The organism is Rufibacter sp. JT3400010 (assembly GCF_054956755.1).
The window spans coordinates 1-115,343 of sequence record NZ_JBUDXA010000016.1; the positions used below are offsets into that span (position 1 = coordinate 1).

At 48.8% G+C, this 115,343-nt stretch carries 82 protein-coding genes (1 of these 82 running past the window's edge); 55 read left to right on the forward strand and 27 right to left on the reverse strand.

What is annotated here, in order from left to right:
• Nucleotides 1-114 precede the first annotated feature (114 nt).
• Nucleotides 115-1,467: an adenylosuccinate lyase gene (purB, locus tag ACY0JR_RS14385; protein ID WP_462634802.1), complete on the reverse strand. Its 1,353-nt coding sequence runs from the start codon at nt 1,465-1,467 to the stop codon at nt 115-117.
• A 224-nt stretch (nt 1,468-1,691) separates the two neighbouring features.
• On the opposite strand from purB, the gene ACY0JR_RS14390 reads away from it, so the two are divergent.
• Entirely contained in the window at nt 1,692-3,698 is a 2,007-nt protein-coding gene (locus ACY0JR_RS14390; RefSeq protein ID WP_462634803.1) for a transglycosylase domain-containing protein, read from the forward strand.
• A gap of 263 nt (nt 3,699-3,961) precedes the next feature.
• Here the strand turns inward: ACY0JR_RS14390 and ACY0JR_RS14395 are convergent, their stop codons facing one another.
• The 3 genes from ACY0JR_RS14395 to hemG all read right to left on the reverse strand — a co-directional run bounded on the left by ACY0JR_RS14395 (nt 3,962) and on the right by hemG (nt 7,211).
• Nucleotides 3,962-4,924, reverse strand: coding sequence for a TerC family protein (locus ACY0JR_RS14395; protein ID WP_462634804.1), 963 nt, complete (start codon nt 4,922-4,924; stop codon nt 3,962-3,964).
• A 190-nt stretch (nt 4,925-5,114) separates the two neighbouring features.
• The gene (locus ACY0JR_RS14400) at nt 5,115-5,846 is read right to left on the reverse strand and encodes a polyprenol monophosphomannose synthase (RefSeq protein ID WP_462634805.1); all 732 of its coding nucleotides are present in this window, start codon (nt 5,844-5,846) and stop codon (nt 5,115-5,117) included.
• Between the two features lie 24 nt (nt 5,847-5,870).
• Nucleotides 5,871-7,211, reverse strand: coding sequence for a protoporphyrinogen oxidase (gene hemG, locus ACY0JR_RS14405; protein WP_462634806.1), 1,341 nt, complete (start codon nt 7,209-7,211; stop codon nt 5,871-5,873).
• A gap of 128 nt (nt 7,212-7,339) precedes the next feature.
• Here hemG and ACY0JR_RS14410 point away from each other — a divergent pair, with 128 nt between their 5' ends.
• Entirely contained in the window at nt 7,340-7,882 is a 543-nt protein-coding gene (locus ACY0JR_RS14410; RefSeq protein ID WP_462634807.1) for a D-glycero-alpha-D-manno-heptose-1,7-bisphosphate 7-phosphatase, read from the forward strand.
• Between the two features lie 552 nt (nt 7,883-8,434).
• Here ACY0JR_RS14410 and ACY0JR_RS14415 read toward each other — a convergent pair.
• Complete coding sequence (locus ACY0JR_RS14415; RefSeq protein ID WP_462634808.1) at nt 8,435-9,835, reverse strand: type III PLP-dependent enzyme domain-containing protein; 1,401 nt, start codon at nt 9,833-9,835, stop codon at nt 8,435-8,437.
• 85 nt (nt 9,836-9,920) lie between these two features.
• Here ACY0JR_RS14415 and ACY0JR_RS14420 point away from each other — a divergent pair, with 85 nt between their 5' ends.
• The 4 genes from ACY0JR_RS14420 (at nt 9,921) to ACY0JR_RS14435 (ending at nt 14,606) form a co-directional block, all read left to right on the forward strand.
• Nucleotides 9,921-10,901, forward strand: a complete 981-nt coding sequence (locus tag ACY0JR_RS14420; protein ID WP_462634809.1) for an arginase — start codon at nt 9,921-9,923, stop codon at nt 10,899-10,901.
• A 7-nt stretch (nt 10,902-10,908) separates the two neighbouring features.
• Nucleotides 10,909-12,699: an arginine--tRNA ligase gene (gene argS / locus ACY0JR_RS14425; protein WP_462634810.1), complete on the forward strand. Its 1,791-nt coding sequence runs from the start codon at nt 10,909-10,911 to the stop codon at nt 12,697-12,699.
• 370 nt (nt 12,700-13,069) lie between these two features.
• Nucleotides 13,070-13,657: a glutathione peroxidase gene (locus ACY0JR_RS14430; protein WP_462634811.1), complete on the forward strand. Its 588-nt coding sequence runs from the start codon at nt 13,070-13,072 to the stop codon at nt 13,655-13,657.
• A 10-nt stretch (nt 13,658-13,667) separates the two neighbouring features.
• Nucleotides 13,668-14,606: a 1,4-dihydroxy-2-naphthoate polyprenyltransferase gene (locus tag ACY0JR_RS14435; protein WP_462634812.1), complete on the forward strand. Its 939-nt coding sequence runs from the start codon at nt 13,668-13,670 to the stop codon at nt 14,604-14,606.
• Nucleotides 14,607-14,901: 295 nt separating this feature from the next.
• On the opposite strand, the gene ACY0JR_RS14440 is transcribed toward ACY0JR_RS14435, so the two are convergent.
• The gene (locus ACY0JR_RS14440) at nt 14,902-16,404 is read right to left on the reverse strand and encodes a DEAD/DEAH box helicase (protein WP_462634813.1); all 1,503 of its coding nucleotides are present in this window, start codon (nt 16,402-16,404) and stop codon (nt 14,902-14,904) included.
• 864 nt (nt 16,405-17,268) lie between these two features.
• Here ACY0JR_RS14440 and ACY0JR_RS14445 point away from each other — a divergent pair.
• From ACY0JR_RS14445 to ACY0JR_RS14455, 3 genes are all read left to right on the forward strand, one after another.
• The gene (locus ACY0JR_RS14445; RefSeq protein ID WP_462634814.1) at nt 17,269-19,686 is read left to right on the forward strand and encodes a T9SS type A sorting domain-containing protein; all 2,418 of its coding nucleotides are present in this window, start codon (nt 17,269-17,271) and stop codon (nt 19,684-19,686) included.
• Nucleotides 19,687-19,825: 139 nt separating this feature from the next.
• Nucleotides 19,826-21,046 (forward strand): CaiB/BaiF CoA transferase family protein, encoded by a 1,221-nt coding sequence (locus ACY0JR_RS14450; RefSeq protein WP_462634815.1) that lies wholly within the window; start codon nt 19,826-19,828, stop codon nt 21,044-21,046.
• A gap of 80 nt (nt 21,047-21,126) precedes the next feature.
• The gene (locus tag ACY0JR_RS14455; protein WP_462634816.1) at nt 21,127-21,807 is read left to right on the forward strand and encodes a hypothetical protein; all 681 of its coding nucleotides are present in this window, start codon (nt 21,127-21,129) and stop codon (nt 21,805-21,807) included.
• A 652-nt stretch (nt 21,808-22,459) separates the two neighbouring features.
• On the opposite strand, the gene ACY0JR_RS14460 is transcribed toward ACY0JR_RS14455, so the two are convergent.
• Entirely contained in the window at nt 22,460-24,352 is a 1,893-nt protein-coding gene (locus ACY0JR_RS14460) for an ATP-binding cassette domain-containing protein (RefSeq protein WP_462634817.1), read from the reverse strand.
• 126 nt (nt 24,353-24,478) lie between these two features.
• Nucleotides 24,479-24,871, reverse strand: coding sequence for an SPW repeat domain-containing protein (locus ACY0JR_RS14465; protein ID WP_462634818.1), 393 nt, complete (start codon nt 24,869-24,871; stop codon nt 24,479-24,481).
• A gap of 155 nt (nt 24,872-25,026) precedes the next feature.
• Between ACY0JR_RS14465 and murI the strand changes: the two genes are divergently transcribed.
• The 3 genes from murI to ACY0JR_RS14480 all read left to right on the forward strand — a co-directional run bounded on the left by murI (nt 25,027) and on the right by ACY0JR_RS14480 (nt 27,878).
• Nucleotides 25,027-25,845 (forward strand): glutamate racemase, encoded by an 819-nt coding sequence (gene murI / locus ACY0JR_RS14470; RefSeq protein WP_462634819.1) that lies wholly within the window; start codon nt 25,027-25,029, stop codon nt 25,843-25,845.
• Nucleotides 25,846-25,937: 92 nt separating this feature from the next.
• Nucleotides 25,938-26,570 (forward strand): hypothetical protein, encoded by a 633-nt coding sequence (locus ACY0JR_RS14475; RefSeq protein ID WP_462634820.1) that lies wholly within the window; start codon nt 25,938-25,940, stop codon nt 26,568-26,570.
• A 126-nt stretch (nt 26,571-26,696) separates the two neighbouring features.
• Nucleotides 26,697-27,878, forward strand: coding sequence for a glutathionylspermidine synthase family protein (locus tag ACY0JR_RS14480; protein WP_462634821.1), 1,182 nt, complete (start codon nt 26,697-26,699; stop codon nt 27,876-27,878).
• 320 nt (nt 27,879-28,198) lie between these two features.
• Here the strand turns inward: ACY0JR_RS14480 and ACY0JR_RS14485 are convergent, their stop codons facing one another.
• Together ACY0JR_RS14485 and ACY0JR_RS14490 are read right to left on the reverse strand one after the other, a co-directional pair.
• On the reverse strand, nt 28,199-28,801 hold the full coding sequence (locus ACY0JR_RS14485; RefSeq protein WP_462634822.1) for a DUF1801 domain-containing protein: 603 nt from the start codon (nt 28,799-28,801) through the stop codon (nt 28,199-28,201).
• A 70-nt stretch (nt 28,802-28,871) separates the two neighbouring features.
• The gene (locus ACY0JR_RS14490; RefSeq protein ID WP_462634823.1) at nt 28,872-29,609 is read right to left on the reverse strand and encodes a LolA-like protein; all 738 of its coding nucleotides are present in this window, start codon (nt 29,607-29,609) and stop codon (nt 28,872-28,874) included.
• Nucleotides 29,610-29,942: 333 nt separating this feature from the next.
• On the opposite strand from ACY0JR_RS14490, the gene ACY0JR_RS14495 reads away from it, so the two are divergent.
• On the forward strand, nt 29,943-31,355 hold the full coding sequence (locus tag ACY0JR_RS14495) for an MBL fold metallo-hydrolase (RefSeq protein WP_462634824.1): 1,413 nt from the start codon (nt 29,943-29,945) through the stop codon (nt 31,353-31,355).
• Between the two features lie 443 nt (nt 31,356-31,798).
• On the opposite strand, the gene ACY0JR_RS14500 is transcribed toward ACY0JR_RS14495, so the two are convergent.
• Complete coding sequence (locus ACY0JR_RS14500; RefSeq protein WP_462634825.1) at nt 31,799-32,224, reverse strand: DUF6640 family protein; 426 nt, start codon at nt 32,222-32,224, stop codon at nt 31,799-31,801.
• 262 nt (nt 32,225-32,486) lie between these two features.
• On the opposite strand from ACY0JR_RS14500, the gene ACY0JR_RS14505 reads away from it, so the two are divergent.
• Nucleotides 32,487-33,761, forward strand: a complete 1,275-nt coding sequence (locus ACY0JR_RS14505; protein ID WP_462634826.1) for a replication-associated recombination protein A — start codon at nt 32,487-32,489, stop codon at nt 33,759-33,761.
• Between the two features lie 180 nt (nt 33,762-33,941).
• Here ACY0JR_RS14505 and ACY0JR_RS14510 read toward each other — a convergent pair whose 3' ends face one another.
• On the reverse strand, nt 33,942-34,334 hold the full coding sequence (locus ACY0JR_RS14510; RefSeq protein WP_462634828.1) for a response regulator: 393 nt from the start codon (nt 34,332-34,334) through the stop codon (nt 33,942-33,944).
• 95 nt (nt 34,335-34,429) lie between these two features.
• The gene (locus ACY0JR_RS14515; RefSeq protein ID WP_462634829.1) at nt 34,430-35,569 is read right to left on the reverse strand and encodes a sensor histidine kinase; all 1,140 of its coding nucleotides are present in this window, start codon (nt 35,567-35,569) and stop codon (nt 34,430-34,432) included.
• Nucleotides 35,570-35,776: 207 nt separating this feature from the next.
• Between ACY0JR_RS14515 and ACY0JR_RS14520 the strand changes: the two genes are divergently transcribed.
• Nucleotides 35,777-36,853, forward strand: a complete 1,077-nt coding sequence (locus ACY0JR_RS14520; protein ID WP_462634830.1) for a sensor histidine kinase — start codon at nt 35,777-35,779, stop codon at nt 36,851-36,853.
• A 666-nt stretch (nt 36,854-37,519) separates the two neighbouring features.
• Nucleotides 37,520-39,874 carry a family 1 glycosylhydrolase gene (locus ACY0JR_RS14525; RefSeq protein WP_462634831.1) on the forward strand — a complete coding sequence of 785 codons (2,355 nt, stop codon included), beginning with the start codon at nt 37,520-37,522 and terminating at the stop codon, nt 39,872-39,874.
• A gap of 683 nt (nt 39,875-40,557) precedes the next feature.
• Here the strand turns inward: ACY0JR_RS14525 and ACY0JR_RS14530 are convergent.
• Nucleotides 40,558-41,142, reverse strand: a complete 585-nt coding sequence (locus ACY0JR_RS14530) for a hypothetical protein (protein ID WP_462634832.1) — start codon at nt 41,140-41,142, stop codon at nt 40,558-40,560.
• A gap of 488 nt (nt 41,143-41,630) precedes the next feature.
• Between ACY0JR_RS14530 and sppA the strand changes: the two genes are divergently transcribed.
• A complete protein-coding gene (gene sppA / locus ACY0JR_RS14535) occupies nt 41,631-43,400 on the forward strand; it encodes a signal peptide peptidase SppA (RefSeq protein ID WP_462634834.1) in 1,770 nt (589 codons plus the stop codon).
• A 332-nt stretch (nt 43,401-43,732) separates the two neighbouring features.
• Complete coding sequence (locus ACY0JR_RS14540) at nt 43,733-44,548, forward strand: purine-nucleoside phosphorylase (RefSeq protein ID WP_462634893.1); 816 nt, start codon at nt 43,733-43,735, stop codon at nt 44,546-44,548.
• Nucleotides 44,549-44,860: 312 nt separating this feature from the next.
• Here ACY0JR_RS14540 and ACY0JR_RS14545 read toward each other — a convergent pair whose 3' ends face one another.
• The 4 genes from ACY0JR_RS14545 to trxA all read right to left on the reverse strand — a co-directional run bounded on the left by ACY0JR_RS14545 (nt 44,861) and on the right by trxA (nt 51,330).
• On the reverse strand, nt 44,861-45,697 hold the full coding sequence (locus ACY0JR_RS14545) for a DUF4249 domain-containing protein (protein WP_462634836.1): 837 nt from the start codon (nt 45,695-45,697) through the stop codon (nt 44,861-44,863).
• Complete coding sequence (locus ACY0JR_RS14550) at nt 45,697-47,934, reverse strand: TonB-dependent receptor (protein WP_462634894.1); 2,238 nt, start codon at nt 47,932-47,934, stop codon at nt 45,697-45,699. The genes ACY0JR_RS14545 and ACY0JR_RS14550 overlap by 1 nt, the downstream gene beginning before the upstream one ends.
• An 849-nt stretch (nt 47,935-48,783) precedes the next feature.
• Nucleotides 48,784-50,649, reverse strand: coding sequence for a M61 family metallopeptidase (locus tag ACY0JR_RS14555; protein WP_462634837.1), 1,866 nt, complete (start codon nt 50,647-50,649; stop codon nt 48,784-48,786).
• Nucleotides 50,650-51,021: 372 nt separating this feature from the next.
• Entirely contained in the window at nt 51,022-51,330 is a 309-nt protein-coding gene (trxA, locus tag ACY0JR_RS14560; RefSeq protein WP_462634838.1) for a thioredoxin, read from the reverse strand.
• 220 nt (nt 51,331-51,550) lie between these two features.
• On the opposite strand from trxA, the gene ACY0JR_RS14565 reads away from it, so the two are divergent.
• From ACY0JR_RS14565 to ACY0JR_RS14610, 10 genes are all read left to right on the forward strand, one after another.
• Nucleotides 51,551-52,726: an alpha/beta fold hydrolase gene (locus ACY0JR_RS14565; RefSeq protein WP_462634839.1), complete on the forward strand. Its 1,176-nt coding sequence runs from the start codon at nt 51,551-51,553 to the stop codon at nt 52,724-52,726.
• A gap of 270 nt (nt 52,727-52,996) precedes the next feature.
• Nucleotides 52,997-53,446: a sterol desaturase family protein gene (locus tag ACY0JR_RS14570; protein WP_462634840.1), complete on the forward strand. Its 450-nt coding sequence runs from the start codon at nt 52,997-52,999 to the stop codon at nt 53,444-53,446.
• 29 nt (nt 53,447-53,475) lie between these two features.
• Nucleotides 53,476-54,372 (forward strand): MerR family transcriptional regulator, encoded by an 897-nt coding sequence (locus tag ACY0JR_RS14575; RefSeq protein WP_462634841.1) that lies wholly within the window; start codon nt 53,476-53,478, stop codon nt 54,370-54,372.
• Nucleotides 54,373-54,825: 453 nt separating this feature from the next.
• A complete protein-coding gene (locus tag ACY0JR_RS14580; protein WP_462634842.1) occupies nt 54,826-55,191 on the forward strand; it encodes a hypothetical protein in 366 nt (121 codons plus the stop codon).
• Between the two features lie 80 nt (nt 55,192-55,271).
• Complete coding sequence (locus tag ACY0JR_RS14585) at nt 55,272-55,787, forward strand: RNA polymerase sigma factor (RefSeq protein WP_462634843.1); 516 nt, start codon at nt 55,272-55,274, stop codon at nt 55,785-55,787.
• 126 nt (nt 55,788-55,913) lie between these two features.
• Complete coding sequence (locus ACY0JR_RS14590) at nt 55,914-57,452, forward strand: phytoene desaturase family protein (RefSeq protein ID WP_462634844.1); 1,539 nt, start codon at nt 55,914-55,916, stop codon at nt 57,450-57,452.
• A complete protein-coding gene (locus ACY0JR_RS14595) occupies nt 57,449-58,303 on the forward strand; it encodes a phytoene/squalene synthase family protein (protein ID WP_462634845.1) in 855 nt (284 codons plus the stop codon). The genes ACY0JR_RS14590 and ACY0JR_RS14595 overlap by 4 nt, the downstream gene beginning before the upstream one ends.
• A complete protein-coding gene (locus ACY0JR_RS14600; RefSeq protein ID WP_462634846.1) occupies nt 58,303-58,833 on the forward strand; it encodes a hypothetical protein in 531 nt (176 codons plus the stop codon). The genes ACY0JR_RS14595 and ACY0JR_RS14600 overlap by 1 nt, the downstream gene beginning before the upstream one ends.
• A 97-nt stretch (nt 58,834-58,930) precedes the next feature.
• On the forward strand, nt 58,931-59,776 hold the full coding sequence (locus ACY0JR_RS14605) for a 4-hydroxy-3-methylbut-2-enyl diphosphate reductase (RefSeq protein WP_462634847.1): 846 nt from the start codon (nt 58,931-58,933) through the stop codon (nt 59,774-59,776).
• A gap of 309 nt (nt 59,777-60,085) precedes the next feature.
• Nucleotides 60,086-60,790: a fatty acid desaturase gene (locus tag ACY0JR_RS14610; RefSeq protein WP_462634848.1), complete on the forward strand. Its 705-nt coding sequence runs from the start codon at nt 60,086-60,088 to the stop codon at nt 60,788-60,790.
• 539 nt (nt 60,791-61,329) lie between these two features.
• Here ACY0JR_RS14610 and ACY0JR_RS14615 read toward each other — a convergent pair.
• The 5 genes from ACY0JR_RS14615 to ACY0JR_RS14635 form a co-directional block, all read right to left on the reverse strand.
• On the reverse strand, nt 61,330-63,171 hold the full coding sequence (locus ACY0JR_RS14615) for a M1 family metallopeptidase (protein ID WP_462634849.1): 1,842 nt from the start codon (nt 63,169-63,171) through the stop codon (nt 61,330-61,332).
• Between the two features lie 203 nt (nt 63,172-63,374).
• Nucleotides 63,375-64,142, reverse strand: coding sequence for an alpha/beta hydrolase (locus ACY0JR_RS14620; protein WP_462634850.1), 768 nt, complete (start codon nt 64,140-64,142; stop codon nt 63,375-63,377).
• A gap of 193 nt (nt 64,143-64,335) precedes the next feature.
• Complete coding sequence (locus ACY0JR_RS14625; protein ID WP_462634851.1) at nt 64,336-64,686, reverse strand: heavy-metal-associated domain-containing protein; 351 nt, start codon at nt 64,684-64,686, stop codon at nt 64,336-64,338.
• A 127-nt stretch (nt 64,687-64,813) separates the two neighbouring features.
• Nucleotides 64,814-67,036, reverse strand: a complete 2,223-nt coding sequence (locus ACY0JR_RS14630) for a TonB-dependent receptor (protein WP_462634852.1) — start codon at nt 67,034-67,036, stop codon at nt 64,814-64,816.
• An 83-nt stretch (nt 67,037-67,119) separates the two neighbouring features.
• Entirely contained in the window at nt 67,120-67,554 is a 435-nt protein-coding gene (locus ACY0JR_RS14635) for a hypothetical protein (RefSeq protein ID WP_462634853.1), read from the reverse strand.
• A gap of 329 nt (nt 67,555-67,883) precedes the next feature.
• Here ACY0JR_RS14635 and mraZ point away from each other — a divergent pair, with 329 nt between their 5' ends.
• The 13 genes from mraZ to ftsZ all read left to right on the forward strand — a co-directional run bounded on the left by mraZ (nt 67,884) and on the right by ftsZ (nt 83,304).
• Entirely contained in the window at nt 67,884-68,351 is a 468-nt protein-coding gene (gene mraZ / locus ACY0JR_RS14640; protein ID WP_462634854.1) for a division/cell wall cluster transcriptional repressor MraZ, read from the forward strand.
• A 5-nt stretch (nt 68,352-68,356) separates the two neighbouring features.
• The gene (rsmH, locus tag ACY0JR_RS14645; protein ID WP_462634855.1) at nt 68,357-69,283 is read left to right on the forward strand and encodes a 16S rRNA (cytosine(1402)-N(4))-methyltransferase RsmH; all 927 of its coding nucleotides are present in this window, start codon (nt 68,357-68,359) and stop codon (nt 69,281-69,283) included.
• Nucleotides 69,284-69,321: 38 nt separating this feature from the next.
• The gene (locus tag ACY0JR_RS14650; protein WP_462634856.1) at nt 69,322-69,762 is read left to right on the forward strand and encodes an FtsL-like putative cell division protein; all 441 of its coding nucleotides are present in this window, start codon (nt 69,322-69,324) and stop codon (nt 69,760-69,762) included.
• The gene (locus ACY0JR_RS14655) at nt 69,752-71,905 is read left to right on the forward strand and encodes a penicillin-binding protein (protein ID WP_462634857.1); all 2,154 of its coding nucleotides are present in this window, start codon (nt 69,752-69,754) and stop codon (nt 71,903-71,905) included. Before ACY0JR_RS14650 ends, ACY0JR_RS14655 begins: the two co-directional genes overlap by 11 nt.
• Nucleotides 71,844-73,307 carry a UDP-N-acetylmuramoyl-L-alanyl-D-glutamate--2,6-diaminopimelate ligase gene (locus tag ACY0JR_RS14660; protein ID WP_462634858.1) on the forward strand — a complete coding sequence of 488 codons (1,464 nt, stop codon included), beginning with the start codon at nt 71,844-71,846 and terminating at the stop codon, nt 73,305-73,307. The genes ACY0JR_RS14655 and ACY0JR_RS14660 overlap by 62 nt, the downstream gene beginning before the upstream one ends.
• 74 nt (nt 73,308-73,381) lie before the next feature.
• Nucleotides 73,382-74,599, forward strand: coding sequence for a phospho-N-acetylmuramoyl-pentapeptide-transferase (mraY, locus tag ACY0JR_RS14665; RefSeq protein ID WP_462634859.1), 1,218 nt, complete (start codon nt 73,382-73,384; stop codon nt 74,597-74,599).
• A gap of 61 nt (nt 74,600-74,660) precedes the next feature.
• Complete coding sequence (gene murD, locus ACY0JR_RS14670) at nt 74,661-76,010, forward strand: UDP-N-acetylmuramoyl-L-alanine--D-glutamate ligase (protein ID WP_462634860.1); 1,350 nt, start codon at nt 74,661-74,663, stop codon at nt 76,008-76,010.
• Nucleotides 76,007-77,173: an FtsW/RodA/SpoVE family cell cycle protein gene (locus ACY0JR_RS14675; protein ID WP_462634861.1), complete on the forward strand. Its 1,167-nt coding sequence runs from the start codon at nt 76,007-76,009 to the stop codon at nt 77,171-77,173. Before murD ends, ACY0JR_RS14675 begins: the two co-directional genes overlap by 4 nt.
• Nucleotides 77,166-78,272 (forward strand): undecaprenyldiphospho-muramoylpentapeptide beta-N-acetylglucosaminyltransferase, encoded by a 1,107-nt coding sequence (gene murG, locus ACY0JR_RS14680; protein WP_462634862.1) that lies wholly within the window; start codon nt 77,166-77,168, stop codon nt 78,270-78,272. The genes ACY0JR_RS14675 and murG overlap by 8 nt, the downstream gene beginning before the upstream one ends.
• On the forward strand, nt 78,269-79,675 hold the full coding sequence (gene murC / locus ACY0JR_RS14685) for a UDP-N-acetylmuramate--L-alanine ligase (protein WP_462634863.1): 1,407 nt from the start codon (nt 78,269-78,271) through the stop codon (nt 79,673-79,675). The genes murG and murC overlap by 4 nt, the downstream gene beginning before the upstream one ends.
• Nucleotides 79,662-80,423 carry a cell division protein FtsQ/DivIB gene (locus ACY0JR_RS14690; protein ID WP_462634864.1) on the forward strand — a complete coding sequence of 254 codons (762 nt, stop codon included), beginning with the start codon at nt 79,662-79,664 and terminating at the stop codon, nt 80,421-80,423. The genes murC and ACY0JR_RS14690 overlap by 14 nt, the downstream gene beginning before the upstream one ends.
• An 8-nt stretch (nt 80,424-80,431) precedes the next feature.
• The gene (gene ftsA / locus ACY0JR_RS14695) at nt 80,432-81,769 is read left to right on the forward strand and encodes a cell division protein FtsA (RefSeq protein ID WP_462634865.1); all 1,338 of its coding nucleotides are present in this window, start codon (nt 80,432-80,434) and stop codon (nt 81,767-81,769) included.
• 23 nt (nt 81,770-81,792) lie between these two features.
• Entirely contained in the window at nt 81,793-83,304 is a 1,512-nt protein-coding gene (gene ftsZ, locus ACY0JR_RS14700; protein WP_462634866.1) for a cell division protein FtsZ, read from the forward strand.
• Nucleotides 83,305-83,590: 286 nt separating this feature from the next.
• Here ftsZ and ACY0JR_RS14705 read toward each other — a convergent pair whose 3' ends face one another.
• From ACY0JR_RS14705 to ACY0JR_RS14720, 4 genes are all read right to left on the reverse strand, one after another.
• On the reverse strand, nt 83,591-84,115 hold the full coding sequence (locus ACY0JR_RS14705; protein WP_462634868.1) for an NADPH-dependent FMN reductase: 525 nt from the start codon (nt 84,113-84,115) through the stop codon (nt 83,591-83,593).
• Between the two features lie 186 nt (nt 84,116-84,301).
• Nucleotides 84,302-85,054 (reverse strand): succinate dehydrogenase/fumarate reductase iron-sulfur subunit, encoded by a 753-nt coding sequence (locus ACY0JR_RS14710; protein WP_462634895.1) that lies wholly within the window; start codon nt 85,052-85,054, stop codon nt 84,302-84,304.
• Nucleotides 85,055-85,192: 138 nt separating this feature from the next.
• The gene (locus ACY0JR_RS14715) at nt 85,193-87,106 is read right to left on the reverse strand and encodes a fumarate reductase/succinate dehydrogenase flavoprotein subunit (protein WP_462634869.1); all 1,914 of its coding nucleotides are present in this window, start codon (nt 87,104-87,106) and stop codon (nt 85,193-85,195) included.
• A gap of 12 nt (nt 87,107-87,118) precedes the next feature.
• Entirely contained in the window at nt 87,119-87,808 is a 690-nt protein-coding gene (locus ACY0JR_RS14720; RefSeq protein WP_462634870.1) for a succinate dehydrogenase cytochrome b subunit, read from the reverse strand.
• 343 nt (nt 87,809-88,151) lie between these two features.
• On the opposite strand from ACY0JR_RS14720, the gene ACY0JR_RS14725 reads away from it, so the two are divergent.
• The 14 genes from ACY0JR_RS14725 to ACY0JR_RS14790 all read left to right on the forward strand — a co-directional run.
• Nucleotides 88,152-90,923 (forward strand): T9SS type B sorting domain-containing protein, encoded by a 2,772-nt coding sequence (locus tag ACY0JR_RS14725; RefSeq protein WP_462634871.1) that lies wholly within the window; start codon nt 88,152-88,154, stop codon nt 90,921-90,923.
• Between the two features lie 601 nt (nt 90,924-91,524).
• Nucleotides 91,525-93,540, forward strand: a complete 2,016-nt coding sequence (locus tag ACY0JR_RS14730; RefSeq protein ID WP_462634872.1) for a glycoside hydrolase family 97 protein — start codon at nt 91,525-91,527, stop codon at nt 93,538-93,540.
• A gap of 1,041 nt (nt 93,541-94,581) precedes the next feature.
• Entirely contained in the window at nt 94,582-97,746 is a 3,165-nt protein-coding gene (locus ACY0JR_RS14735) for a SusC/RagA family TonB-linked outer membrane protein (protein WP_462634873.1), read from the forward strand.
• 8 nt (nt 97,747-97,754) lie between these two features.
• Complete coding sequence (locus tag ACY0JR_RS14740) at nt 97,755-99,422, forward strand: RagB/SusD family nutrient uptake outer membrane protein (RefSeq protein ID WP_462634874.1); 1,668 nt, start codon at nt 97,755-97,757, stop codon at nt 99,420-99,422.
• A 140-nt stretch (nt 99,423-99,562) separates the two neighbouring features.
• The gene (locus ACY0JR_RS14745; protein WP_462634876.1) at nt 99,563-101,059 is read left to right on the forward strand and encodes an outer membrane protein assembly factor BamB family protein; all 1,497 of its coding nucleotides are present in this window, start codon (nt 99,563-99,565) and stop codon (nt 101,057-101,059) included.
• 55 nt (nt 101,060-101,114) lie between these two features.
• Nucleotides 101,115-101,972 (forward strand): endonuclease/exonuclease/phosphatase family protein, encoded by an 858-nt coding sequence (locus tag ACY0JR_RS14750; RefSeq protein ID WP_462634877.1) that lies wholly within the window; start codon nt 101,115-101,117, stop codon nt 101,970-101,972.
• Between the two features lie 419 nt (nt 101,973-102,391).
• Complete coding sequence (locus ACY0JR_RS14755; RefSeq protein WP_462634878.1) at nt 102,392-103,231, forward strand: endonuclease/exonuclease/phosphatase family protein; 840 nt, start codon at nt 102,392-102,394, stop codon at nt 103,229-103,231.
• 4 nt (nt 103,232-103,235) lie between these two features.
• Complete coding sequence (locus ACY0JR_RS14760) at nt 103,236-105,095, forward strand: outer membrane protein assembly factor BamB family protein (protein ID WP_462634879.1); 1,860 nt, start codon at nt 103,236-103,238, stop codon at nt 105,093-105,095.
• Between the two features lie 304 nt (nt 105,096-105,399).
• The gene (locus tag ACY0JR_RS14765) at nt 105,400-106,530 is read left to right on the forward strand and encodes a glycerate kinase (RefSeq protein WP_462634880.1); all 1,131 of its coding nucleotides are present in this window, start codon (nt 105,400-105,402) and stop codon (nt 106,528-106,530) included.
• A 9-nt stretch (nt 106,531-106,539) separates the two neighbouring features.
• On the forward strand, nt 106,540-107,898 hold the full coding sequence (locus ACY0JR_RS14770; protein ID WP_462634881.1) for a GntP family permease: 1,359 nt from the start codon (nt 106,540-106,542) through the stop codon (nt 107,896-107,898).
• Between the two features lie 297 nt (nt 107,899-108,195).
• Nucleotides 108,196-109,452 carry an ROK family protein gene (locus ACY0JR_RS14775; RefSeq protein WP_462634882.1) on the forward strand — a complete coding sequence of 419 codons (1,257 nt, stop codon included), beginning with the start codon at nt 108,196-108,198 and terminating at the stop codon, nt 109,450-109,452.
• 249 nt (nt 109,453-109,701) lie between these two features.
• Entirely contained in the window at nt 109,702-110,991 is a 1,290-nt protein-coding gene (locus ACY0JR_RS14780; protein ID WP_462634883.1) for a sugar MFS transporter, read from the forward strand.
• 123 nt (nt 110,992-111,114) lie between these two features.
• The gene (locus tag ACY0JR_RS14785; RefSeq protein WP_462634884.1) at nt 111,115-113,310 is read left to right on the forward strand and encodes an alpha-N-acetylglucosaminidase; all 2,196 of its coding nucleotides are present in this window, start codon (nt 111,115-111,117) and stop codon (nt 113,308-113,310) included.
• A 90-nt stretch (nt 113,311-113,400) separates the two neighbouring features.
• On the forward strand, nt 113,401-115,343 hold the 5' portion of the coding sequence (locus tag ACY0JR_RS14790) for an alpha-N-acetylglucosaminidase (RefSeq protein ID WP_462634885.1). Its footprint extends 304 nt past the window's final position; only the first 1,943 of its 2,247 coding nucleotides appear in the window; the start codon lies at nt 113,401-113,403; its stop codon lies beyond the right edge, outside the window.

Here is a 115,343-nt window from a genome sequence, read left to right on the forward strand (position 1 = left end):
ATTATTAGTAATAAGTATGTTAGAGAGATTAGTCTATAAACACAGAAGCGGGTAACTCTGAGAAAGAGTACCCGCTTCTGTGTTTAGGGGATTAAGAGTTGCTTGAAAACTGAATTAGAACAGCTGAATACCAGTAAAATTGAAAGGGGATATTCCTTTTAACTCTGTTTTCAGTTCCTCTTTTATGTTAAGAGTGTCAATGAAGTTCTTAATAGAGGCTTCCGTTATTTTCTCGTTGGTTCTTGTTAAGCCTTTCAGGGCCTCATAAGGAGCTGGGTAGCCTTCTCTTCTTAGTACCGTTTGGATGGCTTCGGCTACCACTGCCCAATTGTCTTCTAAATCTTTGGTTAATGCTTCCTGGTTCAACTGGAGTTTACCAGTTCCTTTTTGCAGAGACTTTAGAGCGAGCAAGGAATGTGATAGAGGAACTCCTATATTCCTTAATACAGTAGAGTCGGTTAAGTCTCTTTGGAGTCTGGAAACTGGTAATTTTTCGGACAGATACGCTAAGATTGCGTTTGCCATTCCTAGATTTCCCTCTGCGTTTTCAAAGTCAATAGGGTTAACCTTATGGGGCATGGCAGAAGATCCAATCTCTCCTTCCTTAATCTTCTGCTTGAAATATCCCATAGAGATGTATTGCCATAGATCACGGGCAAAGTCAATCAAGATGGTGTTAATCCTTTTGATATTATCAAAGAGAGCAGCCATGTGATCATAATGCTCGATTTGAGTTGTTATCTGACTTCTTTGCAGTAGAAGCTTTTCTTTGAGGAAGGTATTTCCGAAACTAACCCAATCAATTTCTGGATAAGCAACATAATGAGCATTGAAGTTTCCTGTGGCACCACCAAATTTCCCTGCGAAGGGAATTTGATTTAATAAAAGAAGTTGCTGTTCTAAGCGTTCCACAAAGACCTGTATCTCTTTGCCTAATCTGGTTGGGGAGGCAGGCTGTCCATGGGTATGGGCTAGCATAGGAACTTCTTTCCATTCTACTGCTAGTGCGGCTAACGTGTCTCTTAATTGAAAGAGATATGGTAAATACTCCATCTGAATGGCTCTTTGCAGAGACATGGGAATAGCTGTGTTGTTTATATCTTGGGAGGTGAGGCCAAAGTGTACAAATTCTTTTTGCTCACCAATTCCTAGTTTCTCCAGTTTATCCTTCAGGAAATACTCTACCGCTTTTACATCATGGTTCGTGATCTTCTCTGTTTCTTTAATGACTTGGGCATCTTCTATGGAAAAGTCTTCATAAATGCTTCGCATGGAAGCAAAAAGATTGGTGTCTATGCCTTTTAGATGAGGAAGGGGAAGTTCACAGAGAGAAATAAAGTATTCTACTTCTACCAGTACCCGATATCTAATGAGTGCGAACTCAGAAAAATACTCAGCAAGTGGTGCTACCTGCCCGCGGTACCTACCGTCAATGGGAGAAATAGCAGTAAGGGCATTTAAATTCATAGGGAAATATTTTACTCAAAGATATAAAGGAAGATCAGAACGTCTAACTGCCAGAACTTATACAGTGAGTTTTCGTGTTTCTTTTACTAAACCTTGACCAGATGTCCGCGTATTTATCGTCTTGCATCATATTGCATTTTACAGTGTCATAGAATGCATTACTTTTGCAAGTTGGAGTAAAGTTTGCATGATACTCCATCGTATAACTAACCAAAGAAAGCACCTTGTCTAAGTTCACAGATTTTTTTGTCAGGAATAGGAAGAAGTTCCTGATTGGATTAGGGGTGTTCGCCTCATTACTCATTATTAGCTTTGTCGCTTTCCTGATAAACCGGGAAAGAATACTTAAGTATGCAGTTGCAAAAGTTATTCAGAAGGTAGAGAACAAGTACCCGGCTAAACTTCAGATTGGCAAAGCAAGCTTTTTAGACCTGAATACAGTTTTAGTAACAGATATTGCTTTGCTGCCCGAGGGCCAGCCCAGGTTGCTGCAGATTGACACAGTGGAAGCTACGGTCAGCTTTAGGTCGCTCTTTCTGGGGAGAATGGTTTTCAAACAGTTTGATGTTGCCAATGGAGATATAACTGCCTACAAGCAAGATAGTACAGATAATTTCTCTTTTCTCTATAAAAAGCAAGATACCGGCAAAGCCGCAGATCCAACAGGCAAAAATTCGAACTACGGTACTTTGCTGAACAGATTGATTGAGACCGCTTTTGAAAACGTACCAGATGGCGTAAACTTCAGAAACTTGGGTGTATTGTTTACCAATGATGGCCGAACCATCAGCATGAAATTACCGACGCTCTTAATTGAAGATGGAGAGATTGATGCCCGTATGACCATCACTGCCGAGGCTGTGACAAATACCATGTTTGTAAAGGGGGTTATAGATCCTGCCAAATACCTGCTTGCTGCTAAGTTCTACGGCGATAACCAGTCTGGAAGTATTGAGGTGCCTTATATAAAGCAGAAGTTTGGTGCCACCATGCGGTTTGACACCCTTAGTTTAAGCATTACAGACAAAGTATTTAAGGGTAATCAGCTAACTATAAGGGGAGAGTCCAGTGCTTACGGGCTAGTGCTAAACCACCCGAAGATAGCCGATGAGAATGTAACGGTACAGAATGGAGCCATGAAGTATGTGCTAACTTTAGGTGAGCACTATTATGCGTTGGAGCCTGAATCTGAAGTACGCATTAACAAAGCCGTTTTCTACCCGCAGATAACTTATGAGACGGTTCCTAAGCGTAAGATTGGAATCAAAGTAGATTCACCAGAGATTCCAGCCAATGATTTGTTCGGATCATTGCCTCCCGGATTATTTGACACGTTCAAGGGCCTGAAGGCTACCGGCACATTCAAGTATAAGCTGAACTTCTACGTAGACATGGCTAGAATAGATAGCCTGAAGTTTGATTCTGATTTGGATGCACAAAACTTTCAGATTACGGATTTCGGGGAGAATGACCTGCGTAAACTGAATCAGGAATTCACGCATACGGTGTATGAGAAGGACAAAGTAGTAAGAACGTTCAAGGTGGGACCATCCAATCCTAACTTCACGCCTTATAACCAAATTCCAGACTACCTCAAGTATGCTATCTTAACTGCCGAAGATCCTCGCTTCTTAACGCACAAAGGCTTTCATGAAGGGGCTTTCCGTCATTCCCTCATCACCAACATCAAAGAAAATTCGTTTGTGCGGGGCGGAAGTACGATTTCTATGCAATTGGTGAAAAACGCCTTCCTAACCAGAAAGAAAACCATCACCAGGAAAGTAGAGGAAGCGCTTATTGTCTGGATAATTGAAAACCTTCGGCTTACCTCAAAGGAACGCATGTTTGAGGTGTACCTGAACATCATAGAATGGGGCCCTAATGTATATGGGGTGAGAGAAGCGTCACGTTTTTACTTCTCTAAAGAGCCCAGCCAGTTAACCTTGGAGGAAAGCCTGTTTCTGGCCAGTATAGTCCCTAAACCAAAGCAATACAGAACCTATTTTGATGTCTACGGCGGCTTGCGGGCATACCCACGCTACTTCTTCAAGCTGATTAGCGGCATCATGCTGAAAAGGGGCTTGATCTCACCCTCAGAACATGCGGGTGTCTCTTCGTATGTGAATTTAAACGGAAGAGCGGGTAGCTTTATCATTCCTAAACCAGATACCACACAAATACAGATGATGGATACCTTGCAACTGGCACCCATAGATCTGCTAGATTTCTAAGATAGAGTAAAGGTCATAAAAAAGGCAGTGTTTCTGAGAGACACTGCCTTTTTTATGACCTGAAAATTGAAGCTGTTATTTAATTGATTGTCTTAGAGTGTTTGGGGGATGTTTTAACGAAATCAGCCTTAAAACGCTTTATCTAAGACAGTTTATAGAGTACTCAGTCTATAAACTTGTCTTGGTGAGTCTGTTTTAAAGCTGTTTTTCCCAAAGCAGCTTCAAAACAGAACCAAAGCCGTCAACATCACCTAGCAAGCAACTTAAGAAAGAGAGCCTTCTTCCGGGTCTTGAAGGGGAACTACCGGGGCATCCTTCTTCGGGAAGAGCAAGGAAAGGATAACCGAAGTAGCAAGTATGAAGGCCACTACACCAAGGGCGATTCGCATATCTAAATGGAATACATCTGAGAGCACCAGTTTGGCTCCAATGAACACCAGAATAAGGGACAAACCATAGTGCAGGTAATGGAACAACTGCATAATACCCGCTAGAGCAAAGTATAGTGCCCGTAAACCCAACAAGGCAAATACATTAGAAGTGTACACAATGAATGGGTCTTTGGAGATAGCCAGAATAGCTGGGATAGAATCTGCCGCAAACACAATATCTGTGGTTTCAACCATAATCAGCACCAGAAACAGCGGGGTGGCAAACCGGGTTTTATCAATCTTCACAAAGAATTTGTCGCCGTGATGCTTGCTGGTCACTGGTACGTACCGACTCACAAATTTTACCACTGGGTTAGCTTCAGGGTCTATCTCTTCATCACTTTTGGAGAAAGCCATTTTAAGGCCCGTAAAGATGAGGAAGCCACCCAGAATGTAAATGATGAAGTGGAACTTGGCAATAAGCGTCACGCCCACCAGGATAAAGATGGCTCTAAAGAACAGGGCCCCTAAGACACCCCAAAAAAGTATCTTGTGCTGCACTGCTGCAGGAACATGAAAGAAATTGAAAATCAGGATGAAGACAAACAGGTTGTCTACACTCAGAGATTTTTCAATGAGGTAGGCCGTTAAGAACTCCAAGGCCGGGCCGCTGCCTCGCCAGAAATAAATCAGCACGTTAAAGCCCAGCGAGAGAATGATCCAGAAGGCGCTCCACAGCAGCGCCTCTTTAATCTTTACTACGTGTGTTTTACGGTGGAACACGAACAAGTCTAACGCAAGCAGAAGCAAAACAAAAGCGTTAAACCCAACCCAAAATAAGATATCTGTCTTCACGGTTTTTAAGATAGGTTATAGGGCAGAAGGTATACGTTGAGATGTAGTCAATTACCACAAATGGAGTACACTATCCCAAGATTGAAAATGAAAGATACGCCGAAACAACCGCAAAACCATGAGAACACGGTAAGGATGCTTCCGTTTTGATGCTGTTTACCAGAAAAGGCCTCTGAAACAGGAACGAAGTTTAGCGGGCAAATCGTCTGAAATAACTGCTCACTTTCATTTGAATCACGCCCAAAAAAGCTTCTCTGATAATGCCTTTGCTCATTTTAGATTGACCTTTAGTGCGGTCTGTGAAGATGATGGGCACCTCTTTTATCTTGAACCCAAATTTGTAGGTGAGAAATTTCATCTCAATCTGAAAGGCATAACCTATAAACCGGATCTTGTCCAAGTTGATGGTCTCCAGTACCTGGCGGTGGTAGCACTTGAAACCAGCAGTAGCGTCATGAATAGGCATACCCGTGATAAGGCGCACGTACCGGCTCGCAAAATAGGAGAGAAGCACCCGGCTCATAGGCCAATTGACTACGTTCACTCCACTGCTGTACCGGCTACCAATGGATAAGTCATAGCCTTCCACCGCACAGGCATTGTAGAGGTGCATCAAATCATTGGGGTTATGGGAGAAATCGGCGTCCATCTCAAAAATGAAGGTATAACCCTTCTGAAGCGCGTATCTGAACCCGTGGATGTACGCGGTACCCAGTCCTAGTTTGCCTTTACGCTGTTCCAGATGAAGCCGATCTGGGAACTCCTTCTGGAGAGTTATGACCGCTTCGGCGGTGCCGTCTGGGGAATTATCGTCTACAATAAGAAGATCAAAAGGGTGGGGAAGTGAAAGAACCTTGCGGATAATGGCTTCTATGTTTTCTATTTCATTGTAGGTCGGGATGACCACCACGGACTCTTTCATCCCTCAAATATAATCTATAAGGTTTTACAGGAGGGAAGGGCGTTGGGAAAATATTTTTTGCGCTAACTGTTTCGCATAAGAGATACAATCTGGGACTGACGGCCCCGTCACCCAGTTGGAACAGGCATACAAATGATCTTCTTCCAGTAAGTTCAGGAGCTGATGCACATCTGTGATGAACATGTCTGCCTGCGGAAGCGCACTGGGCCATTGGTAACAATGCTGGAAGGCGGGTAGTTTAGCTGCGATAGCATAGTTGTGGGTGAGTTCTTCGTGTACCCGTAACAGGATCTCAGCCTCGGGCAGATGGGCGTACTCGGCCGCTTGGCTCCCGCCCACAAAAGAAGTAAACAAGACTTCATCATCTGGGCAGACGCGGGGAAAGAGCGAACTGCTCCAAACCGTTCCTGAACTGAACGGCTGCTCGCGCTGTGGATGCAAAGCGCCAATGCCATTTAAGGGGAAACCCACCGCATGTTTTCTATACGCGGTATGTACCACGGTAAGCGGAACATAAGAAACATTGTGCAGCGCGGCGGCCAGGCCAGGAGTGGTGTAGTCCAGCAACTCAGCGGCCGCGTGGGCCGGTAAAGCAATCACCACCGCGTCAAACTCCTCATCGGCTAGACCTTCCATGTCATGCTGAATGCTGAGCATGTACTTTCCCTTCACCTTATGGATCATCTCCACTTTATGATCTACGTGCAAAGACACCAGCTTGGAGGCAATGGCTTCGGGGAGCGCCTGTAACCCGTTGAGCAGCGACACAGTTTGCTTTCTGGGCAAATCCAGCTGCAAGTCCAAGCCCTTTAAGACGGAACCATGCGTGGTTTCCATTTCCTTCAAAACCGGAAAGGTTTTCTCCAGCAGAAGTTTGTCGGGGTCGCCGCCGTAAATGCCCGCTACCACGGGTTTTACCAAATAATCTACCACTTCCTGCCCAAACCTGCGGTGGAAAAACTGGCTGATGGTTTCTTCCGGTACTTCCTGCGGCGGCAAGGTCGCTTCCTGCGTGATTTTGAGTTTGGTGCGCCAATGGAAGAAGGAATTTAACAGCAAGCGGCGCGGAGAAGACGGAATGCAGTAATACTCGCCGTCTTTCCTGATGTAGTAATCTTGGTTTTTGGTGGCCGGGCGTATCACTTCTTCTTCCAGCTTCAGTTCTTGCAGCAGTTCCTGTAGTTCCTCGTTCAGTTGCAGAGAGTGCGGACCAAGTTCCAGATGGTAGGCACCTTGCTTGACACTTTTGATAACGCCGCCCACCTGAGGTTCGCTTTCAAAAAGGTCATAGCGTACCCCTAGCTTCTGAAGATAGTAAGCCAATGCCAGTCCTGAAATTCCTGCTCCTATGATGGCTACGCGCATGTGGGGGACAAAATGAGTTGTCCTAACGTACGCAAGAGCGGCCAATACGTTTTCTATCCAGTTTAAGGAAAGTAAGGCAAAAGCGGTTTTCTACCCGGAGCCAGTCAGGTTTCCTTATTTTTGACCCCATGGAAGAGCAGAAACAAAACCAGAAAAGAAAAGCGGTTTTCCTGGACCGGGACGGCGTCCTGAACGTGGAAAGGGGAGACTATACCTGGCGAACAGAAGATTTTGAGGTATGTGCGGGCGTACCCCAGGCCTTGCGGCTACTCAAAGAAAAGGGTTACTTCTTGATTGTGGTCACTAACCAGGCGGGTATCACCAAAGGATTGTACACGAAACAAGAGGTGCTGGCCTGCCATGATAAACTGCAAGCCGCCTGCGGTAATGTGCTAGATGCCTTGTATATGGCGCCGGGGCACCCTTCGGTTTCTGAGTCGCTTTCCAGAAAACCAGATAGTTTGATGCTGGAACGGGCCATGGCCAAATTCAACGTAGAACCATCGGAATGCTGGTTGGTAGGAGACCAGCCCCGCGATGTGCAGGCTGCCACTAAATGCGGGATAGCAGCAGTATTGGTAGGGCCGCACACACCCGGTACCCACGTAAACCAAAAAGTAGATTTACTGGAAGCCGCCCAGTGGATAGTAGCTCAAACAGTGAAAGTTTAACGGATAAGCCTATTTTGAATTGGACAATTCGTAAACCTTCTATTCCCTGGCAAGAAAGGGAAAGCGACCTGATCCATTTTTCTGCTGTCTTTAGACGGGAGCCTAACTTGATATGCTTATAAATGCGTTGAAAGGGTTGAAACTTGTTTTAAAGCTTCTTTCCCAGAAAGAGGCATTAAACAGACAGTCAATTTACGTGGGTGAAAAGATGGAAGGACGTCAACCCAGCATCTACTGAAAAAGGAAAGCCCCGGAAGATAACTTCCGGGGCTTCAATACGATCATATAGTGTCAGAAGAACGTTATCTACTCGTTCTGTTAGTTGTAGGAGCTTTTGCCATAGCCTTCGCCATCGCTTTTGACTCTACCGAGCGGTCAGATTTTTGAGAATAGGCCGGGCAAGTAGCCGATTTGCAAGAGGCAAAGCCCAACACACAGATAGTAGTTAGTAGAAAAATGTTCTTCATATAATTATTAATACAACATATAAGATATCTTACTTCAAATCTACGGCTTTTGTTTAGGATTATTATTCTTTTGGTGAAATATTTCTTAATCCTTATATCCTAAAATCTGAAGCATAGAATCTACGTTTTGCTCTGGGGCAAAAACCCATGACTTGAGGGTGCCATCTGCTTCGCGGTCAATGATCACGTGCTGCGGCGACGGAATGAGACAGTGCTTCACACCACCATACCCGCTGAGGCTTTCCTGGTATGCGCCCGTGTGGAAGAAACCAATGTACTGCGGTTCTGGCTGATCTTTCTTTACTTTAGGTAAGAATACCTGGAAGGAGTGCATCTCAGAGTTATAATAATCCTGGCTGTCACAAGTGAGACCGCCAATGTTGAGGCGCTGGTAGTCTTTGTCCCAGTTGTTAAGGGCCATGAGAATATAGCGTTGGTTCAGGGCCCAGGTGTCGGGTAGATTGGTGATGAATGAGCCGTCAATCATGTACCACAACTCTTTGTCATTCTGCAACTTGGTGTCCAGAATAGAGTAAATGTGTGCACCACTTTCGCCCACGGTATAAATCCCGAACTCAGTGAAAATATTAGGCTCTGGTACGCCTTCCTCACGGCAGATGCGTTGGATGGTACGCAGAATCTCCTCAATCATGTACCGGTAATTGTAGTCGAACTGAATAGAGGTTTTGATGGGGAAGCCGCCGCCAATGTCAATGGTGTCCAGGTCGGGGCACAGTTTCTTCATCTCGCAGTATTTGTGCACAAAACGGCTCAACTCTGACCAGTAGTAAGACGTGTCTTTGATGCCCGTATTGATGAAGTAATGGAGCATTTTGAGCTTGAACTTAGGGTTGTCCTTGATCTTGCTTTCGTAAAGTCCCACCACGTCATTGTAGTTGATACCCAGACGTGAGGTGTAGAACTGGAACTTCGGCTCCTCATCAGAGGCCAACCGTATGCCTATCTGGCAGGTGTCTTCAATATAGCCCTGGTAGTAATCAATCTCGTGCAGATCATCCAGCACGGGCGTAATGTTCTTGAACCCGTCATTGATCATGCTGGTGATGTGGTTGCGGTAGAGCTCGCGTTTGAAGCCGTTGCACACCACAAAAATATTCTTGTCTACTTTGCCTTTCTCATACAAGGCCTTAATAATAGGCATGTCAAAGGAAGAGGACGTCTCAATGTGGATGTCGTTCTTCAGGGCCTCCTCTAAAACAAAAGAGAAGTGGCTGGACTTCGTACAGTAACAATACGTGTAGGTTCCCTGGTAATTCAGCTTCTGCATAGACTCCTTGAACAGGATCTTGGCCTTCTGAATCTGGGAAGATATCTTAGGGAGGTAGGTGAGGCGCAGCGGCGTACCGTATTGCTTCACCAGGTCCATCATGGGAATACCGTTGAAATAGAGTTCGTTATTATGAACTGTGAATTCCTCCGTAGGGAAATCAAAAGTTTGGTGAATGAGATCGGTGTATTTATCCATTAGATTGTTAACGCTTCAGAGAAGCACATGACGTGCGAAATTGTTAGTTATTTACCATCTTTGCAAAAACTAGGTTCTCTTTCAAATGAAAAAAATCAGACTAATTGAAGTGAAATCTGAGCTGGGTGCGGGCAAGAGAGGTGCTAGTCTGGGGGTAGATGCCCTCAAAATCGCTTGCCTGAACAAAGGATCAGATTATTTCAAGCGATTTACCTCCGTTGAGGTGCCCAACTTCAATGATGTCATGTTTGAGAAAAACCTTTTTCCACATGCCAAATACATAGACAGCATTCTGCAGACCTATAAACGCATAAGCTCTACCGTGGAGCATACGTTGGAACTGGGAATGTTTCCGTTGGTACTGGCCGGTGATCATTCTAACGCAGGCGGCACCATTGCTGGTATAAAAGCGCATTACCCAGACAAAACATTGGGCGTGATCTGGGTAGACGCCCACGCCGATATCCATTCGCCCTACACCACGCCATCCGGGAACATGCACGGCATGCCGTTGGCGGTTTCTCTGGCCGAAGACAACAAAGACTGCCAGGTGAATGAACCAGACCCCGAAACCGTTTTCTTCTGGGAGTCACTGAAAAGAGTAGGCACCGAAGACCCTAAAATCAAGCATGAGCACATTGTCTATATAGTGACCCGCAGCTACGAGAAGCCCGAGGTCTATCTGTTTGACAAGCACAACATCAAAAACTTCACGTACCCAGAGGTCATCGCCAAGGGCGTACCACAGGTAGCCGAAGAAGCGTTGCACCGCCTCAAAGACTGCGATATCATCTACGTGTCGTTTGACGTGGACAGCCTGGATTCCAAATTTTCCATGGGAACGGGCACGCCAGTAGAGGTGGGGCTCAACGTGGAGCAGGCCAAAGAGCTGTGCCAGCATCTGGTCAGTCACCCCAAAGTAGTTTGCTTTGAGATGGTGGAGATCAACCCCACCCTGGACGCCGAAAACACCATGGCGCAAAACGCCTTTGAAATACTAGAGAATACAACGCAGACCATTGTAACGCGGCTGAACCAGGAAGCCCGTTCAGAGGCTACCGCATAACTTATCTATGAAACAATTAGAAGCTCAGATAGCCCAAGCCATCAGCGAGGCGCTGCTACATACTTTTCAACATACGCTCGCTGCCGCACAAATCAACCTGCAACCCACCCGCAAGGAGTTTGCCGGTACCTTCACGTTTGTCACCTTTCCCTTGACCAAGGCGCTGGGAAAAGGCCCGGAGCAAATTGGCCAAGCCTTAGGCGAGGCGTTGACGCAGCACGCGGCAGAAGTAGCCGGTTACAACGTGGTCAAAGGTTTCCTGAACATTGAAATCAAAGACAGCGTTTGGCTTCAGCAATTTGCAGAGCAGGTTTCTGGGGTTGTTTCGGCAAAAACAGCGCAAAAGCAGAAAGTGGTGGTGGAGTATTCCTCGCCTAACACCAACAAACCGCTGCACTTGGGTCACTTACGGAATAATTTCCTGGGCTACTCGGTGGCCGAGATTCTGAAAGCGGCCGGTCATGACGTGGTAAAAGCCAATCTGGTGAACGACCGCGGCATCCATATCTGCAAGTCCATGATCGCTTATGAGAAATTTGGGCAGGGCGAAACGCCGCAGAGCGCCAACATCAAAGGCGACCACCTGGTGGGTAAGTACTACGTGGAGTTCGACAAAGCCTACAAGCAGGAAATTGACCAACTGGTAGCCCAGGGCATGGACAAAGAGCAAGCGAAAAAGCAGGCTCCTTTGATGCTGGAAACCCAGGAAATGCTCCAGAAATGGGAACAGCATGACCCTGCCACCATTGCCCTTTGGGAGAAGATGAACGGCTGGGTGTACGAAGGCTTCCATGAAACCTACAAAAACATTGGCGTTGATTTCGATAAGTTCTACTACGAGTCCGGTACGTATCTGCTGGGCAAAGACCGCGTAGAAGAAGGCCTGGAAAAAGGCGTGTTCTTCAAAAAAGCCGACGGATCTGTCTGGATTGACCTCACGGAAGAAGGCCTGGACGAAAAACTGGTGCTTCGCGCCGATGGCACTTCGGTGTACATCACACAGGACCTCGGCACCGCCGAACTCAAATACCAGGATTTCCACTATGACCAGAGCGTGTACGTGGTGGCCGATGAGCAGAATTACCATTTCCAGGTACTCAAAGCCATTCTGAAGAAGTTGGGCAAACCCTACGCCGACGGCATTTACCACCTTTCTTACGGCATGGTGGACCTGCCCAGCGGCAAGATGAAGTCCCGCGAGGGAACCGTGGTAGACGCCGACGAACTGGTGCAGGAAATGATTGATACCGCCCGCCAAAAAACCGATGAACTGGGCAAGATTGACGGTTTTACGGCAGAGGAAGCGCAGCAACTCTACCACACGCTGGCTATGGGCGCGCTCAAGTACTTCCTGCTCAAAGTAGATCCCAAGAAACGGATGCTCTTCAACCCCGAGGAATCCATTGATTTCAAAGGTAACACCGGGCCGTTCATCCAGTACACCCATGCCCGTATCGCCGCCATTCAGCGCAAAGCCAAAGAGTTGGGCATCACGTCTGGCGCGGAAGCGTTTGCTGACGTAGAAGCCCTACACGAAACCGAGCGCGAAGTGCTGGTACTCCTGAACTACGCAGATTCTATCATTGACGAGGCCGCCCGTAACTACGCGCCGTCCATCATTGCGCAATACGCGTTTGACGTAGCCAAAGCCTACAACCGTTTCTATACCGAAGTTCCTATTTTCCAGGAAGCCAATGCCCAGGTGCTGAGCTTCAGAATTGCGCTGTCGGGGCAAGTTGCCAAGACCATCAAGCACAGCATGAGTTTGCTAGGCATTGCCGTGCCAGACAGGATGTAACTTGCCTGGTACGCGATTATAGCTTACTTTCAGTAAACCGAGCCTAGAACAGGAATTGATGCCTCCAAAGGCTAGGGTAAGGATTTCACTCGCTCGCCTCTGGCGAGTGTGAGCTACCTACAGCCTCTGGCTGTTTCTCTGCTTGTTTTGAATAAATGTACCCAAAGCGGCGGGACGCCGCAGGTAGCTCACACTCGCCAGAGGCGAGCGAGAAGTATGTTTAACATGAAAGAAAGGACAGGAAAAGGAAGGTGTTTCTGGGCCTCTTTGAGGAAAGAAGCCTAGAAACAAACAAATTCGTACATAACACACGCTCCATTCTGAACATAATTCAGGCAGGGCGGTTTAGGAACTATTAACCAACGCTACTATGCTACAAGTTTTAACTCTATTCACACTGTCTCTCCTAACGTCCTGCGCCACGCCCGCAGCCACGTCGCAAGAGAGCCCAACTTCTACCGCCATGAACACCGCAACTACCGCTCCTTCGCTCTATGACATTCCGTTGAAGACCATTGACGGGAAAGATGCCAGCCTGAAACAATTCAAAGGCAAGAAACTGCTGATTGTGAACGTAGCCTCTGAGTGCGGCTTTACCCCGCAGTACGCCGACCTGGAGAAACTCCACAAACTGCACGGCGACAAAGTAGTGGTGCTGGGCTTTCCGGCCAATGACTTTGGCGGCCAGGAAAAGGGCAGCAACGAAGAGATTGCCCAGTTCTGCCAGAAGAACTTCGGGGTAACGTTCCCGCTTTTCCAGAAAGCCTCTGTAATTGGGGCCGAGCAGCAACCTTTGTACAAGTGGTTGACCAGCAAAGAAGCCAACGGAAGCAACACCAGCGCGCCATCCTGGAATTTCTGCAAGTACCTCATCAGCGAAGATGGCAAAATCCTTAAATTCTACCCCTCCAAAGTATCTCCTCTAAGCGAGGAGTTGCTGCGTGACATCAACAGCTAAGCATTTTTAAGTGGATTCAGTAAATACGGCAATAAACCGACCGACGGCGGGCACCTGGGTGTCCGCTTTCCGGTTGAGGACCTTGCCGCTCTCCTTGTCTTGTATTGGCATGGGCGGTTTTCTGGCTGCCGCCGACCATCTTTCCCGGTGGCCGGTGTTGCTGTTGTGCGTCCTGACCACCCTGTTCCTCCAGATTCTCTCCAACCTGGCCAACGACTACGGCGACACCAAACACGGTGCCGACAGTCAATACCGCGAAGGTCCCAAACGGGCCGTGCAGGCCGGGCAGATTTCTCCCGGCCAGATGCGGACGGCTATCATTGTGTTCAGTCTGCTTTCTTTGGTTTCTGGCATAGGGTTGCTGTGGGTGGCGCTAGGCACGTCGGGATTGTACCTGTTCCTGTTTTTCCTGCTTTTGGGAGTAGGGGCCATTTGGGCGGCCATCAGCTATACCAACGGCGGAAAACCGTACGGCTACGCCGGATTAGGAGACATCTCGGTGTTCTTTTTCTTCGGATGGGTAGGGGTGATGGGCACGTATTTTCTGCAAACCGAACGGATCTTCTCTGAACTATTACTGCCTGCCTCCAGCCTCGGCTTTTTTTCGGCGGCGGTCCTGAACGTAAACAACATCCGAGATGTCAAGTCAGATGAACTGGCGGGCAAACGGTCGGTGCCGGTGCGGTTGGGCGCGTTACGGGCGCGGCGGTACCATTGGGTGCTGTTACTGGCGGGCATCATCTGTGCGGCCCTTTTTGTGGTAGTGCGCGAGAATGCCACGCTCTGGCCCTGGCTTTTCCTGGGAGCCTTGCCCATGCTGCTCTACAACGGCCGCGAAGTGAAACGCAGGCAAACGCCCACTGAGTTAGACCCTCTGTTAAAGCAAATGGCGCTCTCTACGCTGTGTTTTGTGCTCTTGCTGGGCATTGGCTTGCTGCTGGATAGATAAGGTATTACATGAAAAGAGGCTGTTTTGTAGAAAACAGCCTCTTTTCATTTTATGGATAGTCCAGGAGTGGTAATAATAAACTAGAACAGAACACTCGCTCGCGTCCCGCGCGTGTGAGCTACTATCGGCCTCTGGCCGAGTTGGGCTTTTTAAATAAAAGCGATCAATACATTCTTTAGCGGCGGGACGCCGCAAGTAACTCACACGCGCGGGACGCGTGCGAGATACAAAAACGAAAATGGGCTGCTTTCCAGAAAGCAGCCCATTTTCAGTATAAAGGAAGTGTACCAATAATCTACTCAGCCGAAGAAGTTGGCGTGGAAGATGCTGTTTGTCCGCCTTCTGCTGCTTTGGGGGTGGTTGGCTTCTTTCTGCGCTTCTTCTTGCGTTTTACGGCTTCGCCTTCAACTCTGGGAGTTTGTGGTTGTCCTTCTACTCTGGGCGGACGGGGAGCAGTTCCTTCGGCTGGAGCCGCAGAACTGGCCGGACGCTCGGTGCGGGGTTTGCCGTCTCTTCTGCGGTTATTGTCTCTGGAGCCGCTGCCTTCGCGGCGAGGACCTCCGGAGCGGTTACCGTCAGGTCTTCCGCCTCTGCCGGCGGGAGCACCCGGCCTTCCGCCACGGCTGTTTCTTTTGCTGTTGCCTACCGGGTCAAAAGCGGGACCTTCGCCTACGCCTTCGGGCAGGGGTAATTTGGGAAGTTCGCGTTCAATCAGTTTCTCTATCTTCACTAAACGTTCCTGGTCCTGCTCGCTTACAAAGGTAATGGCCATGCCTTTGGTGCCAGCGCGAGCCGTGCGGCCAATGCGGTGTACATAGTCCTCGGCGTCTTGGGGCACATCAAAGTTCACCACGTGGCTGATGTTGTCCACGTCAATGCCGCGCGACATCACATCTGTGGCTACCAACACCTGTAATTGCTTATTCCGGAAACGCTGCAGGGTAGCTTCACGCTCATCCTGGGTGCGGTCAGAACTGATGCCCTCGGCTTCAAAGCCCATTTTCTGCAAAGAGCGCACAATGTCATTCACGGCGTTTTTACGGGACGTGAACAGGATCATGGTCTGCACCTCGGTATCTTTAAGAATGTGCTGCAATACCCGCAGTTTCTGGTTGTCATACACCAGGTAAATGCGCTGGTCTATGTTGGCGGCCGGTTTAGAGATGGAAAGGCTTATTTCTTCAGGCGTCTGTAGAATCTGCTTCGCGAAAGTTCTGATTTTGGGCGGCATGGTGGCCGAGAACATGAGGGTCTGGCGTTCTTTGGGCAACTGGGAGATAATCTTCATCAGATCATCCATGAAACCCATGTCCAGCATTTTGTCGGCTTCGTCCAGAATCAGGTACTTGAGTTGTTCCAGCTTCACGTAGCCCATCTGCATATGCGCAATTAAGCGGCCAGGCGTAGCCACAATGATATCGGCGCCGCTGGTGAGGGCTTTCTTCTGCTGGTCCCAGTTCTGGGCGTTGTTGCCGCCGTAAATGGCAATGGAAGTAGCACCGGTAAAGTAACTGAGCCCTTCCACTTGGTCGTCTATCTGTTTGGCCAGTTCACGGGTAGGTACCAGTATAAGGGTGCTGGTGAAATCAAATTTAGCCTCGGTGATCTTGCTTAATATGGGCACCAGAAATGCCGCCGTTTTGCCGGTACCTGTCTGGGCGCAGGCAATTAAATCTTTAGCTTCTAATATGTGCGGAATAGCCTGCGCCTGAATAGGGGTGGCTTGTTTATAACCCATAGACCGAATCCCGTCTAGTAGGTCGGGCTGTAGGTTGAAATCATCAAATGTAACACTCATTGTTCTGTATCTTCTTGTAAGCCGATGTTATTAGTAGCTGGCTTTTTGTATAAGGTTTGTAAAGATAACCTTTTCTGCTTATTGGTCTCTGCTTGTTTGCAAACTAAGGGAGCCGAAGGCTGAAGTTGACCAGTGGTTAGGTGTGCGCCTCAAGTTCTCTGGGCCAGGGAACAACGCCTTACAGCTTTTACCATGGGGTAAAGTCATGTGACTTTTAATGGTATGTTCCACCGCTTCTAGGCCTAAAAAAGGCTACTTATAAGGGGAATAGTACGTATATGTTCATCTTTTTGCTGTTTCTATGATCTACTATGCGAAAATATAGTGCTGTTTCTTGGAATATATTCATATAAAATTGTTTAGTAAGTGATTGGTACTGTGTTGGTTGATTAGAAGCGGGGTTTGTATAGTTTAAATGGTATATAAGGGTTGCATTTTATACGGATTATTTTTGTGAAACTTCCTTGGCTACATTAGAAATATAATATATTTATAATTTTATATTAAGCTGAAAGCGTCTAAAACGGGGTTTGTATATTTATTTTCCAGTTTTTATTAGAATTTATAAAAGAAAATCCCGTACCTTAGAATTGAAAATACAATTTCAGTGTAACCGAAAATCTTTCCTCTCGTTAAGCAGTATACGAATAGCTAATAGAAGATATTCAAGAGTGTGAATCTTTAACGGAAATAATACATATGATAATAGCTATACTTACCCCGCATTAATCCTTTTAAGAAGCAAACCATTATAGATTAGTTTATAATGTTGCTCTCTTTTTTACCCTCTCCCACTCCCTGCGTACCAGGGTGATTGAATTACTACGTCCCTTTTACAATCCAATCCAGAATTATTTATTTATCATGAAAAGAACTGTACTTTCATGGGTTAGTACCCTTATGCTTGTCCTTTTGGGCTTTACGCAAGTCGCCCAAGCGCAGGGCAATAGTCAAAATCAAACTGCTAATAACCAAATTAATGTCCGGTTTTTGCCGCCCTTGAAAGCTTCAGGCTTTGGAGCCAAGAAAAATGATGCTTTAGTTAGGCTGAAGTTTGTTATTACTTCAAGTTCAGATGATAATATAGAAGATATTTACATCCAATTACCAGATAGTGGTAGTATAATTGCTCCAATTGGTACATATACTTCACAAAAAGGAGAGAAAGGTAAAGACAACAAAGATACAAAAGGTGGGAAAAAATATAGGATAAGTACCACTAAAAAGATCCCATCAAACACTTTTGGTGCTTATGCAAAACATGCTGTGAGATTTCAAGCAGTAGGCGGCGCAGTGCCTAATAGTAAAAAGAAGAATTATTCAGAGACAATAGAGCTGATACTCAGTAGAGATGAGGCTGCAACTATGAGCAGGATACATGTTGCGGTTAATTCGACTAAAGGTGGCTTGGGATTTGTAGGTTTCAACGTAGATCAAGCTGCTATTTCTGCTCTTTCAGGTGAAGCCACAACAGAAAGCAAAACTATCTCAGCGGTAAGCAAAACTATTACGCCATTAGCTTGTGCTATTTCTCTACCAAATATTGTGGGACCTACGGATCCTTGTCCTGGAGAAATAATTAAATACGTTCTTCCAAATAAATTTGGCGTTACATATACTTCTATCACGTGGACAATACCGACAACTGGATCTGATGGCTTAGGTTCTAACTGGGAAAATGTTTCAACATCAGATACTCCAATAAATGAAGTATGGGTAAAAGTGGGAGATGTATCTGGAACAATCACTGCCACGGTAGAAGCTAAAACCAACGACAATACTTGTCAAAAGACCGTTGTAAAAAGTAAAGCTACTTACTTAGGTGATGAAATAACGGTAAATATTACTGCACAAAATGTTTCAGAAGGGAAAACAAAATATAATGTTGGTGATGTAGTAATATTTACTGCGACTACGAGTCAAAACCGAGATCAAAAAGAGTATGCGTATGATTGGTATGCTCCGGGTTGGAAAGTAGTTGATGGATATGGAACGAATCGTTTGATAGCAAAAGCCGGTGCGGATGCAGAAGTGGTAGAGCTAAGTGTAAGTACAATATCTGATAGGGATCCAAGAATTTGTGGGAGTAATACTGGTCAGATAGAAATAGTCTTGGAAGGGGGGGCAGCTTGCCCTGAACCAGCACTGACAGTAGATGTACCAGAGAATATATGTGAAGGTGGTGTTTACAAGTTATCAATTGTAAATCCAGACACAAATCCCGATCCTAAGAAAAGAATTAGATATGAGTTCATTCTTCCCTACGGAGTTGAGGTTGTTACGCAAGGGTATGGTTACGTATATGTAAGAGTTGTAGATATTGATGAGGATATAACACAACTTCCTTTCACAATAGTAGCTACAAATGCTAGTACTTGTGGTGTTGAGGCCATATGTAAGATAATACCTGTGGGCACTTGTCCTCCGGTTGTCTGCACAATTCCAGAAGTGAGTTTGGAAGGGCCAACTGAATTTGTTAACATACAAGAAGAAGTCACTTTTAGAGTAACTAATCCCAAGGATGGGGTGCAATATGACTTTGGCTTTACTCTTCCCGAAAATAATTACATAGTATTAGATCAGGGTTTAGATTTTATAACCATTTCGACTGTATTAGAAGAATACCAATTAGGAAGTTATACCGTGACTGTACTAGCTATTGATGGGGAGTGTGTAGGAAGTAAGACGTTATCATTCAAGGTAAACGATGCCCCCGGCGGGCCACTGCCAGTAACCTTGACCAGATTTGATGGTGCGTCACGCAATGGTTCTGTAGAACTGGCCTGGAGCACTGCTTCTGAAATCAACAACGACCGCTTTGAGATTGAGCGCAGCGCCAACGGCAAAGAGTTCAAGAAAGTGGGCGAAGTAAAAGGTAACGGTAACTCTACTGCTTTGATTGACTACGCTTACACAGACCGCAGCGCCGCCTCCGGAACCGTGTACTACCGCCTGAAACAAGTAGACTTTGATGGCAAGTCTGAGTACTCCAAAGTAATTGCCGTAAGCCACACTGGTTCAGCTAGCAGCACCGCCATGAGCGTGTACCCTAACCCGGTAACAGATGGTAAAGTGAGCCTCCGCTTCCAGCAGCAAGTAGACGGAAACGCCACTATTCGCCTGACAGACATGAGCGGAAGAGTACTTTACTCACAAGAAGCAGCAAACGTTAGTGCAGAGCACGACTTGAACCTGACTGGATTAAATTTGAAAGCCGGCATCTACATGATCTCTGTAACGGCCAACGGCCAGAGCAGCACACAACGGATCATGGTTCGGTAAGAAGAACTGGATTGATAGGATGCTAAGCAGGCAGCGATCTTTGGTCGCTGCCTGCTTCTTTTTTGCCCTATTCGCAAAGGGTTATAAATTTTTGGTTCGCTCTTTTTTGCCCATTTTTGGGAAAACAGTCGCCAAACAGATGCAAGCAGGTAAAGGTCTTTTTCATGATTTGCTGGTAGTGGAGTTCGCCAGTGTCTTGGCCGGGCCCAGCGTAGGGCAGTTCTTCGCAGAACTGGGAGCCGAAGTGCTGAAAATTGAAAGCCCCAAAAGCTGGGGAGACGTAACCCGTCGGTGGAAACTGCCTTCAGAAAACCCGGAAGAAACCGTATCGGCCTACTTTGCAGCGGCGAACTGGGGGAAGAAGTCCGTTTGCCTGGATCTGGCTGCCCAAGAGGGGCAAGAATTGATTTACAAGATCATCCGCAAAACTGACATTGTCCTGGCCAGTTTCAAGCCCGGCGATGCCGAAAAGCTGAAGATGGATTATGCCTCCTTTTCCAAAATCAACCCGAAAATACTGTACGGCCATATTACCGGTTACGGGAGTGAGGTGCCAGGAGCGGGGTATGATGCGGTGTTACAAGCCGAAGCGGGTTTCATGTACCTGAACGGTGAGAAAGGCGGTCCGCCCGTTAAAATGCCGGTCGCGCTCATAGACTTGATGGCAGCGCACCAATTAAAGGAGGGGCTGTTGGCGGGGCTTTACCGAAGAGAGAAGACAGGGCAGGGGCAGTACCTGGAGGTATCACTGTTGAAATCTGCGGTGGCTTCCCTCGCAAATCAGGCTACTAATTACCTGGTGGCAGGGGTGGCGCCGCAAAGGATGGGGTCTGAACATCCTAACATTGTCCCGTACGGCACCATCTTCCGGACATCTGATGACAAAGAGATTGTACTGGCTATAGGCGATGACCGGCAGTTCCAAGCGCTTTGCCAGATTTTGGAAGCACCTGACCTAGCCGAAGAAGCTAAGTACAGCACCAACCGCCAGCGGGTTCTTCACCGGGAATCTTTGCTTGAAGAGCTACAGGTCTTAATAGCTGGTTTTCCGCAGCAAGCGTTACTGCAGGAATTTACCAAACGCCATGTTCCTGCCGGGGCAGTACACAACGTGCCAGAGGCATTGGCACAGCCTTTGGTGCAGTCCCAGTTGTTGAGAAACGAAGAAGAGCAACCTGGTGGCGTGCGGCAAATCGCGTTTTCGGGTCCTTTTTCAGAAAGCTTGCCCATTTCTTCGCCACCAACTTTAGGGCAACATACCTGGCAGGTTTTGCAGGAAAGAGCTGGCCTCACGGCCGTGGCGTTGCAGGAACTTGCTCAAAAAGGACTTATCTTCCCGGCCAACTTAGAAAATAAATAACTAAAACGCGTTGCGGAAAGTACTAGTAAAGATACTTTGTCTGCATTGGCGCAGGAATATGTCTTACGAAACGGTACACCATGGAAGATAGAATTGAGACCATTTTTGAAGGTTTACGGCAGAAGTCAACCACCAAACAGACAATTTTCAGAAATACCCGTGAAGTCTTCGAGAAACTCAGAAGCTGCTCCATTGAGCTGGTAGAGAATCTAAGAAAGCGCATCAATGAGGTAGACGCCAGCGTTTTGATTGAATACCGGAGCATCAATGATTTTGAGTTCCATATCAAATTCTCTGGCGATTTGCTCATGTTTATCATGCACTCCAACGTAATCACGCTGCCAGAAGATCATGAATTGATGAAAAGCCGCTACGTGGAAGAAGATTTCCGGCGTAGGTTCTTCGGGCACATCATGGCCTATAACTTCATGGCCGATTCCATCAAGTATAACCGCTTAAACGACCCGGGCTACCTGCTGGGCCGGGTACTCATTAACATTGAAAACCACTTCTACCTGGAGGGAGTGAAGCAGTTGGACCTTACCTATAACGACATGGCCAAAAATGTCATCAATGAAGATACCCTGAAGGTATTCATAGAAAGCGCCATGGTTGCCTCGGTGAACAATGACCTGATCGCCCCAGACGTGGAGGAAATCAGGAAGATCACCGTGAAGCAGAAGCTGGAGGAACAGCAGGTGAGCACCCCGCAGAAAGTAGGTTTCTCCTTCAGCTACCAGCGCAAACCCAACGTGTATTGAGTAGCAAGTAACGCATATCACGTAGCACGATAAAAGCAGAGCGGCCTGGAAGAGTTTTCTTCCAGGCCGCTCTGCTTTTCTACTTTTCACTGGCACGAGTCTCCAGATTCGTGTCTACAGGTAATGGGTAGTCTCATACTACCCTCGTTTCGCAGAAACGAAACCACGTATTTAGGTAAACACGCTTCTGTAAACAAATTCTCCCCTTGAGGATTGCCCAAACGTGAGTTTGAGGCAGCGAGCGCAGCTACGAAGAGGGGTGTTTACAAAGGAGAGCACGCATTGCTGATTGTCCCCCTTTGAAGGGAGGTGGGGGATGATAAGGCAAGTTGAAGACCCAAAATAAGCAGCTATGAAAAATCTTCTATGGCGCGGAAGTTACTTCCGTGACTTTTGGAAACTAAGTAAGTCACGGAAGTAACTTCCGCGCCATAAATATCTCTGGAACGCCAGATCAGCACAAGTAATCATCTCCCTACCCCCTTCAAAGGGGGACGAAACGCGTGGAAAAACAAGTACAGTATAACTCAAAAGTACTGGTAGAAAAGGCCCTTCCAATTCTTGAGTTTCCCTCCTTTTAAGCTTGATTCAGTGAAAACAGGCTTAAAACCAAGTCTTCAGTCGTGATACGCACTACTTGATACTGAAAAACCTAGACAAACTCAGCCAATTCTAGCCACCGTTCGGTTTTGGTTTCTACTGCCGAGTTGATGTCTTTGATGCGTTGAGCCAATTCTGCTAGGCGTTTATGATCAGTAATGCCGGAATTCATTTCTTCCGTTAGCGTGTCTTTTTCGGCTTCCAATTGCTCTATTTCCTTCTCCAAGCGCTCGTACTCCTGCTTTTCTTTGAAAGAGGCTTTTCTTTTGGGAGTAGCTTCTGCTACCGGGGCAGCAGGAGTGGGAGTAGCCGCAGAAACAGGTTTGGCAATGGGTTTTACCTCATCTAGCTTTATATTCTCGCGTTCTTTGGCCCACTCACGGTAGTCTGTGTAGTTACCCGGGAAATCCCGTAGGTGGCCGTTTTCTTCAAACACGAATAAGTGTTCAACCAATCGGTCCATGAAGTAACGGTCGTGGGATACGATCAGCAGGGAGCCGCCGAAGTTCAAAAGGAAATCCTCCAGAATGTTCAGGGTTTGGATATCCAGGTCATTGGTGGGCTCATCCAGGATGAGGAAGTTGGGATTCTTGATCAGGACACGCAATAACTGTAGCCTCCGTTTCTCGCCACCGCTAAGCTTGCTTACAAACGTGTATTGCTGGGCTGGCGGGAACTGGAAGTGCTGCAGGAACTGGCTGGCCGTGATCACCTCGCCGTTGCCGGTTTCCACCACTTCGGCCACTTCTTTGACTACGTCAATGACCCGCTGGTTTTCATTGAAGGTAAGCTCTGATTGGGTATAGTAACCGAACACGGTGGTTTGGCCCGCAATAATTTCGCCGCTGTCAGGCGCTAAACGGCCGGTGAGCATGTTCAGGAAGGTAGTTTTGCCTGCGCCGTTGGGGCCTACAATGCCCACGCGGTCTTTCTTCCGGAAAATGTAGCTGAAATCATCCAGCACCACCTTCTCCCCGAAGCGTTTGCTCAGGTGGTCAATCTCCAAAATCTGGTTTCCCTGCCGCGTGCTCTTCACCGACAGTTCCAGGGAAGTGCGGGTGTCTTTCTGCGAGGTCTTGTCTTTGAGGTCGTAAAAAGCATCAACTCGTGACTTAGACTTGGTGCCTCGGGCGCGGGGCTGCTTGCGCATCCACTCCAGTTCTTTCTTCAACAGTTGCTTGGCCTTGCCCATTTCGGCGGCGTTGGCTTCTTCCTGCTCGGCCTTTTTCTCTACGTAATAGCTGTAGTTGCCTTTGTAGGTATAGACTTGGCCTCTATCTAATTCAGCAATTTCATTGGCTACCTGGTCCAGGAAATAACGGTCGTGGGTGACCATCAGGAGCGTGGTCTGCTCGGTGGTGAGCAGGTTTTCAAACCACTCAATGGTTTCCAGGTCCAAATGGTTAGTAGGCTCATCCAGAATCAATAGATCTGGTTCTTCAATGAGCACGCGGGCCATGGCTACGCGTTTCTTCTGTCCGCCGGAAAGGTGTTCTACCTGTACCTCCAGGTTCTGGATGCCCAGTTTGCCTAAGATCTGTTTGGTACGAACTTCATATTCCCAGGCGTGTAGGGTTTCCATGCGCTCCATCACCTGTTGCATACGTTTGTCTGACGTGTTAGGGTCTTCCAGGCAAGCTTCGTAATCTCTGATGGCATCCAGGACTTCGGTCTGGCCCGAGAAAATGGCTTCCTGTACCGATGCTCCCGCCGGAAACTCGGGCTGCTGCCACAGATAACCCACGCGTATGCCTTTGCGCACGCTTACGGTACCATTGTCTGGCGGAACGGTGCCCGCTAATATCTGAAGAAGCGTAGTTTTGCCGGCGCCGTTGGCACCAATGAGCGCAATGCGTTGGCCGCGGTTAATGCCGAATATAAGGTTCTGAAAAAGCCAGCGGTCGCCGTAACTTTTAGAGATAGAGTCTGCTGAAAGGTAATTCATGGGGCAAAGGTACGCAAACAGAAAAGCGTATACCAGAGCCCGTTCTGGTAAAAATGATAGAACACAAAAAAGGCCGGGGACAACCCGGCCTTTTTCATTGGCATGCTAGCTTATTAAGGCATTCCCTTAGTGGGAGTGGCCGTGGTGCATGCTACGGTTTGTAACCGCTCCATGATCAGGAACAACCCTGGTCATCATGGCTTGCAACAAAATAACAATACCTACAATTAAATGTGGCAGGTACACATATTCATCAAAATTGAAGATCCAAGGGGAAGCGGCTAAGAAAATACCAATCAGGTAATCCATGTTCAAGTGCATGTTCGCAGACATAGCTCTGAAAACGCCTACTTCCCAGTTAGTCATCAGGTTTTGTAAGATAATAACGGCACCAACAATTACAGGTACCCAAGTTTCGGCTCCTCCTCTGTCAAAGTCAAGGATAAACGGAGCAGCGATTAATACTAAACCCACCAGGTAATCCATGATCCCGTGGGCACGGGTTGATAATACTTTCATTTTTATTCCTCCTTTTTTAGTTTCAACTTGTATGGTCTTTTACGCCACCATATTTTAGATGGTTGCAATAAAGTCCATTTTAATTTTGTATTATAATAATATAGGTGTTTTTACGGATGGTCTGTTTTTGTATCATCTGGCCTTAGTGTATAGTGATGATAAAAGCAGAAAACAAGGAGCGGCCCATTGGCGTGTTTGATAGCGGAATAGGCGGTTTAACGGTTGCTAAGGCTATTAAAGCACATTTGCCCCAGGAGCAATTGGTGTATTTTGGTGACACTGCCCACCTGCCTTACGGCGATAAATCAACCGCCGCTATACAGGCTTATTCCGTAAAAATATGCGATTTGCTGATAAAGCAGAATTGTAAAATAATTCTGATCGCGTGCAATTCTGCTTCGGCGGCAGCCTATGAGTTAGTACGGGAGTATGTGGGCAGTAAAGCGCATGTCCTGAACGTAATAGACCCCGTGGTGCAGTTTGTGGGCGAAAGATTTTCACAGAGAACCGTGGGCCTGATTGGGACCAAGCAAACCGTAAACTCCAATGTCTATAAAAAGAAGATAGATGACCTGAACGCCAGCATCCGGCTGAAGTCTTTGGCCACGCCTTTGCTGGCTCCTATGATTGAGGAGGGCTTCTTTAACAACACCATTTCAGAGAGTGTCATCCAAACGTACCTCTCTGACCCAACGCTGGACGGAATAGAGGCCTTGATTCTGGGCTGCACCCATTACCCCTTAATCAAAGAACAGATAACTGCGTATTACAAGGGAAAAGTAGAAGTGCTTGATGCCTCAGAACTGGTGGCGCGGCACGTGGGAACCGTCTTGACGCAATTGGGAATAGCCTCTACCCGTTTACAGGGAGAGTCCCACTTCTACGTTTCTGACTATACTGCCTCGTTTGAAGCTTCCACCCAGCTTTTCTTTCAGAAGAAGGTAAATCTGGAGCATTATCCGCTTTGGGAGTAATAAAACCGCGTAATAGGCGACTAATCCTGTAGTTGCGTTTCAGGCTTACTTTACTAAAAACACGCCAGAATTGGCATCGTATTCAATTTATTATGAAAAAGCGTTACTTCCTCATTGGTGATTTCTCGCGCAACGTGCTGTTGGTGAGCGCCGCTGCGTGCCTTGGGTTGGCTTCCTGTTCAGACAACCGCTCTTCACAAGACCAAACCTCCACCGAGTGGAACGCCGGGGAAAATGCCCCGCAATACAGCCAGGGCGTGATCACTGAAATGACCGAGGTGAGCCCAGATAACTGGAAAATCACAGATGAGCGCCCAGCCGAAGCAGGTCAGGTGATGGCCATACTAAAGCACAATGACGGAAAAGTAGATACGCTGCAAGGCCTGGAATTGGAGCGCCGTATGCAGCAATACTCTCAGGCAAATCCGCATAACGGAACTGGCTTTAGCATGATGAACGTGCTGATGTGGAGCAGCATTGGGTATATGGCCGGTCGCATGATGAATCCTAACCCGGCGTATTACTCCAATCCTTCTACCATGCGTCGTACCGATGCCTGGCGCCGGCAAACCTACGCCGAACGTTCCAGAGGCGCCTCGGCGTTCAGAGGAACTACCGGTCAATACAGCCGTCCGGCCACTTCCACCGGAAATATCCGCTCCAGCAGACCTAGTAGCAGCCGTTCCGGTACATTTGGCGGAAGATCCAGCGGATTTGGGTCTTAAGCAGATTCCGGCCAGGGCATTCTATTTCTTTAACCTTCCTGTAGTAGGGCTGTTTTCTGGAAAGCAGCTTCAAAACACGTTGTTTCAACTAATCTTTCTACCCTTTAATTCAAGACGTTCACTTCTATGTCAGCCAGCTCACTTCCGGTTAAATTAATGCCGCACCACGGCGATGTCACTAAAATGGTACACCAAATGGGGTGGGAGTGGGTAGTTGAAGAAGAGTGCCAGACGTACCTTTCCGGCGAAGCGGTGGTACTCAACCAGAAAGACGCCGATGAACTGCTGGAAGCCGCGGCTACGCTCTATGAAATGATGGTAGAAGCTGTGCCCGATGAGTTGCCCGATGATTTCCTCCGCAAAATGGGAATCCCGGAACGGGTTTGGAAAGCCGTGCGGCACTCCTGGAACGATGAACGCCATTGGCACCTGTACGGCCGCTTTGATTTTGCGCAAACGCCTGAAGGGATAAAACTGCTGGAATTCAACGCCGATACCGCTACCTCTATCCCCGAGACGGCGGTGGTGCAGTGGGCCAGCCTGGCCGCTGCCGGTAAAAACGAAAGCCAGCAAGCTAACGGATTGTATGAAGCGCTGGTGGAACAGTTCCGTACCTGGCAAGGCCTCAACCCCGAACTGGAACCCGCGCTGTTACTGGTGTACCTGGGCGAAAGCAAAGAAGACTACACCAACTGCGAAGTATTGGCCCAAGCCGCCCGCGAAGCCGGGTTTGATACCCACATCTGCCCGGTAGAAGAAATGGAAGTCTCTACGTTGGGTGCTGAGCGGGGCATCTGGGCGCAGATTGGGGCCGAGCAGTGGCGCCGTTTCCCGTTCCTGTTTAAACTGGTGCCGTGGGAACTGTTCGCGCAACTGGAGCCCGAACTTTGCACCGATGTCATAGAACTCCAGTATTCGCGGAGCGTTATTATCGCTAATCCGGCGTATTCGCTTATTTTCCAGAGCAAGGGCATGTTGGCCTGGTTGTGGCAGCAGTTTCCGTACCATCCGTTGCTGCTGCGCACCGAGTTTACTTCTTTCTCGGGGAAAGCCGTGGAGAAACCTTTCTTCGGCCGCGAAGGCCAGAATATTCAGGTGCGCGAAAATACAGATGTTTCTTCTACCTCCGGCGAGTACAGCAACCAGCCCCACATTTACCAGGCCTGGGCCGAGTTACCGCAGGATGAACAGGGCTACCGCTATCAGGCCGGGGTTTTCTGGGCCGGTGAAGGCAGCGCCATCGGGTTCCGGCGGGAACGCGGCATCATCACCAACTTGTCGCAGTTTGTGGCGCACGTGGTGGAGTAGAGGTTGTATAACACTTTTTACCGCCCTTCCCTTCGGGCACCCCATCTAAAATAGGAGTGGTGTTTTAGTTTGCCGCCGCTATGGCACCGCTTTAAATACCTCGTAGTGTCTGGAGGTCCTGCGAGCGTCTGCGCCAATAGCTTTTTCCTTCACGCCAATCTGGAGATTGGCTGTTCGTTAGTGCGTAGAGCGCTGGAGCTAACTCTACGCACAGCAATGAATTAGCGTCAGCGGCTATACCAGAGAGGTAGAAACGGATATATACCACCAAGGTGATCACCGCTACTTCCTGTGTGACATAGAAGAAACGCTACGGGAAATTAGCTGAACTTCTTTCCTTCAGTAATACGCTCTACGGTTTTTAAGATACGGGTGTCTCTGGTTTCAGTGCGTTTTGCTTCGGTGACCCAGCGTACGTATTCTTTGCGGTGTGTGTAGGCCATCTGCTCAAACTTTTCTAGTTGCTGCGCCTCGGCTAAAGCTTGTTTCAAGTCTTCCGGAATTTCAATGACACTGCGTTCTGTTGATTTGGCTGCTGCGCCAGCCTTCAGTTGCGTGGCTGCCCGCAGGTATTCCACTAGCAGGTCTTCGTTTACCTCAGAGGCGTTGGTGAATTTGATGCTGCGCATGCCTTTGGCATCTGTGCTGCTGGTGAAGACGCCGTGTGGGTCTGCCAACAACGCGCCCTGAAAGAAAGACAAACTCACCTGCTGCTTGAATATTCCAAGGCCACACACCATACCCGGACCGGCTTTCTCGTACACGGGCACGCTCCATTTCCAGGTGGCTTTCAATTCTGGGTCGGCGGTGGCTATGGCACTTCTTATTTTCTCACAGATGGCTTTCGCATACTCTGGGGCACTGGCGAAGTAACTCTCAATCTTCTGCTCGTTTTGTTCTGGGGTCAATTTTGAAGTAGCCATACGGTAAGTTCGGGGTTAATGGAAGAAAGAGTTTTGGGCTTGTTTTTAGGAAAATGCACATGAAATGAACTTACCACCGAGCAGCTTTGAAACCAGCCACGGTGAAAAGTTCAGTAGGTAATGATGCCGGGAAACGCATGTTGTAGTACACTTCATGCAAGGTCTTGTTGCCGTTCAGGTAGAAGGTGAGGTCTGTGGCAATCCAGTTTTCTTTTACTTTTTTGTAGCCTTTTAAGTCTACTGCGTTCTGGCGTCCGGCGGTTTGTCTTACCGTTTTCAGGACCCAAAGCTTTTCCTGGTCAATGATGAAATGGCTTGATTTCTCTGCCAAAGAAGTAGCGCCTACTACATAAACTTTTCGGCCCTGCCAGGTAGTAGTGAATACTTTGGAAAGGTCGAAACCTGCTTCCTGCATCTGGGCTATGGTGCGGGCTACAGGCTGGTGGTACACATCAAACCCTAGCACCAATACTTCATGCACCCGGCGGCTACGGTGCTGCAAGGCATTAGCTTTGAACACATATTGGCTGTCTTGCGCGTAAAGTGCCCCGTTCCCCTGCTCAAACTCCCCAAACTTAATGACCAGTTTACCCGGAAATGCGATCGCCTCATGCCACACTTCAGATGAGGAGTCGGTAGGGCTTTTGTAACTTACTGCCGTCTGGTCAAAAGTGAAGTACGGGTTAAACTTGCCTTGGTACTTGTCGTGCATTTTCTGCAGAACTTCCTGTCCCGTGAGGGGAGGTGCCGCAGGCGCAAAGAAGTTGGTGAGAACCAGAAAAAAGGGCAGGAACACGTGTAGCAGCATAAACAATGGTTCAGGTTGAAGCCGAAAATAGAAAGATAATTCGGTTTATGGAAAAGCCGTTAAAAACAGAAAAACTTACTGGCCGCACGTGGCAGCGCGCAGCATCTAATGTAGAGCAGCAAAACGTAACATTTTTGTTTGAAGCCTGAGTTCTCAAAAACAGCAGCAAAGCATTTCCATCACATTGGCAATGTAAAGGCTCAAACTATCTTTTACCTTTGTCACCTTGAACATGCTAGTACTTATACTGAACAGAGAATTATACTCTGGCATAAAACCAGAAGGTTACCTGCGTAGGTTTAAACAAAGCTTGTTCAGTTAAATGGAAGGAACATGAAAGTAGAACAGATTTATACCGGCTGTCTGGCGCAGGGAGCTTATTACATTGAAAGCAACGGCGAGGCGGCTATCATTGATCCGCTCCGTGAAATCAAACCCTACCTTCAGAAAGCGGAGAAAAACCAGGCCCGCATCAAGTATGTGCTGGAAACCCACTTTCACGCAGATTTCGTCTCAGGACACGTGGATTTGGCCAAGGCAGCAGGGGCAACCATTGTGTTCGGGGCCGCCGCCCAGCCTGCTTTTGACGCGCATTTAGCGCAGGACGGAGAGGTGCTTACGGTGGGTAATGTTACCATTCAGGTGCTGCATACGCCGGGCCACACGTTGGAATCTGTGACCTACCTGCTCAAAGACGAAGCCGGAAAAGACTACGCCATCTTCACCGGTGATACCCTTTTCATTGGCGATGTGGGCCGCCCTGATCTGGCCGCAAAATCTGACCTGACCCAGGAACAATTGGCCAGCATACTTTTTTATTCGCTCCGCACCAAGATTATGCCCTTGGCAGATGACGTGTTGGTGTACCCCGCCCACGGGGCCGGTTCGGCCTGCGGGAAGAACATGAGCAAAGAGACGTTTGATACGCTGGGGCATCAGAAGCAGACCAATTATGCCCTGCGGGCCGATATGACCAAAGAAGAGTTTGTAAGGGAAGTGACCAGTGGTTTGCTTCCGCCGCCAAGCTACTTTCCTTTGAATGTGCAACTGAACAAGCAGGGCTACGCCAACATTGAAACTGTGCTCACCCAAGGCTTGCGGGCGCTTTCTCCAGAGGCTTTTGAAGCCACCGTGAACGAAACCGGAGCATTAGTGCTGGACACCCGCAAAGCCGCTGATTTCGCCTCGGGGCATATTCCTAATTCCATCAACATTGGCCTGGACGGAAGCTTCGCGCCATGGGTAGGAGAGTTGATCCCCGATATTCAGCAAGCCATTATTTTTGTAGCGGATGCTGGTCGGGAAGAAGAAGTGGTGACCCGCCTGGCCCGCGTGGGGTATGATCATACGCTCGGGTTCCTGCAAGGAGGTGTTGACGCTTGGAAAACTACTGGAAAAGAAGTGGAGACCCTGCCCTCCATCTCCGCACAGGAATTTGCCCAACAGTTTAAAGAAGAAAAGCTATTCATCATAGATGTCCGGAAACCAAGTGAATTTGACGCAGAGCATGTGGAGGGAGCTGTAAACGTACCCTTAAGCTCCTTAAATGACTATTTAAGCGAGATACCCAACACAGAACCTGTTTATGTACACTGCGCTGGTGGCTATAGGTCTATGATAGCAGCGTCTATCCTGAAAGCCCGTGGTTTCGATAACCTGATAGAGGTAGCTGGTGGTTTTAAAGCTATTTCAGAGACAGACGTGCCACGGACATCTTTTGTATGTCCGTCAGCCTTGGGTAAGTAGACGGTTTAAATAATACATTTTGACATGCTGAAAAGATTTTGTGGGAGAACTAGAAAAGCTTTTCTAAAACGCCACTACACCCTCGTTCATGAATAGCACAAGTCCCTCGCTCGCCTCTGGCGAGTGTGAGTTACCTGCGGCCTCTGGCCGATACTTTATGTTTTTTGATGTTTACTTAGCGGCGGGACGCCGCAGGTAGCTCACACTCGCCAGAGGCGAGCGAGTATCTTGTTTAGCATTACTTTCCCGGAGTTAAGCATAAAATAGATACTATTGAGGCGCAGATTTATTTCTGTGACTTTCATGACCTAACAGGGAACGAGGTAACTTCCTGTAACCAAATAAAAGTGCAGCAGCTACCGCACCAAATAGCAGTAAGCTTTGAACGAAACATCTCTTTAAAGCCTACTTTGCCCAAAATACCTTATAAACAGAATCACAACCTACTTCAAATCTTTCTTTGCTAACAGGTACCCAGCGCCTAATGCGGCCAGCATCACCAGAGAAAAAGGACCTTCGTTTAGTTTGATTCTACCCACCGATGGTATTTTTTCGGGGAACTCGGCATCCATGCCTGCTGCGCCGGGGAAGGTGAAACTTCCGGCTTGAGCCAGGTAAAAGATGGCCGGGAGCATGGCCCCTACTTTTAAATTCATTTCCTGATCGCCGTCTTTTTTCTGAAGGAGATACAGACTAGTGGAACCTAACAGGGTACCAGACAAGATGGTCATGGCATCATGAAACTTGGCGTGCGGCGTCCAGTTGGGGTTGAACAGGTGGGTTTTGTTCCAATCCATCAGGAAACCACCCACGGTGGTGAAGGCGGCTACCGCTTGTAAAATGGTGCGTCCGGGTGAAGTAGTGATCATCTTACATTAGTTTTAGAGGCAGAAACTTTTACTTTCTTGGATACGCAGTGAAAGGACACCGGTTCAGGGGCAGGCGGGTGCGAAGGCAGAATTCCATTTCGTCTCTAAACACTGCTATCCATCAGGCCACTACCAGACGAGTATGTTCTGGGGCTGTTTTATGAAAAACAGGCGCTAAACAGTCACTGAAAGAAAGTAAATTGCCTGTTGTTTCGCGGATCATTCAAAACCGTGAAACGCCGCCACCCGAAATCTGCATTCCATGTTCCAAACTACCAAAGCCCCATTGCCGGAGCGCATGCGCCCGCATAACCTTGATCAATACGCCGGCCAGAAACATTTAGTAGGTCCTAAGGGAGTATTGCGCCGGTACATTGAGGCGGGCATGGTGCCCTCCATGGTTTTCTGGGGACCTCCGGGCGTGGGGAAAACAACCTTGGCCGGGATTATTGCCGGACAGTTGAAGGTACCATTTGTGGCCATGAGTGCCATCAACGCTGGGGTGAAAGACATCAGGGATGTGATTGACCAGGCCCGTAAACGGCAAGGCACCGTGCTGTTCATTGACGAGATCCATCGGTTCAATAAATCACAGCAAGATGCGCTCTTAGGCGCAGTGGAAAAAGGGACGGTTACTTTGATTGGTGCTACTACTGAGAACCCTTCGTTTGAGGTGATTCCCGCCTTGCTTTCCCGTTGCCAGGTGTACATCCTGAAATCTTTGGAGAAGGAAGAACTGGTGGAACTGGTGCAGAAAGCCTTGACCGAGGACGAGGTGCTGAAAAAGCAGAACATTGAGGTGCAGGAATACGAGGCGCTGCTCACCATCTCGGGTGGCGATGCCCGTAAATTGCTCAACCTGCTGGAGATTGTGATTGACGGCAGCGGGCAGCAGGAGAAACTCGTTATCACCAATGAGATGGTGAAGCAGATTGCGCAGCAGAACCTGGCCTTGTATGACAAAGGCGGTGAGGCACACTATGACATCATCTCGGCGTTTATCAAATCCATGCGCGGTTCAGACCCCAATGCCACCATATACTGGCTCGCCCGCATGATTGAAGGCGGCGAAGACCCCAAGTTTATTGCCCGGCGCATGCTGATCATGGCGTCTGAGGACATCGGCAACGCCAACCCTACGGCTATCATTATGGCAAACGAGTGTTTCCAGGCGGTGAACGTGATCGGGTACCCCGAGTGTGACATTATCTTGTCGCAGTGCGCTATTTACCTGGCTACTTCGCCCAAGAGCAATGCGGCGTACAAAGCCATTAGAAGTGCCCGGGCCATGGTGCGGGAGCAGGGGAGTCCGCCGGTGCCGCTGCATCTGCGCAACGCGCCTACCAAACTCATGAAGGAAATTGGCTACGGAAACGAGTACAAGTACGCCCATGATTACGAAGGCAACTTCGTGCCGCAAGATTTTCTGCCAACAGAACTCAAAGGCACCATCTTCTTCAACCCCGGCAACAACGCCCGCGAAAACGAGATGCGCAAGAACCTGCGCAACCAGTGGGGAGAGTGGTATAAGTATTAATTGACGTTGCTGGTGGTTTTCAGCGAGTCTGGAGACTCGCTTCATCCTTAGTCACGAGACTGGAGTCTCGCGACAGTATGCAAAAAGGTAGGGGCAATCCTTGTGGTTGCCCCTACCTGCACGAGTACAAAGCATATAAAGGGCAACCACAAGGGATTGCCCCTACAATCTTTAGTATATCTAAGCCAGAATCTCTTGCAGAATTTCTTTAGTGAGGGGCTTGGTGAGAAATCCGGCTACGGGGTATTGGAGGGCTCTTTCTTTGTCTATGGGGTTAAGCGAACTGCTGCACATGTAGACTTTGGTGTGGCTCAGGTCAACGCCGTCTGACTTGGTGGCTTCTTCCAGGAACTCAAAGCCGTCCATTACGGGCATGCGTATGTCCAGAAAAAGAAGGTCGGGGAGTTTGTTGTCCTGGGCAGCGGCAAATTCCCGAAGTTTGGTAAGTGCTTCCTGACCGTTCTTGGCGGTGATGATGTTATTTCCAAACCCAACTTTCTTCAGGATGAGTTTGGACACAAAAATCCAATTGTCATCGTCATCCACTACCATCACGGTTTGGACCTGGTGCATTTTTTCTGGGGGTGCTACCACTGTGCTCTGCTCCTGCATGTAGGTGATTGATGATAGTGAAACCGAAATAAAGGTAGTTTGTTTACGGGAATATGCTACATGGCCGCTTTAAGGTAAACTTTGAACTCAGTGCCTTCGCCCTCTTTGCTATCTACTTCAATTTTTCCGCCTGCGTTATCCACTATCCGTTTTACCATGAAGAGGCCCACTCCTGAACCTTCTACGTGGTCATGAAACCGCCGGAACATAGTGAATAATTGCTCCTGGTTGCGTTCGTTTATACCTAAACCATTGTCTTTGACACGCAGCACCACGTAAGGTTCTTGCAACAAAGTATCTATTTCAATGATACATTCCCGTTCTGGGGACTGGTATTTTATAGCGTTGCTGATGAGGTTGTATAAGATGCTTCTAAAGTTCTTCTTGGAAAACCTGAGTTGGTGCACCTGAAAATCGGTCTTCATAAAACAAGTTTTCAGTTTGGCAGGAAAGTTCAGGTCTGCCATGATATCGTCGTAGATGTCTTGTATGTTGGTGACAATGTCTTCGGTAGCGTCTTCTGCGGTGTCTTTCTGCAACTGGCTTATGGCAGCCAAATCTTCTATGGTACGCTTGAAGCGGTTCACCGAAGCCATGATTCGCTCCAGCACTTCTTTGGTCTCAGAGGTAAGGGTATTTTCTTCCTGTAGCCTGTCTTCCAGGTGGTCTATGAGCGCTTCTATGTTAGTGATGGGAGAACGTAAGTCATGCGAGGCGGTGTAAATGAAATTATCCAGGTCATGGTTAGTTCTCTCCAACTCACTGTTTTTGCGCTCCAGGGCATCTTGCTGGCGTTCGGCCAGTTTGTCTTGCAATTCTTTCTGCTTGGTGAGGTCGCCGGTTATCTTAGTAAAGCCAATGTGCTGCCCGTCTTCAGAAAAAATAGGGGTAAGCGTAACGGTTGCCCAAAAAAGTGAGCCGTCTTTGCGTTTGCGCCAGTTTTCGGCTTCAAAGGAGCCATTTTGCAGTGCCAACTCTAACTCCCGCTGGGGGTGACCAGCCTTTTGGTATTCATCAGGATGCAGAATGCCGTAGAACTGGCCAATAATTTCCTCCTCAGTATATCCCTTCAAGCGTTCAGCCCCTACGTTCCAGGCTGTGATAATGCCGTTGGTATCAGTGGCGAAAATAGCATAGTCCTTTACCTGGTTTACAAAAAAGGAATTGATGCTCTCTGGTGAATCAATAAGGGCCATAGATGTCTTTACGGGCGAAAAGGTGATTTTTTGTTTTTACTTGAAAAGGCGGAAGAAGGTTTATACGTTGTTTCCTGCAGAATAAAAACCCGAATCTTACAATTTGCTTTGTTTAATACATTATATAGAGTAAACTTTACAGGATTCTAGATTGTATCAATAACAGAGGCGGCCTTCGGGATTATAGCGTTTCTTACGCATTTCACCATGAATACCACCTTTCTATTTGAGGCTTTAGTTGAAAAAACACAGCAGGCTTACTTTGCCTATGACTGCAACTTAGAGCAATTCACTTACCTGAGCCCCCGTTTCCAGGTCCTGTTTCAATTACCCACCCAGAATTCACCTAAAGATTCTCTGCTGGCCCTTGTCCATCAAGATGACCAATGCCACGTATCTGAGACGCTGGCTAGACCCAGAACGCAGGGTGCCTGCCCACAACTTGAGTTTAGGATACAACTTCCCCAACAGGAAGAACAGTGGGTGTGCCTGCACGCTAATTTAATACAAGAAGTTCCAGAGCAATGGTTTCTCATTGGTCACGTAGAGGACGTTACAGCCCAGCGCACCTACAATGACAATGTTAAAAAGTATTCCAATAAAAAGAATTCTGTTCTGAATATTCTGTCTCATGATTTGGCTGGCCCGTTTGGGATGATTGGAAGTCTTTCCCAACTACTTGGCGAACACTTAGGAGATTCCGCTGATGAGGAAGCCCACCACCTTATTTCCCTTATTGAGCGCAACAGCCAGAGTGGAGTACGCCTTTTGCAGGAGTTCATGAATCAGGAATTTCTGGAATCTGTTAACACAGATGTTATCACCCGGCGGGTGAACCTGGTAGAAAAGTTCAGGGAAACGCTGGAGGTGTACCATGATGGACTTGGAAGTCTGGTGAACATCAAGATTGAGTTCAAGCCAAGTAATAAAGAAATCTATGCCCAGGTAGATGACATCAAATTTCTGCAGGTCATCAACAATTTAGTTTCCAATGCCCTTAAGTTCACTCCCGATGGAGGTTCCATTACCATTAGCCTGGAAGAAGAGGAGCAGAACATATTGGTGAAAGTAGCCGATACTGGGGTGGGAATTCCAGCGAAGTACCATGCAGACCTCTTTGATAAATTTACCGCCGCCCGCCGCCCGGGTTTAAAAGGCGAGACATCTACTGGGTTGGGTATGTCCATCATCAAAACCATTGTAGAATGGCACCACGGTAAAATCAGTTTTGAAAGCACCGAAGGCGTAGGTACTACATTTTACATTTGGTTGCCCAAAAGCTAATCTGCATCTTGCCTGTAAGTTTAAAGTCTATTTCTGCCTTGTTTTCAAGAAAATAAGGCTGTTTTCCTGATTCAGTTCAATCTCAGTGTCTATTTCAACTAGATATATTTCAAGTAAATCATTCCTGGTTAGGCTTTAATTGGGTCCTGAATTCTTCTGCATTTCTTTGTATAATGCTAGAAGTGGGTTTGCTTCAAAGCAGTCAATTCCTTGTTTTATTTGTAGCCTCCGGTGGAGTAAGCGACTGCTTTGTAACCTGATTCCCTTTAATTTATTTTCTGCTGAATTACTGTTCATCCGCAAAGCGGAATTATTGCTTTTTTATTCGCTGATCTTTAGCTGTTTAAGCAAGAAATGCGCAGAAATACCTGTTTAGGTGCTTATTTACGAGGCGTTTAGCGGTAAATACGGTTTTTTCAGGCGCATACCCCTAAATATTCCCCGTTCTCTAACTATACTTTTCTTCTAGCGTAATTTCCTGAAAATAGTAATTTAATTCTTCTAATTACCAGGGAATTAATCTTGTAATCCACTAGACTTTTAGATTATTCAGCAGACAGACTTTTGTATTTCTATCAAACGTACTGCTGTTGCAATAGATAAGGCAAATTCATCCAGTACCAAACCTGGAATTTGCTTTCAAACTCAAGTCTAAAATTTAAATGTATGGAGAAAAGTGAAAATCAGAATCCTTGTTTTCCAGAAGTATGGGCGGGTTTGGAATGTACCGTTAACCGGGTAGGAGATGAATACCTGGACCAGATGCAACTGAATGGTCACGCCTTACGGGAAGAAGACATTGCCTTGTTTGGCTCCATTGGGGTACGTAAAATGCGCTACCCTTTGCTTTGGGAGTTAACCGCCCCCAACGGCCCCGCCACCGCAGACTGGACCTGGGGCGACCGGCGCTTGAAATTACTCCAGGAAAACAACATAACCCCCATTCTTGGCTTGGTGCACCACGGCAGTGGCCCCCGGCACACCAACTTGGCAGACCCTTCTTTTCCCGAAGGAGTAGCCGAATACGCCCGGGCTGTGGCAGAACGCTACCCTTGGCTGGAATACTTTACTCCCGTCAATGAACCTTTAACCACCGCCCGCTTCAGCGGATTGTATGGGGTTTGGTATCCGCACGGCAGAGACGGCAAAACCTTCGGGTTAACGTTACTGCACCAATGCAAAGCCACGGTGCTGGCTATGCGCGCCATTAGAGAGGTGATTCCTCATGCCAAACTAGTGCAGACCGAAGACTTAGGCAAAACCTACAGCACGCCTTTACTGGCCTACCAGGCGGCCTTAGACAATGACCGCCGCTGGGTGAGTCTGGATTTGCTTACCGGTACCCTTACGCCAGAACATTCCATGTGGAAGTACTTCGTGGACTGCGGTATTCCGGAGGAAGATTTGCAATGGTTTAGAGATAATCCTTGTCCGCCAGATATGATAGGGATCAACCATTACCCCACCAGTGAACGGTATCTGGACGAGAAAATGGATGGGTACCCAGAGTGGTCACATGGCGGCAACGGAATTCACCAATACGCCGACGTAGAAGCCCTTCGGGTGAAAACAGATGACCCTGCTGGGTTCTATTCTGGCCATAAAGTGCTCTTGCGCGAAGCCTGGGAACGCTATGGTTTGCCCATTTCCGTCACCGAAGTACATATTTGCGGTACCCGCGAAGAACAGGTGCAGTGGTTTAAGCACGTCTGGGATTCCTGTACGAATTTGAAAAAAGAAGGCGTAAACGTGGTGGGCGTGGCCGCCTGGTCTTTACTGGGCACCTTTGACTGGGTGAACCTGGTTACCCGCGCCGATGGCTTCTATGAACCTGGCGTCTTTGACGTGCGCGGACCAAAACCTCGGCCTACCGCTTTAGCCAAAATGCTGACCCAACTAGCCCAGGGCAAGGAGTACGACCATCCTTTGTTCCATCTGCCCGGCTGGTGGCAGCGCCCAGACCGCTATTTCTATCCGTTCACCGATGAAACCCGCCAGGAACATTCAGATATTTTCCTGCGCAGGGAGGAGAGTCGGTTTGGTAGGGGAACCAAAGCCGTCTGGCGCCTGAACTGGAACCCCGTCTATGAAACCGAGACTATTCCCGAAGGCGATGGCCTCACCGAAAAAGAAGTGCTTCACCTGGAAGATACCACCCAACCTATCCTCATCGTTGGGGCTACCGGTACCTTGGGCAGTGCTTTTGCCCGCATCTGCGGAGACCGGCATATTCCCTACCGCTTGGTAAGTCGCAAACAGCTGAACATCACAGACCCCTTTTCTATTGAGCGGGCCATGAATTACTACAACCCGTGGGCAGTGATCAATGCGGCCGGTTACGTGAAAGTAGATGAAGCCGAAGAAGATGCCGACGCCTGCCACTTGGTGAACTCCCATGGCGCCATGCTGCTGGCCGCTACCTGCCAGAAACGGGAGATCCAATACCTGACCTTTTCCTCAGACCTGGTGTTTGACGGGTTAAAGCAACAGCCTTACACCGAGAGCGACCCAGTAAACCCCTTGAACGTGTATGGCCAGAGCAAAGCCCAGGCCGAAAAGTACGTGATGGATATGCACCCACAAGCCTTAGTAGTACGCACCAGCTCTTTCTTTGGGCCCTGGGATGATTTCAATTTCCTGACGCTCATGATCAAGCAACTAACCCAAGGAAACACGTTTTTAGCCCCGGAAGACATCATCATTTCGCCTACCTACGTGCCAGACCTGGTGAATGCCTGCTTGGATTTATTGGTAGACGAGGAAACCGGAATCTGGCACCTAACCAATGAAGGGGAAGTCTCCTGGGCAGAACTGGCCCGTAAAGCCGCTGAAATAGTAGGTCTGGATACCGGATTGATTCAAGGATTCTCCGCGAACGAACTGCAAGGCCAACAAGCCCCCCGTCCCAGATACAGTGCCCTCAGCAGCGAGCGCGGTCAAATCCTACCTGCACTGGAAGATGCCCTGCATCGCTATGCTAACCGCATGAAATGGGCAAACAGAATCGCGATTAACGCCTGATTTTCAGAAATCAGCTTAAAAATGAAAATAGTGTTTGTTGATGTTTGGTGTCAGAAATACCTCTTCTTTTTGAAGAGGTATTTCTTTTTACATGGGAAGATGGTGTTTGCTTAAAGGGCCTTCCATCTTAGGCCAGGAGGTGCCTTTGAACAAAGTAAATACTAGAGGGTAAAATTTTAGCTCTCGTGCCATTGTTGGTGTTATCACCAACAATCCTTTATCAGCTCCTTTCTCAAAACTGCCATCAAACTGAACTGATGAAAAAACTATATTAAAGCCTATGACACGCATTCCGTCCCCTTTGAAGGTAGGGCCGTTAAGTTCTACATTGGAGGCTTAAACTGCGGTAAAGTCCATTGCCTTTATTGCAAAATTTGAGGCTAACGCCTCACTGAAGTTGCAAACTTCAGCTCATTTTAGGTCCAAGTTGAAAACTTGAACCATATCATTTTTTAGAACTTAACGGCCCTACCTTCAAAGGGGGTAGGGGGATGATTACTCATGCTGGTCATGGCATTCCCGAGGTGCTTTAGTTGATTTCCTGTGGCAACTGCTTTCAGGTTCTTCCGGCGTCTTTGTCATCCCCCTACACCTTCAAAGGGAGACGGAATGCGTGAAAACTCGGGAGGTTACAAATAAGTGAATTCCCGAATTCTTGTTGGATAGTCAAAGAGAAAGAAAAGTTACTCTTTCTCTTTCAGCCAGTAGCGTACGCCAAAGGACAAGCTCATGATGTCTGGGTAGCCGGGTACAAAGGAAGTGGAGAAATCGGTGCGGTCAGAGAGGCGGAAGTTGTACTCAAACTCACCGGCGTACCAGATCATTTTGTACTGCCATCTGTCTTCGGGGTTACCCCCGAAGAAGGAGGTGGAAACGTTGTAGCCTTCCAGTTCAGACCAGTTGCGGCGGTACACCAATGTTGGGCCCAAACCCCCGTTCAAAGAATGCCGACCGGCCTGGAAAATGACGGCGCGAACGCCCAGATGGGTGAATCCGGCAAAACGCATGGCGCAATCGGCGTAGAATGCCTGGATGGCTTTCACCGAGAATTTACTGTCTGAGATAAAATGTTCGTAGCCTACGCTGGCTCCCACGTTCAACACCAGATAGCCTTTGCCATCGGGGTTTAAGGGCATGAGTTCGGCATTGTCATCACCCTTGGGGTGCAGGGTTAGTCCGAAATATTTGAAATTCAGGTTCCGCTTGTATTGCGCTTGGGCAGAAAGAGAGCCCAAAAAGAGAAGCGCCAGTAGAATGCATCGTGTCATGTCACCCAATATACGGCAGCGTGGCTTTTTTGCTACTTCAAACCGGAAACCTGTCAACGAGAAAACAAAATTACAGAAACAGACGCACCTACTTTCTCTTGTCATCCTCTTGCCATCCTGAAAGGATATGGGTGGCGAGCAGATGTAACGCCTATGGTTAGTAGAAAGATAAAATCTATATCGAATTTGTACTGCGATATAGCAGGTATTGCGTCTCTACAAAGGCCTTTTAACCATCACCCAGTTTCAAATTATTTTCTAGGTTGGCTAACTCACTTCAAATGAAACATAGAAGTAAACCGATTGTTTTTGAAGGATTTAGCAGCATCTCACTTGTAGTCCACGGCGGAGCTTGAAGCATGGTAGGCCACTAGAACAGGGTAAGATAGGCGTGAAACTAACGTTCTGTAAGTATTTTGTTAGTTTAACGACTAATGTACCAACACCACAGGCCAAGGTCTGTGCCTCTATTTCATTTAAATTTTAGTATGCGACAGTTTTTGAAATTTGTGCTGGCCAGCATGGTTGGCTTGTTATTATTTATTGTGGTGGGGTTCGTGATTTTGCTGGGCATAGCGGCCGCAGCTTCTTCCAGCGATACCGTCAGTATTGCGGAGGGCTCTGTGCTGGAAATTGAATTGAATCAACCGGTGGTAGAGCGTACGCCCCGTAGCCCCTTCGCCGAGTTTGGCATGGAAGAAGTATTTGGCCAGCAGGGAATTGGGCTGGATGAAATCAAAGCTTCTATCAAGAAAGCCAAAGCCGATGACAAGATCAAAGGCATTTTCCTGAACCTGGATCTGCTGCAGGCGGGCATGGCTTCTGTAGAAGAAATCAGGAATGCACTGCTGGACTTCAAAAAATCAAAGAAGTTTGTGGTGGCCTACAGCGAACTGTCTACCGAGAAAGCCTATTACCTGGCCTCCGTGGCCGATAGATTTTACCTGAACCCCCAGGGCACCCTGGAGTTTAACGGCATGAGTTCAGAAGTCATGTTCTTCAAAGGCACCCTGGAGAAACTGGATTTACAGCCCTACATCTTCAAGGTAGGCGAGTACAAGAGTGCCGTGGAGCCGTTCATTCTGGATAAAATGAGTGACCCCAGCCGCGAGCAGACCCAATCTTTCCTGAACTCCCTCAATGATTTCATGCTGAAAAACATTGCCGCCGCGCGGAACAAAAGCTTCGCCGATATTAAGAATATCTCAGACTCTATGCTGGTGCACAACGCAGATGATGCGCTACGGTTAGGGCTGGTTACCCACCTGGGCTACTATGACGAGGCCACCGATTTCATGAAAAGCAAAGCCGGGGTCAAGAAAGACAAAGAACTGAAACTGGTAAACCTGGGCACCTACAAGAAAGCCGCCGATCCAGAGAAGAAAGAAGGTTCCTCTTCTAACAAGATAGCCGTGATTTACGCCTCCGGCGATATAGTGGGCGGCGAAGGCGATGATGCGTCTATTGGCAGCGAAGGCATGTCCAAAGCCATCAGAAAGGCGCGCCTGGATAAGAGCGTGAAAGCGGTGGTATTGCGCATTAACTCGCCGGGCGGAAGCTCCCTGGCCTCAGACGTGATCTGGCGCGAAGTGATGCTCACCAAGAAAGTGAAACCCGTCATTGCCTCCATGTCAGATGTGGCCGCCTCTGGCGGGTACTACATTGCCATGGCCTGTGATACCATTGTGGCGCACCCTACCACCATTACGGGCAGTATTGGCGTGTTTGGCATGATGGTAAACTCAGAGAACTTCCTCAAAAACAAACTGGGCATTACCACAGACCGTGTCAAAACCGGCAAATTCTCAGACGTGCCCACGGTGACCAGAGCCATGACGCCCTATGAGAAAATGCACATCCAACGCGAAGTAGAGCGTATCTATGATGACTTCACCACCAAAGCCGCCCAGTCCAGACACATGCCCGTTGAAAACCTTCGTAAAATAGCCTCGGGCCGCGTGTGGTCAGGCATTGAGGCCAAGCAGAACGGATTGGTAGACGTGTTGGGCGGTATGGAGCAAGCCATTGCCATTGCCGCCAGAAAAGCCAAACTGAAAGAAGGCGAGTACCGCTTACGCCAGTTGCCCGCCCAGAAATCCTTTATGGATAATCTGTTCTCAGACACGCAGGCGCAGGTGAAAGCCTATTCCTTACGGAGCGAATTAGGCGATATGCTGCCGTACTACCAGCAATACAAACGCGTCATGCAAATGCAAGGCATTCAGGCGCGTCTGCCGTTTGAGATAGAAGTTCAGTAAGCTAATAATTTCACTCGCTCGCGTCCCGCGAGTGTGAGCTACCTGCGGCCTCTGGCCGATTCTCTGCTCATTTAGAATAAATGGACACAAAGCGGCGGTACGCGGCAAGTAGCCCACACTCGCGGGACGCGAGCGAGTGATTTAGTATGACAGCCAGCTATTGATTGACTAAGAATGAGACTGCCTACGGGTAGTCTCTTCTCTTTTTAGGGCGGCAGAAGAAACCAGTTTTAAGCTTTTTTTCTGAAATTGCCGCATCCCCGAACCAATCTGTTTTAAGCCGGTTTTTCAGAAATCAGCTTCTAAACAGTATAATCAAACCAACAGACATGATGAATAACCTGAAAGAAGCCGCCCAATTTATCCAGGAGAAAACAAACCATTACCAGCCCGATTTCGGGATTGTGTTAGGTACCGGCCTGGGCGCTTTGGTGCAAGACTTAGCAGTGGCCTTTAGCCTGAACTACGCAAATATCCCGCATTTCCCGGTATCTACCGTAGAAAGTCATTCCGGGAAATTGATTTTCGGAGAGCTGGGTGGCCGTAAGGTGGTGGTCATGCAGGGGCGCTTCCATTACTATGAAGGCTACAGCATGGAGCAGGTGGTGTTTCCCATCAGGGTTATGAAGTTGCTGGGCGTTAAAAAGCTGTTCGTGAGCAACGCCGCCGGTGGCCTGGACCCCGCCTACAATACCTCAGACTTAATGGTCATAACAGACCATATCAACCTGCAACCCACCAACCCGCTCATCGGCAAAAACCTGGACGAACTGGGGCCGCGCTTCCCAGACATGAGCGAGCCGTACAGTGAGCACCTGGTGCAGCAAGCCCTGGAGATTTCCCAGACGAACAACCTGAACGTGAGAACCGGCGTGTATGTGAGCGTGCCGGGTCCCATGCTGGAAACCAAAGCCGAATACCACTACCTCAGGACCATTGGCGCCGATGCCGTAGGCATGAGTACCGTGCCCGAAGTGATTGCCGCCGTGCACATGGCTCTTCCCGTTTTCGCCGTCTCCGTCATCACCGATCTTTGCGTACCGGGCAAAATCAAGAAAGTAGAGCTACTGGATATACTGGAAGCCGCCGCCAAAGCCGAACCCAACATGACCTTGTTGATCAAGGAACTGATCAAACGGCAAGACTGAAAAGGGAGTTCTGAGTCTTGAGTTCAGAGTCCTGAGTCAAGTGGCCGTATCTAACTATTTTCTTTCCCAAATTGTCATCCTGTCCCAAATTGTCATCCTGAAAGGATCTTGTGGGCGAACTAGATAGACGTATGACGAATTGCAGCAAAGTTGCTTTTCCTTTTTGAGGTGTTTTCAAGAAAGTAGACCTTAAAACAGGATACACCCATCCATCCAAAGCAGTTGGCCACGGGAAACTCCCGTGGCCAACTGCTTTTCATAAACTCAACCTTAGATCAGATTCTTGCTTGTTTTCTGAAATTCGAGCTTCTATCATTTGATAATCAACTCCTTGGATTGGTAATTTAGATGGGTGAAAACCCCAAATCCGCCAGATACAGTTGATTTAATGGTTACAGGTTGGGCAAAAGGGTTACCGTTGGCCCGGCGGGCATCTTCGGTGCTACGCACAAAATCTGAGTACGCTTCGTCTATGTGGAACAGCCTAATGGTTAAGGTGTCGTTACGTTTGAAGCGGTAGGTGGTAGTATAGGTAATTTTCTGGCCGTTGCGCAGGCGGTCATTTATTTCAGAATCCAGCTCACTTTCTATGCCGGTGCTGTCTTTCTTGTGGGCCAGCAGCCGGTAGAAATTTTTTTGGGCCGGGTCATCTTTCCAGCGCACCAGCAAATAAGCTTCCTGGCTTTCCTTGGGTTTGTCATTGAATTTATAGCCTATGCTGTCAAAGGGCACGGGCGGAAGCACGGTGGTGGAGCCTACAATCTGGCGGCCTTTGGCATCGGTGATCAGGAGTTTGAAGACATCGCCGGGTACGGCTCTCACTCTGCGGCGGTTAAAGTGGGTGTACACTTTCTCGTTCACTTCATCTACCAGCAGGGTGTCTTCCAACACCACGGGGGGCTCATTGTTCTTGGTAATGGTAACGGTAGCGCCTTCCACTAAAAGGGCTTCAGGGCCGGCAAAATAACTGGAAGACTCCTGCAAGGCCAGTTTCATGGGCTCGCCGTTCACCAGGTAACATTCCACCACCATCTGCGTGGGTAAATTTGGCAAAGGCACCTCAATCTCCTGCTCCATGTCACAGGAAGAAAATATGGCGGCCAAAGAAAGCAGCAACAGCCAGGGCTTATAGGCAGCGGGAATTCTCATTAGAATTTGAAGTTGTAGGTGATGGAGGGAATAACCGGAAACAAGGAAACCTGTTTGGCCACAAACCCCGTGATTTGATCTGATTCTTCGTCTCTAAGGGTTTCAAAAAAGACGAAGTATGGGTTACGGCGGTTGTAGACATTGTACACGCTAAACGTGAGGTCTGAGGTGCCGCGCTTAGGCCGAAGTTTGTACACCAGACCCAAATCCAGGCGATGATAAGCCGCCAGTCTGAACGAGTTTCGTTCTGGGTAGATGGGAATCACCGTGAAGTCTTCGCCGTTCACATCCTGGAAAATGAAGCGTTGCACCGGTAGCGAATAGGCATTGCCCGTGCCGTACACAAAGGTGGCCGTGGCCTGAATGCGCTTGTTCACTTCCTGAATGGCCACTACAGACAAGTCATGCCGCCGGTCAAAGCGGGTAGGGAAGGTCTTGCCATTGTTCAGGTCGGGGAAGGTGCGGTTAGACCAGGACAGGGTATAGCCAATCCAACCGGTAGTTTTTCCGTCTTTCTTCTCCACATAGAATTCCTGGCCGTAACTCTCGCCGGTACCAAACACAAATTCCTGCTCTAAATCATTATTCCCGAAGATTTCCGCCCCATCTCTCAAGTCTAACTGACGGTCCATCTTCTTGTAATACGCCTCGGTACTGAACAGGTATTTGTCTTTATACAGTTTGGTAAGACCAAGTGTGTATTGGTCAGAACGCTGAGGTTTTACGCCGGGGCTAGACGGGTACCAGATGTCGGTGGGAAGGGAGGCCCCGGAATTGGAGATAAGGTGCACGTACTGAAACATGCGGGTATAATTGGCTTTAAGGGTAAGCGTTTCCGAGAACCGGTAACTGGCCGCTGCCCGGGGCTCAAGCCCGAGAAAGTTCTTCCCGTTGTTCAGGAAGCCCGATAAACGCAGCCCGTAGCTTAACGTGAAGACCGGACTCAACGACCAATCATCAGATGCATAAACGCCGTATTCCTGTCCTCTATAGTCATTGCCTGCCCCCACGTTCACAGAGCCATCCTGGCTGTTGGCTTCCAGGCGGCCTACTGTAAACTGATGATCCGTAAGGGAGCCGCCAAAACGCAGGTGGTGTTTCTCGGTAGGAATATATTCAAAATCAGATTTCAGGGTAAGGTCTGTAATGTTAGAAGTAAGGCTGAAAGAGAAGATGTCTAGCTGGTTTTTGATCTCATACTCGTAATTAGACGCCGAAAACGTGTTGTTTACGAAAAAGCGGGGCGAAAACTGGTGCACCCAACGCGCCGAGCCAACTTTGTTTCCCCAGTTAAAATTGAAATTGAAATTCTCGTCATTGAAGGTGAAGAAGTCACGACCATAGTACCCACTGATGAAAAGGCGGTCGTTGGGACCAAGTTCAAAACTGGCTTTGGCGTTGAAGTCATAGAAATAATAGTCGGGGATGGGGCTCCAGTCTGGGTCTCTTTCTTTGGCTGTGTTGATCATGCGGGTGAACACGTCCACGTAGGTGCGGCGTCCCGAGATCAGGAAAGAAGACTTGTCTTTTTGGATAGGCCCTTCCACCGATAAGCGAGAAGCAATCAACCCAATACCACCGGTCACGTCATATTCTTTCCGGTTTCCTTCGCGCAACTTCACGTCCAACACGCTGGAAAGCCGACCGGCAAACTGGGCCGGGAAACCGCCTTTGTACAGTTCCACCCCGCGTACTGCGTCTGGATTGAACACGCTGAAAAAACCGAATAAGTGGCTGGGATTATACACCAGAGCATCGTCCAATAACACTAAGTTCTGGTCTGAACTACCGCCTCGCACAAACAAGCCGCTACTGCCCTCGCCGCCAGACTGAATACCGGGTTTAAGTTGTAAGGTCTTGATGATGTCTACTTCGCCAAACAGAGCCGGCAACAGCTTCGCCTCGCGGGAAGACAGGGTTTCCACGCTCATCTGCGGCGTGGAAAGGCGCTCCTGAAACGTGTTCCGTTCCGATTCCACCACTACTTCACCTATTTCGTTTGCGTTTTCCCGCAGTTCCACGTTCAGGCGCGTGTTTTTGGTCACAGCCACCTCCTGCGTCAACGTCTGAAACCCGATGTAGGAGAACTGAATCTGGTAGGTGCCCGGCGTCAAGGACAAGGTGTACGCCCCGTTGGTATTGGTTTCAACCCCGTTGGTAGTGCCTGCCACCGCTACGGTAGCCCCAATCAGCACTTCACCGGTAGCCGCAGAACGTAACGTGCCACTCAAAGACACCCGGTTTTGCGCTTGGACCAACGACGAAATCAAAAAAAAGAAAAGCAGCAGACAGAAAAGAAACCGGTGTACCGGCCACGCAACAGAAAGACGAGGGTAGAAATGATGCACGCTTTGAAGGTCAGATTTAAAACATAACGCCCAAACCCCTGATATGTTTTTAGTAAGGCAGAATTGGCGAAGAAGCTACTTTAAAGATAGAAGAAAAACAGAATTACTTTCTTGATTGACAGTTAATTCAAAACATAGAATTTCTTAAACGACAAGGCTCAACTTAGTGAGGGACCTGCATTGATTTGTAAAAATTCAAATTTCTGAAGCATCCAGACAATAGGATACTGATTTTCAACTATGATTTATGGTGAGTCTAACCCTTACTTGCTTCAATTCTAAATATGAGGCTTGTGAGTAGAACACTTCCTGAATAAATACAGCTCAGCATGAAAGCCATAGAGCCAGAAATGAAAGAAAAGGTAATAAACACTAGACTTACAATTATCAAGTTCAGTAGCGTCTTTATCAATAGTGAGGAAGTTAGCTTAAGTGTTAACAGCTGAAAGGTTAAAAAGCTAATTAATAATGTTGGTAAAGAAAACAAAAAACCAAATGCCACAAATAATACAAGAATTGCAACATCTGAAATTTGTATGCCTTGTATAAGCATTAAAATTGAAAGTATTGCTGGAGCCACGATGAAAATACAGGTAAACCCTAGTTGAAAAGGGTAAAGCTCATTAAATTTCTTAGTTTCTTCAGTGGCCTTCATGATACTAAACCATAAAACATAAATCTGTTTTAGAGTTAATTTCTTAGAAAAAACTCTAAAACAGATTTATATAATTGGGAAGCTTATAGGCTGGAATAGAGCCAGGCTTGTCTTAGCGCTAATTGCGCGGGAGTGGCATTAGGATCTGGCGTGAGCAGGTGCGAAACGGCTTCCTCGGCGGCTACCAGGTTGGCTTTCAGTTGAACCGGTTTTACGGTGCCGCTGGCGTCTTTCCGGCCTACGGTAATGGTGATGGGGGTGCCTTCTTTGGCGCTCATCACGTGTTTGTTGATCATGTCTGTGGCGTTGCGCAGGTTCAGGTCTTCGCCGTTGATTTGCCAGAGCTGGTCACCGGCCTGGTAGCCCAACTGCTTGCCGAAGGCGTTCAGGTTCTCTGTGCTGGCCACCATAAGGTGTCCAGAGGCCTGGTCATAGCCAATAGTAGGCCTACCCAGGGAAATGCGTCTCTGCGTGCCGGTAGGCTGGTACGTGATACCCACTTTCCTAAAGATTTCTGAGTAGGGAAGGGGTTCATTGCCTTCTACGTGTCTCCGGAAGAAGTCCCGCACCTCGGGGAACGTGAGCGAAGTGATCTTGTCAAACAACTCCTCGTCTTTGAACGACTGGTTTTTACCGTAGGTCTGGCTCAGGTCTTTCATCATGTTCCGGATGCCGTATTTGCCGCCAGAAAGCTCCCGCAACCGGATGTCCAGCGCCATAGCAATGAGGGCTCCCTTCTGGTACACGTTGCCGTACTGCTTCTCGTGCTTGTCCAGGGCACCTAAGCTGAGTTCAGTGAAAGCCAGGGCGTCATTGTACTGCTGCTGCGAAGCGATGATTTTGTTCCGCATCTCCGTCAGGAAATCAGGCAACTCAGTAAGGTGTTGGTTTACCTGCACGTGGTGCGCGAAGTATTCGGTCACGCCTTCGTACATCCATAGGTGCTTGGACATTTTGGGGTTGCTGAAGTCAAAATTCCCGATTTCCTCTGAATGGATGTTCAGCGGGGTCACAATGTGGAAGAACTCGTGCGCCGAGATATTCTGCACTTGTTCGGCCAGCATCTCGGGTGGCATCTCGGGGAAGTAATACACCGAGGAATACGAGTGCTCCAGTGCGCCGTACGCGCCGGTACGGTTCTGCTTGTTGTCAATGTAGATGAGGAACGCGTATTTGTCTACCGGCAAGGTGCCGCCCAAATAAGCACGTTGCGCTTCCAGAATGGGTTTAATGTGCTGAGCCAGGTTCTTGGAACGGGCTCCACCGCCAGCGGCGTACGTTGAGATCAACACATCGGCGTTGCCGACTTTCAGCATGGCCGTGTCTGGCCGGCTGTACAGCATGGGGGCATCTACCAGGTCGTTGTAGTTCTGTAACAGGTAGGTGTCTGAGGTGGCGGTTGAACTAGCAGCTCTTAAGGGCGTGGCCCCGTAAAAATCCTGGGGCTTGTTCACCGTGATCTGGTAAGGCGCTTTGGTCATGTTCGCGAAATACCCGAAGAAGCCGTGCGTGTTGATCAAGAACACCTTTTCGGCCTCAATGTCAGTAGCCGCCGGTTCAAACACAATGTCTTCTTTCTTGGGCGTGTCCCAAGTGTCATCTACCAGATAGGTGAGGCGGGCCAGCTTTTTGGCTTTCTTTATTTTCCAGGTGTTCTGGTCCAGGCGCTCCACATCCAGTTTCTTGCCTTTGGCGTCAAAAGCGTTGAACTCAGAAACAAACTTCCCGAAATCATATACCGCATAGGTGCCCGGCACCATTTTGGGCATCTGGTAGAGCACTTCGTCTTCCTTGAATTCTGGCGTGAGAAGCGTTACCTGTAACTTGTCATCTTTTACCTGGGTCAGGTCTACTGAGAAGCGGTACGCAGGCGTGGCATTCTTTTGTGCCAGCAAAGGGGAGTGCAGGAGTGCGGCAAACGCCAGCGCCGTCAAAGTCTTTTTAAACATAGAGTTGTAAGTAGCTGAAATTGCTAAGAAAACGAAAGTTATGGGGTTTAGGTGTCTTTTCAGGAAGAAACCTGGAGTAGCTTCCTTGAAAAGGCTGACTTATGTATGTTAGTCGCGGCATACGCCGAAAACTTACAAGTGCCATTTCATGATTGGTTTTCTGAAAATGGGCTTGAAACAGTAGAATGTGTAGGCACTCGTAAGCTTTGACCACCCCGCCCTTCGGGCACCCCTCCTAAGGTAGGAGGGGAGTTTCTAACTAGCTGCCGCTATACCGATATTCTCTGCAAGACCTCGTAGCGGCCGAAGGTCCTGCGAGTGTCTCGCTGCCCTTTCAGGTCCATTTCCTGAAAACAGCCCCAAAACACCAGCTTACGGCAAATGCTGCTGCACCACCTGGCTTAGTTGGTTCGCGGGCACCACACCAGATTGCCGCCAGAGTTGCTTGCCCTGGTGGAACAGGAGGAGCGTAGGAATACCCTGCACCCGGTACTGCTGCGCTACGGCGGGGTTTTTATCCACGTCAATCTTGATCACTTTCAGTTTCCCTTCATACTGCCGCGCCACCTGTTGCAAGATGGGCGCCATAGTTTTGCAGGGGCCGCACCAATCGGCGTAAAAGTCTACCAGCACCGGCATACCCGGACTGTTGATGATTTCCTGGAAAGATTTCTTAGGCATGGCATTTACGTAGATGGTTCCTGCCAATATACGGAATAAGTCAATTATCGGTGATAAAGTACACGTAGAAGATAGGGTGGGTTTTAAGCTTTGTTTTGAGGAAGAATGCCGGAAACACCGCCAAAGCAGGAACTTAACCGCCTGTCAAATCCTTACTAAAATGTAATTCATCAACCATTTCCAGACTGTGAAAACGATCTTTTTATCTATACTATTTGCCATGACTTCCTGGTTTTCCTCCTGCAAGGAATCTGAGGTCTTGGAGACACCACCCGTCCAGCAAACCGAGAAAGATCTCTTGGTTTCAGCGGAGAAACTGACCACCATTCCGGCTGCCGGTTTAAAGGAAATCGCGGTCTCTAACGGGCGGTCTGAACTCGCGGCTTTGATTAAGTATGATGTAGATGTGTACCGCCTGATCTATCTGACCCAGTACAACGGGCAGGAAATCCAGGCCTCGGGCTTGCTGGTGGTGCCATTGAACATGACGGCCCCGGCTCCTATTTTGAGTGCGCACCACGGCACCACGTTTGACCAGCAAGGTGCCCCCAGTAATTTCCAGGTAACGTCTTTGACAGGGTTTGAGCCATTCGGCGCCGCCGGTTACCTCACCTTTGTGCCCGATTTCATTGGCTACGGCGTCTCTAAGCAGATTCTGCACCCATACTATGACGCGAAACACTCCGGCACTGCCGTGGTAGACATGATTAAAGCGGGCAAATCTTTCTTCCAGAAAAACAACATCAAAGCCTCTGACCAACTGTTTCTGGCAGGCTACTCAGAAGGCGGCTACGTGACGCTGGCTACCCAAAAGGAAATTGAAGAGCACCCGGAGCACGGGCTGACCGTGACCGCTTCCGGAGCAGGGGCAGGGGGGTATGACCTGGAGAACATGTTGGGAATGGTGTTAAGCGGAAAGTCCTATGAGTATCCGGCTAACTTAGCTTTCATCTTACAGGCCTACAACAAAACCTACAACTGGAACCGCCCTCTAACCGATTTCTTCCAGGAGCCTTATGCCACCCGTATTCAGGAATTGATTGACGGAACGCGCCGCAGCAGTACCATCAACAGTGCCTTGGCCAAAGACCCGGCCAAGTTGTTCAATCCGGCGTTCTTGACGGCGCTGCGCGGAGAGGGGGAGCAGGCTTTGAAAGCGGCCCTGAAGAAAAATAGCCTGAGCGGTTGGGTGCCTAAAAGCCCTACCCGCTTGTACCACGGCACGGCAGATATCATGGTGCCATTTGTTAATTCAGAAGTGACCTATAATGCTATGAAAGCGGCCAATGCGCCTAACCTGAAGTTTATTCCGGTTCCGGGTGGCGGGCACGGCAGCAGTCTGGAGCCAATGATTAGAGACTTGATTCCCTGGATTGAAGGCATGCGGAACCTTTAATTTCCTGTTGACCCCACAAAAAAATAGCCCGGCCTTTCTGAAGGCTGGGCTATTTTTTTGTGGGGTCATGAGTTTCTTTACAGGCTAGGAAATGACATAGGTGTACTTCTGTTAAAACCAGCACGAAGCAGGTAAAGTAATTTGTGTATACCTTTAGCTGTTCACCTTTTTTAGTGCGTAACTGAGCTATTTTTGTTTACAAACACTCTGCTTTTCCGTACGTCATTACAGACATTTTAAACAATTGGCAAACCTACTGGTTGAGAGAGTATGCTGACGAACGCGGCGATAGTAATAGGAACCTTTGCTTTGATGGAGCTGGTGGCCTGGGCGGTGCACAAGTATGTGTTGCACGGTTTCTTGTGGAGCATCCACAAGTCGCACCACACCAAACACAACCATCTCTTTGAGCTAAACGATGTCTCGTTTGTGTTCTATGGAGTCATTGCGGCCTTGTGCTTTATTTACGGCACAGAAACGCTGGACTACCGGTTCTGGATTGGAGTAGGCATTTCGCTGTACGGCGCGGCCTATTTCCTGGTGCATGATCTGTTTATCCATAGACGGCTGAAGCTGTTCGGGAAAACCAGAAGCACGTACCTCCGGGCCCTGGACATTGCGCACAAAGTGCACCACAAAGCCAAAGGCAGAGACAACTCAGAATCTTTCGGGATGCTCTGGGTCCATCCTAAATTCTTTCGTATTGCCCGGAAGCGTTAACTTTATGTTTCGTTTCTAAACTATCTCCTGTGGCGCATTACTCTATTAAAGAGTTAGAGCATTTGTCTGGCATTAAAGCCCATACACTTCGTATCTGGGAACAGCGGTACCAACTGCTCACTCCCAAACGAACCTCTACCAATATCAGGTACTATGATGACGCGGATCTTAAAAACCTGCTCAACGTGGCGTTGCTCTACCAGGAGGGATATAAAATCTCCAGAATTGCGGAGTTCACACCCGAACAGATTGTAGGGGAGGTCATCAAAGTAACCGAAGACGATCTGGGGCAGGATCAGTACATCAACCAACTGATCATGGCCATGGTGGAGCTAGACGAGAGCCTGTTTGAGCGGGCGCTTAGCCGGGCCGTGTTGCAGTTAGGTTTTTCAGCGTCTGTACAGCAAGTCATTTATCCATTCCTGCACAAAATTGGGCTGTTATGGCAAACGAGCAACATCACGCCCGCCCATGAGCACTTTATTAGCCAGCTCATCCGGCAGAAAATGCTGGTGGCCATTGACGGACAGCGCCTGAACCCACAGCCAGATGCGCCCAAAGTACTGCTTTACCTGCCCGAGGGCGAATTGCACGAACTATCGCTCCTCTACTGCCATTTCCAATTCCGGGCGATGGGTTTCCGAACCTTGTATCTGGGCCAACACCTGCCCCTGCAAGACCTGGTCAAAGCTTCCCAGCAGTACCAGCCCCATTACCTCTGTTCCGTTTTCACCGCGTCACCCACCCGTGATGAGGCCGAAGCCTATTTAGAGCAATTGCTGCAGCAACTACCAAACGTGCAGCTTTTACTCAGCGGTTACATCCTACAACCTTTTCAACAGAATTTACCCTCTAGCGTCCATTATTTCGCCACCCTGCAAAGTTTTGAAGAATGGCTTTCCCAATTTAAGCTGGTAACTGCCTGATTGGTCTGCTGAGGTCTACCGGTTTTCCGAGGTCTACTTAGATTCATATTTGCGCCTATTTATTTTCTTGGATAGAGTAGAGGCCCATTCCTGCGCCTCAAAGAAGGGGAACACGTCTTTGAAGGAATAATGCTCTCTATGGCGCGGAAGTTACTTCTGTGTCTTCAGAACATTGTAGAAAGGCACGGAAGTAACTTCCGCGCCATAGTAATCAGGAGAAAGGAACGCGTGTGATTTGCTTGTGTAAACATCCCCCTCGCCCCTTCAAAGGGGGAGTCTCCGCTTTAGAGGGTAGCAGTCCATCTGCTACTTTCCCCTTTCCAGTCTTTCCCGAGCGCGCCTCGCTTTTGGCCCTGGAAAGGCAAAACTAAGCGCAAAGGACAAGGCAGGCCGAAAGGGCAGTGCGCGAGGGGAAGACGGGGCCTCGCGGCCGTGAGCGCACGGAGGGAAACCATGCAACAACAAAGCATAAGGGCACCGCATCGGACCGCCGCCACGCCAGCAACAGACAAACTGCATGTACCAGAACTTCTTTCTAGAAGGGCAGTCCTTCAACAGCGAAAGCAGGACACCGCATTAAAAAACCACCACGCCAGCAACAGGCAAACTGCATGCACCTACCTTTATCCACGCAAAAAGCAGCCAAGCCAAGCCAAGGCAACCAACCCCCTCCACCAACCTCAAAAATTTATTTACTCCAGCAAAATCCAAAGAGCCTCCACCTCCAGTATGTATGGCATTCAACCCAAAAACCAACACCGCTGCGTTGCCATCTTCCCAAAGAAGCTACTTTGTTTAATCATTTTTAAAAATTTGTAGAAAATAGTTAAACAAAAGTTAGCTATTAATCTTGATGAACCGTATTATTGTTTAATGTTTGTGTTTAAATGTTAAACAAAATGACTGCACTAGAATTTACTTCCGTAGTAGAGCGCATGGCGCCAACCCTCCGTCCAGCCGCGTACAACCTGACCCGTGATAGTGATGATGCGAAGGATCTAGTGCAGGAGACCCTCCTGAAAGCCTTCGTGAACCGCGACCGGTTTAAAGCGGGCACCAATCTGAAAGCGTGGCTGTACACCATCATGCGCAACACGTTCATCAACCATTACAACAAGGTAACCAAGCGCTCCAGCTCCGTAGACACCAACGACTACATCCAGACGCACCCCGCAGATGACCGGATGATTGCCGTGAACGGAGCAGCCGGCGAGTTCGCCCTCAATGACATTTATGCCGCCATTGACCATCTGCCCGAAGAACTGCGCACGCCCTTCATGATGTACTATGTAGGTTATAAGTACTTGGAGATTGCTGATAAACTGAAACTGCCCATTGGAACCGTCAAGAACCGGATTCACCTGGCCCGCAAAGAATTGAAACAGGAGCTGAAAGTCTACGACTACGCCGATTAGCGTTTACAGGCCCTTTTTATGATTCCTCTTTAAAACCATTAAAGAGGCAAAAACTGGATTATGCCTGAAAAAGAATGTACCTTGTTTCAGCAATAGTTCAGTTTTTTAAGTATAAGTACTAGCCGTATGGTCATCCATTCACTTGATGCTTTCTACATGCACGATCTTTCCCGGAAAAAAGTAATTGTCATAGGTGCTGGATTTGCCGGACTGGCCGCTGCCGGCAGCATGGCGCAGGCCGGTTATGCCGTTACGCTGTTGGAGAAGAACGACGTGGCAGGAGGCCGGGCGCGCGTATTCAAAGCCGAAGGGTTCACCTTTGACATGGGCCCCAGTTGGTATTGGATGCCCGACGTTTTTGAGCAGTTTTTCCAGAAATTCGGTAAAAGCACAACAGACTATTACCATCTGGAACGTTTGGACCCGTCTTACCAGGTTCTGTACGGAAAACAGGACGCTATGGAATTGCCGGCGGGCATGCCCGAACTGGAAGCCTTGTTTGAATCGCTGGAGCCAGGTTCGGCTGAAAAGCTACGCACTTTCCTGAAACAGGCCGCCTATAAATATGAAGTGGGCATCAACAACCTGGTTTACAAACCCAGCCGTTCGTTCACTGAGTTTCTGGATGTGAAGCTGCTGGTAGATGTCTTGCGGCTAGATGTTTTCCAGTCCATGCACAAACACGTGCGCAAGTACTTCAAGCACCCCAGGCTCATTCAGTTGATGGAGTTTCCCATCCTGTTTTTGGGTGCATTGCCGCAGAACACCCCCGCTTTGTACAGCCTCATGAACTACGCCGATATGTCTTTGGGTACTTGGTACCCCATGGGCGGCATGCACAAAATTGTGGAAGGCATGGTGGCCCTGGCGCAGGAACAGGGCGTGGAGATCAGGTTAGGCGAAGAAGTGAAGAAGCTGGAACTGCACAACGGCGCTATCACCAACGTCATTACTGCTAAAGGTACGTACGAAGCCGATGTGGTGATTGGCGGTTCTGATTACCACCACCTGGAAACCAAACTGCTGCCCAAGGAAGCCCGCAGCTATACAGACAAGTACTGGGACAGCCGCGTCATGGCCCCTTCATCGCTTATTTTCTATCTGGGAGTAGACAAGAAGCTAGCCGGACTTCGCCACCACAACCTGTTCTTTGACGAGGATTTCGGGCCGCACGCCCATGAGATTTATACCCAACCCGCCTGGCCAAAGAAACCGCTCTTTTACGTGTCAGTGCCGTCCAAGACAGATCTGTCGGTAGCCCCAGTAGGGAAGGAGAATCTGTTTATCCTTATTCCGGTGGCCCCAGACTTACAAGACACCCAAGACACCCGGGAGCGCTATTACCACATGGTCATGGACCGGCTGGAACAGATTATCGGGCAGGAAATCCGCAGCCAAGTGGTGTACAAACGCAGCTATGCGCACCAGGATTTTATCAAAGACTACCACGCCTTCAAAGGAAACGCCTACGGTCTAGCCAATACCCTGCTGCAAACGGCCATGCTGAAACCCAGCCTCAAAAGCAAGAAAGTACGCAACCTGTTTTATACCGGCCAATTGACTGTTCCCGGTCCCGGCGTGCCACCGTCCCTTATCTCAGGACAGGTAGTGGCCGCTGAGGTCATGAAAGAATTTACTCCGCAGGAAACCACGTTAACGTTATGACCATGATTTCAGCGCCCAAAACCCTGTTTGACAACACCACGCTGGAATGCAGTAAACTCATTACGCAGCGGTACAGCACCTCCTTTACCTTGGGCATCAAAACGCTGCACCCTCGGTTCCATGATCCCATTTATGCCATCTACGGCTTCGTGCGCTTCGCCGATGAGATTGTGGATACTTTTCATACCTATGACCGGGCGGGTTTGCTGGAGCGGTTCAGGCAGGAGACTTACCAGGCTCTGGAAGAGGGCATCAGCCTGAACCCAGTGCTGCACGCTTTCCAGATGGTGGTAAACCAATACCGCATTGACCGCGAATTCATAGACGCCTTCTTGCATAGCATGGAGATGGATTTGTTTGATCAGAAGTACAATTGTGATCTGTATGAGGAATACATTTACGGCTCAGCCGAAGTGGTAGGGCTCATGTGCCTGCGTGTTTTCTGTGAAGGTGACTCAGCCATGTTTGACCGGCTCAAAGAGGGTGCCTGTGCGTTGGGCGCGGCGTTCCAGAAAGTGAATTTCCTCAGAGACATCCGCAGTGATTTTCAGGACCGAGGCCGCGTGTATTTTCCGCAGGTAGATTTCCGGTCGTTCTGCAACAAAGACAAAGAAGAGATTGAGCGCGATATTCAGCAGGATTTTGACAATGCCTACAAAGGAATCTTAGCGCTGCCCAAGGGAGCCCAGTTGGGGGTTTACCTGGCCTATATCTACTATCTGAAGCTTTTCAAGAAAATTAAACAGTTGCCCGCCGCCCAAATTCTGGCAGAACGCGTAAGAGTGCCTGATAATACGAAGCTAGCTTTGCTGTTAAGTTCGTATATTAGGTACCAGTTTAATACCATCTAATGCAGATAATCGCTACGCTTATTTCTTTTTGTCTCTTTCTGGTGGCGTTTCAGCAGAAAGCCGATCTCTATTCCCATGCTTCCCTCTTAAACTATTACCAGACTGCCACTAAAAGTGAAGAAACGGCTGAGAAGTTTATGGCCCTCATGGACAAGTACCAGGGAAAAGATCCGCTAAAGCTAGGGTATAAAGCTGTTTCCCATGCCATTATGGCCAAACACGTGTGGAGTCCGTATGCTAAATTAAAATACCTGCGCCAGTCCTCGGCTATTTTTGAGGAAGCGGTTGCGTTAGATAAACTAGATCCCGAGGTTAGATTTCTGCGTTTTTCCATTGAGAACTACATTCCGCGCTACCTGAACATGAGCAGCCACCTGGAAGACGATAAAAGGATTTTCATGGCTGCTATCTTAAAGCACCCACGCTCCGGCATTTCGTCTGAAACGGTGAAGATCATGCGTGATTTCCTTCTTCGCAAAGACCTGCTCTCAGAGCAGGAGCAACAACAGGTGGCAAAACTAAACCTGTAAAACGCAGGCTTTCTGTAGCCAGGCTGTTAGCCTAATTTTTCTGGTAAAAAGCAGGAGTACGCACAAACAATCTGATAGAAGAACTTGTTAAGAGGTTATGCGTCAGCTACAGGTACATATCGACTCAAATTCAGGCTTTTGCTTCGGGGTAATCTATGCCATCCAAATGGCCGAGGATCTGCTGGAGGAGCAGGGATATTTATATTGCCTGGGTGATATCGTGCACAACGATGTGGAAGTGGAGCGCTTGCAGAAGAAAGGGCTCCGCATCATCAACTATGATGACCTCAGCTCCCTTCGGGACGAATGTGTGCTCATCAGGGCCCACGGCGAACCCCCCTCCACGTACCAGACCGCTCTGGAGAATAACCTTACCCTGGTAGATGCGTCCTGCCCCGTGGTGCTGAAACTGCAGAACCGGATTAAGACCTCTTTTGACAAAAACGAGCCTATTTTCATCTACGGAAAGCACGGCCACGCCGAAGTGTTAGGTTTGCTGGGCCAGACCAACAACGAAGCGGTGGTCTTTGAGAACCTGGATGAGTTGCTGCGGCACGAACTGCCCCAAAACATCACGCTCTACAGCCAGACCACCAAAAGCACCGACAACTTCTACCGCATCAAAAACGAGCTGGAAACGCGCGGTTACTCCGTGGCCGCCAATGACACCATCTGCCGTCAAGTCTCCAACCGCGACAAAGAATTACGGCGCTTCGCCCAACGGTTTGACAAGATTGTGTTCGTGTCCGGTACCAAGTCCTCTAATGGCCGGGTGCTGTACCAAGTCTGCAAAGACACCAACCCCAACACGTACTTCGTGTCAATGGTGGAAGAACTCAACCCAGAATGGTTTGAACCCGGAAACACCATCGGGATCTGCGGCGCTACTTCCACCCCCATGTGGCTCATGGAAGAAGTTCGGGACGCTTTGTTAACTTTCTGAGCTCGTAGCAGGTATCACGTATCAAGTAGCACGACGAAAGTAGGAGGAAGGAACAGTTTGTTTATGGCTGCTTTTGAGAAAAACATGCTACAAATACACCTAATTCTCCTACGTCACGGAAGTAAATTAGCACTCTTGTCATTTTCATTAGACAATAATTCCCATGCTTCAAGTTTTCAACTTGGAGCCATCATCCCGCAAGTTTGTAACTTGCGTAAAACTTGAGAGTAGGTAAGATTTGAATCCCCTTCAGGAAAGCCACCAAGTTTGAACTGGAATTAGGGAAATCAATTAAAGTAGGAATCTGTTTTGAGGCTTTTTTTCCAGAAACATACCGGAATCATCATTGCGGCGGCTATCTTGCTGGCGTGGGGGAGTGTGCTGTGGTTTCTGCTGCACTGGGACGTTTCCTTTCGGTCTCCTTTCACGTACCTGGCGGTACTGGTGATGACGCATCTGTACACGGGTCTGTTCATCACGGCCCATGACGCCATGCACGGCGTAGTTGCGCCCGGCAACAAAAAGCTGAACACCATTATTGGAACCATCTGCGCGGGTCTGTTTGCTTACAACTATTACGGCCGCCTGTACCCCAAACACCACCTACACCACCGCCACGTAGCCACCGACCAGGACCCCGATTACCACGGCGGCAACTTCTTCCTGTGGTTCTTCAGCTTCGCGAAGCAGTACATTACCGTGGTGCAGGTGTTGCTGATGGCCGGAACGTACCACCTGTTACAGCTTTGGTTCCCCATTGAAAACGTCATCCTCTTCTGGATGGTCCCTGCGGTGCTGGCCACCTTCCAACTGTTCTACTTCGGGACATACCTGCCGCACCGGGGAGAGCACACCCACGATAATATGCATAAATCCTCTACCCAGTCACGCAACCACCTCTGGGCATTTATCAGCTGCTACTTCTTCGGCTACCACTATGAGCACCATGACAAACCCTATCTGCCTTGGTGGAAGCTCTATCAGGAGAAAGACAGATTGGTAAAAGGGCAGTAAATGGTTTAGAGCTTGTTTCTGGAAAATGAGTCTATAAAGAAAAGCGGCTTGAAGAGGAATGCACGCTCTTTCAGCCGATTTTCATTTAAAGTGAATGGTACTCTAATTTTCCTATGAGGATACTGATGTCCTACTGGGGTTGGTGATTTCCGGCGAGTCTGGAGACTCGCTTCATCCAAAGGCACGAGACTTAAGTCTCGCGCCAGTTACTTACGGCATTCTCATATTCCCTCAGAAACTTTCTTTATCACGTTCTCTCTTCTAGGACTTACTAATAATCGCCTACCTCTGCGATACCGCCTGCCCCAAAGACCTCGTAGCGTCTTCAGACCTGCGAGCGTCTGAGCCATTGCCTTTTAGCGCCCGTTTCTTGAAAACAGCCCTAAAACGTGAAAACCTGTGAGGTCCCCAAGACCTCACAGGTTTAAGAATTGACAGTTTTAAGAATTGACTGGCGCGAGACTCCAGTCTCGTGCCAGTTAATGATGCGAGTCTCCAGACTCGCCGGGAACCACAAGCAGAATTAAGCAAGTATCGGCTTACTTCACCAAATACACATTATCACTCGGGTTAGAATCAGGAACGTAGGTACCTTTCAGCTCTAACTTCTTCACCGCTTTTGTAGGTTTGAAGTCCACCTGAACCGTGGTGTTGCCGGTTTCCCAGACAGAGACATTGCGCGTGATTTTGGAGGTGGAGTTATCTGCGTAGGTGACCATCAGCTCCACCGGAACGGGTTTGGTACCTTTTGCCTGCACGGTGACCTGGTACTGACCGGCTTGTTGCTGCACATTGGTAATAGCCAGATCTGGGTAGCCTTCGTCAAAGAACCAGCGTTTCCAGAACCAGTTGAGATTGCGGCCGGCACCGGCGTTCATGGCGTTGAAGAAATCCCAGGGCAAGGGGTGTTTGCCATTCCATTGCGCAATGTAGTGGTGCAGGGCCTTGGTGAAAAGCTCATCGCCCAGCATCTGTTTTACATACAGATAGCCCAAGGCTGGTTTAGGGTAGGAGTTCAGGAAGAAAGGGGCGCCGTTCTGCTGGGTGGTCAAGGTCATGATGGGCATGTCGGCTTCGGTGGCGGCCATTTGGGCGTAGGGTAGCACGCCGTAATCATCCTCCAGTTTGGGCTCAATGATGGAGGAAATAATCCATTCACCTATGGTGGCCCAGCCTTCGTCCATCCAGCCGTATTTGGTTTCATTGGTGCCCATGTAGAACGGGAACATGGTGTGGAAAATCTCGTGGTCGGTGAGGGTGATGGCGTCTTCGCGGGTTTTCACGGGATTGTCATTCACCATCATGGGGTATTCCATTTGGTCCAAGCCATCAAACACGGTTTCGTGGGAGTAGGGGAAAGGCCATTTTGGAAAGGTGTAACTCATGGCTTCCACGGTTTTGCGGGAGAAATGGATGACTTCTTCAAAGTCATGGTGTTCTGGATTATAAGCCACATCTACGCGGGTGCGGCGTTTAGTTTTTGGGTCCACTACCAAGCTGGAGGAGTTCCAGAGGTAATGGTCTGAGGTCGCGAACGCAAAATCTACTACGTTGTCAGCCGTGAACTTCCAGGTGTTGCGGGCGCTCTGGGCGGTAATGTCCTGGCGTTTCAGGTCGTTTTTGTCAATAATGGCGATGATGGCGTCTTTCTTTTCGGCATCTTCCAGGCGCTTGGCGTATTTCTTGGTTAATACCTCAGAGGTATTTTTTAAATCGCCGGTGGCCCATACCACGAAGTTCTTGGGAACGGTAATCTCGGTATTGAAGGAGCAGAAATCATTGTAAAACTCGGCAGGGCCCAGATACGGGGTGCGGTTCCAGCCGTCTACATCGTCATACACGGCAATGCGGGGGAAGAAATAGGCCACAAACGCCGAGCCCAGTGAGTCTACCTGCCCGGTGCGCATGTGCGAACCCGCGTTCAGAATGTAGTTGTAGGCAATGGAGAACTTCGCTTTCTGCTTGGGCGGAATGGGTTTGACGCGGAGGGTGAGGTTGGTGGCGTCTACGCGAAGTCTCTGTACATTCTGCGGTTCCTGGTTCACGCTAAGGCGCTCAATCTGCACGCCTTCACTGAGGTCTTCGGGAGAAATGGTGTTGGCCCGCGGTGCTCCTTTCTGGTAATAGTTGGGGTACAACTTAAAGACAATCTGCCTGAGCGTATCTGGGCTGTTGTTGGTGTAGTCAATATCTACGGTTCCGGCCAGTTTTCGGGAAAACGGGTCGAAATCAATCTTGATGGTGTAGTCTGCGGTGTTTTGCCAGTAACTTTTGCCGGGCGAGCCGTCCAGGCTGCGGGTGCCTTGCTGGTAGGCCGCCGCAATGTTGCGGGGCATGGGCAATTGCTGTTGGGCGAAGGCGCTGGTGCTAAATGCCAGCATAGTGCCAAGTAAGATTTGGGTAGGAATTCGCATTCTGAGGAGGGCAGCAGTTAAAAGATGCCACGTTAAAGGTAAGTCCTTTCTGGCATCGGCGGCAACAACGTTCCCAAATTTCGGCAGTGCCGAAGAAAAAAAGTGCTTCGGGACTGTTTTACCGAAAACAGCCCCGAAGCACTTCAGGCAGATACTTGGTTGCAGCGCGCTTACTCCGGCAGGATTTGCAGCCAATTGTAAACGTTCGTCGCGACTTCTTCCCAGCCGGGTTCGCCGCAGATGAAGTGGCTTCGGTTGGAGAACTCGCGGTGCTCCCTGATGCTGCTTTTGTCTTCGTAGGCGTTCACGTTCTTCTCTACCAGGTCGGCGGGGCAGATTTTGTCTTCGGAACCGGCAATGAAAAGTAGCGGCGGGTGCGCCAACTCCAAATCCACTTTCCCCGAGGAGCCCATACAATCCCGGAAAACGTTTCGGCTGTCATGGGTGGCGGTACGTTCAAAGGCTTCGGCTACTTCGGTTTCGCTTAAGGTATTGGCAAAAGCGGCATGAAACGTTTCCAAATCCATGTACACCGGCTCGTCGCCTTTCAGCGGATTGGCAATGGTCGCGCTGTTCTTGAAGAACGACAGGTCAAAGTCAATCATGCCGTTGGGGGCCACCGAACTGATGGGCACACCCGCCTCAATTAAGCCACGGTTGGCCAGTAATTGCACAATCAGTCCGCCTACCGAGTGGCCGATCACAATGGGTTTGGCCGCCTGGGTTAACACCAGAGACTCCACTTCGGCAACTATATCGTCTAAGCCCAGCTGTCCTAAACCGGCTGGCGGATTGGCGCGCAACTGAGCGGGTTCACCGGCGTGTAAAGGCCAGGCAGGGGCCATGCAGTTATAGCCTCGCTCACTGAAAAACGCAATCCACTTCTCCCAGCTTACCGGGTTCTGGAACATGCCGTGCACAAATATGATGGTTTTCATAGTTTTACTTTTGGGTTAGCCGATACATACGAACTCAAAAGGTCAGGTGGATCTTAGAAAGGCAGAATTTTCTTTCTTAACCTTAATGAATGTTTTCAAGCTGTTTTGAAAGAAGGAAGCTTGAAACCGAATGCATTAAAACAAAAAAGCCTGCTGAAAAGCAGGCTTTAAAGGATATGTAAATGAGCCAATCTTAGTGTACAGCGTCTTTCTTGCAACAGGCATCTAAACGGTCATACGCGCGGGGAGTTGCGGGAGAGTTATCGGCATCGTATCCCAACTCGTTTACGGCTTTCTTGATTTTGTCAAGAGACGTTTTCTCAGCGTTGTAAGACACGGTTAAGATTTTGGAGTCTACATCCAGCGTGGCTTTGTTCACGCCTTTCTCGTAAGCCAAGCCTTTTTCTAGGGTGGCTTTGCACATGCCGCACACCGCTGAGGTTTTGATTTTTACTTCTTCACCTTTCTTACCGCCTTGTGCGAAGCCAACTGTGGCCAGACCGGTGAGCACTAAAGAAAACAGCCAGATTTTAAGGGTCTTCATGGTTGATAGTTTATGAGTTAAGTTAAGAGTTAAAGCAAAATTATATCTCTGGGATTACGAGTTGTTTTACCAAAATCAGGCCAAAAACCATAGTTCCCTTCTATGGACAATTGAAACGGTAAATACCCTACTTCAAAGTAAACCGCATACCCGCGTAAATCACACGGCCAATTACCGGGGCCCACACCATGCTGGCATCAAATTCCTGGCCGAAAGGATTCTCAGCGCCTACAATCGGGTTCTTCTGTTTGTAGTCCAGCAGGTTTTCGCCGCCCACGTATGCTTCCCACCGTTTGAATGCCCGGGTAATCTGTCCATTAAACACCGCGTAAGGGCTAACAGTTCGCGTCATGATGGAGCTTTCGTGCTGGTTCATGTCATGGTCCATGGAAGGCACCAACCTTTTTCCGAACCATTGGGTTGTCAAATCTGCGCGCCATTTGTCAAAAGGCGTCGCAAAGCCCAGGTTCAGGAACGCGCGGTGGTTGGGGATGAACGGCCGCTGCAACAGTTCCCCGTTGTAGGTGGTGCGCACGTCAAAGTACTTGTAAGCCGCTTTCACATCCAGCATGGACGTAACCTCATACTGCACCTCGGCTTGGAAGCTTTTTGAGAACGACCTTCCGTTAAGGTTCATGAACGCCACCTGGTACGGACTGCTGTACATATCCGGCACAATCTGGTTCTGGAACGTGGTGTAGTAATAATCGGTGATGAACGCGCCTTTGCGCTCGCCTACCTCAAAGTACTGCGTAAAGCTTCCGCCCAGGTTCCAGGCCTTCTCCGGTTGCAGGTTGTTCTGGAAATAGAAAGCGCGGTTGCTGATGAGCGAAGCTACGTTCTCGGCAATCGGGTTGGCTACCCTGAAGCCTTTTCCGGCCGCTAAACGCAGAATGGAGTTCGGGTTGAAGTCATATTTAACGTTGAAGCGGGGCGTGTACACCCAGCCGTACAGGTTATGATGGTCGGCACGCACGCCACCTACTAAGGTCAGATTGGTGCTGTTTTGGTAAATGTACTCGAAAAACGCGCCCGGTACCCGTTCCTGACGCTTCAGCCGCTGCCCCGCCAGGTTTTCCTGGTAATCTTCGTACTGGTAGCTCAATCCCGTTTTGTACGTGTGCGCCGTGTTCCCAAACGCCGACTGGAAGATCAGATTCGCCAAGCCGCTGTTCTGGTGGCCTTTGTAGGTTCTCACGCCATACTGCGAATCAAAGACGTGTCGTGCGCCAGACAAGATCAGCCCTATGCTCTGGTACGGTTTGTTCTTAAACGTGTAAGAGGTCTTGGAAAAACCACTCACGCGCTCCGTTTCTGACTCGGTACCATAAAAACTTCCTTCTTCCTGCGGCATACCAGAGCGGTAACCCACCTGTCCGCCGGTGCGGGTTTCAGAAAGGGCCTGTACGCCAATTTCGGCTACCCATTGCTTGCCGGTATTGTACTTCCACTTGTTCAACACGTTGTAGTGCTTGCCCAGCGGCAGGTCCAGAAAACCATCGTTGTTGTTGTCTACGCGGTTGTTCAACTGGTCGGTGTGCAGCATGAGCACGGTGCTCAGTTTGGGCGTGAGGGTGAAGGAGGTATTCACGTTAGCATCCCATTTCGCTAAACTGTTGCCATAGAGGTTCACAAATAGCCTGTCTGATTTCTCCGGGTCTTTCAGCCGCACATTCACCTGGCCCGAGATAGACTCATAGCCATTCAGCACCGAGCCGGTGCCTTTGATAATGTCAATGGCGTCTATATACGTACCAGAAAGATAGTTCAAACGGTACGGCGTGGCCAAGCCGCGCAAAGCAGGTACGTTGTCGGTGGTCATCAGGGTGTACGCCCCGTCTAAGCCCAGCATCTGAATCTGCTTCGCGCCCGAGACGGCATCAGAAGTAGAAACTTCTACGGAAGCATTGGTCTCAAAGCTTTCGGCCAGGTTACAGCAGGCAGATTTGGTTAAGTCTCTGGCCGTGATGACTTGAGAGTTGGTCGGTGTCATGGCCGAGTAGCGGTCCTGTTTTCCGGTAATGGTTACCTCCTGAATGGACGTGGTGGACCGCAACTGCACTACTATGTGCGCGCGGCCTTGCACCTGCACGGTATCTGGTTTGTACCCAATGTAGGAGATAAGAACCGCAGTTTCCCCGTTAGGAGCGGCGGCTAAGGTGAAATGCCCGTTGGAATCGGTGCTGGTGGCTTGGCTGGTGCCCAACCAGATAACCGAAGCACCTATAAGTGGATTGCCATTCGCCGCATCTACCACGCGGCCGGCAAGGGTCTGGGCCATTCCTAAGAACGGCAGCAGGAGCCCTATCAAAGTCAAAGCGAATACCGCCTGACGTTTAGAAGATAACATGGGTTGGTTTCATTTAAGTATAACATCTGTTCTGGAGCCGAAGCACAGAAAACCGGCCTCGGCGGAGCGAAGAGATGTAAACCCTAAATGTTCAGGATGTGCAGACGGTGCAGCAAGTCTCGGCCCGCTAAGGGCGGGGAGGTGTCTGAATAATACGGCCAGGAACCTTCTGCGGGAGCAGTAGCTACCGGCGGTAAAAGGAAAACCGAGGTTAAAGCGGGCGGAAGGGATGCAAACTCCACCTTGCTGAATTTCAGCGTGGAAGGAATGTCCAGTTTGTGGTGGGTGGTGGAAACGGAGCAGCAGGGAGTCTTGTCTACCTGGGTGGTTCCCTCGGGGCAAGCCGGTTTCTTCTTGGTGGCGCAGCAACCCATGGCCTCCATTTTCTGCGCTGCGTCCTGAGAAGGAGCCATGCCCAACATTGCACAAAAACGCTGGGTAGCCGCCACCCCAACAGAACCTGTCAGGAGGCTAAACGCCAGCATCAAGAGCACAATAGGACGGAGTTTTCCTCTCATACCACAAAGATATGGAATTTTGCTCCACTTTCCACCACCTTCCTGCCACAAGTGCTTTTGAGAAGCCGCAGAGGAGGTTGAAATTAGATAAAGTATTGATTGTGAGTTTATTGCGTAAGCATTCACGTGTTATTTAGCAAATATATTGAAAACGTTATCCATAACTTATCCCGAAGTGGCGGGGAAAAATGTGGATAATGTGCATAAGTGGGGTGGATAACCATGATTTATCCACAAAGTGGGAAAATGTGGGAGACTGTGGTTGACTTTGCCTCCCCCTTTAGTACTTTTGTTTTGTACCAAAGACTGTCGTCACTGCACTAACCACCATGAACTTCCTCTCCGGCGAATACGAATGTAAGCTAGACCCGAAGGGAAGATTGGTGCTGCCTGCCAAAATCAAATCCAACCTGCCCGATGAGTGCGGAAACCAGGTGGTCTTAACCCGAGGGTTTGAGCCTTGCCTGGTGTTGTATCCCAAAACGGAGTGGAAAACGATTTATGACAAGGTGGCAAGCCTAAACGAGTTCAACGAAGAGTACCGGCATTTTCAGCGGAACTTCTTCCGGGGAAACACCGAGATTGAACTGGACGCTGCCGGACGTTTCATCTTGCCGCGTACCATGGTACGGTACGCCGAGATTGAGAAAGACGCCATTGTGGTAGGCCTCGGGAACCGGGTGGAAATCTGGAACCCAGACAAGTACGACGCATTTTTAATTAAAGACCAGCAGAATTTCTCCCAATTGGCGCAGAAATTCCTCGGTGATCAACCGAGCTTACCCCCAACCGAATAAAGCCTATGCAGTACCACCAGCCCGTTTTGTTGCAGGAATCGGTAGATGCGTTGGCCATTAAGCCCGGCGGCATTTACGTAGACGTCACCTTTGGCGGCGGCGGCCACTCGGCGCATATCTTAGAGAGAATGCAGGGGGGGCAACTCTACTCTTTTGACCAGGACACCGACGCCGAGAAACAAGCCGAAAAATTGATTTCTGATCAATTCACGTTTGTCAAAGCTAACTTCCGTTACCTAAAGAAATACCTGCGCCTTTACGGTGTACGGCAGGTAGACGGCATTCTGGCCGACTTAGGCGTTTCTTCCCACCAGTTCAATACCGCCGAGCGCGGCTTCTCCACCCGTTTTGACGGTCCCCTGGACATGCGCATGGACAAGGATGCTCCGCTGTCTGCCAAGCAAGTGGTGATGGAGTACTCAGAAGAGCAACTGCACCGCATCTTCGGGTTGTACGGCGAGGTGAAGAACGCGAAAACGCTGGCCCGGGAGGTTGTCTCCGCCCGGAACGTGCAGAACATTGAAACCATCGCAGATTTTAAACAGGCCATAGCCAGCATAACTCCCAGAGGCAAAGAGAATAAGTACCTGGCCCAGGTGTTTCAGGCGCTTCGCATAGAAGTGAATGATGAACTGAAAGCCCTAGAGGAAATGCTGGAGCAAGCTGTGGAGGTTTTGAAGCCCGGCGGAAGATTGTCGGTGATTTCCTATCATTCCCTGGAAGACAGGTTGGTGAAGAACTACATCGCCAAAGGCAAGTTCTTTGGGGAGGTGGAGAAAGACTTCTTCGGGAATGAGATTAAACCATTGGATTCTGTGACCCGCAAGCCCATTGTGCCGGGCGCGCTGGAATTACAGGAAAATAACCGCTCCCGCAGTGCCAAGCTGCGGGTGGCGCAGAAAAGAGAGACACCTGAATCGTCAAAGAAGTAGGAGAGAGAAGGGAAGTAACACATTTTACGATTTAATTTATGGCAGTCAACACCGTACGTCCACAAGTGAATCGGCCGAAGGCAAACACCCTGCGGGAGGTGCCTACGGTAGAGAAGCCGCGTCCGGCCCGCCCGCCGCGCCAGAAGGGCACCAGTCTGTTTGAACTGTTAGACCGCTACACCAAAGTAGACTGGTTCTTTGCCGAAGGTCTGCCCGTGAGGTACTTGCCCAAGGTACTTTTCCTGATGGGCGTGACCTTGTTTTACATTGGCAACACCCACTACGCCGACCGTACGCTCCGCCGCATTGACAAAACCAAAGCCGAAACCGAGGACCTTCGCGCGGATTACACGACGTTGAAATCTGATTACATGGAAGCGAGCAAGCAGTCTGAGGTGGCCCGTAACGTGGAGCCCCTTGGCCTGATGGAAAGTTCAACCCCACCCATTCAAGTAGTGATCAAGAAAGATGAATATTAAGAAGTCCATCGTTACGCGTGTGCGGGTGGCCTTTTTGGCTATCTGTCTTTTCGCGTTTGCGATTATTTACAAAGTAGGGTACATCCAGTTCAAGGACGGAGACCGCTGGCGCGAGATCGCCAATGAGAAGCGGTTCCATTACCAGCCGGTATACGCTACCCGCGGGAACATCTACTCCAATGATGACCGCATCATGGCTACGTCTTTGCCCTTCTACCGGGTAGCCTTTGATCCTACCATTTCGCCAGATGATGTTTTCGCCAAGGGCATTGACTCGTTGGCTATTCAACTTTCCCGTTTCTACGGCGACCGTTCACCTGAGTACTACAAGCGCAAAATCAAGAACGCCCGCAGCGCCGATCGTAAGTATGTACGCCTGAACAGCCGGTTGATCAACTACCAGGACAAAAAGATGATGGCCAAATGGCCAATTTTCAGGTCCGGTAAAAACCGCGGTGGGGTGATCTTTGAAAAACTGGATCGCCGGTTCCTGCCGTTTGGGTCATTGGCGAAGCGTACCATCGGGTTCATCAACGAAGACCGCAACGGAGCCGGTCTAGAGTTCAGCTTTAACCGCCATTTGGCCGGCAAAGACGGCGAGGCGCTGTACGAGCGCATGGCGGGCGGTAACAAGCCTATCAATGACGGAACCGAGGTGAAACCCATGCCGGGCTTCGACATTCAGACCACCATTGACATCAACCTGCAAGACGTAGCGGAGAATGCCTTGAACCGGGTGCTGACCTTGAATGATGCCGCGTACGGCTGCGTGATTCTGATGGAAGTAAGTACCGGGCACATCAAAGCTATAGCCAACCTGGGTCGTCAGAGTGAAGGCGTGTACGTGGAGGATTACAACTATGCCGTAGGTAACCAGGGACGCACCGAACCAGGCTCCACCTTCAAACTGGCTTCCATGATGGCCTTGCTGGAGGAAACCAACATGAGCCTCACCGATACAGTGGATACTGGCGTGGGTTCTGAGCGAATTGGCGGCGCCGTGAAAACCGATACCCACGGCTACGGAAAAATTACGTTGCAGCAGGTATTTGAGAAGTCCTCTAACGTAGGCGTAGCCAAGCTCATTCAGAAGACCTTTGAGAGCAACCCGCAGAAATACGTGGATTACCTGCACAAATTCGGGTTGCACCAGCCGCTGGGTTTCCAGATGAACGGCGAGGCCATTCCCTACATCAAATCACCCAAAGACCGTAGTTGGAGCCGCCCGTCGTTGTCTACCATGGCCATTGGCTATGAGCTGAAAATTTCTCCGTTGCAGACTCTGGCGTTTTACAATGCCGTGGCGAATAATGGCGTGAAGGTGCAGCCCATGATTGTGAAAAGCATCAAGCGCGCCGACCAGATTCTGGAGTCTTACGAAGCCAAAGTGCTGAACCCCCAGATTTGCTCAGAAGAGACCCTGGTGAAACTCAGGGCCATGATGGAAGGGGTGGTGGAAAACGGAACGGGTAAAAACGTCCGCAGCAAAGACTATAAGGTGGCCGGTAAAACCGGTACGGCCAGAAAAGTAATCAACGGCCAATACACCCGGAAATACTCTACGTCGTTTGTAGGTTATTTTCCGGCAGATAAGCCCAAATACAGCTGCATTGTCATTATTGACAGCCCGCAGAAAGGCGCCCAATACGGTGGTGACGTAGCGGCACCGGTGTTCCGCGAATTAGCGGACAAAGCATATGCCCAAGACTTAGCCATTCACGCGCCTATGGTGCGCCGCCCGGCAAACGTGAAACCGAAGTTACCGGTGCTGCACGCCGGAAACCAGGAAGAACTCACCATTCTTTGCAACAAGTTAGGCGTGAGTGCCCACCCGTTAAGCCCCGAAGAAGATTGGGTACGGGTAGACACGCAGAAACAATCAGTTGCCTTGAAACCGGTTCCTGTGAAAATGGGCCAGGTGCCCGATGTCACGGACATGACGTTGAGAGATGCCCTTTACCTCTTAGGAAACCACGGCATCAAAGTACGGGCCATCGGGCTGGGCCGGGTAGAAAGCCAGAGCATTCCGCCAGGGCAACCCGTAGCCAAAGGAACAACCATTACCATTACTCTAACTAAACATGGCGCAACTAGAAAACCTGCTGCAGGTACTCCAGACAACGCAATTGCTCGGGCCTACTAACCCCGAGCTTTCTGCGTTAACCATGGATTCTCGTCAGGCCGGGCCGGGCGTGGGTTTCTTTGCTATCCGGGGTACGCTCCGCGATGGGCATGACTTTATTCCCGCTGCGGTGGAGCAAGGCGTTTCTGTCGTGTTTTGCGAAGAACTGCCCCAAAACACCCCGGCGCACGTGACGTTTGTGCAGGTGCCCAACGCCGCCGAGGCGATGGGTTACGCAGCCGCCGAATTCTACGGTAACCCTTCCAAGAAACTAAAACTGGTGGGCGTGACCGGCACCAACGGCAAAACCACCTGCGTGACGCTGCTGCATAAACTGTACCGCGACCTGGGCTACAATGCCGGTTTGCTCTCAACGGTGCAGAACCAGATAAACGAAACCGTGATTCCGGCTTCGCACACCACGCCAGATGCCATTACGCTACAAGGTTTGTTGGCCCAAATGGTGAAAGCCGGTTGTACCCACGCCTTCATGGAAGTGAGTTCGCACGCTCTGGTGCAGCACCGCGTGACGGGCGTGCAGTTTACCGGCGCCGTGTTCACCAACATCACCCATGACCACCTGGACTACCATGGCACCTTTGACGAGTACATCCGGGCCAAGAAGCTGTTTTTCGATAATCTGGGCAAAAAGGCTTTCGCGCTGGTAAACTCTGATGACAAGCGCGCCATGGTGATGCTGCAGAACACTAAAGCCACCAAATACACCTACGCCCTCCGCAAGGAAGCCGATTTCAAAGCCCGTTTACTGGATAACTCTATTCAGGGGTTACAATTGGAGCTGGAAGGACAGGAGGTGTGGTTCCGGTTAATCGGAACGTTCAACGCCTACAACTTGCTGGCGGTGTACGGCGCAGCCACCTTACTGGGAGAAGACAAGCAGGAAGTATTGGCCAGTTTATCTAACCTCACTTCGGCCGCCGGCCGATTTGATTACGTGGTTTCTGCCGGGCAGATTACGGGTATTGTAGATTACGCCCATACCCCTGATGCACTGGAAAACGTGCTGCAAACCATCCAGCAAATCCGGAAACCGGAGCAAAAGGTGATCACCATTGTAGGCTGCGGCGGAAACCGCGATGCCACCAAGCGTCCGGTGATGGCAGACATTGCCGCCAAAATGAGCGACCGCGTGATTCTGACTTCTGATAACCCAAGGGATGAAGACCCGCAGGAAATTCTGAACCAGATGCAAGCCGGTGTGAAGCCAACGGATTTGAAGAAAGCGCTTTCAGTGGTAGACAGACGAGAGGCCATTAAAACGGCGGTGTTGCTGGCAGAGGCCGAGGATATTATTCTGGTAGCGGGCAAAGGCCACGAGACGTACCAGGAAGTGAAAGGGGTCCGGTCACCGTTTGATGACAAGCAGGTGCTGCAGGAGTCCTTTGCCTTGCTGCAGAAATAGCGGCAGGGCCGAATAACAGAACATGACCTAAGAAGGACGGGCAGAACCTGCCTTCTTTTGATACTAAGAAACGGATGCTTTATTACCTTTTTGATTTTCTAGACCGGCAATTTGACTTCTACGGAGCGGGCGTGATGCGTTACATCTCGTTCAGGGCGGGATTGGCGGCGCTGTTTTCGCTTTTGATCGCCATGATTTTCGGGGGGCGCCTCATACGGTTGCTGCACCGCAAGCAAGTGGGCGAGTCTATCCGGGATTTGGGCCTGGAAGGACAGCTGGAGAAAAGAGGCACGCCTACCATGGGCGGTCTCATCATCCTGCTCGCCATTTTGCTGCCTACCGTACTTTTCGCCCGACTCAACAACGTCTACATTCTGCTCATGTTGGTTTCCACCGTCTGGTTGGGGGCCATCGGGTTTCTGGATGATTACATTAAAGTATTCCGCAAAAACAAGGAAGGCTTGGCCGGTCGGTTCAAGATTTTAGGCCAGATAGGCTTAGGACTGATTGTGGGGCTGACGCTGTTTTTCTCCGAAGATGTGGTGGTGAGACAGTACATCACGGCCAAAGGCTTGACCGCTATTGATTTTTCCAACTCCTACCAAGATGTCCGGAAAATGATCACCACGGTGCCTTTCACCAAGAACAATGAGTTGGATTACCATCATTTCTTCAGCTTCGCGAGTCCGTTGCTGGGTTCTTACGCCCGTTTCCTGTACATCCCGCTGGTGATCATCATCATCACGGCCGTATCTAACGGCGCTAACATCACCGATGGCATTGACGGTTTGGCAGCAGGAACTTCGGCTATCATCGGGACCACCCTAGCGGTATTCGCCTGGGTTTCTGGTAACTCCGTTTTCGCCGATTATTTTGACATCATGTACATTCCCAACACCGGCGAACTGGTGATTTTCTGTACCGCATTCGTGGGGGCCTGCGTGGGTTTCCTGTGGTACAACTCGTACCCCGCGCAGGTGTTCATGGGCGATACCGGTTCCTTATCCATCGGGGGAATCATCGCGGTTTTAGCTCTGATTTTACGAAAAGAGCTTTTAATCCCCATTCTCTGCGGCATTTTCCTGGTAGAAAACCTCTCGGTGATGCTGCAGGTGAGCTATTTCAAATACACCAAAAGGAAATACGGCGAGGGTCGCCGCATTTTCAAGATGTCGCCCCTGCACCACCACTACCAGAAGCTTGGCTACCATGAGTCCAAGATTGTATCCCGCTTCTGGACAGTAGGTATCATGCTGGCGATATTGACCTTAGTAACTCTAAAATTGAGATAAGCTGATTTCAGCCTCTTTTTAGAAAATAAGCTTAGAACAGGATTCAATCAAATAATTTATAATGCAAAAAATAGCCATACTAGGAGCAGGGGAGAGCGGCGTAGGAGCAGCCTTGTTGGCACAAGCCAGGGGCTTTGACGTGTTCGTCTCAGACCGCGGCTCTATTGCAGAAAAGTACCGGGCGCAACTGACCCAGGCGCAGATTCCCTTTGAGGAAGGAACCCATACGCTGGAGCAAATCTTTGCGGCCGTTGAAATCATCAAAAGTCCGGGTATTCCAGACACGGCTCCGGTAATTCAGGGAGCAGTAGAAAGAAACATTCCCATCATCTCTGAGATTGAGTTTGCGGGACGGTATGCCACGGGCAAATTCATTTGTATTACTGGCACCAACGGCAAAACCACTACCACGCTGCTGACTTATCACTTGCTGAAAAGTGCGGGTTTGAAGGTGGCTTTGGCCGGGAACGTAGGAGAGAGCCTGGCGGGGAAAGTGCTGGAGGGCGGCTATGACTACTACGTGGTTGAACTGAGTAGTTTTCAGCTAGACAACATGTACAGCTTCAAAGCGCACATCGGTATTCTGCTGAACATCACGCCAGACCATTTGGACCGCTACGAATACCAGATGGAGAAGTACGCGGCTGCCAAGTTCCGCGTGGCGCAGAACATGACTTCTGCGGAGTACTTCCTCTTCAACCAGGATGATGCCGAAATCCAGAAATACCGTGCTGTCCATGAGGTGCCGGGTACCCAGGTGCCTTTCGGGTTGAAAGAAACAGAAGGACTGGTCATTCAATACCAAGGACCGGCTATTCTAGGCTCTTTTGCGCAAATCAGTGCAAAAGTAGACACTTCTAAATTACCGTTAATTGGGCAGCACAATCAGTACAACACCATGGCCGCAGTAGGTGCGGCGTTGCTAGTGGGCATAGCGCCAGAGCAGATTGAAGAAGCACTGGGAACGTTCCAGAATGCCGAGCATAGGTTGCAACCGGTTGGTGAGATTGACGGTGTTCGCTTCATCAATGATTCCAAAGCCACCAACGTGGAAGCGGTTTGGTACGCGCTGGACGGAATTCAACAGCCTATTGTGTGGGTAGTAGGCGGAAAAGACAAAGGCAATGACTACACCACGTTGCTGCCGTTGGTGCAGGAGAAAGTGAAGGCTATTGTGTGCCTGGGGGTAGACAACAGCAAGCTTTTCGCCTCTTTTTCGCAAACCGGCCTTAAAATGGTAGAAACGCAGGAGGTACAGGAAGCCGTGCAATTAGCCAAAGATCTTGCGCAACCCGGTGATGTGGTATTGCTTTCTCCGGCCTGCGCCAGCTTTGACCTTTTCAATAATTACGAACACCGGGGCCAGGCCTTTGCCCAGGCAGTAGCCGCCCTTAATCCAACCGTAGCATGACACCTATCAAAAACTGGCTTCGCGATAACTTGAAAGGCGACCCCATTTTGTGGGGAATCGTCTTGTCTTTCGGGCTCATCAGTATTGCCGTCGTGTACTCGGCCACGGGTACTTTGGCGTACAAAAAAATGGGAGGCAACACCGAGTATTACCTGTTCAAACACTCCAGCCTCATCTTCATCGGGTTAGCGTTTGTGTGGCTCGCGCACAAAATCAATTACCGGTACTACGCTAAACTGAGCTTACTGGCCCTTATTTTCTCGGTACCCTTGCTCATCTACACGTATCTGAAAGGCTCCAACATCAACGAGGCTTCGCGTTGGCTGACTATTCCTATTATCAACCAAACCTTCCAACCTTCAGATTTGGCGAAACTGGCGTTGATTTCCTATCTGGCCAGTATCCTGAGCAAACGGCAGATGGATATTGAATCCAAGCAGACGTTGATTCCGCTGTTTCTGTGGAGCGGCTTGATCTGTGGCCTGATTGCCATGAGTAACATCTCTACCGGCTTGCTGCTGTTTTTGACCTGCCTTTTGCTCATGTTCATTGGCCGGATTCCCATGAAATCCATTTTCATCATGATCGCGGTGGGGGCGATATTTGGGTCTATTGCGCTATTCCTGGGTCAAAGGGCGCAAACGGCACTCAGCCGGATTGAGAATTTCATGGACGAGGAAAACACCGTATTCCAGTTAGAGCAGTCCTACATCGCCATCGCCACGGGCGGGGTTTTAGGAAAAGGCCCCGGAAACTCAGACCAGCGCAACGTGCTGCCTCACCCGTACTCTGACTTTATTTACGCCATCATCATTGAGGAATACGGCATGGTAGGAGGGGCCGTCATTCTCTTCCTGTACCTAGCCTTCCTCTACCGAGGGATGATGGCGGTCACCAACAGTTTGGGAGCCTTCGGCGGATTACTGTCCGCGGGTATCAGTTTCAGTCTGGTCATTCAGGCCATGGTGAACATGGGCGTGGCTGTAGGCTTGGGACCAATCACGGGTCTGCCGCTTCCGCTACTCAGTATGGGAGGAACCTCCCTGATCTTTACCGGTATTTCCATCGGGATTATCCTGAGTGTGAGCCGCAGCGAGCATGAAGCGAAGATTGCTTCGGCGCATACCGTGAACAAACCTGCTAATGTCTTGACGCATGCCTGAGAAAAACTATAGATTCATCATCAGCGGTGGCGGCACGGGTGGGCATATCTATCCGGCGGTAGCCATCGCAAACGAGATCAAACGGCTTTACCCGTCGGCGGAGATCTTGTTTGTGGGTGCCATGGGCCGTATGGAGATGACGCGGGTGCCGGAAGCGGGTTATAAAATCATTGGTCTGTGGATCAGTGGGCTGCAGCGCCGCCTGACTATGGACAACCTGTCGTTCCCTTTGAAGGTGATTTCCAGTGTTCGGAAGTCGTACAAGATCATCAAAGATTTCAAGCCCGATGCCGTGGTGGGCGTGGGCGGCTACGCCAGCGGACCGTTGCTGTATGCGGCTACCAAAATGGGGATTCCGTCCCTCATTCAGGAACAGAATTCTCACGCGGGTATCACCAATAAGCTGCTGGCCAACAAAGTAGACAAAGTCTGCGTGGCCTATGACAGCATGTACAAGTACTTCCCCAGCGCCAAGCTTGTGCTCACCGGCAATCCGGTGCGCCGGGATATTACCGAACTGGACGGGAAACGCACCGAAGCCATGCAGTTCTTCGGGCTCAACCCTGACCGCTTGACCTTTCTGGTGATTGGCGGGAGTTTAGGGGCCCGTACCCTGAACCAGAGCACCGAACAGGCGCTGCAAAAAATACAGGAAGCAGGCTACAACCTCATCTGGCAAACCGGAAAGCTGTTTTTCCCAACGGCTGAAACGGCCGTTAGAGAATATCCCGCCGACCAGATCAAAGCTTCTGATTTTATCAAACGCATGGACTTGGCGTATGCCGCCGCCGATGTGGTAATTTCCCGCGCTGGGGCTTTATCTATTTCAGAGTTGTGCCTGGCGATGAAACCGTCTATTCTGGTGCCCTCGCCCAACGTAGCCGAAGACCATCAGACCAAAAACGCAATGGCTTTGGTGCAGAAAGACGCGGCGGTGCTGGTGAAAGACGTGGAGGCTTCGCAGAAATTGTGGGATGCGGCATTTGAGCTGGCCAAAAATCCGGCCCGGCAGCAAACCTTGCGGGAAAACATTGCCCAGTTGGGAAAACCCCAGGCAGCGGAGGCCATTGTTCAGGAACTTTTAAAACTGATCAGATGAACCTGCACCAATACCGCCATATCTATTTTCTAGGCATAGGAGGCATTGGCATGAGCGCCCTGGCCCGTTGGTTTTTGGCCAAAGGGTTCACGGTAGCAGGTTATGATAAAACGCCTACTCCTTTAACCCAGAAGTTGGGAGAAGAGGGCGCGTCCATTCATTTTGAGGATAATGTGCAGCTGATTCCAGCCTCTTTTAGAGAAAATAAGGCTGAAACGCTCGTGATTCTGACGCCTGCCGTACCAGCAAATCATTCAGAACGGCAGTACCTGGTAGAAGAAGGCTTTACCATCATGAAACGGTCACAGGTGCTGGGGCTTTTAACGCAGGACCAATACTTGGTAGCTGTAGCGGGTACGCACGGGAAAACCACTACTTCCAGCATGGTGGCGCACCTGTTGCACCACGCCGGGGTTTCCACCTCCGCCTTTTTAGGGGGTATTTCCACCGATTTAGGTTCAAACCTGTTGTTGCCGCACCAGCAAGAGGAGCGGGCCTTGGCCGTGGTTGAGGCCGATGAGTATGACCGTTCGTTTCTGACGCTGCACCCGGACATTGCTATTGTTACTTCTACAGATCCAGATCACCTGGATATATATGGCGAAAAAGAAGCGCTAGTAGAGTCGTTCCGGCAGTTTGTGCGGCAGATAAAACCCAACGGTTATTTACTGCTCAACCATACCGCCGACCAGAGCTTGGCCCAGGCGGTAAATTCTTCGGTGACGGTCATAAAATATGGTCTTGAAAAAGAGGAATTAGCTGCGGAAGGCGTGCAAATAGCAGACGGAGTTATGAAATTTTCTGCCAAAGGGCGGAACTTCCTGTTGCCTACAACTGCTTTGCAGGTGCCCGGTTTTCATAACGTGGAAAATGCTTTGGCAGCTGCCCAAGCCGTTTCATTGGTTGGCGTTCCGGTAGAAAAAATTCAGTCAGGAATTACAGCCTATACGGGTGTAAAAAGAAGGTTTGAAAAGGTATATGCGTCTGAAAAAAGAGTATATTTAGACGATTATGCACATCACCCCAGGGAAATTGAGGCGTTCCTCCATTCGGTAAGGGCGCTGTACCCCGGGCAGAAACTGAGAGTAATTTTTCAGCCCCACTTATTTACTCGCACCCGCGACTTTTTGGAAGAATTTGCCCGGAGTTTAGACCTCGCAGATGAGGTATGGCTCTTGGATATTTATCCGGCCCGGGAGTTACCCCTTCCTGGTATTACATCAGCACTGCTGTTTGAGCAATTAAAGACAGATAAACTTCTTTTATCTAAAAAAGAAGTGGTCAAATTGTTGTCAAAGGATTTGGATTTTAAGGTGTTAGCTACTATCGGTGCTGGGGATATAGATGCCTTGGTTCCAGAGATTAAAAACGTATTGGAGGAAAAGGACCATGTATTGGAATAGAAAGGTCAAAGCGCTTCTATTTGCGGTATTTTGCATGGGGGGATTTGTTTTTTTAGCAGGATTTTCTAAGGCAAAACAGGAGGAAAAAATATGCAAAAAAGTCAATATTAAAATTGATAATGAGTATAACAATTACTTCCTTAGTGAATCGGAAGTGATGGCGCTGCTGACCCGTAACGGACGTCAGCCGCTCACGGGAATGAAAAAGCAGGAGATTGATCTCAAGCAACTGGAAATGCGGATTAAATCGCATAAATTTGTAAGACAAGCGGAGGTCTCTCGTGATTTGGAAGGCAATATCAATGTCACGATACAGCAAAACCGACCTATTGCCCGGTTGCTAAGCACTGAAAAGGACGTATACCTGGACGAAGAAGGAAATCAACTTCCTTTATCGGCTTTGTACACGGCCCATGTCCTGCCTGTGACATCTTCAGTGAATACAACTTCCAAAGGCGGTTCGTTTTTTCAGGACTCAGTGGGCACCGCTTATTTGTCTCTGCTACGGTACATTGAAAAAGACCCGTTTTGGAACGCGCAGCTTGCCCACATGGACATTGACGAAAAGGGCAAGGTTAGTTTTTTGACACAGGTGGGCGATCAGCACATTGAGTTTGGGAAACCGGTTCATGTGGAAGAGAAATTCAGAAAGCTCTTCATCTTCTATAAAGAAGTAATGCCAGTGGTGGGCTGGGATAAATACAGCCGCTTGAATGTAGAATACAAGGATCAGATTATTTGTGAATAGTTAATAACATGACGCAGAACGACAAAATAGTTGTAGGCTTAGACATTGGAACAACCAAAATTTGCGCGCTGGTAGGTAGAAAGAATGAGTACGGCAAGCTAGAGATCCTTGGCTTGGGGAAAGCAGTATCTGAAGGAGTGGTGCGGGGCATGGTGAGCAACATTGATAAAACGGTTGAAGCCATCAAGAAAGCAATCAGACAGGCAGAGGAACAATCGGGAATTGATATCAAAGTGGTGAACGTGGGTATTGCCGGGCAGCACATCAAAAGTCTGCAGCACAACGGAAGCATTACCCGCACCTCTTTGGACAGTGAGATTACCGTAGAGGACATTAACCGTCTTACCAATGATATGTACCGTCTGGTGACTCCGCCGGGCAGTGAGATCATTCACGTAATGCCACAAGACTACAAAGTAGATTACGAAGACGGCATCATGGACCCTGTGGGTATGTCTGGCGTGCGCCTGGAAGGGAACTTCCACATCATTACGGCCCAATCCAATGCGGTGAACAACATCACCAAATGCATTAGTCGTGCTGGTCTGGAGATTGATCAACTCATCCTGGAGCCCTTGGCGTCTTGCATGTCTGTGCTGAGCGAAGAAGAGCGCGAAGCCGGCGTTGCCCTGATTGACATTGGAGGTGGTACCACAGATCTGGCTATCTTCAAAGACAATATCATCCGGCACACGGCAGTTCTTCCGTTTGGAGGGAACATCATTACTTCTGATATCAAACAGGGCTGCATGGTGATGCAGAACCAAGCCGAGCAACTGAAAGTGCGTTTCGGGAAGGCGATAGCCGATGAAGCCTCTGATAATGAGATTGTTTCTATCCCCGGCTTACGTGACCGCACTCCCAAAGAAATCTCTCTCAAGAACCTTGCTTTCATTATTGAGGCAAGAATGGAGGAGATTGTTGAACTCGTTTACTCAGAAATTGTTAGAAGCGGGTATGCCAACCAATTGGCGGCAGGTGTTGTGATTACCGGAGGCGGGGCGCAACTGCAGAACCTGGTGCAACTAGTAGAGTACTTGACAGGCCTTGATGCCCGTATCGGATATCCGAATGAGCATTTGGGAAAGAGCAAGATAGACTCTGTTAAGAGCCCAATGTTCGCAACTACCGTAGGTTTGGTCCTGGCTGGCTATCAAGCGCTGGATGAGCGGGTGAACCGTTACACAGAAATGACCAACACCCCGGCTGTCCGGAGTGCGAATGAAGCGAAGCCAGTTCAGAAGCCAAGCAGCAGTGGGGGTGGGGTAGGTTTCTTCAGTAAGATTGTAGAGCGTACCAAAAGCATGCTGATCGATGATTTTGACGATAAGCAACAGAACTATTAACGCGTAATTTCAGGAGGGATAACATGAGTTTTTCATCGTACAAGTTTGATGTGCCATCACACTCTAAATCCATCATCAAGGTAATTGGTGTTGGCGGAGGGGGAAGCAATGCCGTGAACCACATGTTCAACCAAGGCATTAAGGACGTGGAGTTTGTGGTGTGCAATACCGATGAACAGGCGTTGAAAAGTAGCAGTGTGCCTAACAAGCTTCAGATTGGAACTACCCTCACTGAAGGTCTTGGCGCAGGGGCTAACCCAGAACGTGGCAAGCAAGCTGCCTTAGAAAGCAAAGAAGAGATAAGAGAACTGTTAGGGGCCCACACCAAAATGGTCTTCATCACGGCGGGTATGGGCGGCGGAACCGGAACCGGTGCCGCGCCGGTCATCGCCAAAGTGGCGAAGGAGATGGACATCTTAACGGTAGGTATTGTCACGGCTCCTTTTGCATTTGAAGGTCGTAAGAAACGCACTGCCGCCGATAACGGAATCAAAGAACTCAGCGAGAACTGTGATACCGTTCTGGTTATCTTGAATGATAAACTGCGTGAAATGTTTGGGAACCTGCCTATCAGAGCAGCGTTTGCCAAAGCAGATAACGTTTTAACCACTGCCGCTAAGTCTATTGCTGAGATCATTACGGTAACTTCTGAGGTGAACGTGGACTTTGAAGACGTGAAAACGGTGATGAAGGACTCTGGTGCAGCGGTGATGGGCTCTGCCATTACCGAAGGCGAGAACAGAGCCCTGCGTGCCGCTGAAGAATCCCTTTCTTCTCCATTGTTGAACAACACTGACATTCACGGAGCTCAGAAAATCCTTCTTTCCATTATGTCAGGTGATCAGGCTGAATTGGAGATGGATGAACTGACCGAGATCACCGATTACATTCAGGAGAAAGCCGGCGATGACTCTGAGGTGATCTTCGGGCACGGAATTGATTCTTCGTTGGGTGCCAGCATTAGAGTAACAGTGATAGCCACCGGTTTTGCTCGCGAAATCGAAAGCCTTCCCGCACCAAAAAAGTCTTTTGAGGCAGCAGCACCAGTTGGAGCTACTGCGCCTCAGGCAGTAACTGAACCAGTTATTGAACCAGTTGCTCCTGTCGTTTCTACTACTTATTCGGTAACGCCGCCAGCTTCTGCTACGCAGTTAGTAGCTAATGAGCCGGTTCGCAAGCCAGCTCCCGTAGCAGAGAACACCAACCGAATCGTTTTTGACCTGGATGCAGATAGCGGGTTGGTTTCTCCTGGGTATGAGGAAGAAGTAAGTATTCCTGAACCCATTCAGGAAACCAGAGAGCCTCAGCTTAGCAAAATGGATGAGCGTCGGGCACGTCTTCGTAACTTGAGTGCCACAGATCCTTATTCAGATGCTTCTATCAAAGAGAAATTAGAGGTTCCGGCTTACCTGCGCAGAAATGTGCAACTGGAGAATGTGATCCCTTCTTCTGAGCAGAAGATTTCCCGTTTCAACCTGAACGATGACAATGAATTACTAGGAGACAACCGTTTCCTGCACGATAACGTGGACTAGGCATTTTTGCCCTGTTTTCTGAAAAGAAGCCCTAAAGCGATTTCGTTTTAGGGCTTCTTTTTTGGTTTTAGGACTAAACTGGTTAATACTATTGCTGTGTTTGTAGGGGCAATCCCTTGTGGTTGCCCTGGTTTGCAAATGAAAATTTTCTGCTACCGTAGGATAGGTCGCGACCTGTCCGTACAATCTCAATTGAAAAGTAGCATCATAACTAAAGCCAGCGTGGAGGCATAGTGTGCAGAATAGTATCTCAAATGGTAGGGCTTGTGGGGAGACCTGAGAACATCTAAAACGAAAGAAACTCCTCAATCTGCTCCTCTAGAAGCTGGCGGTACAAGGGATTGGTGAACTGACCTTCCTGTAAGTGTTTGTGTATGTAGGGGAAACGTGGTTTTTGGGCCAGCACGTGTAAGCCACAGTAATGCAGGACATCGGTGAGGTGGCTCAAGGCAATGTTGCCTCCCTGGCTACCCGTGGAAAGGCCTACCAGTGCTCCCTTTTTCCTGCGTAATGCATCTGGGTACTCTAAGCCATCTATGAACGCTTTCAGGACTCCGGGGAAAGAGCAGTTGTATTCCGGCACTATGAAGACCATCTTCTGTACCTCGGCCACCCGTTTTCTAAGCCAGAGAAACTCCTGCGAATACAGTTCGCTTTTGTATAGGGTGGGAGAGGCAAAGTCTAAGGGTAGATCCTGTAAATCAAGAATTTCTGAGGCTTGCCCTCGGGCCGTAAGCTGTTGCTGGTAGAGTTTGGCTACCTGGAGGGTGATGGAATTAGGTCGGTTGGTACCTGATATAATGAGTATCATCAGAAACTTGGTTAAGCTAGTATAACAGGGTAGGGAAGCTAAAGTTACGGCAATTTATGAGATGTGTAGAACCGTTTAGGTCAGGCATGGGTTTCGTTTGGCGGCCTTTTCCTGAAAACAGGGCTAAAACAAAAAGGCGAAGCCTCTTTTCAGAAGCTTCGCCCTTTTGTAAAGTCTAATGGAAACTTACACGTTTTCAGACGTGAAAGAAGCATTGATGTACTCGCGGTTCAGCATGGCGATGTTCTCCAAGGAGATACCTACCGGGCATTCCGCGGCGCAGGAACCAATGTTGGTACAAGCGCCAAAGCCTTCTTTGTCCATTTGGGCCACCATGTTCTCCACGCGTGTCTTCCGCTCTACCTTACCTTGTGGCAACAAAGCCAACTGAGAAACTTTGGCAGAGGTAAAGAGCATGGCAGAGCCGTTCTTACAGGCTGCTACACAGGCACCGCACTGGATACAGGTTGCCGCGTCAAACGCTTTGTCCGCAATGTTCTTCGGAATCGGAATTTCGTTTGCATCTGGTACCCCACCGGTGTTCACGGAGATGTAACCACCCGCCTGTTGGATTCTGTCCAGGGCAGAACGGTCGGTGCAAAGGTCTTTCAGAACCGGGAACGGACCTGCTCTCCAAGGCTCAATAGTGATGGTGTCACCGTCATTGAACTTGCGCATGTGCAACTGGCAGGTGGTGGTACCACGTTCTGGTCCGTGAGCCCGACCGTTGATGTACAGACTGCACATTCCGCAGATACCTTCGCGGCAGTCATGGTCAAACGCTACGGGATCAATGCCTTTCAGGAGCAAGTCCTCGTTCAGCACGTCCATCATCTCTAGGAAGGACATTTCCGGGGAGATATCTTTTATTTGATATGTTTCCAGCTTACCGGCTGTCTGAAAGTTCTTTTGTCTCCAAACTTTCAGCGTCAGGTTCATTGGTTTGCTGTTAGGATTATTACCAGCCATTTTCTTTTCAATTAAGAATTAAGAATCTGGAATCAGGAAGGGATGAAAGAGGAGCCACTCAACAGCTTACTGGAGTTTATCTCCTGTTTCTTATTTCCTGATTCGTAATTATTTATAGCTTCTTTGCGTCAGTTTCACGTTCTCGAACTTCAGCTCCTCTTTGTGCAGCACAGACGGTTGGTTAGGACCGGTGTACTCCCACGCGGCTACGTACGTGTAGTTCTCATCGTCCCTTAGGGCTTCGTTCTCTGGAGTCTGGTATTCCTCGCGGAAGTGACCACCACACGATTCGTTGCGGTTCAGGGCGTCATCTACCATCAGTTCACCCAATTCCAGGAAGTCGGCCACACGGCCAGCTTTCTCCAGAGTGATGTTCAGTTCTTCGTTCACCCCAAGAATCTTTACGTCTCTCCAGAACTCATCGCGCAGTTTTCTGATTTCCTGCTTGGCGTACTGCAAGCCTTCCGCGTTACGGGCCATGCCGCAGTAATCCCACATGATATGGCCTAAGGCTTTGTGGAAATCATCTACCGTTCTGGTTCCGTTGATGCTCAACAGACGGTTCACATCTGCCTGCACTTTGGCTTCGGCCTCTTTAAATGCTGGGTGAGTAGTCTCTACTCGGGTGGTTGGGTTCTGCGCCAGGTAATCACCAATGGTATACGGAATTACAAAGTATCCGTCAGCCAAACCTTGCATGAGGGCAGAAGCTCCTAAACGGTTAGCGCCGTGGTCAGAGAAGTTACACTCACCGGTAGCGTACAAGCCAGGTACGGTTGTCATGAGGTTATAATCTACCCAAAGACCGCCCATGGTGTAGTGAACCGCCGGGTAAATCCGCATCGGTTGCTCATACGGGTTCTCGCCGGTTATTTTGGCGTACATGTCAAAGAGGTTCCCGTATTTCTGGCTGATTTTGTCTAAACCTTCACGCTTGATAGCATCGGCGAAGTCAAGGTAAACGGCCAGTTTGGTAGTTCCTACGCCACGTCCTTCGTCGCAGGCCAATTTGGCGTTACGGGAAGCCACGTCACGAGGCACCAAGTTACCGAAGGAAGGGTATTTGCGCTCCAGGAAATAGTCACGCTCTTCTTCCGGAATATCACCGGGCGCACGGTTGTCGCCAACGGCTTTGGGTACCCAAACCCGTCCGTCGTTCCGCAGGGACTCAGACATCAGCGTCAGCTTAGACTGGTAACCGCCCGATACCGGAATACAGGTAGGGTGAATCTGGGTAAAGCAAGGGTTCGCGAACAAAGCACCTTTCTTGTGGGCTCTCCAGATGGCCGTGGTGTTAGAACCCATGGCATTAGTGGAAAGGAAGAATACGTTGCCGTAACCACCGGTAGCCAGAATCACAGCGTGCGCGCTGTGCGATTCAATTTTACCAGTAATTAAGTGACGGGTTACAATGCCGCGGGCTTTGCCGTCTACCATTACCAGGTCTAGCATCTCGGTGCGTGGGTACATCTTCACTTTACCGTAGGCAATCTGACGGTTCAGGGCAGAGTAGGCACCCAACAACAACTGCTGACCGGTTTGGCCCCGGGCGTAGAACGTCCGGCTTACCTGGGCACCTCCAAAGGAACGGTTCGCCAGTAATCCGCCGTACTCACGGGCAAAGGGAACACCCTGCGCAACGCACTGGTCAATGATGTTCACGCTCACTTGGGCCAGACGATACACGTTGGCTTCGCGGGCGCGGTAGTCACCACCTTTGATGGTGTCATAGAACAAGCGGTACACGCTGTCACCGTCGTTCTGGTAGTTTTTGGCAGCATTGATACCGCCTTGGGCTGCAATGGAGTGGGCACGACGCGGGCTGTCCTGATAGCAGAATGCCTTTACGTTGTAGCCCAGTTCAGCCAAGGTAGCAGCGGCAGAAGCTCCGGCAAGACCGGTTCCTACCACAATCACATCATATTTACGTTTGTTAGCCGGGTTTACCAGCTTCACATTGAATTTATGCTTGTCCCATTTTTCGGCCAATGGCCCGTCGGGAATCTTTGAATCTAGAATCATAGAGTTCGCTTATTACAAAACAACGTCTTTGATAAAAAAGTAAAGCGGCATGGCGGCAAAACCGGCCGGTACTACAACGGAAAAGAAGGCTCCAAATTTCTGTATGCCGGGAGTGTACTTCTTATGGTTCAGGCCCAAGGTGTGGAAAGCACTGGAGAAACCATGGTACAGGTGATAACCTAACGCAATCTGGCCTAATACATAGATCAACACATACCACCAGATATGGAAAGACTGCACTACCACTGAGTACAAGTCATCATAACCCGTTCCTTCAATGTCAATCATGTTGGGCTCCCCAAAACGCGCGCGCCAGAAGAAGTTGTACAAGTGAATGATGAGGAACACCAGAATAACAGTGCCCAGCAAACCCATGTTACGGGAAGACCAGTTGCTGTTGTCCTGCGGGCGGTTGTAAGCGTACTGTACTGATCTTGCGTTTTTGTTGCGGCGAGTAAGTACCAGCGCCTCATAGATGTGAAACCCGAACCCCAGCACCAGTACTATCTCCATGGTACGGATAAGTGGGTTGGTGGCCATGAAATGGGAGTAGATGTTGAAGGACGCGCCTCCATCTCCTTTGAACAATTGCAAGTTGCCCACCAGGTGCACCACTAAAAAAGAGCAGAGAAACAGACCAGTCACTGCTACCAGAAGTTTCCGGCCAATGCTACTGGTAAACGTTTTAGAAAACCAACTCATTTTGTTGTGTTAAGGTTGATAAAAGGTGTGTAACGGAATGGTTAAAACTTTTCAAAGGTACATGCCAAGGTTTTCTCAAGCAATTGTGACCTCTATTTTAAATGAATCTAAATTGTGCGTAGAGAGGGTTATTTTACTTCTAAACACCTTCGTTTTTAGATTGTTTTTCTGAATATAGCCTATTAATAATAATAGGTACGCTGAATTACAACAGAGCACCCCAGAATTCGTTATAGCCATACATCCGTCTCTATATACCTATGTTGCAACTGATTTGTTGGAATCATTACATAGTCTTTTATAGATTCTTCTATCTTTGTTTTTGCATGCAAACTGCTACTATATGCCTCTAATTCTACAGAAAGCGAAGGCCTTCCTGTTTTTACTGTGTGGGCTGTTTCTTTTCTCCCTCGTTACCTCCTCAGACGCACAGGCTACTCACTTGCGCGCCGGTAACATCTATGTAAAAAGTGACACCACTGCAGCCAGAAACCCCCTCCGGTTCTTCTTTACCCTGGAAACGTACAGTGTGGCGCCTCCGCCCTTTGAAGATTTGGAAGCGACCCTTTATTTCGGTGATTGCACCAGCCAGCGCGTGGCTAGAGAGTCAAGGACATTGCTTCCAGGAAACCAGAACGGCACCTTTCTGAATATTTACCGGTTTGAACACATCTATTCGGGCCCTGGTACTTTCACTGTGACTTTTGTAGGGGAGAACCGAAACGGCGGCGTAGTGAACATCTCCAACTCTGTTCAGCAGACGTTTTTTTTGCAGAGTACTCTTACGGTAGATCCTTTGTTAGGAGTGAACCAATCACCCATCTTACAATATGACCCGGTGGATGTTGCTGTCCGGAATCAGATCTATGTCCATAATCCTGGCGCTTATGATGCTGACGGAGACAGCCTTTCTTTCAAGATGTTGGAACCAAGAATTTTCAGCGCGTTTGATGCCTGCGGTAATCCAACCGGTAGAACTGCCCCGGGTTACAGAGGACTGGAGAATTTCCTGGGTAGAGCTGATAATGCTAATAACAGACCTGTTGGGCTAACCTTGGACCGGTACACCGGGCAATTGACCTGGAATACACCCGGCATGCTGGGCGAATTCAATATTGCCTTTGTGGTAGAGGAGTGGCGAAATGGCCGCTTAATAGGACAGGTCATCAGGGACATGCAGATCTTTGTGCGGGAAGACCCTAACTTACCGCCTGTTATCACCCCTCCCCGTGATACGTGCGTGGTGGCGGGAACACTTCTAATTGATACGGCTACGGTGAGAGACCCCAACCGAGACCCGGTTGAATTTACGGCAATCGGGAGTATGCTGCCACCCGTTTCTAACAAGGCTAGTTTTAGATTATTAAATGATACCACCGGTGTTTTTGCCTGGCAAACGGCTTGTCAGGATGTTCGGCGGGAACCTTACCAAGTATTATTCCGGGCAGAAGATAGGCCACCGGCTGGTAGATTAAGGTTAGTTGACTTGCAGCCTTGGCGAATTACCGTTGTAGGTCCGCCGCCGGTGCTGGTTTCCGCCGTGCCCCAAACCAGCAGTAGTATCAGGTTGAACTGGAGTGCCTATACGTGTCCCAATGCCACCACCATGTACATTTATCGGCGTGAAGGCCCCTCAGACTTTGTGCCAGATGCATGCGAAACGGGTATTCCGGCCTCTGCCGGGTACACGCTCATAGGGCAGGTAAGCGCTGGGGTAGTGACGTTCCTGGACAACAACAAGGGGCAAGGTCTGGAACGGAACAAAACCTACTGCTACCGTATTTACGCCGGCTTCCCAGAGCCAAGCGGTGGAGAAAGTATTGCCTCTAATGAGGTGTGTGCCACGCTGGAATCAATCTCCATCACCAAAGTGAGCGTGACTGAGACCAGTACCAGCACCGGTAAAATAAGGGTAGAGTGGAGTAAGCCTCGGCCTGCCAACGTAGCGCAGCTTACCGCACCATTCCTGTACCGTTTAGTACGGGCGCAGGGCCAAAGCCGGGCTGCTAACGCCGCTTTCGCCCCGGTACCCGGTTATACCTTCACCAGCCTGAATGATACGGTGTTCACTGATAACAACCTGAATACCGAAGATACCTCCTACACTTATCGGGTGGAGTTCTACCATTCAGGAACAACCGGAAGCCCAACGGTACTGGTAGATTCCTCTTCGGCTTCCAGTGTGCGCTTATCTGGACGGGCCAATGGCTCCGTCATGGAATTGCAGTGGACGTACAATGTGCCCTGGAACAATGCCAGTTCGTTAGCCAGTCCGGTTGCTGAACGTAAATATCATGTGATTTGGCTGGACCCAGAAGGTGACCGCACCTTTACCAGGTATGATAGCGTACTGGCCACTGCCACCTCGGGGACCTATAGTAAAGACATTCCGCTCACTCCTGGGAACCAGTACAGAGTATTCGTGCAAACAAAGGGTAGCTTTAACAACCCGTTCTTGCCCGATCCTATTCTGAACAACAGTCAGGAAATCACCATTGTGCGGCCGTGCGTGCCGGTGCTGGAAATTGACGAGTTGGTATGTGATGAAAACTTTGTGCCTACTCCGCCTCCGTTCGCGAATACCCTGCGGTGGTCTCTGCCACCCGGGTGTAACCCCGCCACCATTGACTTCTTTACCTTGTATTATAAAGAGACCGATGAAGGTGAATTTGTGAAAATTGGCACTGTAGACAATACAGGCCAACTGGTCTATCAATTCATTCACCAGAACCTACAGTCCTACGCCGGTTGCTACGTAGTGACCGCCACCGGTCTAGACGGTGTGGAAGGGGAGCAGAGCAACATTGTCTGCAAAGACAACTGTATTGTATTCTCCCTGCCTAACATTTTCACGCCCAACAGCGATGGCCGGAACGATACCTTTACCCCGAAACAAGGAGCAACCTTTATCAGAACCGCTACTTTGCGGGTGTTTAACCGATGGGGCAACAAAGTGTTTGAAGGCAGCGGCGACCCAGGCCTGAACTGGCGCGGCGTAGATAACAGCGGAAAAGCCCTTTCAGAAGGCACGTACTTCTATCAGGTAGAAGTAGAGTTCTTCGGCCGGGTACCAGACGTTAGAACCTTTAAAGGCTGGGTGGAGATTGTCAGGTAAACCTTGAGTTACCGTAATAGAAGTGAAGAATGGTGCCTGTTTTTAAGAATGGGTACCATTTCTTTTTGCCCTAGAACGAACTTGTGACCTGTACTCAAAGAGGGCTGAGTTTATACTAGCTAGTATTTACATTCTTCCGAGAGCATTCTGGCGCAAGGGTTCGCTTATGTCCGCACGCATAGCTGATCTGCAAAGCAGAGACACAAGCGGACGCTTGCGCCAGAATGAGCCTAGCTTAAGATGAAAAGTCCTTAAGCAATTTAGTAGTAGATAAACTGGCTGGCCAAATAGAAGAGAGACGCAACTGTTTTAGAAGCAGTTTTGTGAAAAGGTCAGTGAAACACTCTGGTATGCTGGTACACCGCTCCAAATCCAAACTGGAGCTAGGTCATGCATGGCCTGCTCAAAACGTGTTTCAGGGGTGTTTTTTCGAAAGTAAGCTGTAAAACGCTCTAATCACACACTTCATAGAACCAGTCCAATTCAGGCTAATTTTGCGGTCCATTTCTTCCGAAGAGCTTCAAAATTGTTCTTTCATTATTTTTTTTCTTACCTATTATCTATATGTTGGAGGTCCAATAAAGACAAAATGGATTCACATATGCTACACAGACTCTTGCTCATGGTCACGCTCATGGCCTTTGGGTATGCCGCCTCTGCTCAAAAGAATTTCTCGCTTACATCGCCTAACGGAAAGATCAAGGTAACAGTAGACGTCCAGGACAAACTTGCCTATACTGTAACCCATGGGCCTGATGTAGTCATAGCTCCGTCTACTATCGCCATGCAATTGACAACCGGAGAAACACTAGGCGCTAAGCCACAGGTAAAGAACACCAAAAGGAATTCGGTAAATAAAACGATCAAGGCACTGGTTTATAAAAGGGCCGAGATTATAGACAAGTACAATGAGCTGGTGCTCAACTTTAAGGGAGATTACAGCGTTATTTTCAGGGCGTATGATGATGGGGTGGCGTATAGGTTTGCTACTTCCAAAAAGAAGGATTTTCTGGTGCAGAATGAAGAAGCAACTTTTAACTTTCCGGCAGATCATACAGCTATAGTTCCCTATGTAAAGCTGGAGAAAAAGACATCCACAGAAAAGAAAACTACTATTGAGCAGCAATTCTGGAATTCTTTTGAGAATACGTACATCAATATTCCTTTGTCTAAAATAGACCCGAAACGCTTGGCATTCCTGCCGTTGGCGGTGGAAGTAACGAACCAGAAGAAAGTAGTGATCACGGAGGCTGACCTGGAAAGTTATCCTGGTATGTTTCTGGCCAATACAACTGGCGGGCGTTCCCTAAAAGGAGTATTCGCTCCGTACCCGAAGCGGGTGGAGCAAGGAGGCCATAATGAACTGCAACTGCTAGTCAAAGAAAGAGAGAACTACATCGCCAAAGCCAAAGGAACCCGCACGTTTCCTTGGCGCGTGATGGTCATCTCTTCAGAAGACAAAGAGCTCGCCGACAGTGACATGGTGTACAAACTGGCCACTCCTTCGCGCGTGAAAGACGCCTCTTGGGTGAAACCCGGCAAAGTAGCTTGGGACTGGTGGAACGCCTGGAACATTGAAGGGGTGGATTTCAAATCTGGCATCAACAATGCCACCTACAAATACTACATTGATTTTGCCGCCGCTAACAAAATCGAGTACGTAATTCTGGACGAAGGCTGGGCCGTAAACCTGAAAGCCGACCTGCTGCAGGTAATACCTGAAATTAATCTGAAAGAACTGGTAGACTACGGAAAGCAAAAGAATGTGGGTATCATTCTGTGGGCGGGGTACCATGCCCTTGACCGTGACCTGGAGAGAGTAGCCAAGCATTACGCAGACATGGGCGTGAAAGGCTTTAAGGTAGACTTTATGGACCGTGACGATCAGCAGGCCGTTGATTTTTACTACCGCACAGCAGAAGCAGGGGCTAAATACAAACTACTCATTGACTTCCATGGTGCTTACAAACCCACAGGCATGCAACGGACGTACCCCAACGTCATCAACTTTGAGGGGGTGCACGGCCTGGAGCAGATGAAATGGTCAGACCCCGATGTAGACCAGGTAACGTATGATGTAACCATGCCTTACCTCCGCATGCTGGCTGGGCCGGTAGACTATACCCAGGGCGCCATGCGCAATGCCACCAAAGACAATTACCGGCCGGTGCGTTCAGAGCCCATGAGCCAGGGAACCCGGGTGCGTCAATTGGCAGAATACGTTATTTTTGAGTCTCCCTTCAACATGCTGGCAGATAGTCCTTCCAATTATCTGAAGGAAGAGGAAAGTACTGCTTTCATCTCTACGGTGCCGGTAGTGTGGGACAATACCGTAGCCTTGGATGGGAAAATAGGAGAGCGGATAGCTATTGCCCGCAGAAAAGGAGAGGAATGGTATGTGGGCGCACTTACAAATTGGGATCCTAGAGAAATAGAACTGGATCTATCTTTTTTAGGCGAGGGAAATTATAAAGCCGAAATTTTCAGGGATGGTGTTAATGCAGACCGAAAGGCTTCTGACTACAAGCATGAAACCATTGACATTCCCCAAAACAAAAAACTGAAGATTTCCATGGCCCCAGGCGGAGGATACGTAGCTAGAATCTATAAAGGCTAGGTATACTTCGGTGCAAGCCGTTTAGTGCTATAGCTGAGAGGTTCTGCTTTTGTCAGGATGAGCCCCTCCTGTTTTTGGTCTGTTTTCTGTAAAGGGACCAAAAACAGGAGGGGCTTTTTTATGCAGGAAATCACCAAACCGCAATTACTAGCTTGGCTATACTGCTGCCAATACAATTACAGGTATTCTTGGAGGTGTCACGGATTACGATCGTTGAGAAATGAATCATAGATGATTCATTTGGTTAGGAATCTTACTTAGGCATCGAGTCTCTTTGTGGGTTTGATTACAATCCACTCTCCTTAATAGCTTCTTCCTAAATCTACAACCATGCCCATCACCTACATAAGGAATATGGGCGTCCTTGAAACATTGGATCTTGATAATAATAAGCATTTACGTTTCTGGATAGAAATATCAGAAATAGGCAGTGTTCAAAACACAATTGTTTATTAACAATTATTTAACCCAACAGTCAATACTTATTGTAAAATTTGCAATAAGTTTTTGTTTTAATAAAATATTTTAGTTCCTTGGTATAAACTTAAGAAAAAGGAGCTTTTTAGGGGTTTTTAGCCCGAAAATTGCAAAAAGTGCAAAACTTGCGCGGGCAGACTAACTTATTTATTAGCTATCTCTGGTATAGGTACTCAGTTTTGTGATTCTGGTAATTTGAATTTGGTGCCTGAGATGAAAGTTATCATCTTCTGACTCGCATGCCTTGAGGTAAAGTACCTGAAGGGTTTATACCTTAAATAGGAAGCTAAGCAGGCAAATATCAGGTGAGATGTTATTAAGGAAGTCTCTCTTTTAAGTAAGCCGAAGTAAAGAAAACAGCAGGATCAAAATTTGGTGATAACCTTACTTCACCTGAAGGAAAATGGCAAGCGCCTCTAAGATCGCTGTAATCAACAACAAGAATCACCCAGCGGTACCACTTGCCCTACCAACAGGTGGGAGGTACCCCTTTTTTGCCAGCCAGCTAATTTGTAACAATCAAACTTAAACGGGAACATACTACTCACTAGACCTTATGTCTGTATGAAACAAATGCTACTTTTTAAAAACAACGGAAGTGCTCGACGAGGATGCTCGCTCCTGCTGTTGGCAATGCTTGGCTTTGCCCCGTTTCCTGGTTCTGCCGCTAGGAAAGAACCTGCCATTCCAAGTTTGAAAATGGCGCTAGGTGCTGTAAAGCAAAATGGTCCTGTGTCTGGTATTGTCCGGGATGCGGCGGGTCAGCCGCTTGTAGGAGCCTCGGTTGTCTTAAAGGGTACTACCACAGCGACTTCTACAGATGTGGAGGGTAGGTTCACCATCAATCTGGCGGGTGCGGCCCAGCCTGTGCTGGTAATTTCCTACATAGGCTACCAGAACCTGGAAGTAAGCGTAGGGAACAGAACTTCCATAGAAGTCTCTCTTCAGGAAGATGCCAGATTGATGGATGAAATAGTGGTGGTGGGGTACGGTACACAGAAGAAAGCCAACCTGACCGGCGCAGTAAGCCAGGTAACGTCAGAAGTGTTAGAGAACCGGCCTATCACTAATGTAGTTTCAGGTTTACAAGGGAGTATGCCCGGCGTAACTATCACTCCTAATCCAAGCAGCGGAGGTGGCCCTGGAAACAATGCTGGTATTATCAGAATAAGGGGGCTCGGCACTTGGGTGGATTCTCAGCCTTTGGTGGTGATAGATGGAATCATTAGTTCGGCCACCAACCTTAATATTTTAAATCCTAATGACATTGCTACGGTTTCTGTTCTGAAAGATGCGGCGTCATCCTCTATCTATGGTGTGCGTGGGGCAAATGGCGTGATTGTGGTGACCACTAAAAAAGGTACCACCGGCAGCCCTACCATAGATTACAATAGCTACTTCGGTCTGCAAACTCCTACAGCTTTGCCAGAGTATTTAGGTTCGCCTGAGTATATGCAACTACTTAATGAATCTCAGCGCAATGTGGGTCTGAATCCAACCTATTCAGATGAGCAAATTGAAATTGCGCGTAATGGTTCAGATCCCAATTATTATGCTAATACTAATTGGATAAAAGAGATATACAAAGACTATGCACCACAGCAAAGCCATAATGTAAGTATTAACGGTGGAGCTGAGAATGTAAACTACTATCTATCCTATGGGTTTTTGAAAGAAGGCGGAATGATTACTGGTGACAACTATCAGGCAAACCGGCACAATATTCGGGCAAAACTGAGCACCAAAATTCTTGATCGACTGGATGTTTCCGCAAACTTAGGATACATAGACCGAGGGTATGTTGGATCTGCTGAAGGAGTTGGTTCCGGTTCAGGTCCCTTGTATGCGGCAACTCAGATAGTACCACTTACTCCTGTTCGTTTCACTACTGGAGGCTGGGGGTACCTTGGAGGGCAGCGCAACCCGGTAGCCGTGACCACAGATGGCGGAACAGATAGCTTTGCCTCTCAGGAATTGACAGCCAATCTGAACGCTTCTATTGAGTTGTTCAAAGGCTTCCGGTTAAGAGGCCAGTACGGCTTGGTACGCTCTAACTCAAAAAGAACTATTTTCTCTAAAACTATAAATTACTATAGCCCCATAGATGGTTCTATTATCTATCGCACCAACTTCCCAAACAAGGTTGACACTCGGGACTATACGAATGTGTTCCAAACCATGCTAGCAGCGGCTGAATATGAAAGAACTTTTGCTAACAAGCATGAAGTAAAGCTTTTACTTGCTGTTTCACAAGATGAAGCGGTAGAAGACAACTTTACCGCTACCAGAACCGATGTGCCAACCCAGGAAGGAACAGGTAACTTGGCGCTGGGAACAGCAAACCAATTGAATAGCGCTAATGCTTTACATTGGGGGCTACGGTCACTCTTTGGGAGGGCAAACTATGCATTTAATGGGCGGTATTTGTTAGAGGGGAATTTTAGATATGATGGTTCCTCAAAGTTTGCTGATGTGTTAAGGTGGGATCTTTTTGCTTCGGCGTCAGTAGGTTGGGCATTTACCGAAGAAAACTTCTTTTCTGGACTAAAGGATGTGCTAGAGTTTGGTAAAGTAAGGTATTCTTACGGAACACAGGGAAATGATAGAGTAGAGGACTATGCGTTCCTTAACATCTTTGGACCAGTTGGAACGATGCCTATTGGTTATCAGAATACGATTGGTTACCGACAAACTGACATTGCTAATGTGTTGCTGAAATGGGAGACCCAAGTTAAACAAAACTTAGGGCTTGACCTTGTCTTTCTGAATGGCCGCTTAGGAGTAACAGCTGACTACTTCAAGAATGAAACTAAAGACATATTGTTGCGACTACCGGTGCCTGCGGTGTTTGGTGCTGCCCTAGACCCTTTTCAGAACGTTGGAAGGCTGGAAAACAAAGGCTGGGAAGTACAGTTGAACTGGCGAGATGAAATTGGTGGATTTACGTATGGTGCTGATTTTAACCTTTCTGATGTACGCAATAAGGTTACTGAAATGGCTGGAACAGATAACTTAGGTGACCGGATAAGAAGAGAAGGCGATCCCCTGGATGCTTTCTACGGATTTGTGGCTGAAAGGCTTGCCCAGGAAAATGACTTTAGGTATGATCCTGAGCAAGGGAAATTCATCCCTGATTTTCCTTACCTCCATAATGATCCTACTGCTCAGCCTGGTGACATCATCTATAAAGACTTGAACGGGGATGGTGAAATTACGCTTGATGGAGACAGACAAGTGATTGGGAGCCATATTCCAAGATACACCTATGGATTTAGGGGTAATGCTGGTTGGAAAGGCTTTGACTTCAATTTTTTCCTACAAGGAGTAGGCAAAGTTGCTGGCCTATTAACGGGGGCTGCCCGTCATGCCCTTATTAGTGAAGGCAGTTTGCCTCAACCTGTTCACCTGGACCGCTGGACACCTGAGAATACCGATGCTACGTATCCGCGGTTAACGTATCAGCAAACTTATAACCAGCGCTTGTCTACCTACTGGTTAGAAGATGCCTCTTATCTGCGTCTGAAGAATATTCAGATTGGCTACACCATTCCAAAGCAACTTACCGAAAGGTTAAGAGTTAACCGGCTAAGAATTTATGCTTCTGCAGATAACCTATTTACCAAAACAGATTACTTCTACGGGTATGACCCTGAAACGCCGGTAAGTAATGGTGGCTACTATCCTATGGTAAAAACCTTTGTTTTTGGTGTAAATGTCAATCTTAAGTAAGAAACATCATGAAGAAGAATATAATATTTAGTTTTCTGATAGGCGCGTTCTTATTGGGTTCGTGCGACGATAATTTCCTGGACCGGGGTCCGCTGGACAAGGTAACAGATGAAAATTTCTGGCAAACCGAAGAACAATTAGAGTTGGCGGTAGATGGCATGTATGGCTATTTGAAAGCCAAAAACACCGTAGATATGGAGATTATGGGGGATAATACCTTCTGGCCATCTACCAACAACTACAAATCTATTCGCAGCGGTGCCTTTGGGTATGACCTAAGTTCGCTTAACAGCGAGTGGGGACTTTATACCGGTATTCGGCAGGCAAACACGTTCCTGGAGAACTACAAAAAAGCAGCAGTGCAAAACCCCGAAAGGGCTGAAGCGCTGGCGGCGGAAGTGCGCATCATTAGAGCATATCTGTACAACTATCTAACCGCCTTTTTTGGCGATGTTCCCTTGGTGACCACGCCATTGAACATTGATGAACTTTACGGGCCTCGTAATTCAAGAGCAGAGGTAATTGATTTTATCTTAGCTGATTTAGACGTGGCGGCCCAGCACTTACCGGCGGCCATCCCTACCGGAGCAGATGCGGGTAGACTGAACAAAGGTGCTGCGCTTGCTATGAAAGCACGTATTGCCCTTTATAATAAGCGCTGGCAGGTAGCGGCAGATGCCGCCAAAGCAGTGATGGATTTAGGAGTTTACCAGCTATTCGACGTAGGAGACCCTGCTTCTAACTACCGCAGACTCTTTACCTATGAAGGAAAGCTATCTGGTGGTAAAAACCGCGAAACCATCATGGCGCGTCTTCATCTGTTTGGGGTTTCGCAGCATAATATTAGCCGTGAAATACAAGTGCCAGACCAGGGTGTTCGCTGGAATCCAACCAAAGCGCTGGTAGATGACTACCTGATGATTGATGGGTTGCCCATTGATAAGTCTCCCTTGTACAATGTGAAGACCTACAACGACGTATTTGTGAACCGTGACCCAAGAATGCCCCAAACTATTCTTAAGCCTGGTTCTGCCTGGGGCGGTCGTTATGATGCCAGCCCAGAGCATAAGGACAATATCACCACCAATGACCATCCCGAAAGATTTGAGGTGCCGAAGTTCTCTTCTGACAGACGCGGGGCGGCTACTTATTCAGGATATTACTTCACCAAGTACGTGGAGTTATCTACGGTAGGGCAGGTGAGCCAAGACGTGAATGACATTCATTTGCTGCGTTACGCTGAGGTGCTTCTAACCTACGCCGAAGCGAAACTGGAATTAGGACAACTAACGCAGGAAGTAGTGGATATGACCATCAACAAACTTCGCCAACGGGTAGGCATGAAACCGATGGTCCTGACGGAGCTTGCGGCCAATGACATGGATGTTCGGCAGGAAGTGCAGCGGGAGCGGCGTATTGAGTTAGCCCTGGAAGGACAGCGTTACTTTGACATCATTCGCTGGAAAAAAGGTGAATTACTGGCCGCAGACATAAAAGGTACCAACGTGAACTGGTTATCTAATCCTGCAGATGCAGCTGGTCTGGCAAGAGACAACCAAGGGTTCATCATCGTGCTCACTGGCAACAGATTTGAAGACCCTAAACATTACCTGTGGCCGGTCCCTATGGAGCAAGTACAGTTGAACCCTAACCTTGGTCAAAACCCTGGTTGGTAATAAAACGCAAATCCGGGGAATTGGTCAGGACTAAAGCTGCCAACTTCCCCGGGAATATGTCTCAGGCCAGCTATGTTTTTAGCAGGTGTGCCTTATTAGCATAAATGTGAACGAAAGGACATTTTAAGAGAATCAGAAAAATGAAAAATGTAAAAGTTTTACTGGCAAGCCTTTTCTTTGGCTTGTTGTTCTTCGCCTGCCAAGACGATGACATGGAAGGCTTGTTGCCTCCTGCCGCAGAGTTCAGCTTCACGCCCGGTAAATTAGTAGAAGGGGTGCAAGCCCTTTTCTATGCAGATCCGGCAGAAGGTTCTGGTGAAATAGTAGAGTGGCATTGGAGTTTTGGGGATGCTAAAAACTCAACTTCAAACAAACGCAACCCCTATTTCACGTATGATACGCCGGGAACGTATGAAGTGAGGCTTACTGTCAAGAATGAGGCTGGAGCCTCCACTGACGTAACTAAAACCGTTACTGTAAACAAATTGCCACGGTTTGTTTACAATATAGTGTGGGCATTCAACAACAACACGCCCGTAACTAAACTAAACGAAGGCTCAAGTGCTCCCGTGATTGGGGATGACGGAACCATCTATTACGTAGAAGGCCAGGGCAACCCGGTTGCAATCAGTAAAGTGGTAGCTGTGACAGACTTGGGGGCCACAGCGCAGTTAAAGTGGGCAACACCGGTGGGTAATTATATTGCCAATGCGCCCTCCATTGGAACAGACGGTAGTATCTACATCAATACCTGGGACAACACCAAATCGCTTTATAAGTTGAATGGCACTGATGGATCTGTTATGTGGGTGCGTGGAGGTTCAGGACTTTTAGGAGCTTCTAACACCACGCCTGCAGTAGATGCCCAAGGAAATATCTACCACGGGTCAAGGTACACTTCACCCAATGGCGGCTTTTTCTCCTGGACCCCAAATGGTACCAAACGCTGGCAGATCATTGGGGTTGGTTCGTTCTTCTCTTCCCCTGTTTTAAGCAAAGATGAAGCTACCGTGTACGTGTTCAATGAAACCGAAGGAAAAGTTTGGGCGATCAATACAGCAGATGGTACCCGTAAATGGGCAGAATCAGTAGGTCCAGGCAGTAGAACCCATGGTACTTCCCTGTCTATGGACGCGGATGGTACTATCTACTATACCACTATTTCCCATGTTGTAGCTATTTCTGATAATGGTGCCACCGGAGCAATCAAATGGTCAGCCAATGTGACCAATGCGGCTCAGTCTGGGGTAGTAATAGGTCCTACTGGTGATTTGTACACGGGTACTGCCTCTGGGTTGGTTTGTTTAAATCCGAAGGACGGCGCGATCAAATGGACGTATGCCATGAACAGCAATGAAAGTGTGCCCGCCGTTGACAAGGAAGGCCGTATCTACCTGGGTTCTACAAACGGTAAACTGGTGGTGGTGAATGAAGAAGGTATTCTGGTCTCAGAAATACAACTGGGAGACGGAAACGTGAACTCGCCAACTATAACCAGCAACGGTACCGTTTACGTGGAGGGGCTTTCCGGCGCAAATATCAAGCTCTACAAGATTGCGGTGGAAGATAGTGGCCCGGCCAATTCTTTCTGGCCCATGAAGGGCAGAAACGTGAAAAATACCGCCCAATCAAAATAAAACTTTTCTAAACCCAACATTGGGCATTACTACTGCCTGATTTGTAAAATAACGAATGAAGAACTTTTTGTTTGGATTGATGACAGGTGCTGCCCTTTTGGTAGCTTCCTGTTCCCCTTCTTCGCAGCAGTCCTCTGCTAACACCCAAGGGAGAACCGTAAAAGGAGGTAAAGCACAGAGACCCGAGCAACTGCGAGTCCTTAGCTATAACATCCATTATGCCAACCCACCTGGAAAGGAGAAGAATTTCATTGATCTGGAGGCGATTGCAAGGGTTATCAAAAATGAGAACCCAGATATTGTAGCACTCCAAGAAGTAGATGTAAACACAAACCGTTCCGGGAAAGTACATGAAGCCCAGATACTAGCTGAGAAAACGGGCATGAAGGCGTATTACTTCGCAAAAGCCATAGACCATGACGGAGGAGATTATGGTGTAGCCATGCTTTCTAAGTATGAGTTGAAAGACACCCATACCTACCCTTTGCCTGATGACCGGAGTACCAAGCCTGAGCCGCGTGTCTTGGCAACGGCCCGTGTGAAAACGTCCACGGGATTTGAATTCATGTTTGCTGTAACGCACCTGGAAGTACGCAGAGAGGAAAACCGCCTGATGCAAATGGCAGAGATCAGCAAGATTGTCAATAATACCTATTTACCCGTGGTGATTGCCGGTGATTTCAACGCGAAACCAGACAGTGAAACCATCAAGCGCCTAGACCAACTGTTTAAGCGCACCTGTGACACCTGTGCACCTACCATCCCGGTTATAAACCCCAACCGAACCATTGACTATATCGCCTTTAGGCCTACAGACAAATTTAAGGTGTTGGAGCATAAAGTGATTCAGGAAACCTACGCCTCTGACCACTTGCCCATTTTTGCAGTTCTTCAGATTCAGCCGCAGAAATAAGAGCCGTTTTCAGCTTACTTTTTCAAAAACAGATTTAAAATGTTCTGCTGGAAGTTTGCATGACTCGCTTTACAGCGAATTCCTTTACTATCAGTATCCCCTGGTAAGTGAATCTTGAAGGTGTTCCAACAGGATATTCGTTTAGGGGCTCTTTTCTGAAAAGAGCCCCTAAACAAAGGAAGATTGTAGTAAGAAGATTGACTTTACCAGTTTTAAGAGGCTTGTGTTTGTGAACTAAACTATGCCTCTGGAGCGCTATTTTCCTTTATGGGAGGAGGTCAGTTTTGACCTTTCTTTACTGAAAAAGGAAGAAAACTACGTGTCAAAGCGGCTTGAAAATGGAAAATAAGCTTCTAAAGCAGCCTTGAAACGTTAAAGAGTAAAGCGGAACTAGCCGCTACCATTTAACAGTAATCAGCATGCATAAGTCCCTTTTAACCCTGCTCATGGGAGGTGCCCTTTGGCTAACCTCCTGTGGAGATTCCTCCAAGTCATCTGATCCTGCCCCTGTAATCAAGCCAGATCCGGTAATTGTGAGTTCTTTGAAGGTAATGTCTTATAACATACATCACTGCAACCCGCCTACCATGCCCAATCTCATTGACGTGAATGCCATTGCCAATGTGATCAATGGGGAGAAACCAGATGTGGTGGCCCTGCAGGAAGTAGATGCGAATACCCAGCGTTCCGGTGCCGGTAACCAGGCCCAGCAGTTGGCCGCCAAAGTAGGCATGCAGTATTACTTTGCCAAGTCCATAGATTACCAGGGCGGAGGCTATGGCGTGGCGATTCTCTCCAAATACCCAATCTCTGAGGCGACAACCATTAGTCTGCCCATGCAAGCCGGAAGCGGGGGAGAGCCCAGAGTGTTGGCGACCGCTAAGATTACCTTGGCAGACGGGACGCAATTTCGCTTCGGAAGTACCCACCTAGATGCCCAGTCTGAGGCCACCAACCGGCAGCTGCAGATAGATAAACTAAATGAGATTGGCACCAAGGAGACATTGCCTTTTGTTGTTGCCGGTGATTTCAACGCCACTCCCGGATCTGGGGTTATTAATACATTTGACAGTGTTTTCAAGAGAACGTGCCAGGCGTGCGCCCCAACCATTCCGGTGGTAAATCCTACCAGGGCCATTGACTTTATTGCGTACAGGCACCCCTCAAATAAATTTACTGTGGTTACTCATAAAGTGGTAAATGAGCAATATGCCTCTGACCACCGGCCAGTGGTAGCTGTGATTGGTATTGAGAAGTAAGCAGATGAAGAACCTCCGAAGAAAGCTTGCCCTGTATCTATTTTTCTTTTGTTTCGGTTTTGCACTACAGGCGCAGCAGAAAAGAAACCTCACCTTTGCGATAGTAACCGATACCCATATTGGTAAAACGGGTAACGACACTGGGCTGGCGTCTATTATAGGGGACATTAACCATAACCCTGCTATTGAGTTTGTTTTGCACGCCGGCGACGTGAGTGACTTTGGGTACAATGACCAGTTAGGCAAGGCGAGGGTGCTCATGGATGGGCTAGCCAAGCCTTACTTCATCGTGCCGGGTAACCATGACACCGGTTGGTCGGCTAGTGGAGGTCTGGTCTATAATACCCTTTGGAAAGAGCAGAAATTTGTCACAGACATAGAAGGCGTCCGGTTTATTGGGTTCAGCACCGGGCCTTACGGCCGAATGTCCAGAGGCTACGTGCCGCAGGACCAAATGCGGTGGTTGGACAGTCTGGTGCGGGTGACGCCCAAGCAACAGCCAGTAGTTTTCATCAGCCACTACCCGCTTGACGAAGGGCTGAGCAATTACCAGGAGCTCATTGACAAGCTGCACCAGGTAAACACGCTGGCGGTTTTCTGCGGGCATGGGCACGTGAACAAGTTGTATGACTACGAAGGCATCACGGGCATCATGACCAGAACAGCTCAGATACGGCAGAATACGCTGGGCTATAACATCGTTTCGCTTACCCAAGATTCTTTAAGGGTACGGTTGAAAGAAGTAGGCAAGCCTGCCGAGGAATTCTGGGCCTCTTTGCAAGTGGCTGAGAAAAAGGAAAGTAAAAGCAGCGCTGCCGCTAAATCAGAAAGAACTCCCATTGCGCCCGCTTACCAGCAGGTAAAAGCTGTTTGGAAATACCAGGACAAAGGAAATCTGGTATCTACGCCCGCCATCTGGAAAAACCAACTGCTCGTGGGCAATCTGCTGGGCGAATTCAAATCAATGGATAGCCAGAACAAAAAACTGAACTGGAGTTTCAAAGCAGGTCAGGCAATCTACGGCTCTCCCGAAGTGGCAGGAAACAGCGTAGTATTTGCCTCTGCGGACAGTACCATTTATTGCCTGAATGCCCGCAACGGAAAAGTCTTATGGCAAGCGAAAGCCAACGCTCCGGTTTTAGCCTCCCCCGTGATTGAGGAAAATGTGGTCTTTATTGGAGGCAGTGACTCTACCTTCAGGGCCCTGAATCTGAAAACCGGCCAGGAAATATGGGCTTACAAAGGATTGGAAGGTTTTCCGGCCAGCAAACCCACCATTTCAGAAGATAAGATAGTCTTCGGAACCTGGGGAAAGACCTTGTACGCCCTTCACAAGAAAACCGGTACCCTGGCTTGGAAGTGGAAGAACAACGACTATAGCCATTATTACTCTCCGGCCATGTGCGTGCCCGTCATCCAGAACAAGAAGGTGTACATGGTGGCTCCAGACGAGAAACTACGCGAGTTTGACCTGCAAACCGGTAAAGAAACCTTCGTTACCAGTAGGTTCAAAGTAAGAGAATCTTTGGGCGGGAATCCCGGAAAAGGCTGGCTCGTAGCCAAAACCATGCAAGATTCCGTGGTGGCCTGGAACACCAGAAGCGGGAAGCCGGAGCCTATTTTCAATATCAACGCCGGATTCGGGAATGATTTCTCTGCTTCCATGCCCGTATTTCATGGCAATACCGTCTATTTCGGTACCACATTCGGACGGGTGTACGCCATTGATGTACAGGAAGGGAAAGTGAAGTGGGCGTACCAACTCAGTAATGACATGGTGAACACCGTTCGGGTCTTACCCAATGGACAAGTACTAGCTACCAGTGTGGACGGAAAAATAGTGCTGCTAGAAGGCGGCAAATAGGTTTTCTATCTTTTCAGTATCTCCTGTGCGCGGAAGGTTTATTCTGTTCTCAGCCTGTTTTCAGGAAAGTGCGCCAAAAACAAAAGCCAGAATATTCCTTTAGGAGAAAGCCAGCAGATGATTGTTCCTGCACTATATAATAGGCTGGTAGCATAAGTGTACGACGTGTTGTTTACAGGCTTCTTTTGGCAAAATAACTGTGAAACAAGAAGTGCTATACGTTCACCTGAGATGAACCAGATACGCTACGGCTTTACCTCGAACTTATCCATATTATTAACTGACTAACTCTCCCCCAAAGCCGATGAAAATTGTCATTGCCCCAGATTCCTACAAAGGCAGCTTATCCGCGAAGGAAGTGGGGCTAACTATCCAGGAGGCGTTTCAGTTGGAAATCCCTGACGCCACTATTCAGATGATCCCGATGGCTGATGGGGGAGAAGGAACATTGGAAACGCTTCTATTTTCCACGAAGGGCACAAAAGTAGAGACTACCGCCACCGGTCCTTTGGGAAATCCTGTGGCCACCTGCTACGGAATTCTGGGGGATGGAGAAACGGCAGTGATAGAAATGGCCCTCATTGCTGGTTTGCCCATGGTGCCAGAGAAGAACCGAAATCCACTGCAGACTACTACTTATGGCGTGGGGGAACTTATAAAGCAGGCATTGGAAAATGGCCTGAGAAAATTCATCATCGGGTTAGGCGGAAGTGCCACCAATGATGGAGGTATGGGGATGCTTCAGGCGTTGGGCGGTGTATTCCTGAACCAGGAGGGCAAACCAGTCTTACCCGTAGGGGCTTCTCTTGGGCAAATTACTGGCGTTGATTTTTCAGCCTTTCCCCCAGAGTTGGAGGAAAGCCATTTTCTGATTGCCAGCGATGTGAAAAATCCGCTGTGCGGACTTAACGGAGCCTCATTTGTCTATGGTCCGCAGAAAGGAGCCTCCAAGGAACAAGTAATTCTGCTAGACACGGGTATGCGCAATTATGCCGATCTGGTGGAAAAAGCTTTAAACAGGAACTTGCAGCAGGTGTCCGGTGCCGGAGCCGCGGGTGGTTTGGGTTTTGCTTTCCTGGCGCTGGGCGCTACCATAGAGCCCGGGGCCCAGATAATAGCCAATGCCACAGGTTTAGCCAAAAACATTGAAAACGCTGATTGGGTGATTACGGGCGAAGGGCAAAGTGATTACCAGACCTTGTTCGGGAAGTTGCCCATTTTCGTGTCCAAATTAGCCAAGGTCCACGGAGTTAGGTCCATCCTGATTTCGGGGGGGGTGGGGGAAGGCCACGAGCAGCTTTTAGACCATTTCTGTAGTTGTCACGCCATCACCAATGCCCCCGTAACCTTAGCTGAAGCCATGGCCCGGTCCAAAGCCAACCTGCATTTCTGTTCCAGAAACGTAGCCAGACTCATCTCTCTCACCTCTCAATAAGCGTTCTTTATGGTTCAAGGCCCTTTGCTTTTTCTTATCCTTTTTGCCGGCATAGCCTTCATTGTTTTAGCCACCGCTAAATTCAAGCTTCATCCTTTTTTGGGCTTGCTTATCGCCGCCTTCGGAGTAGGGATAGCTGCCAGAATGTCCTTGCTTGACGTGGTAGATGCGGTGAACGACGGCTTTGGCGGGCTCATGGGCTACATTGGAATAGTGGTAGTGGCTGGAACCATCATCGGGAAGATTCTGGAAAAGTCCGGTGCTGCTTTGAGAATGGCCGAAGTGGTTTTGCGGGTAGTAGGGGAGAAAAGCCCGCAGCTTTGCATGTCACTCATCGGGGCTTTGGTCAGCATTCCCGTCTTCTGTGATTCTGGGTATGTTATCCTGAGCAGTTTAAAAAAAGCGTTGGCGCATAAAGCACAAGTACCATTGGCTTCCATGTCTGTTGCCTTGGCGACAGGTTTATATGCCACCCATACCCTGGTGCCGCCCACCCCAGGACCCATTGCGGCGGCCGGTAACGTAGGAGCCAGCGGTTACCTGGGAACCATCATTTTGATAGGCCTTCTGGTGTCCATTCCTACTACGTTGGCAGGCTATTTTTGGGCAACCAGAGTAGCCGTCAAAATTCCAGTAGAGGGAGAGCACGACGTAAAATACAGTTACGACGAGATTGTAAAGGAATTCGGCCAAATTCCCTCCACCTTCAAATCTTTCACCCCTATCTTTTTACCCATTCTCCTGATAGGGGCTGGCTCTATTGTCAGTTACCTCCAATGGGCAAGTCCAGCCGCCGAGTTTATTCTCTTTATAGGTACGCCGGTGGTGGCGTTGCTCATTGGGGTATTTGCGGCTTTTGCCCTGCTCCCTACGTGGAACGAAGAAACCCTAACCGGCTGGGTGGGCGAAGGCCTGAAAGATGCTGCCGTCATTCTGTTGCTTACAGGGGCGGGTGGTGCTTTCGGGGCAGTGATCAAGGCTACTCCCATCGCGGACATGATCAAGGGTTTTGCCCAGGGAGAATCATTACACGGACCTCTGCTGCTTTTGATTCCCTTCCTGATTGCCGCCGCTTTAAAAACGGCCCAGGGTTCCTCCACCGCTGCATTAGTCATTACATCGGCGCTTATTGCCCCTACTCTTCCGCAGGCAGGCATTGAGGGAGCAGTTCCTTTGGCACTGGTAGTTATGGCTATAGGAGCAGGAGCAATGGCCGTCAGCCACGTGAATGACAGTTACTTCTGGGTAGTTACGCAGTTCAGCGGCATCAAAATAGCCGATGCTTATAAAGCGCACACCATGGCAACGTTAGTGCAGGGGGTAACCGCCATTATGGTCACCATGTTGCTTTGGTGGGTGCTCGTGTAACTTATTTCGTTTCAGTCTCCTTGCCTTCGCTGCTTGCTGTTTTGTTGGTAGAGGGCTTGCCTATAAAAGGAATTCAGTATGCAAAAGCACACCTGCACATTGGGAAAACAGGTCCAAATCTGGTGTCTGTAGCTAACTTGGTTTGCAATGACATCTGAATCTCGTCCTGGTAAACTCTTGATGATGATGGACAAGGCAGAAATAAAGTATAATGAAACTTTTATAAAAAATTAAGCTAAGTGTTTGAGGATTTCGAAAAAAAGTTGTTATTTGTAGGGTAATCATTGACAAAAAGATATGAGTACATTAATCCAGTTAGATGCTTATTTAGATACTCTAAATTATATAGAGAAAAAGAAGCATAATCAGAAGCTTAAGATAATCAAGGAGTTGTATGTAAAGGGTCCAAAGACCAACTCAGAACTTTGCAATGATTTTCGTATCAGTTCGCCTACTTCCATGGGTTTGCTGAAAGAGTTGATGCTGGAAGGTTTGGTGGAGAAGCAGGGACAGGGAAAATCTGAGGGCGGGAGAAAGCCAGACTTGTATGGGCTTCGGGACAATTCACTTTTTGTGTTAAGTATTGCCTTGGGTAGGTTCAAAACCAGAATGGCAATTTTTGACAACAACAATAATAACATTACCCGTACCCACGTCTTCCCAATTCATATTTCAAAAGATCTCAGCATCATAGAACAACTCTATGAACATGCCGAAGAATTGATCTCTAGCTCAGGAATTGACAGGGAAAAGCTTCTGGGGATTGGCATTAGTATGCCCGGTTTAGTAGATGCCAAAGAAGGAAACAATTACTCATACCTGCTGCCTCCCGACGGGTCAGAGTCGCTGCAAAAACTGTTATCCAACAAGTTCAATAAACCGGTTTATATCCAAAACGATGTCAAGAGCATTGCTTTGGCCGAATACAGGTTTGGGTTGGCGCAGGGTAGAAGAAATGTGCTGGTGGTGAAGTTAGACTGGGGGATTGGTTTGGGAATCTTAACCGATGGCAAATTGAATACCGGTTTCACAGGGTTTGCCGGGGAAATAGGGCATATTCCGTTAGTGAATGAGGGTGCCCTTTGTTACTGCGGAAAGTGCGGTTGCCTGGAAACTGTAGCCTCCGGAATTGCGCTGACTCGCATGGCAAAAGAAGGGATTCAGTCAGGTCAGTACTCCTTGTTAAATGAACTTTCAGGGGGAGATATAGAAAAAATAAACCCGCAATTAGTCATAGATGCCGCTAATTTAGGAGATCAATATGCCATTAATATTCTCTCTGAAATGGGAATTAATCTGGGAAAGGGAATCTCTATATTGATTCAGTTATTTAATCCTGAATTAATCATTATGGGAGGTAGAATTGCCGGGGCTAAACAATATATCACCACGCCCATTCAGCAGTCAATCAATCAGTATTGTATGGCCCAGTTGCGGGAGAGAACCGAAATAGCGTTGTCTAATCTGGGCTTGGAGGCAGATATCATGGGGCCAGTGGCAGTTGTAATGGAGAATATTTTTGAAGGAGTTCTTGAAGTTGATAGCAATGATTAAAGTCTACTTGTTTCAATAAACTTGTTTTTGTTTTGTGCTTGTTTTAGAAAATCAATGCAGAAACAGCAATTGATTTCTAATTGATAGTGTGAACTCCATTTTGATGGATACTTCAATATTCACTGCTATTGCATAAACATACTCATAACACAATAGGGGAGACATGACAACTTTAGGAGTTTCTTATTTGTGAAAATACTGCCCATTTAGATATCAGTTAAATACGACAACTAATTAGCCTACCATACCATGGCCCCAAATTCCGTGCTGAAAGAAAAAGAGGTAATCCAGACCTCGCAAAGCTACACTCGCCCAATGCTCATAATAGGGGCGTTGTTTTTCATCTTTGGGTTTGTCACCTGGCTGAACTCGGTTTTGATTCCTTACCTACGTATTGCCTGTGAACTGAACAATTTAGAGTCTTACCTGGTAGCTTTCGCTTTCTATATTTCCTATCTGGTCATGGCAATACCTTCAGGGTGGGCATTGAAGGCGACCGGCTTTAAGAAAGGAATGCCCGTGGGTTTGGTGATTATGGCTATGGGTGCCTTGATTTTTATACCGGCAGCGCAGACCCGTACCTACTCCTTGTTCCTGCTGGGTTTGTTTGTGCAGGGAACTGGTTTGGCCATGCTGCAAACCGCCTCCAACCCCTACATCACCATTCTGGGTCCTCGGGAAAGTGCCGCCAAGCGCATCAGCATCATGGGTATCTGCAATAAAGTAGCAGGAGCCTTGGCCCCCATTATCTTAGGAGCAGTTGCCTTGAGTAATGCCGATGAATTGGTAGAACGGCTAGGCACCATGGATGTGGCCCGAAAAGCACTGGAACTGAACGCTCTGGCCTCTCGGGTTATTACCCCTTATCTCATCATGACCGGTGTCTTATTGGTTCTGGCAGTGATCATCTATTTCTCTTCGCTACCGGAAATTGACACCGAAGAGGAAGACACAGAGGTAGCCACCGCCAACACAGGGAAAACCAGCATTTTTCAGTTTCCCCATCTATTGATGGGCGTATTGACCATGTTTTTATACGTGGGAGTGGAGGTAATGGCCGGCGACACGATTATCAGCTACGGTGCTTCCCAAGGCATTGCGCTCACCACTGCTAAGTTCTTTACTACCTGTACTTTGGGTGCCATGATTCTGGGGTACCTCATAGGCATTGCAGCTATGCCGAAAATAATCACGCAGGAAAACGCCATGAAGTTTTCGGCCATTCTGGGGGTTGTGTTTACGATGGGCGCAATTCTCACGGACGGCTACGTTTCTGTATTATTTATTGCGTTGCTGGGCCTCGCCAATGCTTTGGTATTCCCGGCCATCTGGCCCCTCGCCATTGCGGGATTAGGCCGATTCACCAAGATTGGTTCCTCCATGCTGATCATGGGAATTGCGGGCGGAGCAGTGGTGCCGCTCATCTACGGCTATTTTGCTGATTTAATAAATCCGCAGCAAGCCTATTGGGTGATGGTGCCGTGTTACATCTTCATCTGGTATTATGCTGTTGCTGGCCACAAAAGAAGAGGCAAATAAGTGGTCATGTACTTGCACCTGAAGAGATGAGGCAGACCCTTTCGGTACTGGTTAATCTGCCCAATAACTGGTGAAAGTAAGCCTGCTTCCTGTTTATAACCTGTTTTTAGAAAATCATAGCTCATGCGACATACCTATAGATACTTACTTGTTCTGCTTTGCTTCAGTATTCTTTCCTGTACCAACTCTTTCAAATCACGGGAAACGGTAACCTCTTCCAAAAGCCAGAGCAAAACCATTGCTGCGGCCCGAGGCGTTATACAGCGCCTTATAGGAGACAGAGCCCAAGACATTACTTTAGAGTTGCTGCCTGCTTCGTCAGACAGCCTGGAAACGTATGAAATAGAAGCACGCAACGGTAAACTGACGGTGCGGGGTAACAGCTCCGTGGCGCTCACCTTCGGCTTTTACCAATACCTGAAAAAAGGGACCAACAGCATGGTAAGTTGGAGCGGCAAAAACCTGAAACTCCCGGCGCAATGGCCAGATTACGCCAAAGAGCGGGTAACTACGCCTTACAAATATCGCTACTTCTTGAACGTGGTCACCTACGGCTATACCACCCCTTATTGGGATTGGGAACGCTGGCAAAAGGAAATTGACTGGATGGCCCTGCACGGGGTGAACATGCCCCTGGCGGTTGTGGGCAGCGAAGCAATAGCCGGACGGGTCTGGAAAAAACTAGGCTTGACCAACGAAGAGATAGGAGAGTTCTTTACCGGCCCGGCGCATTTGCCCTGGCACCGCATGGGGAACATCAATAAATGGGATGGCCCTATTCCGGAAGGTTGGCATGAAGATCAGTTGAAATTACAGCATCAGATTCTGGACCGTATGCGGGAACTCGGCTTTGAGCCTATTGCCCCGGCTTTTGCGGGTTTTGTGCCCGAAGGCTTCAAAAAGAAGCATCCTGAGTTAAAGGTGAATGTATTGAAATGGGGCGGTTTCTCAGAAGACTACAATGCCTACGTGTTGGCACCAGATTCCCCGTTCTTTGAGAAAATAGGAAAGCTGTTTGTAGAGGAATGGGAAAAGGAGTTCGGGAAACACAAACTGTACCTCTCAGACAGCTTCAATGAAATGGACGTGCCCGTACCCAAAGACAATCCACAGGCCAAATATGACTTACTGGCGGGTTACGGAGAATCTATCTATAACTCCATTAAAGCCGGTAACCCAGAGGCGATTTGGGTAACGCAGGGCTGGACGTTTGGCTGGCAGCACGAGTTCTGGGACAAAAAGACTTTGAGCGCCATGATGTCCCGGGTGCCAGATGACAAGATGATGATCCTGGACCTGGCCAATGAATATCCAGACTTGGTTTGGAAAATCCCTATGGTTTGGAAGGAGCACGAAGGATTTTATGGCAAGAAATGGGTATACAGTTACGTGCCCAACTTCGGCGGCAAAACCCCTTATACCGGTGTGCTTTCCATGTATGCCTCGGGCGCCATTGACGCTTTGAAATCACCTTACAGCAAAAATCTGGTGGGCTTTGGGTCGGCGCCGGAAGGAATTGAAAACAACGAAGTAGTATATGAACTGCTGGCCGATATGGGCTGGGCGCACGAGAAAATCGACCTGGACCAATGGATGAAAGAGTACAGCCGAGCCCGCTACGGGGCTTATCCGGCGAAGATGCAAACCGCCTGGGAGCAGCTCCGGAAATCAGTTTACAATAGTTTTTCGCCTTACCCCAGATTTGTGTGGCAGTTGGTAGTGCCAGATACCCGCCGGAAAGGAGTCGTGAATTCAGACCCGCTTTTCCTGCAAGGAATTGAGAACTTTCTAGCCGTCTCAGATGAACTGAAAGGCAGTGAACTGTACCGTAACGATGCCATTGAACTGGTCATGCATTATTTGGGCATCAAGGCAGACGAGTACTACAAACAAGCCTTGGAAGCCAAAGCAGCGAAAAATGCCGCCGCCACCAAAGCCGCGGGAGAGAAGGCCATCAGCATCTTACAGGATATTGACCGCTTGCTGGCGTCACACCCTACCAACCGCTTGCAGCCTTGGGTAGATTTCGCCCGTTCACACGGGAAAACCACGCAGGAAAAGGATTACTATGAAGCCAATGCCAAACGCCTGATTACTACTTGGGGTGGGGTCAATGAAGATTATGCCGCTAGAATCTGGAGCGGACTCATTCAGGATTACTACATCCCGCGCATGAAGAAGCATTTGTTTGAGGCCAATCCTAACATTGATGCCTGGGAAGAAGCCTGGATTAAAAAGCCCGGTGTAAGCAAGGTCAATCCGTTTGAAGATCCTCTGGCAAAAGCGAAAGAACTGGTAGGCAAGTATAGCAACAACTAAAGGCTGGAATTCCTTCTCCTGTTTTGAAGGTATTTTGTCTAAATATTCCCTAAAATGAAAGGAAGCATAGTACATAAGATACAGGGGGCAATGTTGCTATTGGTCCTGCTAACCGCGGCCTGTACCCGAACGAATACCACCAGTAGCGCCTCTTCTGAAGCAGTTTCTAATACTTCTGTGGCACCTATTGCTGAAGCCAGCACCAAACCGGTATATGACCTGATCAAACGGGTGGTACCTACCCACGCTGCTCATTTTGTCGCGGAATTCATTCCGCAGGAAGGAGGCAAAGATGTGTTTGAAGTAGAGAGTGACAAGGGCAAGATTATTTTAAGGGGAAACAACGGCATCTCTATTGCCAGTGCCCTCAACCATTACCTGAAATACTACACCCACAGCAGTATTACCTGGAACGGCAGTAACCTGAACCTACCAACGCAGCTTCCAGTGTTGCCGCAGAAAGTCCGCAATGTAAGCCCTTACAAGTACCGCTATTACCTGAACTACTGTACCTACAATTACACCATGAGCTGGTGGGACTGGGAGCGTTGGCAGTGGGAAATTGACTGGATGGCACTCAACGGAATCAACATGCCTTTGGCCCTCACTGGTCAGAACGCAATTCACCGGCGGGTATACAAAAGCATGGGGTTAACCGATAAAGATTTGGAGAGTTTCTTCAGCGGTCCTGCCTACTTTAGCTGGTTCTGGATGGGAAACCTTGACCAATGGGGTGGACCCTTGCCCATTTCCTGGATGGATAGCCATGAGGCCTTGCAAAAACAGATTCTGGAAAGGGAAAGAGGCTTGGGAATGACCCCCATCTTGCCCGCTTTCACCGGTCACGTGCCCCCTGCCTTTAAAGACAAATTTCCGAAGGCTAACCTGAAAAAGACCAGCTGGGATGAGATGTTCCCCGATGTTTTTCTGCTGGACCCGGACGATCCCATGTTTGTGGAAATAGGCAAGAAATTCATTGAGGAGGAAATCAAAACCTTCGGCACAGATCATCTATATACCTCAGACACCTTCAATGAGAACCGGCCGCCCTCCAATGACTCTACTTTCCTGAACAACATCAGTCAGAAAGTGTACCAGTCCATGGCGGCGGCAGACCCAAAGGCTACCTGGATTATGCAGGGTTGGCTATTCCATTTTTCCCGTGATTTCTGGAAACCAGCCCAAATACAGGCTATGCTCAACGCCGTGCCAAATGACAAAATGATCATCCTGGATCTTTGGAGCGAGAAGAACCCCATGTGGCAGAAAACCGAAGCCTACTACGGAAAACCCTGGATCTGGAACATGCTGCACAACTTCGGGGGTAACGTGAACATGTACGGTCTCATGGACCGGGTAGCTACTGAACCCGCCAAAGCGCTCCACCATCCTCAAAACGGGAAGTTAACCGGCATTGGCTTAACTCCCGAAGCTATTGAGCAGAATCCTGTGATGTACGAGCTCATGATGGAGAACGCCTGGCGGGAAACTCCCATCGAGCTCACTTCCTGGCTCCAGGGTTACACCAAACGCAGGTACGGAAAGGAAAACCCGGCTGCCAATAAGGCGTGGGAGATTCTGAGGCGCACCGTTTACGCAGACAGCGTTACTTCCGGAGGGCCAGAATCCATTATTGTAGGCCGGCCAACCTTCAGCCGAAACACCGGAGGCGTTACCACCAATTTCACCTACGAGCCTCTGGAACTGGTGAACGCGTGGGATAACCTGATGGCAGCTTCTGATGAACTGAAAACCAGTGAAGGGTATCAGTTTGATATGGTAGACCTAACCAGGCAGGTCATGGCAAATTACGCCACCCTCTTACAGCAGCAATTTGCGCAGGACTACCAGAAGAAAGATTTAGTCGCCTTCAAAAAGCACAGTGCCGAATTCATCTCTTTAATTGAAGACATGGATAAACTGCTGGCTACCCAGGAAGATTTACTATTGGGCCGTTGGTTGAACTCTGCCAAAAGCTGGGGTACTACCAGTGAAGAGAAAAAGCTTTACGAAAAGAATGCCCGCAACCTCAT

What these genes read in the sequence shown, in the direction of transcription:
- purB (WP_462634802.1), bottom strand. Translation starts at nt 1,467, where the DNA reads ATGAATTTAAATGCCCTTACTGCTATTTCTCCCATTGACGGTAGGTAC.
- ACY0JR_RS14400 (WP_462634805.1), bottom strand. Translation starts at nt 5,846, where the DNA reads ATGAAAGAGTCCGTGGTGGTCATCCCGACCTACAATGAAATAGAAAAC.
- hemG (WP_462634806.1), bottom strand. Translation starts at nt 7,211, where the DNA reads ATGCGCGTAGCCATCATAGGAGCAGGAATTTCAGGACTGGCATTGGCT.
- ACY0JR_RS14410 (WP_462634807.1), top strand. Translation starts at nt 7,340, where the DNA reads ATGGAAGAGCAGAAACAAAACCAGAAAAGAAAAGCGGTTTTCCTGGAC.
- ACY0JR_RS14415 (WP_462634808.1), bottom strand. Translation starts at nt 9,835, where the DNA reads ATGGATAAATACACCGATCTCATTCACCAAACTTTTGATTTCCCTACG.
- ACY0JR_RS14420 (WP_462634809.1), top strand. Translation starts at nt 9,921, where the DNA reads ATGAAAAAAATCAGACTAATTGAAGTGAAATCTGAGCTGGGTGCGGGC.
- argS (WP_462634810.1), top strand. Translation starts at nt 10,909, where the DNA reads ATGAAACAATTAGAAGCTCAGATAGCCCAAGCCATCAGCGAGGCGCTG.
- ACY0JR_RS14430 (WP_462634811.1), top strand. Translation starts at nt 13,070, where the DNA reads ATGCTACAAGTTTTAACTCTATTCACACTGTCTCTCCTAACGTCCTGC.
- ACY0JR_RS14440 (WP_462634813.1), bottom strand. Translation starts at nt 16,404, where the DNA reads ATGAGTGTTACATTTGATGATTTCAACCTACAGCCCGACCTACTAGAC.
- ACY0JR_RS14445 (WP_462634814.1), top strand. Translation starts at nt 17,269, where the DNA reads ATGAAAAGAACTGTACTTTCATGGGTTAGTACCCTTATGCTTGTCCTT.
- ACY0JR_RS14450 (WP_462634815.1), top strand. Translation starts at nt 19,826, where the DNA reads ATGCAAGCAGGTAAAGGTCTTTTTCATGATTTGCTGGTAGTGGAGTTC.
- ACY0JR_RS14455 (WP_462634816.1), top strand. Translation starts at nt 21,127, where the DNA reads ATGGAAGATAGAATTGAGACCATTTTTGAAGGTTTACGGCAGAAGTCA.
- ACY0JR_RS14460 (WP_462634817.1), bottom strand. Translation starts at nt 24,352, where the DNA reads ATGAATTACCTTTCAGCAGACTCTATCTCTAAAAGTTACGGCGACCGC.
- ACY0JR_RS14465 (WP_462634818.1), bottom strand. Translation starts at nt 24,871, where the DNA reads ATGAAAGTATTATCAACCCGTGCCCACGGGATCATGGATTACCTGGTG.
- murI (WP_462634819.1), top strand. Translation starts at nt 25,027, where the DNA reads ATGATAAAAGCAGAAAACAAGGAGCGGCCCATTGGCGTGTTTGATAGC.
- ACY0JR_RS14475 (WP_462634820.1), top strand. Translation starts at nt 25,938, where the DNA reads ATGAAAAAGCGTTACTTCCTCATTGGTGATTTCTCGCGCAACGTGCTG.
- ACY0JR_RS14480 (WP_462634821.1), top strand. Translation starts at nt 26,697, where the DNA reads ATGTCAGCCAGCTCACTTCCGGTTAAATTAATGCCGCACCACGGCGAT.
- ACY0JR_RS14485 (WP_462634822.1), bottom strand. Translation starts at nt 28,801, where the DNA reads ATGGCTACTTCAAAATTGACCCCAGAACAAAACGAGCAGAAGATTGAG.
- ACY0JR_RS14490 (WP_462634823.1), bottom strand. Translation starts at nt 29,609, where the DNA reads ATGCTGCTACACGTGTTCCTGCCCTTTTTTCTGGTTCTCACCAACTTC.
- ACY0JR_RS14495 (WP_462634824.1), top strand. Translation starts at nt 29,943, where the DNA reads ATGAAAGTAGAACAGATTTATACCGGCTGTCTGGCGCAGGGAGCTTAT.
- ACY0JR_RS14500 (WP_462634825.1), bottom strand. Translation starts at nt 32,224, where the DNA reads ATGATCACTACTTCACCCGGACGCACCATTTTACAAGCGGTAGCCGCC.
- ACY0JR_RS14505 (WP_462634826.1), top strand. Translation starts at nt 32,487, where the DNA reads ATGTTCCAAACTACCAAAGCCCCATTGCCGGAGCGCATGCGCCCGCAT.
- ACY0JR_RS14510 (WP_462634828.1), bottom strand. Translation starts at nt 34,334, where the DNA reads ATGCACCAGGTCCAAACCGTGATGGTAGTGGATGACGATGACAATTGG.
- ACY0JR_RS14515 (WP_462634829.1), bottom strand. Translation starts at nt 35,569, where the DNA reads ATGGCCCTTATTGATTCACCAGAGAGCATCAATTCCTTTTTTGTAAAC.
- ACY0JR_RS14520 (WP_462634830.1), top strand. Translation starts at nt 35,777, where the DNA reads ATGAATACCACCTTTCTATTTGAGGCTTTAGTTGAAAAAACACAGCAG.
- ACY0JR_RS14525 (WP_462634831.1), top strand. Translation starts at nt 37,520, where the DNA reads ATGGAGAAAAGTGAAAATCAGAATCCTTGTTTTCCAGAAGTATGGGCG.
- ACY0JR_RS14530 (WP_462634832.1), bottom strand. Translation starts at nt 41,142, where the DNA reads ATGACACGATGCATTCTACTGGCGCTTCTCTTTTTGGGCTCTCTTTCT.
- sppA (WP_462634834.1), top strand. Translation starts at nt 41,631, where the DNA reads ATGCGACAGTTTTTGAAATTTGTGCTGGCCAGCATGGTTGGCTTGTTA.
- ACY0JR_RS14540 (WP_462634893.1), top strand. Translation starts at nt 43,733, where the DNA reads ATGAATAACCTGAAAGAAGCCGCCCAATTTATCCAGGAGAAAACAAAC.
- ACY0JR_RS14545 (WP_462634836.1), bottom strand. Translation starts at nt 45,697, where the DNA reads ATGAGAATTCCCGCTGCCTATAAGCCCTGGCTGTTGCTGCTTTCTTTG.
- ACY0JR_RS14555 (WP_462634837.1), bottom strand. Translation starts at nt 50,649, where the DNA reads ATGTTTAAAAAGACTTTGACGGCGCTGGCGTTTGCCGCACTCCTGCAC.
- trxA (WP_462634838.1), bottom strand. Translation starts at nt 51,330, where the DNA reads ATGCCTAAGAAATCTTTCCAGGAAATCATCAACAGTCCGGGTATGCCG.
- ACY0JR_RS14565 (WP_462634839.1), top strand. Translation starts at nt 51,551, where the DNA reads ATGACTTCCTGGTTTTCCTCCTGCAAGGAATCTGAGGTCTTGGAGACA.
- ACY0JR_RS14570 (WP_462634840.1), top strand. Translation starts at nt 52,997, where the DNA reads ATGCTGACGAACGCGGCGATAGTAATAGGAACCTTTGCTTTGATGGAG.
- ACY0JR_RS14580 (WP_462634842.1), top strand. Translation starts at nt 54,826, where the DNA reads ATGCAACAACAAAGCATAAGGGCACCGCATCGGACCGCCGCCACGCCA.
- ACY0JR_RS14585 (WP_462634843.1), top strand. Translation starts at nt 55,272, where the DNA reads ATGACTGCACTAGAATTTACTTCCGTAGTAGAGCGCATGGCGCCAACC.
- ACY0JR_RS14590 (WP_462634844.1), top strand. Translation starts at nt 55,914, where the DNA reads ATGGTCATCCATTCACTTGATGCTTTCTACATGCACGATCTTTCCCGG.
- ACY0JR_RS14595 (WP_462634845.1), top strand. Translation starts at nt 57,449, where the DNA reads ATGACCATGATTTCAGCGCCCAAAACCCTGTTTGACAACACCACGCTG.
- ACY0JR_RS14600 (WP_462634846.1), top strand. Translation starts at nt 58,303, where the DNA reads ATGCAGATAATCGCTACGCTTATTTCTTTTTGTCTCTTTCTGGTGGCG.
- ACY0JR_RS14605 (WP_462634847.1), top strand. Translation starts at nt 58,931, where the DNA reads ATGCGTCAGCTACAGGTACATATCGACTCAAATTCAGGCTTTTGCTTC.
- ACY0JR_RS14615 (WP_462634849.1), bottom strand. Translation starts at nt 63,171, where the DNA reads ATGCTGGCATTTAGCACCAGCGCCTTCGCCCAACAGCAATTGCCCATG.
- ACY0JR_RS14620 (WP_462634850.1), bottom strand. Translation starts at nt 64,142, where the DNA reads ATGAAAACCATCATATTTGTGCACGGCATGTTCCAGAACCCGGTAAGC.
- ACY0JR_RS14625 (WP_462634851.1), bottom strand. Translation starts at nt 64,686, where the DNA reads ATGAAGACCCTTAAAATCTGGCTGTTTTCTTTAGTGCTCACCGGTCTG.
- ACY0JR_RS14630 (WP_462634852.1), bottom strand. Translation starts at nt 67,036, where the DNA reads ATGTTATCTTCTAAACGTCAGGCGGTATTCGCTTTGACTTTGATAGGG.
- ACY0JR_RS14635 (WP_462634853.1), bottom strand. Translation starts at nt 67,554, where the DNA reads ATGAGAGGAAAACTCCGTCCTATTGTGCTCTTGATGCTGGCGTTTAGC.
- mraZ (WP_462634854.1), top strand. Translation starts at nt 67,884, where the DNA reads ATGAACTTCCTCTCCGGCGAATACGAATGTAAGCTAGACCCGAAGGGA.
- rsmH (WP_462634855.1), top strand. Translation starts at nt 68,357, where the DNA reads ATGCAGTACCACCAGCCCGTTTTGTTGCAGGAATCGGTAGATGCGTTG.
- ACY0JR_RS14650 (WP_462634856.1), top strand. Translation starts at nt 69,322, where the DNA reads ATGGCAGTCAACACCGTACGTCCACAAGTGAATCGGCCGAAGGCAAAC.
- ACY0JR_RS14655 (WP_462634857.1), top strand. Translation starts at nt 69,752, where the DNA reads ATGAATATTAAGAAGTCCATCGTTACGCGTGTGCGGGTGGCCTTTTTG.
- ACY0JR_RS14660 (WP_462634858.1), top strand. Translation starts at nt 71,844, where the DNA reads ATGGCGCAACTAGAAAACCTGCTGCAGGTACTCCAGACAACGCAATTG.
- mraY (WP_462634859.1), top strand. Translation starts at nt 73,382, where the DNA reads ATGCTTTATTACCTTTTTGATTTTCTAGACCGGCAATTTGACTTCTAC.
- murD (WP_462634860.1), top strand. Translation starts at nt 74,661, where the DNA reads ATGCAAAAAATAGCCATACTAGGAGCAGGGGAGAGCGGCGTAGGAGCA.
- ACY0JR_RS14675 (WP_462634861.1), top strand. Translation starts at nt 76,007, where the DNA reads ATGACACCTATCAAAAACTGGCTTCGCGATAACTTGAAAGGCGACCCC.
- murG (WP_462634862.1), top strand. Translation starts at nt 77,166, where the DNA reads ATGCCTGAGAAAAACTATAGATTCATCATCAGCGGTGGCGGCACGGGT.
- murC (WP_462634863.1), top strand. Translation starts at nt 78,269, where the DNA reads ATGAACCTGCACCAATACCGCCATATCTATTTTCTAGGCATAGGAGGC.
- ACY0JR_RS14690 (WP_462634864.1), top strand. Translation starts at nt 79,662, where the DNA reads ATGTATTGGAATAGAAAGGTCAAAGCGCTTCTATTTGCGGTATTTTGC.
- ftsA (WP_462634865.1), top strand. Translation starts at nt 80,432, where the DNA reads ATGACGCAGAACGACAAAATAGTTGTAGGCTTAGACATTGGAACAACC.
- ftsZ (WP_462634866.1), top strand. Translation starts at nt 81,793, where the DNA reads ATGAGTTTTTCATCGTACAAGTTTGATGTGCCATCACACTCTAAATCC.
- ACY0JR_RS14705 (WP_462634868.1), bottom strand. Translation starts at nt 84,115, where the DNA reads ATGATACTCATTATATCAGGTACCAACCGACCTAATTCCATCACCCTC.
- ACY0JR_RS14710 (WP_462634895.1), bottom strand. Translation starts at nt 85,054, where the DNA reads ATGAACCTGACGCTGAAAGTTTGGAGACAAAAGAACTTTCAGACAGCC.
- ACY0JR_RS14715 (WP_462634869.1), bottom strand. Translation starts at nt 87,106, where the DNA reads ATGATTCTAGATTCAAAGATTCCCGACGGGCCATTGGCCGAAAAATGG.
- ACY0JR_RS14720 (WP_462634870.1), bottom strand. Translation starts at nt 87,808, where the DNA reads ATGAGTTGGTTTTCTAAAACGTTTACCAGTAGCATTGGCCGGAAACTT.
- ACY0JR_RS14725 (WP_462634871.1), top strand. Translation starts at nt 88,152, where the DNA reads ATGCCTCTAATTCTACAGAAAGCGAAGGCCTTCCTGTTTTTACTGTGT.
- ACY0JR_RS14730 (WP_462634872.1), top strand. Translation starts at nt 91,525, where the DNA reads ATGCTACACAGACTCTTGCTCATGGTCACGCTCATGGCCTTTGGGTAT.
- ACY0JR_RS14735 (WP_462634873.1), top strand. Translation starts at nt 94,582, where the DNA reads ATGAAACAAATGCTACTTTTTAAAAACAACGGAAGTGCTCGACGAGGA.
- ACY0JR_RS14740 (WP_462634874.1), top strand. Translation starts at nt 97,755, where the DNA reads ATGAAGAAGAATATAATATTTAGTTTTCTGATAGGCGCGTTCTTATTG.
- ACY0JR_RS14745 (WP_462634876.1), top strand. Translation starts at nt 99,563, where the DNA reads ATGAAAAATGTAAAAGTTTTACTGGCAAGCCTTTTCTTTGGCTTGTTG.
- ACY0JR_RS14750 (WP_462634877.1), top strand. Translation starts at nt 101,115, where the DNA reads ATGAAGAACTTTTTGTTTGGATTGATGACAGGTGCTGCCCTTTTGGTA.
- ACY0JR_RS14755 (WP_462634878.1), top strand. Translation starts at nt 102,392, where the DNA reads ATGCATAAGTCCCTTTTAACCCTGCTCATGGGAGGTGCCCTTTGGCTA.
- ACY0JR_RS14760 (WP_462634879.1), top strand. Translation starts at nt 103,236, where the DNA reads ATGAAGAACCTCCGAAGAAAGCTTGCCCTGTATCTATTTTTCTTTTGT.
- ACY0JR_RS14765 (WP_462634880.1), top strand. Translation starts at nt 105,400, where the DNA reads ATGAAAATTGTCATTGCCCCAGATTCCTACAAAGGCAGCTTATCCGCG.
- ACY0JR_RS14770 (WP_462634881.1), top strand. Translation starts at nt 106,540, where the DNA reads ATGGTTCAAGGCCCTTTGCTTTTTCTTATCCTTTTTGCCGGCATAGCC.
- ACY0JR_RS14775 (WP_462634882.1), top strand. Translation starts at nt 108,196, where the DNA reads ATGAGTACATTAATCCAGTTAGATGCTTATTTAGATACTCTAAATTAT.
- ACY0JR_RS14780 (WP_462634883.1), top strand. Translation starts at nt 109,702, where the DNA reads ATGGCCCCAAATTCCGTGCTGAAAGAAAAAGAGGTAATCCAGACCTCG.
- ACY0JR_RS14785 (WP_462634884.1), top strand. Translation starts at nt 111,115, where the DNA reads ATGCGACATACCTATAGATACTTACTTGTTCTGCTTTGCTTCAGTATT.